The organism is Candidatus Brevundimonas phytovorans (assembly GCA_029203145.1).
In the GTDB taxonomy this organism is placed as follows: Bacteria; Pseudomonadota; Alphaproteobacteria; order Caulobacterales; family Caulobacteraceae; genus Brevundimonas; species Brevundimonas phytovorans.
In genome coordinates this window covers 59562-168574 of record CP119309.1, presented here as the reverse complement: position 1 = coordinate 168574, position 109013 = coordinate 59562, and the positions used below count along the sequence as shown (strand labels likewise).

Genomic DNA, 109013 nt, shown 5'->3' with positions numbered 1-109013 from the left:
TGATATCGCCCGTGCGCAGCTCGCCGTCATGATGGCCGCCGCCCACATCGAATTCGAAGCCGCTCACATTGGCGCTCAGCTCCTGGATCGACATGGAGATCCGCATGTTGGTGGTCGAGTTGTCCGAATTGTCGTTGTTGGAATCATTGGTCGAAGAGTCGCTGTTGTAGGAATCTTCGATCTTCGAGTTGTCGTTGTACGAATCTTCGGTCTTCGAGTTGTCGTTATTCGAGTCCTCGACCTTGGAGTTGTCGTTGTTCGAATCTTCGACCTTCGAGTTATCGTCGTGAGAATCGAACGACATGGCCTTGGAATTATCGTTGGTCGAGTTGTCGTTCATGGAATCGGTGATATCGACATCAAGATCGGTGTCATGCCGAGAATTGTCGTTGAACGAGTCGTTGATATCCGGACCGCCGGACCAGGGATTGGCCAATGCGGAAGCCGCCGGCAAAGCGCTGAACGCCAAAACGGCAGTGAGCGCAAAGGCCGAAGTCATAAGTTTGCTATTCACGATGAACCCTCCAGGCTGGTGAACGGAAGGCCCCTCGGCCTCCAGTCCACCAAATCAGAACAGCCCGTCATCTGTTCCGCCGCCCGTTCCGCCGCCCAAATCGAACCCCATGCCTCAGAAAAAGGCGCGATTGGTCCACAGATGATCAAATGATCTTTTCCAGAGCCGGTCACCGGACAGAAAAGATGAATTGATGATAAACACAAAGAATTAAAACGGCAATTTTTAGATACTGTCACGAGATCGTGAATACATGATCAAACCATATTCGCCTGAGAGACGAATCGATCAAGACTCGATCCACTGAACAAGATCCCTTCCCCACGTCTTGCCGCTCTACCCGCGCCCCTTCGCGGGCGCCCAGGCCGCGCCCTGCACGCCGATCGCCGTTTCCGTAGCCTTCCCGCCCGGCGGATGCTAAGCGCGCCGGACCATGACGACGTCCCCCATCGAACGTATCCGCAACTTTTCAGTGGTCGCCCACATCGACCACGGCAAGTCCACGCTGTCTGACCGGCTGATTCAGTTCACCGGCGGCCTGACCGCGCGTGAAATGTCGGCTCAAGTCCTTGATAACATGGACATCGAGAAGGAGCGCGGCATTACCATCAAGGCGCAGACCGTGCGCCTGAACTACAAGGCCAAGGACGGGCTCGACTATGTCCTGAACCTGATGGACACGCCGGGGCACGTCGACTTCGCCTATGAGGTGTCGCGCTCGCTGGCCGCGTGCGAAGGCTCGATCCTGGTGGTCGATGCGTCACAGGGCGTCGAGGCCCAGACCCTGGCCAACGTCTATCAGGCCATCGACAACAACCACGAGATCGTCCCGGTCCTCAACAAGATCGACCTGCCCGCCGCCGAACCCGAGCGCGTGCGCAGCCAGATCGAGGACGTCATCGGCATCGACGCCTCTGACGCCGTCATGTGCTCGGCCAAGTCGGGCATCGGCATCGAGGACGTGCTGGAAGCCATCGTCACCCGGCTTCCCGCGCCTAAAGGCGACGCCAACGCCCCGCTGAAGGCCATGCTGGTCGACGCCTGGTACGACCCCTACCTCGGCGTGGTGCTGCTGGTGCGCGTGTTCGACGGCGTGCTGAAGGCCGGCATGCGGGTCAAGATGATGCAGTCGGGCTCGACCCATCTGGTCGACCGCGTCGGCGTCTTCCTGCCCAAGAACACCCCCGTGGACCAGCTTGGCCCCGGCGAAGTCGGCTTCATCACCGCCCAGATCAAGGAAGTGGCCCACGCCGCCGTCGGCGACACCATCACCGACGAGAAGAAACCCGCCGCCGAACCGCTGAAGGGCTTCAAGGAGGTCCAGTCGGTCGTCTTCTGCGGCCTGTTCCCGGTCGACGCCGCCGACTTCGAGGACCTGCGCGCCGCCATCGGCAAGCTGCGCCTGAACGACGCGTCCTTCACCTTCGAGATGGAATCCAGCGCCGCCCTGGGCTTCGGCTTCCGCTGCGGCTTCCTCGGTCTGCTGCACCTGGAAATCATTCAGGAGCGTCTGAGCCGCGAGTTCAACCTGGACCTGATCGCGACAGCCCCCTCGGTTGTCTACAAGATCCAGTTGCGCGACGGGCGCGAGATCGACCTGCACAACCCGGCCGACCTGCCCGACGTCATGCAGATCGAGTCGATCGCCGAGCCCTGGATCAAGGCCACGATCCTGACCCCCGACGAATACCTCGGCGGCGTCATCAAGCTGTGCCAGGACCGGCGCGGCACCCAGGTCGAACTGTCCTATGTCGGCAGCCGCGCCCTGGTGGTCTATGAGCTGCCGCTGAACGAAGTCGTCTTCGACTTCTACGACCGCCTGAAGTCGATCTCGAAGGGCTATGCCTCGTTCGACTATGAACTGACCGACTACAAGGTCGGCGATCTGGTCAAGATGAGCATCCTGGTCAACGCCGAGCCGGTCGACGCGCTCAGCATGCTGGTCCACCGCGGCCGCGCCGAAACGCGCGGACGCGGCATGGTCGAGAAGATGAAGGAGCTGATCCCGCCCCACATGTTCGTCATCCCGATCCAGGCGGCCATCGGCGGCAAGATCATCGCCCGCGAAACCGTCCGCGCCCTGCGCAAGGACGTGACCTCGAAGTGCTACGGCGGCGACGCCACCCGCAAGAAGAAGCTGCTCGAGAAGCAGAAGGCCGGCAAGAAGCGCATGCGCCAGTTCGGCAAGGTCGAGATCCCGCAGGAAGCCTTCATCGCCGCCCTGAAGATGGACGAGGATTGATCCTCGCCAACGACGACTGAAACCAGGAAGGGCGGAAAGCAGGACTTTCCGCCCTTTTCTTGTGGCCCCGCGAGCCAGGCGGCGAAGGCCGCTACCGCTTCCTGAAGCGGGCGGCGTCGGCGGCCAGACTGGAGCCCCAGTCGGTCGTGGGGTGGTCGGGCTCGGCGTGGAAGGGCAGTTCGCCGGCGAGGCCGCGAACGGTCAGCGCCAGAGGCAGGGCATAGTGGGGCATGAGGCGCAGCGGCTTCCTGCGCTTGTCCGTCACGTCCCAGCCCAGGGCCTCGAAGGCCTCGGCCAGATCGGTCCCGGACAGACGGTGAATGTCGTCCCAGTCGGCGGGCAGTTCGACGGCCTCGGCCGCCTCGCCGGTCAGGCCGAACAGGGCGCTGGTCAGGGCGTCGATCTCAGGAAACTCGTCGCGAGCGTCGGGATCGGCGTAGCGCGGCTTCATCAGCGCCTTCAGTTCCAGATCATCGACGCCGGGCATGTCGATCAGGCGGCGCAAGGGTGTGTTGGTCATGGCGACCCCTTAGCATGCCCGGCGGCGGTTGACCCCGCCCGCCTGCCGGTCAAGGCTGGCGCGGCGTCAACAGAAGGCCCTGCTTATGCCGACCGACCTGCCCATCGCCGCCCGCGCCCCGCGCCTGGCCGTCCTGATCGACGGTGAGAACGCCTCGGCCCGGATCGCCGAGGCCCTGTTCACCGAGATCGCGACCCTGGGCGAAGCCAGCGCCAGACGCATCTACGGCGACGCGGCCAGTCCCTCGCTGAAGGGCTGGATCGAGGTCCTGCCGCGCTGGGCCATCCAGTGGCAGCAGAATTTCGCCAACACTAAGGGCAAGAACTCCGGCGACATCGCCCTGGTCATTGACGCCATGGACCTGCTGCACTCCGGCCGGTTCGACGGCTTCTGCCTGGTGTCGTCGGACAGCGACTTCACCCGGCTGGCGGCGCGCATCCGCGAACAGGGCGTGCCGGTCTATGGCTTTGGCGAGCGCAAGACGCCCGAGAGCTTCCGCCAGGCCTGCACACGCTTCATCTACACCGAGAACCTGACCGGACGGCCCGCCGACGCGGGCGAGGAGGTCGAGACCGCCAGCCCGCCGCCCCCTTCTCGCAAGCCTTCCGAGGCCACGCGCCTGATCGCCGCCGCCATCGCCGACATGGACGAGGACGGCGACGGCTGGGTCAATATCGGCGGCATCGGCAACCGGCTGCGGAACGCCTATTCCGACTTCGACCAGCGCACCTATGGCTATGCCAAGCTTTCGGACCTCATCCGCGCCACGGGACGTTTCGACGTCGAGGCCGGGGCGGGCGGAGCCATGCGGGTGCGGGTCAAGCCGCGCTGACAAGCGGGACCATTCAGATACCGAAGTTGTCACAGCATGCAATCGAAGGCAGGATGTCGCCTGAACCGTCAGCCGACAGGAGCTCGCCATGCTGTTGATCACCGCCGCTGCCCTGGCCCTACTGGGCGCGCCCGCCGTCCAGACCGAAGAAGACGGCGCCCGCCCGCGCGTCGTCTCCAGCAACCCGTCGCGCGTCATCTCAGCCCGCTCGCCGAGCCTGCCCAACGGACCGACGCGCGTCGTCTGCAACCACGAGCGCAGCATGGACAGCAACATCCAGCGCCGCGTCTGTCGTGAGGTGGCCGTCAACACCTCAGGTCGCGAACGTATGGGCGGCGACTATGTGCGACAGTTGCAAAGCATCGGCCTGAACGCCGAGAACGGCCCCAATGTGCGCCAGCCCGGCGGACGTCCGGTCAACTGACACCATGCTGCTCACCCTTTTCGCCGTCGTCGCCCTCTCCCAATCGCCCGAGGCGATGGAAGCGCCTCCGCCGAGACGCGCGCCCGGCATGAACATCTCGGCCCGCGCCCCGACCCTGCCGGACGGCCCGACGCGCGTGGTCTGTTCTCGCGAACGGGCCATGGACACCAACATCCCGCGTCGCGTCTGTCGGCGCGTGCCGGTGAACAGCAGCGAGCGCGAACGCATGGCCAGCGACATGATGAAAGACATGCAGCGCCTGGGCCGTATCGAAGGCGATTGATCGCCCCACCACAAAGGGAGCCTCACATACTGGCTTCGCTCTTTATGGTTCTAGTCCTGTCCGGCCCCGTCGCGCTCCGCTGCACGTCCAGTCGGCGTTCGCCATGCCCCTAGGCGGTGTCGTGCGGGATAGATCCTCCCCCGCGCCCGGCGAAGCAACCCGTGAAGTCTGCTATCGCGGCAAACGCACCGGCTCGAACGAGATGCACGATCTGTGTCGTCTGGTTTAGGCGAAGCGCACGGCCAAGACTTTCCGGCGCTAGGTTTTAAGCGGCGGATTTCACCGCCTGAGGCCCCCGCCCCCTTCCCCCGCGCGCGGGGTGGTCTATGTGTGGGCCATGGCCGCCGCAGAGACCCCCGTCGAGACCTTCAAACGCGCTCTGGCGAACGCCGCGCGCGCTCTGGCCGAGCAGGCCGAACTGGAGGTCCACTTCGGCTCGGACGGGCCGAGGCTGTCCAACGGCGTCCTGACCCTGCCCCATCCGCCGCGCGATCCGGGCGCGCCCGAGAGCGCCGCCCTGCGCGGTCAGGCCGACCGGTTGGCCCTGAGGCTGGCCAATCACGACGAAGCCCTGAACGCCCGGCTGCGCCCGATCGACCAGACGGCGGCCGAGGTGTTCGACGCGGTCGAGCAGGCGCGGGTCGAGGCGGTCGGCGCGCGTGAACTGAAGGGGGTGCGCAACAACCTGAATGCGGCCCTGCTGACCCGGCTGGAGAAGTCGGGCGCGCTTAGGGCCGAGGCCGAGCGGGTGCCGGTGGCCGAGGCGGCGGCGCTTCTGGTGCGCGAACGGCTGACGGGCGAAGCCTCGACCGACGGCCTGAAGTCCATGCTGGATCTGGTGCGGTCCAATCTGGAGCTGAAGGCGGGGGCCGAACTGGACGCCCTGACCGCCGTAGCCGACGACCAGACGGCCTTCGCCGCCAGGCTGAAGGACGTGCTGCGGGCGCTGGACCTCGACCCCGGCGACGGTCAGGCCGAGGACGCCAACGACGAGGAAGGCGAGGACGAGCCCGACCAGTCGCAGCAGGATCAGCCCGACGAGCAGGAACAGGAAGAAGAGGACGGCGGCGAAGGCGGTCAGTCGCTGGAAGGCGCCGCCGACGATCAGTCCGCCGAGGACGAGCGCCAGACCCGCCCCGACGGCGCCCCCGCCGATCCCGACGGCGAGGCCTCGGACGACGGCCCCGAACTGAACGAAGGCGCCCTGCCCAACCGTCAGGACAGCGTGGACGACGGGCGCGCCGTCGAAGCCTATCGCGTCTTCACCACCGCCTATGACGAGACCATCGGCGCCGAAGAACTGTGCGACCCGATGGAGCTGGACCGGCTGCGATCCTTGCTGGACGCCCAGCTGGCGACCCTGTCGAGCGTCGTGTCACGGCTGGCCAACAAGCTGCAACGGCGCCTGATGGCGCAGCAGAACCGCAGCTGGGCTTTTGATCTTGAGGAAGGCGTGCTGGACACCGCGCGCCTGACCCGCGTCATCACCGATCCGACCAGCCCCCTGTCCTTCAAGATGGAGAGCGAGAGCCCGTTCCGGGACACGGTCGTGACCCTGCTGATCGACAACTCCGGCTCGATGCGCGGGCGGCCGATCATGGTGGCGGCGGTCTGCGCCGACATTCTGGCGCGGACGCTGGAGCGGTGCGGGGTCAAGGTCGAGATCCTGGGCTTCACCACCCGCGCCTGGAAGGGCGGCCAGAGCCGTGAAGCCTGGATCAGCGCCGGCAAGCCCGCCAACCCGGGCCGCCTGAACGATCTGCGCCACATCATCTACAAGTCCGCCGATGCGCCGTGGCGCCGGGCCAAGAAGAATCTGGGCCTGATGATGCGCGAGGGCCTGTTGAAGGAAAACATCGACGGCGAGGCCCTGACCTGGGCGCACGAGCGGCTGCTGGGACGCACCGAGTCGCGCCAGATCCTGATGGTGATTTCCGACGGCTCGCCCGTCGATGATTCCACCCAGTCCGCCAACGCCGCCCTCTATCTGGACAAGCACCTGCGTCAGGTCATCGAGCAGATCGAGACCAAGTCTCCGGTCGAGCTGATCGCCATCGGCATCGGCCACGACGTGACCCGCTGGTATCGCCGCGCCGTGACCATCGTCGATGTCGAGCAACTGGCCGGGGTCATGACCGAGAAGCTGGCCGAGCTGTTCGAGGCCAAGCCCAAGACGGTGGCCCGGTCTGTGAAGAAACGCGCGGCGTGAACCGGCGCCTCTATGTCGCGGCTCTGGCGGCGCTGACCCTGGCGGCCTGCGCCAGCGCGGTCGTGACCTCGCAGCCGTGGACGCCGACACCGCAAGCCGACGGCTGGAGCACGGTCAGCGCCTCGACTCGTCCGGTCGGTCTGGGCCTGCCGGGCGCGGCCGTCCTGGGCAAGGGCGTACGCTACGCCGGTGGCGTGACCGTTCTGGCCGGGAACGACTCGCCCCTGCACAGCCTGTCGGACCTGAAGCTGACCGGCGACGGCGGCTTCATCAGCGTGTCGGATGTCGGCGATCTGGCGCGCGGCAGGCTGGCGCTGGACGCGCGCGGTCGGCTGATCGGGCTGGAGGGCTTGAGCGTGCGCCGCCTGACCCTGACTGACGGGACGCCGATCAGCGAGAAGACGGAGGGTGACGCCGAGGGCCTCGCCGTCACCCCTGGCGGCGACCTGCTGGTCAGCTTCGAGCGCGACCACCGCATCTGGAACTATGGACCGCTGACCGCGCTGCGGTCGCCCCAGGCCGTGCGGCGGCCCGACTTCCCCTTCCCCGAAAACGACGGGATGGAGGGGCTGGCGGCCTCAGGCGACGGCTGGCGCGTGGCGGGTGAATCCGGCGGGGTCTGGGACTGTTCGGCCGCGCGTTGCGCCGTCGCGACCGCGCCGCCGGAGACGCCGCTGACGGAAGGCGACTATCGCATCACCGGCATGGACCGCGATCCGGCGGGGGGCTGGTTCGTGGTGCAGCGGTCCTATCGCGCGCCCATCGACGTGCGGGCGCGGGTGCGGCGCATGGCGGCGGACGGGACGCTGGGGCCGGTGCTGGTCGAGTTGAAGCTGCCCGGCACGACCGATAATTTCGAGGGCATCGCGGTCGAGCGACGCGGCGAGCGGACGCGCCTCTACATCCTGTCCGACGACAACTTCAACGCCGTGCAGCGGACCATGATGCTGGCTTTTGACGTGAGGTAGCGCGTTCTCCCTCCCCGCTCGGGGAGGGTGGCTGAGCCTGAAAGGCGAAGACGGGTGGGGGCGGCAAGGCAAGACAGCCGCAGCGCTCCGTATCGCCGCGCCCTCCCCACCCGGTCGCTTCGCGACCACCCTCCCCCAAGTGGGAGGGAGAGGCAGGTCAGATCCGCTCGCTGATCTTGATGGCGGCCTTGCAGCCGACCTTGATGACGCTCGACAGCAGGCGATAGGCCGGGGCCTCGCGGCTGCCGTGTTCGATGGCGTGGTCGTGGTGGGCCAGTTCCTCTTCGCGGAACTTCGTCAGCTCTGCGGCCAGTTCGGGGTCGCGGTCGCGGACCTCCTCGATCTGATCGGCGTAGTGTTTTTCGATGACGCTCTCGACCGCCTCGGTGCAGGCGTGGGCGGCTTTCTCCGAGATCAGGGCGGTGCCGGCGCCGAGCGCCGTGGCGGCCAGTTTCCACAGCGGGATCATGGCCGTGGGGCGCACCCGGTTCTCGGTCAGCAGGGCCTCGAACCGGGCCAGATGGACGGCCTCATGCCCCTCCATCTCGGTCAGGTCGGCGGCGATGGCGGACTTGCCCTTGCGCCCTTCCAGCACGGCGCGCTGGGCGCGGTAGATGTGGACGGCGGCGAACTCTCCCGCGTGGTCGACGCGCAGCATCTCGGCCATGCGGGCGCGGGTCTGGCCCACGCCGGGGCGCGGCAGGGGGATGCGGCGGGCGGCGGCGACGGTGTCGGATGCCTCGGTCATGGTCTGTCTTCTACACCTTCGGGGCGCGCGCGTCCTTGGGACGTTTCGCCGCCAGCAGACTGAAGATAGCCAGCGCCAGCGAGATCAGGAAGTTCCAGCCGGCCATCGAAATCCCGAGCAGGCTCAAGGCCACGTCGCCGCAGCCGATGATGGGTTTGATCTCGGCGGTGCCGTCGGCCAGGGCGTTCAGGGCGCTGAGGTCGATGGCGGTCGAGGGCGCGGCCGAACAGGTGGCCGGCAAGGCCCACCAGTGCAGTTCGCCGCCCGCATGGAAGCCGGCCGTGATCGCCCCGGTGAAGAAGACGGCGGCCAGCAGGAAGGAGGCGATGCGCGGCGTGCCCCGGCTGGCGCGGCTGAACACGGCCCAGAAGGTGGCGGCCCCGGCGATGGCCACCGCAGCCCAATAGACCTCGCGCTGCTTGAGGCAGAGGTTGCACGGCGCCAGGCCCCCGAACCGCTCGAAGGCATGGGCCGCGCCCAGCATGGCCAGGGAGGCCGCCAGGGCATAGGCGGTCCACCAGCGGGTCAGTCGTTGATACAGGCGCGTCATGGCGCCTTTCTTAGACGCAGCCGGGGCCGGCGTCGATCAGTGTCCGACAAGCTTGACCGCAAAGACGGCGCCGACCAGCAGAACCAGGAAAAGCACGGTGAACAGGGCCAGGCGTTTCTCGATGATCGCCAGCATGGGCTCGCCCCAGCGCTTCAGCACAAAGGCCACCAGGAAGAAGCGGGCGCCGCGCGTGACGACGCACAGGGCCATGAACAGCGCCAGATTGAACTGGAAGATGCCCGAGGCGATGGTGATCAGCTTGAACGGGATCGGGGTCAGCCCCTTGATCAGGATGACCCAGGCCCCGTGCTGCTGAAACAGGGCCTTGGAGGCTTCAAACGTGTCGGCCTTGCCCAGCACGGCCAGCATCCACAAGCCGACCGGCTCCAGAAAATAGCCGATGGCGTAGCCCAGCAGGGCGCCCAGCACCGAGGCGACCGTGCAGACCAGGGCGTAGAAATAGGCGCGCTCGGGCTTGGCCAGCACCATGGGCGCCAGCATGACGTCGGGCGGAATGGGGAAGAAGGAGCTTTCCGCGAAGGAGACGATCGCCAGCGACCGGGTCGCGTGACGGTGGCGGGCCAGGGAGAAGACCCAGTCATAGAGCTTGCGAAGCATACAGGCGTCCCGATTGAGCCTGCGGCTCTAGCAGGCTGAACGGCCGCGCGCATCCGTTGATCGGCGGCTGCGACACTGCAACGTGTCCTGTTTCGGATCAGCCCCGCCTTGCGCCCGACGGGGGGCGCCCATTAGGTTCCGCCCCAATCGGCGGCAGCAGCCGCCACTAAAATATTGAGAGGAGACGCGTCATGCAGGACGCCGCCGCCAAACTCGACCAGGAAAACCCGCTGGGCGTGGACGGTTTCGAATTCGTCGAATTCACCGGCCCCGAGCCCGAGGCCATGATCGCCCGGCTGGAGCTGATGGGCTTCACCCCCACCCATGTGAACCCGACCACCGACGCGGTGCGCCTGAAACAGGGCGACATCACCATGCTGGTCAACCGCACGCCCAAGGGCCAGGCGGCGGACTTCGCCAGGGACCACGGCCCCTCGGCCAACGGCATGGCCTTCCGCGTCGCCGACGCCAAGGCCGCCTATGAGGGCGCGCTGGAACGCGGCGCGGTCAAGGCCGAGGGCGTCAACGGCGGCGCTCTGGGGAACGACTATCCCTACATCCTGCAAGGCATCGGCGGTTCGCTGCTCTATGTCATCGACCAGTACGGCGAGCAGGGTTCGCTCTATGACGCCTGGGACGAGATCGAGGGCTGGGAAGAGGCCGAGCGCAAGAACTCCATGGGCCTCGAGATCCTCGACCACCTGACCCACAACGTGCGTCGCGGCGAGATGCGCACCTGGTCGGGCTTCTATGGTTCGGTCTTCAACTTCGAAGAGCAGAAGTATTTCGACATCAAGGGCAAGGCGACCGGCCTGTTCTCGCAGGCCATGATCGCGCCCGACCGCGCCATCCGCATCCCGCTGAACGAGAGCCAGGACGACAACTCGCAGATCGAGGAGTTCCTGCGCCGCTATAACGGCGAGGGCATCCAGCACATCGCCCTGACCACCGACAACATCTTCGAGACGGTCGAGGCCATGAAGGCCCGCGGCGTGGCCTTCCAGGACACGATCGAGACCTATTTCGAGCTGATCGACAAGCGCCTGCCCAACCATGGCGAGGACGTGGAGCGGATGCGCAAGAACCGCATCCTGATCGACGGTTCCGACGAGGAAGGCCTGCTGCTGCAGATCTTCACCCAGGACACCTTTGGCCCGATCTTCTTCGAAATCATCCAGCGCAAGGGCAATGAAGGCTTCGGCAACGGCAACTTCCAGGCCCTGTTCGACTCCATCGAGCTGGACCAGATCCGTCGCGGCGTCATCAAGGTCGACGCCTGAATGAAGATGCGGCCGCCGCACTGGCTGCCCTGGCTCGGCCCGCTTCTGGCGGCCGGGGCCGGGGCGCTGGCCGGGGAATACTGGCTGGGGGGAGGCTTCTGGATGGTGCTGTTCGCGGCCCTGTTCTGCGGCTTCGCCCCCATCCTGGGCTATCGCGTCTGGAAGAGACTGCATCACCGGCGCTGATGATTTCCTCCCCATTTTATGGGGAGGGGGACCGCATAGCGGTGGAGGGGGCAGCGCGAACCTTCGCCGCCTGAGTCGCCCCCTCCGTCACGGCGCTTGCGCGCCGCGCCACCTCCCCATCAAATGGGGAGGAAAGAAAATGGGGGAACCGACCATGAAGACATCCATCCTGAGCGCCGTCGCAGCCCTGAGCCTTCTGGCCACGGCCGCCCACGCCGACGACGCCCCCAAGTGGTCGCTGGCCATCCACGGCGGCGCGGGCGTGATCGAGCGCGCCGAGCTGTCGCCGGAACGCGACGCCGCCTATCGCGCGGGCCTGCAGGCCGCGCTGGACGCCGGTTCGGCGGTGCTGGCCAGGGGCGGCTCGGCGCTCGATGCGGTTCAGGCCGCGGTCGAGACCCTGGAGGAAAACCCCCTGTTCAACGCCGGGCGCGGCGCGGTCTTCACCGCCGCCGGCAAGAACGAACTGGACTCCGCCGTGATGAACGGCGTCGACCGTACCGCCGGGGCCGTGGCCGGCCTGACCCGCACCCGCCATCCGATCGCGGCGGCCCGCGCGGTGATGGAACGCTCGCCCCACGTCATGATGATCGGCGAGGGCGCCGACAGCTTCGCCGCCTCGGTCGGTCTGGAACAGGTCGACCCCAGCTTCTTCTTCACCGAAAGCCGCTGGCAGGCCCTGCTGATCGCTCTGCGCGAGGCCGGCCAGCCCCTGCCCCCGCGCCCGGCGGGCGCCCCGCCTGAGCCCGGCACGCTGGGCAAGCCGGTTCCCCTGGCCTCGCTCCCCGACTTCCCCTTGAACGAAGCCCCGCTGAACGAGCGCAAGTTCGGCACCGTCGGCGCCGTGGCTCTGGACAGCCAGGGCCGTCTGGCGGCGGGCACCTCGACCGGCGGCATGACCGCCAAGCGCTGGGGCCGGGTCGGCGACGTGCCGATCATCGGCGCCGGCACCTATGCCTCCAACGCCGACGGCTGCGCCGTCTCGGCCACCGGCTCGGGCGAATACTTCATCCGCGCCACCGTGGCCCGCGACATCTGCCAGCGCACCTCCACGGGCATGGGGGTTCAGGCCGCCGCTGACGCCGAGATCGCCGACGTCGGCTCCATCGGCGGCGACGGCGGCGTCATCGTCATGGGCAAGGACGGCACGGTCGCCTTCTCGATGAACACCTCGGGCATGTATCGCGGTAGCGTCTCGTCCAGCGCCGCCCCCCGCGTCGCGATCTACGCCGACGAAGACGCCCCGCGATGACCGGCGAGGTCGTCGATCTGAAGCAGAAGTTCGGCGGCTTTTCCGACCACTGGCGGCCGCGCGTCGCGGCGCAACTGAACGGGCAGGACGTGCGGCTGGTCAAGGTTCAGGGGGTCTTCCCCTGGCACAGCCACGCCGACGCCGAGGAGATGTTCCTGGTCTGGAAGGGCCGGTTCCGGGTCGAGTTCCGCGACCGCATCGAGACCCTGGAGCCCGGCCAGTTCATCGTCGTGCCGCGCGGCGTCGAACACCGCACCGCCGCCGACGAGGAGGCCGAGGTGATGATCTTCGAGCCCTCGGAGGTCATCAACACCGGCGACGCCCCGCCCTCGGACTTCACCGCGCCGCCCGGCCAGACGATATGATCCAGACCCTATGACGAACCGCGACCATCCCGGCGTTCTCGCCCCGCCGCCGCTGATCTACCTCGGCTTCCTGCTGGCCGGGTATGGCGTCGGCCAGCTGGTCAGCGAGCCGTCGCTGGGTCTGAACGTCGATCTGCGGCGCGGCCTGGCCTTTGTTCTGGTGATCGGCGGTCTGCTGCTGGACGGGATTGCGGCGCGGACCTTCCGTCGTCTGGGCACCCCGCCCGAGCCGTGGAAGCCGACCACGGCGCTGGCGACCGGCGGCCTCTATCGCTACAGCCGCAACCCCATCTATGTCGGCTTCGCCATCACCTACGCCGGGTTCGCCCTGGCCATGGACAGTCCGGTCGCCCTGGCCCTGCTGGTCCCCTGTCTGATGGTCGTCGACCGCTTCGTCATTCAGCGTGAAGAGCGCTATCTGAGCGCCAAGTTCGGTCCTGAGTATCAAGCCTATCAAGGAAAGGTCCGCCGATGGCTGTGACCCCCAACCGTCCCGCCCCGCACGCCGACGAACTGTCGGAAATGGCCATCGAGGAGCTGGACGCGGCCTGCGGCCTGCACTGGGTCGAGATGAAGGCCATCACCCCTTGGGGCGACACCTATGAAGGCACGGCCCCGTCGGGCCGCGCGGTCGAGATCGAGCGCCGCTATCTGTGGTCTCACGAGCCCGCCGGGGCCATCACCGTCGAGGTCGAGGTGCGCGACCCGGCCCTGCGCACCGGGGCCGAGGCCCGCGCCGTGATTTCACCCCCGAATAGTTGATCGAACGGCGGCTTTACGACCGTCGAGACCGCTTCCCAACCGTCCCGCCTCGGACTAGCTTCGCCCTATGAAACTCGCCTCGCTCAAGCACGGCCGTGACGGCCGCCTCGTCGTCGTCTCCAGGGACCTGAACTGGTTCACGGACGCCTTCCTGATTGCGCCCACGCTGCAGGCGGCGCTGGATGACTGGGACCGCTGCGAGCCGCTGTTGCGGGCCCTGGCCGAGAGCCTGGAGCACGAAGCCGTGCCGCGCGGCCGCTTCCGCGAACACGAAGCCGCCGCCCCCCTGCCCCGCGCCTATCAGTGGGCCGACGGCTCGGCCTATGTGAACCACGTCGAACTGGTGCGCAAAGCCCGCAACGCCGAGATGCCGGCGACCTTCTGGACCGACCCGCTGATGTATCAGGGCGGCTCCGACCAGTTCATGGGCGCGCGCGACGCCATCCCTCTGGCGGACGAGGCCTGGGGCTGCGACCTGGAGGCCGAGATCGTGGTCGTGACCGGCGACGTGGCCCAGGGCGCGACCCGCGAAGAAGCCCTGGCCGCGATCCGTCTGGTCGGCCTGGTCAACGACGTGTCCCTGCGCAACCTGATCCCCGGCGAACTGGCCAAGGGCTTCGGCTTCGTCCAGTCCAAGCCGGCCAGCGCCCTGTCGCCGGTCTTCGTCACGCCGGATGCGCTGGGCGATCGCTGGAAGGACGGCAAGCTGTCGGGCGAACTGTCGGTGCAACTGAACGGCGCCGACTTCGGCCGCGCCGACGCGGGCGTCGACATGACCTTCGACTTCGGCGTCCTGATCGCCCATCTGGCCAAGACCCGCGCCCTGATCGCCGGCTCGATCATCGGCTCGGGCACAGTGTCCAACAAGGGCGCCGACGGCGGTCCCGGCAAGCCGGTGGCGGAGGGCGGTCTGGGCTATTCCTGCATCGCCGAGGTCCGCACCGTCGAGACCATCCTGACCGGCGAGGCCAAGACGCCCTTCCTCAAGCACGGCGACACCGTCCGCATCGAGATGCTGGACGACGGGCGCCACACCATCTTCGGCGCCATCGAACAGACGGTCGCCCCGGCCTGATCTCCGCTTTTCGAGCGCCGTCAGCCGCGATAGGCTGACGGCGTTCGGAGGGGGAGTTCCGCATGTCGCCGCAAACCATGGGTCCGCTGATCGGCATCGGCGTGGCCCTGATCATCATCCTGCTGCGCAACCGGCGCAAACGGACCCTGCGGCCGCATCTGCTGTGGGTCATGCCCCTGTTGGTCACTGTGGCGATCGGCTTTGGCCTGTGGGCCAACACCCAGCACCCGCAGTTCGGCCCCCTGGCCTGGCTTGCCTTCATCGCCGCCCTCGCCTTGGGCGGCGTCGCCGGCTGGTGGCGCGGCAAGACCATCACCATCGAAAAGGAACCCGACGGTTCGCTGAAGGCCCAGGCCTCGCCGCTCGGCCTGATCCTGGTCGTCGGCCTGTTCGCCGCCCGCGCGGGCCTGCGCGAAGTGATGCAGGTCAACGGCGCCGCCTGGCATCTGGACGCGGTCGTCGTCACCGACGCCTTCATGATCTTCGCTATCGGACTGATCATCACTCAGCGCGTCGAAATCTACATCCGCGCCCGCCGCGTTCTGGCCGGCGGAACCGACAGCCATGTCGAGGTCGCAGCATGAAATCCGCACTGATACTGGCCACAGCCCTGGCCTACGCCGTTCCGGCCATGTCCCCCGCCCAAGCCCAGGAAGCGGGCCAGAACACGGGCCAAGAGGCCGCCGCCGACTGGGATATGACGCGTGATCCCGACAAGAAGCTGAGCATCGCCCATACGGTGTTCGACAATGGCGTGGGCATCGGCGCGCGCTGCCTGAACGGCTCGTTTCAGGTCCTGATCAGCGGGCTGCCGCCTGCGACCGGCGCGACTCGCCAATTGAGGATCGCCTTTGGGGACGACGATTTCGACGAGCAGCGATGGAACGTGGCCGAGAACCCTGAAGTCGCCATCAGCGACAGGCCCAGCCCGCTGGCGCGCGACATGCGCGAAGGCGGCAAGATGCAGATCATTGTGGCGGGCGGCGCCGAAGGCGGTCGGAACCTGCGCTATGTTCTGGACCTGCCGGCGTCCAGCGCAGCGATCGACGAAACCCTGCAGGCCTGTAATCGCCCCCTGGTCGATCCCCGCGACGCGGAGCTCGACGCCCTGGGCGATGACGGTCTGCCGATGAACATCGAGTGGGCCCAGGAACCACAACCGGCCTACCCCCAGGGGCGGACCTATGTGCGCGGCTTCGCCACTGTGAGTTGCCTCACCCAGCCCGACGGTCGTGTGCGCGACTGCGTGGTTGAGACGGAACACCCGATCGACGGCGGCTTCGGCCGGGCGGCGATTGACGCGACCCGACGCGCCCGCCTGAAGAGCAAGGACGGCGGCGAGGTGCCGCTGGGCATGATCCAGTTCCGCACCAACTTCATGATGGATTCGTCCGCGTCAACGGGAAGCCGCCTGCGATCCAATTAAGGTCAGGGTTGCGATTGACCCGACGAATTCCGCCGCTAGATTGCGCGCCTCCCAGACCTGTGCCGGTGTGGTGGAATTGGTAGACGCGCTGGATTCAAAATCCTGTTCCGAGAGGAGTGCCGGTTCGAGCCCGGCCACCGGCACCATCTGTGATTTCGACGCCTGACCGGTTGCAGCCGACGATCAACGCGGCCTTGTATGCGTCGGCACAGCCCCGTGGATTTATGCGCCGTATTGTTTTGATCGCCGTCACAGCCGCCCTTCTGAGCGGCTGCACCTCACTCACGTACAACTGCAACGTCGAAAACAGCTGCCCAGCCGCGGCCCCCGGCGCTGGCGCTGGCGCCCGCTAGCCTTCAGCGGGCTGCACGAACCTTCTTCGCGCCCTCCCCTCCGGACATCGTCATCGACCTGGAACGCAGCCTTAGCCGTTCTGGCGCATTCCGCTGGTCGAGGAGGATTGTCGCGCGCCGCTATAGGCTGAAACAAAGAATGAATTCGATCTGACTTGATTAAGCGGACACAAGTGTCCACTTGGCGATCTTCATGACCCGTCCCCTGCGAAAAGACGCCGCCGAACGACGCGAGGCCCTGCTGGAAGCGGCGGCCGAGGCCTTTGCGCGCGACGGGCTGGAGACGCCGCTGCACCTGATCGCCGAGCAGGCGGGCGTGGGGCGGGCCACCCTCTATCGCAACTTCGCCGACCGGTCCGAGCTGGCCCTGGCGGTCTTTGTTGGACAGATCGACGACCTGCACGAACGCACCCAGGCGCGGCTGGACGATCCCGAGGTCTTCCTGTGGTTCCTGGGGCAGATGGTCGAGCTGATGATCCAGAGCGCAGGCTTGGCCAGCGCCATCCGCGACCTCAAGGACGAGGCCCTGGCGCCGATCCGCAGCGGGCTGAAGCGCGCGGGCGCCGAGGCCTTGGCGGTGTCGCAGGCGGCGGGACGGGTGCGACCTGACCTGAGCGTCGAGGACACCCGCGTTCTGGCCCTGATGCTGGGCGCGCCTTCGCGCACCGTCGGCGCGGCGGACCGGGATCAGCTGAGCCGCCGCGCGCTGGAACTGGTGCTGGACGCGGTCCGGCCGCGGGCGGAAGTCCGGGCATGAGCCGCCGCGACTGGAACCTGCCCTGGGAAGACTATCTGGCGACGCTGAAGCCGCATGAGCGGCCGGCCCTGCCCGGCTCGCCCGCCACCCCCGACCACTCGACGCCGATACGCTGGGCCTACGCCGCCGTCGGCGTTCTGGTCGCCCTGACCGGCAGCCTGGGCAATGCGGCGGTGACGGCCAATATCCCGCAACTGGCCGGATCTCTGGGCGTGACCATCGCCGAGGCCACCTGGCTGCCGGTCATCTTCGTCATGACCAACGCCTGCATGAACCTGCTGCTGGTCAAGTTCCGCATGCAGTACGGCCTGCGGCTGTTCACCGAGATCATCCTGATGATCTTCCTGGCGACGGCGGCGGCCCACCTCTTTCTCGAGGACTATGGTTCGACCCTGGTGGTGCGCGGCATCGCCGGGATGGCGGCGGCGGGCATGTCGACCCTGGGCATTCTCTACATCATCCAGGCCTTCCCGGCGCAGCACCGGCTGAAGGGCATCATCATCGGCGTCGGCCTCTCCAGCCTGGCCATTCCCCTGGCGCGGCTAGGGATCGGTCCGCTGCTGGACCATGACCTGTGGCGAGCGGTCTATATGTTCGACCTCGGCCTGGTGCTGATCGCCCTGCCCGCCGTCTTCGCCCTGAAGATGCCGCCGGCTCAACGGGTCAAGACCTTCGAGAAGCTGGACTTCGTCACCTTCGCCCTGTTCGCGCCGGGCATCGCCCTGCTGACCGCCGTCCTGGGACTGGGACGGATCGTCTGGTGGACCGAGGCCCCCTGGATCGGGCTGGCCCTGGTCGGCGCCCTGATCCTGCTGACCGCCGCCGTGGTGATCGAATACAACCGCGCCAATCCGCTGATCGACCTGAAATGGCTGGCGGGCGGCGACATCATCAGGCTGACCCTGGCCATCCTGCTGGTGCGGATCGTCCTGTCGGAACAGACGACGGGCGCGGTCGGCTTCCTGCAGCAGATGGGGCTGGGCAACGACCAGATGCACGGCCTGTTCTGGGTCATGCTGCTGGCCACGGCGGCCGGCACCTTGACCAGCGCCTTCACCCTGAACCCGATGAAGCTGTGGAAGCCCATCTCCATCGCGCTCGGCCTGATCGCGGTCGGCGCCTTCATGGACAGTCACGCGACCGTGCTGACGCGCCCCGTGAACCTCTATTTCAGCCAGGCCCTCCTGGCCTTCGCCGCCGCCTTCTTCATTGGGCCGACCATGATCATCGGCTTCGGCAAGGTGTTGCAGGGCGGGGGCAAGAACCTGATCAGCTTCATCGTGGTGTTTTCGATCGGCCAGAACATCGGCGGCCTGATGGGCTCGGCCCTGATCGGCACCATCCAGACGATCCGCGAGAAATACCATTCCAACCAGTTGAGCGAGAGCATCAACCTGGGCGATCCCGACGTGGTGCTGCGCCTGCAACAGCTGGGCGGAGCCTACGCCCACACTATCGGGGACGCGGCCCAGAGGCAGGCCCAGGCTCTGAAGCTGCTGCAACAGCAGGTCAGCCAGCAGGCCCAGGTCCTGGCCTACAACGACGTCTTCCTGCTGATCTCGGGCGCCGCCGCCATCGGCGCCGTCTGGGTCGCCGTCAACCATTTCCGCCCCCGTATCGAGGCGCGCCGCGCCGCCAACCGTCAGGCGGCCCAAGCCGCCGCAGCCGCCGCCTCCGCAGCTGTCGAATGACCCGGACCCGACCATGACCGACGCCACCCCCGCCCCCGCTCCCGCTCAAGCGCCCGCCGCCCCGCCGCCGCCCGCCGCACCCGCGCCCGCAGCGCCCGCGCCGTCCAGCAGCCGACGCGTCATGGTCAGCGTGGTCCTGGTCCTGATCGCCCTGGTGGGCGTGGGTCTGGTGCTGCACGCCTGGCGTCTGCCGCCGTTCGACGGCGGACCGCAGACCACGGACAACGCCTATGTTCGCGGGCCCGTGACCATCATCAGCCCCCAGGTCAGCGGCTATGTCACCTCGGTCGAGGTGCAGGACTTCCAGATGGTGAAACAGGGTCAGCTTCTGGCCACCATCGACGACCGCATCTATCGCCAGAAGCTGGATCAGGCCAAGGCGGCTCTGCACTCAGCCGAAGCGGCCCTGGCCAACTCGGCCCAGAGCCAGGCCTCGGCGCGCGGCTCGGTCGCCCAGACCCGCGCCTCCATCGCCGGGGCAGAGTCCGCCGTGACCAAGGCCCGCGCCGACGCCCAGCGCGTCCGCACCCTGTTCGCTGGCGGCTGGGTGGCCCAGGCTCAGGTGGACACGGCCCAGAACGCCCTGCGCGCCGCCGAGGCCCAGTTGGCCGCCGCCCGCGCCGCCGAGGGCGTGGCCCAGACCGGCGTCACGTCCGCCGTGGTCAGCCGCGGCTCGCTGGAAGCCGCCGTCGAGAACGCCCAGGCCCAGGTCCGTCTGGCTCAGATCGATCTGGACAATACCCGCATCACCGCCCCGCGCGCCGGTCGTCTGGGCGAGGTGACGGTGCGCGTCGGCCAGCAGGTCTCGGTCGGCACGCAGTTGACGGCCCTGGTGCCTGACGTGGTCTGGGTGACGGCCAATATGAAGGAGACCCAGATGCGCGACGTCCGCGTCGGCCAGCCGGTCGAGATCGCCGTCGACGCCCTGGGCGGTCAGACGCTGAAGGGCCGGGTCGAGCGCATCTCGCCCGCCACCGGGTCCGAGTTCAGCGTCATCCGCCCCGACAACGCCACCGGCAACTTCACCAAGGTGGCCCAGCGCGTGCCGGTCCGCATCTCCATCGATCCCGGCCAGGAAGCCGCCACGCGGTTGGCCCCCGGCATGTCGGTGACGGCGCGGATCGACGTCAACTAGAGGGAAGGGCCCAGTCCCTATCCGCTCATCCCGGCGTCCGCCGGGATGAGCGGGTTTCAAAGACGGTTCTTCAACCTGCGGCGCCAGCCGCCCTCATGCTGCAACGCAAGAATGATGCAGCTTCAGGGTTGCGTCAGCCTGTCGCAGGCCGCATCTGGTCCCGATGATCAGTTCCTCGACCGTTTACGCCGCCAAGCCCAAGGGGCCGGGGTTCGCCGAATTCGTCTGCCTCATCGCCATCATGATGGCGATGAACGCCCTGGCCATCGACGCCATGCTGCCGGCCCTGCCGCACATCGGCGAGGATCTGGGCGTCGCCAACGAGAACACCCGTCAGTGGGTCATCACCGCCTATCTGCTGGGCTTCGGCGGGGCTCAGCTGTTTTACGGCCCGTTGTCGGATCGTTATGGCCGTCGTCCGGTGCTGTTCGTCGGCATCGGCCTCTATGTCCTGTTCAGCGTGCTGGCCGCCTTCGCCCATTCGTTCGAGTGGCTGATCCTGTCGCGCATCGGCATGGGTCTGGGGTCGGCGGCGACGCGGGTGCTGGCCGTCTCCATCGTGCGCGACCGCTACGCCGGGCGCACCATGGCGCGGGTCATGTCGCTGAGCTTCCTGGTCTTCCTCGGCGTGCCGATCCTGGCCCCGACGGTCGGCCAGCTCATCATGCTGGTGGCGCCCTGGCGCTGGATCTTCGGCTTCTTCGCCCTGTTCGGCGGGTCCTTCCTGCTGTGGGCCGCCCTGCGCCTGCCCGAGACCCTGCATCCCGAAGACCGGATGCCGATCAACGTGAAGCGCATCGCCGGCGCCTTTGGTCAGGCCCTGACCAGCCGTCTGGGCATGGGCTACACCCTGGCCATGACCGCCATCAGCGGCGCCCTGTTCGCCTTCATCAACTCGTCGCAGCAGATCTTCTTCGACGTGTTCAAGTCGCCCGGCCTGTTCACCACCGTCTTCGCCCTGGTGGCCGGCGGCATCGCCCTGGCGTCCGTGCTGAACTCGCGGATCGTCGAAAAGCTGGGCTCGCGCCTGATCGCGCACACGGCCCTGTTCGGCTTCATCGGGTTCAGCGTCCTGCACGCGATCGTCGCCTATACGGGGCATGACAGCCTGTGGGTCTTCGCCGCCTTCCAGGCCTGCAAGATGTTCTGCTTCGGCTTCATCGCCGGCAATTTCGGCTCGATGGCCATGGAGCCCATGGGCCATATCGCCGGCACCGCGGCCTCGGCCCAGGGCTTCATCTCGACCATCGGCGGCGCCCTGCTGGGCTTCTGGATCGGCCAGCAGTTCGACGGCTCCACCGTGCCGATGACGGTCGGTTTCGCCGTTCTGGGCGTCGTCGCCCTGTTGCTGGTGCTGGCCGCCGAGAAGGGGCGGCTGTTCAAGGCGCATCACCTGCCTCCGGCGGGCGCCGCAGCCAAGGCTTGATCTTTCGGGGCGAAGGGAGCCTTTTCGGGCGCATCTGAATACGGAGCGTTCGATGACCCTGAAGCTGGCCGGCCTGGTATCCGCCATGGCCCTGACCGCAGCGCTTGGCGCCTGCGCCACCGCCCCCGCCCAAGCCCCCGCCCAAGCCCCCGAAGGCAGCGTGCCGATGACGCCTCTCGCCCCCGCGGCCCCCGCTTTCGCCTACGCCAACGACATCCACTCCAACGCCCGCCCGGCCGAGGCGCGCGTCGGCCATGTGGCGCTGGATCTGACCGCCGACTTCGCCGCCAAGACCCTGTCGGGCTCGGCCACGCTGGACGTCACCGGCCGCGTCGGCGCGACCGAGGTGGTGCTGGACACCAAGAACCTGGACATCCGCGGCGTGCGCGACGCACAGGGCCGTCCCCTGCGCTATGAGCTGGGCGCCGTGGACGCCATCAAGGGCCAGGCCCTGACCGTCCACCTGCCCGCCTTCGTCGGCAGCGAAGCTCAGAAGGTCGTCGTCGACTATTCCACCCGCCCCGACGCGGCGGCCCTGCAATGGCTCAGCCCGCAACAGACGGCGGGCGGCGCCAAGCCCTATCTGTTCAGCCAGGGCCAGGCCATCCTGACCCGCACCTGGGTCCCGACCCAGGACAGCCCCGGCATCCGCCAGACCTATTCCGCCCGCATCACGGCCCCCGCCGACCTGACCGTGGTCATGTCCGCCGAGCACCTGACGCCGCAAGGCGAAGCCGCCGGCGCGGGCCAGAAGGCCTGGCGCTTCGACATGGATCGCCCGATCCCGCCCTATCTGATGGCCGTGGCCATCGGCGACATCGCCTTCGCCCCGTTCGACGCCCGCACCGGCGTCTGGACCGAGCCGAGCCGTCTGCAGGCCGCCCACGACGAGTTGCAATCGACCCCGCGCATGGTGGACGCCGCCGAGACCCTCTACGGCCCCTATCGCTGGGGCCGCTACGACCTGCTGGTCCTGCCGCCCAGCTTCCCCTTCGGCGGGATGGAGAACCCGCGCCTGACCTTCGCCACCCCGACCATCATCGCCGGGGATCAGTCGCTGGTCTCTCTGGTGGCGCACGAGCTGGCGCACTCCTGGTCGGGCAATCTGGTGACCAACGCCACCTGGTCGGACATCTGGCTGAACGAAGGCACCACGGTCTATTTCGAGAACCGCATCATGGAGGCCCTCTACGGCCGCGACCGCGCCATGCAGGAGCAGGTCCTGGGCTGGGGCGAGCTGTCGGCCGAACTGGCCACGACCGCGCCCGACGACACCAAGCTGCATATCGACCTGACCGGGCGCGATCCCGACGACGGCCTGTCGGGCGTGCCCTATGAAAAGGGCGCGGCCATGCTGCGCACCATCGAGCGCATCGTCGGTCGCCCGACCTTCGACGCCTGGCTGCGCGGCTATTTCGACCGCCACGCCTTCCAGCCCATGACCGACGTGGGCTTCCTGGCCGACATCCGCGAGCACCTGATCAAGGGCGACGCGGCGCTGGAGGCCCAACTGCAGCTGGACAACTGGATCTACAAACCCGGCATGCCGTCGAACTGGGTCCCGCCGGTGTCGCACGCCTTCGAGGCCGTGGATCAACAGGCCAAGGCCTTCTTCGCCGACAGGGGGCCGGCCTCGGCCATCGACTGGAAAAACTGGAACACCCAGCAGCGCCAGCGCTTCCTGGCCTGGCGTCCCGAGGGGCTCCAGGCCGGCGCCGACTGGCTGACCCCGGCGCAGCTGGCCGATCTGGAGAAGACGCTGAACCTGGCTGACGAGGGCAACGCCGAGCTGACCTTCGCCTGGCTGCAGATCGCCCTGGCGCACCGCTATGAGCCCGCCGTCGCCACCGCCGACCGCTTCCTGACCAGCCAGGGCCGGCGCAAGTTCGTCCTGCCCCTGTTCCAGACCCTGTGGAACGAAGGCGACTGGGGCCGTCCCATCGCCACGCGCATCTACGCCAAGGCCCGCCCCCTCTATCACCCGGTCACGACGGGCTCGGTGGATCAACTGGTGGGCCGTCCGTAACGAAAAACGATCCTCCCCCGCAGGCGGGGGAGGGGGACCGCGCAGCGGTGGAGGGGGCGGCTGTAGCCGCCACCCTCAGCCCCTGGATCGCCGCTGTCGGAGGTCCAAAATTCCAAGCTGCGGGGCCATGATCTCGCCCCCTCCACCATGCTGCGCATGGTCCCCCTCCCCCGCTGCGCAGGGGAGGATCAGTTATAGATCCACCACCTCGACCCCGTCCTCGCGGGCCAGTCGGTCAGCGAGGACGGCGCGGTGGCAACCGCAGGCCTCGGCCTCGAAGCACAGCAGGGCGACGCGCTTCTCGCCCGCCACATGGCGCAGCTGCTGAAAGGCGGCCTCGGCGTCTGGCTCCTGCATATGGGCGTTGAAGACGGCGTGCATGGCGGCGACGTCGCCCTTCCTCGCCGCGTCGCGACCCGCCTTGGGCGTGCCCAGCGCCCGCAGTTGCAGATAGTCGACGCCTTCCGCCCTCAGGCTCTCCCCCAGCACCGTCTTGGAAAAGCCCGCGATCCGCGACGAGGCCACGGCCCGCACGTCGGCCACCAGTTCGACGCCCACCGCCTTCAGCCGCTCGATGACCTGGCCTTGCGTCGCGCCTTCATAGCCGATGGTGAACAGCTTCATCCGGCCAGCATCGAACGAAAGCCGCCGGGCGCCAAGCCTTATGGCACGACGCCTATGCCGCGCCCGAGAGCAGACTTGGATGACGTCATCCAAGGGTGGCTAGCGGACGTTAGCTCTGCACCGTCCGGAACGGTTTCATCTCATCTCGCAGCGGTGCCCAGCGGCCTGCCCGGAACGCTGTCAGCGCGAGTTGACCCGTATTGCCGTCGTGAACCCCTGTAATCGTAAGCCCCAAGCTCTCAAGGACGATGAAGCCAAGCAACTGCTGGGCTTGTCCGTCTTCTCTGATTAATCGTTCGAAGTCAGCCATTGAAGATAGGGGGCGTGCCCCATCTACAATGGGATTGGCTTCGGGCGCGACGCCAACCTCTGCCAGTCCCGCGTCATCAAACGTCAGTCGAATGTTTGGATAGCGGGCCACCGTTTCCCCCGAACGGCCCTTCACCATGGAGATAGGGTTCCCCCATTGTTTCCGCACCTCATCGAGAGAGGCACCAAAAGCGATTTCAGCGACGCCTATATTCGGATGAATTTCCAGCATGGTGGAGCTTCGCAGCGCATGTGAATTTCCGCAACGGGTCGCAAGCCGAAGTTCGCGTCCCATCGGAAAGCAGACACTCGTGCGGACAGCCTCGGATGACGTCATCGAGACTTCCATGTCCCCCCGCTGTCGCAACCTCGCACCCCAAACCCCATGATTTTCCGGGTTTGCGCACGGCTCGACGCCCTATCCCAGGCGCCGTCGCCGGATGTGTCATGATGGCTTCGGGTCTTTGACATCGCCATTCGCCGCCTGACCGCCCGATCACCGGGACAAGGTCGTCCGGCCAGCCTTGAGGCCCCGAGCGGGGAGCGGGAGCGCCCCTCCGCCGCCCCTCGCCATTGCACCAATTGCACTGTTTTTTTCGCGGCGCCGTGCAATGCGCCGCCGCGCCGGACTTGACGCCGGGCCTTCAGACCCGCTCCCTGCGCCCCAGTTGGAGGATGCCCCATGATCCGTTTCGCCCCAAACGCCGGGCCCCAGAGCGCGGCCCTGGCCGCCGTTCTGATGCTGGCGGCCGCGCCCTCGGCCCAGGCCCAGAACCTGCTGATCCGGGGCGGCGCCATCCATACCGGGAATGAGGCCCAACCGACCGCCGATGTGGTGGCCGTTCGCGACGGGCGCATCGCCTATGTCGGCGCCGCCGCTGGCGCGCCTTCGGCCGAGGGGCTGGAGGTGGTGGACCTGAAGGGGGCGACGCTGTTTCCGGGCTTCACCGACGGCCATGCCCACCTGGACGGCATCGGCTGGCGCGAGATGACGCTGAACCTGGAAGGCTCGGCTTCAGTCGTCGAGGCCATGGCCCGGTTGACCGACTGGGCCAAGAGACACCCCGAGGGCGTCATCGTCGGGCGCGGCTGGATCGAGACCCATTGGCCCGAGAAGCGCTTCCTGACCGCCGCCGATCTGGACGCCGCCGCGCCGGGCCGGGTGGTGCTGCTGAGCCGGGCCGACGGCCATGCGGTCGCCGCCTCCAGCCTCGCCCTGACCGCCGCCGGGATCGAGGCCGCCACCCCCGCCCCCTCCGGCGGCGAGATCCTGAAGGCCGCCGACGGCCGCCCCACCGGCCTGCTGGTCGACGCCGCCATGGCCCTGGTCGATCCCCTGATGCCGCAAGCCGACGCGACGGCCACCCGCGCCGCCTATCGCGCCGGGTTCGGGGTCTATGCCCGCTACGGCTGGACCGGCGTCCACTTCATGAGCGCCCCGTGGAAGGACGTGCCCCTGCTGGAGCAGATGGCGCGCGACGGCGAGGCGCCTCTGCGGGTCTATAACAGCGTCACCCCCGACGGCGCCCGCGCCCTCTACGCCTCAGGCCCGCGCCAGGCCGTCGACGGTCGGATCGTCACGCGGGCGGTCAAGTTCTACGCCGACGGCGCCCTGGGCTCGCGCGGCGCGGCCCTGTTCGCGCCCTATGCCGATCAGCCGCACACGACCGGCCTGATGCAGACCACCGGGGCCGAGATGGTCCCGCTGTATGAAGAGGCCCTGCGCTCCGGCATCCAGCTGGCCACCCACGCCATCGGCGACCGGGGCAACCACGAGGTCGCCGCCTGGTATGAACAGGCCATGCGCGAGGTCCCGCGCGCCGAGTGGAAGCTGGCCGATCCGCGCTGGCGCATCGAGCACGCCCAGATCATCCGGCCCGCCGACTATCACTACTTTGACGACCTGCCGATCATCGCCTCCATGCAGCCCAGCCACGCCATTGGCGACCTGCATTTCGCCGCCGCCCGCCTGGGCGACGCCCGGCTGGACGGGGCCTACGCCTGGCACACCCTGGTGAACCGGGGCGTGATCGTGGTCGGCGGCTCCGACGCCCCCGTCGAGCGCGGCGACCCGCTGATCGAGTTCTACGCCGCCGTGGCGCGCCGCGATCTCGATGGCTTCCAGGGCCCGGACTGGCGCCCCGATGAGGCCGTGGACCGGGCGACGGCGCTGAAGATGTTCACCCTCTGGCCCGCCTACGCCAGCTTCCGCGAGGGCGAGCTGGGCACCATCGAGGTCGGCAAGCGCGCCGACCTGACCGCCTTCGACATCGACCTGATGACCGTGCCCGCCGCCGACATCCCCCGGGGCCATGCCGTCCTGACCGTGGTCGATGGGCAGGTGGTCTATCGGGCCGACTAAAGCCCCTCCAACCAGCCCGCGGGCCCCTCTGTGCGTTGCGGCGGGGCGGCGCATCGGTTAAGCCCCGCCCATGAATTTCTTCTCCGGCCGCCCGCCAGCGGCCGGGTTTGGCGTTGGAGCGTACAGATGGCTGATTTCGCCCCCGGACTGGTCACCGTTTTCGGCGGCTCGGGCTTTGTCGGAACCCAGGTGGTGCGAGCCCTGGCCAAGCGCGGCTGGCGCGTGCGCGTCGCCGTGCGCAAGCCGGCCCTGGCCTATGAGCTGCGCATGGCCGGCGACGTCGGCCAGATCCAGACCGTCCGCTGCGACATCACCGACAAGGCCGCCGTGGCCGAGGCGATCAAGGGCGCCGACGCCGTGATCAACCTGGTCGGCATCCTGTTCGAGACCGGCGGCCGCAAGTTCGAGGCCCTGCATGTCGAGGGCGCCGTCAACGTGGCCGAGGCCGCCCGCGCCGCGGGCGTCAAGCGCCTGACCCACATGTCGGCCATCGGCGCCGACGTGAACGCCAAGGCCGCCTACGCCCGCACCAAGGGCGCCGCCGAGGCCGCCGTGCGCGCCGCCTTCCCCGGCGCCGTGGTCATCCGCCCGTCGATTATCTTCGGCTCGGACGACGCCTTCCTGAACAAGTTCGCCGCCATGGCGACCGTCTCGCCCGCCCTGCCCCTGATCGGCGGCGGCGTGACCAAGTTCCAGCCCGTCTATGTCGGCGACGTGGCCGAGGCCATCGCCCGCGCCACCGTCTCCCCGGAAGCCGAGGGCAAGACCTTCGAACTGGGCGGACCGTCGGTCTGGACCTTCGAGGACATCCTGAAATTCATCCTGCGCGAGACCAAGCGCAACCGCTTCCTGATCCCGGTCCCCTTCTTCGCCGCCCGCATCCTGGGGTCGATGGCGCAGATCCCGGCGGCCATCGGCCTGAAGCCCGCCCTGACCAAGGACCAGGTCCTGCTGCTGGAGAGCGACAACGTCGTCGCGCCGGGCGCCGAGGGTCTGGCGGCCCTGGGCGTCGAACCGACCGGCCTGGAGGCCATCGCGCCGAGCTATCTGTTCCGCTACCGCGTCGGCGGCCAGTACGCCGAAAGCCCGGCCGCCGCCTGATCGGGCTGGTCATAAAGAACCCCTCGGGACGCTGGTCCCGAGGGGTTTTTCTTTGAGCGTTGACCGGCGCTTTCCTCCCCATTTCATGGGGAGGAAAGAAGGTTAGAGCGCGCCCGTCACGGCCAGGCCCACGATCCCCGCCACGCCGACCGCGATCCGCCACCAGGCGAAGGGACCGAAGCCGCGCCGGGACACGAAGTCGAGCAGGAAGCGCACCACCACCAGGGCCGTGATGAAGGCGGCGACAAACCCCACCGCGATCAGGCCGATGTCGCTGAAGTCCAGCACCGCACGGTTCTTGAACAGATCATAGGCCACCGCCGCCCCCATGGTCGGCAGGGCCAGGAAGAAGCTGAACTCGGCCGCCGAACGCTTGTCGGTCTTCAGCAGCAGACCGCCGGCGATGGTGGCGCCCGAGCGCGACACGCCGGGAATCATGGCCAAACACTGGAACAGGCCGATCAGGAAATAGACCCGCATCGGATAGCGGTCGGCGTCCAGATAGACCGGGAACTTGTCCACCCGATCCAGCCACAACAGCACCAGACCGCCAAGGATCAGCGCGACGCAGATGACCAGCGGCGTCTCGAACAGCACCGTCTTGATGAAGCCGTAGGCGAAGAAGCCGATCACCGCCGCCGGCAGGAAGGCCACCAGCAAACCGATCAGAAACCGCCGCGCCTCGGGATCGAAGGGCCAGCGCGTCGCCAGGGTCCACAGGCGCTTGAAATAGACGCTGATGATGGCCAGCAGGGCGCCCAGCTGGATGACGATCTCGAACGTCTTGCCGGTGCTTTCGAAGCCGAGAAAATGCCCCAGCAGCAGCAGGTGGCCGGTGGACGACACCGGAATGAACTCGGTCAATCCCTCGACCAGACCCAGAAGGATCGCCGTCAGCCAGTCCGCCATGAAAACTCCGTCTCAACCCGCGGCGGTTCGTCCGCGCCGGGCAGGCCTTCTTAGCGCCCCGGACAAGACGCCGCCATTGGCGGATGCGCGGTTTTGCGCGACAAGGGCGGGGATGACCGCCTCCGCCCTCGACGACGCTCACGCCACGACCCGCCGGATCACCACCCTGTCGGTGGGGACGGCGACGATCCTGATCGTGATGAAGGCCTTTGCGCTGGGCGCCTCGGGCTCGGTGTCGATCCTGGCGACCCTGGCGGATTCCTCGCTGGACCTGATCGCCTCTCTGGCCACTTTTTTCGCCGTGCGCTGGGCGGCGGCGCCCGCTGATCCCGAGCACCGCTACGGCCACGGCAAGGCCGAGGCCCTGGCCGGTCTGGTGCAGGCGGGCCTGATCTTCGCCTCCGCCGTCTTCATCGGCTGGGAGGCGGTGCAGCGAATCTTCGACCCTCGTCCCGTCGCCGCAGGGGGCTGGGCCGTCGGCGTGGTCGTCGCCTCCATCGCCGTGACCCTGTGGCTGGTGTGGATGCAGACCCAGGCGCTGAAGAAGACCGCCTCCCTGGCCGTGGCGGGCGACCGCGCCCACTACGCCGCCGACCTGGCGGCCAATGTGGTGGTGCTGATCGGCGTGATCTCGGGCGCCTATCTGGGCGCGCCGGGGCTGGACGCGGCGGCGGGTCTGGTCGTGGCGGTCTGGCTGTTCTGGGGCGCCATCACCCTGCTGCGCGAGTCCGCCGATCACCTGCTGGACCACGCCGGGCCGGAAGAGGCGCGCGTGACCATCGCCGCCGCCGTCCTGGCCGACCCCCGTATCTCGGGCCTGCACCAACTGCGCACCCGCATGGCCGGCCAGGCGCTGATGGTGCAGATGCATGTCGATCTGGACCCGCAACTGACGCTGGAGGCCGCCCACGCCATCGTGGTCGAGGCCGAGCAGCGCATCCAGGCCGCCTTCCCCCACGCCGATGTCCTGATCCACGCCGACCCGCGCGGCCGGGCCGAAGTCCATCCCGCGCGCGCCGACGACGCCGTCGAGCCGCTGAGCCTCCAGCCCGGCCCCTGGTCCTGAACCGCGACAGGCCGTCGCGGTAAACGGAGCCTTAACGAGCGCGAGCGCATGGAGGGGAGAATGTCATCGCCCGCCGTCCTCTATCACTTCGCCTTCCACCCCGGCTCGCGCACCGCGCGGCTGGCGCTGGGCGAGGCGCGCCTGGATTTCGGCGAGGAGCCGGTCAAGCCGTGGGAAGACGACTGCCCGGTCTTCGACCTCAACCCCTCGGGGATGCCGCCCGTCCTGACCGTGACGGAGAAGGGCAAGACCCTGACCCTGTGCGAGACCGACGCCATCCTCGGCTGGATCGAAGATCGGTCCAAGGGCGACGTCCTGATGCCCGCCGACATCGCCGAACGGGCCGAGGTGCGCCGCCTGACCGCCTGGTTCAACCGCCGTTTCATCGACGAGGTCGACGCCGTCCTGTTGCACGAGCGGATGGAAAAGCCCCTGCTCCGCCTGGGGCCGCCCGAGGCGCGCATGCTGCGCGAGGGTCGCGACGCCCTGCGCGTCCATCTGGCCATGCTGGAAGGTCTGGCCGCCGGGCGGGAATGGCTGGCCGGGCGTCGCCTCAGCCAGGCCGACCTGATCGCGGCGGGCCACCTCTCGGTGCTCGACTATTTCGGCGAGATCACCTGGGCGTCCTATCCGGCGCTGAAGACCTGGTATTCCAAACTCAAGTCCCGCCCCTGTTTCCGGCCCCTGCTGACCGACCGTTTCCCCGGCGTGCATCCGGCGACCTGGTACGCCGACCTCGACTTCTGAGGCTAACAGGGGCAAAGCCCCCGTCATGGCGGCCGATCCCCGCATCTTCATTCGACAGCGCGCCGCCGAACTGGGCTTCGGCGTGTGTCGCTTCGCCTCGGCCAGCGAGCCGTGGAGCGCGGGCGAGAAGCTGGCCCACTTCGTCGAGGCCGGGCGACACGGCGACATGGGCTGGATGGAGACGACGCTGGAGCGCCGCGCCCATCCGACCGCCATGTGGGACGGGGCCAGGACCGCCATCGTCCTGGGCATGAACTACGGCCCCGAGACCGATCCCCTGCCGGAACTACAAGACAAGTCGGCGGGCTACATTTCCGTCTATGCGCGCGGCGACGACTATCACGAGGTCATCAAGGGGCGACTGAAGATCCTGGCCGGTCAGATGGCCGCGCGGTTGGGGCAGGACGTAAAGGTCTTTGTCGACACCGCCCCCCTGATGGAAAAACCCCTGGCCCAGCGCGCCGGTCTGGGCTGGCAGGGCAAGCACACCAATCTGTTGAGCCGGACCCATGGCAACTGGCTCTTCCTCGGCGTCATCCTGACCGCCGCCGAGATCGAACCGGACGAGGCCGAGACCGAGCATTGCGGCCGCTGCACCGCCTGTCTGGACGCCTGCCCGACGAACGCCTTTCCCGCGCCCTTCCAGATCGATGCGCGGCGCTGCCTCTCCTATCTGACCATCGAATTCGCCGACCCGTGGCCGATCGAATTCCGCATCGCGGCGGGGCCGCGCATCTATGGCTGCGACGACTGTCTGGGCGCCTGTCCGTGGAACAAGTTCGCGCAAGGGGCGTCGGAGGCGCGTCTGCACGCCCGCGACAGCCTGAAGGGACCGCGGCTGGCCGACCTGCTGGCGCTCGACGATCCGGCCTTCCGCGCCCTGTTCACCAAGAGCCCGGTCAAGCGGATCGGGCGGGATCGGTTCATCCGCAACGTCCTCTATGCGGCGGGGAACTCAGCCGACGCTGAACTGATCGCCCCGGTCGAGGCCCTGCTGGACGATCCGGCGCCCGTGGTGCGCGGGGCGGCGGTCTGGGCGCTGTCACGGCTAGACGCCGAGCGGTTCGCGACGTTGCGCGAGACGCGGCTGGCGAGCGAAGAAGAAGAGAGCGTCAAAGCGGAATGGTCCTTCTCCCCTTGAGGGAGAAGGTGTCGTGCGAAGCATGACGGATGAGGGGTGACGACGGCGCCGTTTAGCAGTCAGGCTCAGCGTCAGCGCCGCTCATTGCTAAGCCTAGCGCTGACACCCCTCATCCGAGCGCCTTTGGCGCCCACCTTCTCCCTCAAGGGGAGAAGGGTTTTAGACGTCGGCCGAACCCACGCCGCGACCGCCGCCGGGGACGGGGGCCACGTCCAAAAGCTTCAGCCGGAACACCAGCACCGCGTTTCCGGGGATCAGCGGCGGGCCGCCCGCTTCGCCGTAGCCCAGCTCGGGCGGGACGTAGAGCAGCCACTCGTCGCCGGGCTTCATCAGTTGCAAGGCCTCGGTCCAACCGGGCACGACCTGCTCAGGGCTGAAGACGGCGGGCGAGCCGCGCTTGAACGAGCTGTCGAAGACCGTGCCGTCGGTCAGGCTGCCTTCGTAGTCGACGCGCGCCAGATCGTTGCGGTCGGGATGGACCCCGCCCGCCGGGCCGCTGGCGACCACCTTGTACTGCAGGCCCGATGGCAGGGTCTGCACCCCTTCCGCCGAGGCGTTGGTCTTCATGAAGGCGGCGGCGGCCTCGGCGTTCTTGGCCAGGTCCGCGCCGGACATGGCGGGCTGGCGATTGCAGGCGGCGACAGCCAGCAGGGCGGCCACAGACACGCCGACGAATACGGGCCTAGCCCATGCGAAGTTCATAGCCACGTTCCTTAAGCGCTTCGCCGATTTCCTCGGCATGTCTGGCGTCGCGGGTCTCGACCATGATGTCGAACTCCGCCCCCTTGGCCGGCACGTCCAGCGCCAGCCGGTTGTGCACGACGTCGATGATATTGCCGCCCAGCCCGCCGATCACGGCAGCCATGGCCGACAGCATGCCTGGGCGGTCATCGCCCAGGATGCGATAGACGATCAGCCGCTTCTCGCGGACCATTTCGCGGTTCAGCACGACAGCCAGCATCCGGGCGTCGATATTGCCGCCAGTCAGTTCGATACCGACCTTCATGCCCTTGAAGCGTTCCGGGTTGGCCAGGATCGCCGCCAGGCCGCCGGCCCCGGCGCCCTCGGCCACGGTCTTCTCCAGCGTCGCCAGCAGGGCCACGCCCTTCTCGAAATCGGCCTCCTCGCAGACGAAGATCTCGTCGATCAGGCCGTCGGCCAGGGCGAAGGGAATTTCCCCCACGGCCTTGATGGCGATGCCCTCGGCGATGGTCTGCCCGCTGCACCTGGCCGGCTCGCCGCGACGACGGGCGGTGAAGGAGGGATAGCGGGCGGCCTCGACGCCGAAGATCTTGATGTCCGGCTTGATCGCCTTGGCGGCGATGGCGCTGCCGGCGATCAGGCCGCCGCCGCCGATGGGGATGATCAGGGCGTCCAGATCGGGCGCGTCCTCGATGAACTCCAACCCGGCCACGCCCTGGCCCGCGACGATGCCTTCGTCGTCAAAGGCCGAGACGAAGATATAACCGTGCTGGACCTGAAGCCGTTTGGCCTCCTCGGTCGAACCTGAAAAATCGAGGCCGTGAATGACGACATTGGCGCCGTGGGCGCGGGTGCCGTCGACCTTCACGAAGGGGGTGCCCTCGGGCATGACGATGGTCACGGGCACGCCGAGGCGCCCGCCGTGATAGGCCAGGGCCTGGGCGTGGTTGCCGGCCGAGGCGGCGACGACGCCGCGCTTTCTCTCGTCGGGGGTCAGTTGCAGCAGCCGGTTCAGCGCGCCGCGCTCCTTGAAGCTGCCGGTAAAGTGCAGGTTGTCGAACTTGATCCAGATCTCAGCGCCGGTCAGCAGCGACAGGCGGCGGGAATGTCGCACAGGCGTGCGATCGACCTGGCCGGCGATGCGAGACTGCGCCGCGCGGATGTCGTCGAGGGTGACGGTCATGAAGTCCCTGAAATCGTTTCTCGGCCGGTCTCTGCGTCCGGTCTCCGGCGCTCTTGTGGCCCACGCCGCGACGGCGGGCAACCTTGACTCGCTGCGTCATAGGGGGCCATGCCGGTGACGCTTGAAACGAGATTTCGGGAGCCCCCATGTCGAACCGTCGCCCCTCTATCGTCCTTGCCGCCGTCCTCGCGGGCGGACTGGCGCTCAGCGCCTGCGCCACGACGCCCATGGGCGGCGTGACCAGCGGCGCCTCGACCGAGTTCAGCGCCGACGCCTTCGCCTGGTCCACCCGCGCCGGCCAGGCCGCGATCGAGGGCCGCGTCGCCTTCGTCCAGGACGGCAAGACCTTCCAGTGCGTCGGCAATGTCGGCCTGATCCCCGACACCGGCTACACCCGCGCCCGGATGCAGCGCCTCTATGGCTCGACCGAACGCGCCGCCGTGCCGGCCGCCGTGGTGCGTGCGCGCTCGGCTGGCGAACAGGGCGCAGACTACCGCTCCTATGAACGCGCCCAGCCCTGCGCCGACGGCGCCTTCCGCTTCACCGGCCTGCCCGACGGCAGCTGGTTCCTGATCTCGCCGGTCAAGGCGGGCGACGACATTGTGGTGGTGATGAAGCGGGTTCAGACGCGCGGCGGGCGTATGATCAACGTCACCCTCGGAAGTTGAACGGCGCCGGGGATCGGCGTTCGCCATCCTTTGGCCTTACGGGACCGCTCTCTGAACTGATCCATTTCCGGACAGTCGGGGAGCGCGTTCTTGTCCCAACATAATATCATCGGCTCCGAAGCCTTCAGCCAGCGCCCGTTCGTGATCATCCGCGGCGTGAAAACAGGCGGCATTCGTCGCCGTCGCTCGGGTTCGGCCGCCGCCTATATCGTCGTCGCCCTGCTGGCCCTTTCGGCCGGCGCCGCCGTCGCGGCCTTCGCGCTAGGCCCCCTGATGGTCGAGGCCGCCCCTGCAGACGTCGTCATCCCGGCGACGGCGACGAACCCCGTCCCAGCTTCGCCCCTTGCCCCGGCCACGCCTTCGGCCTGAGCCCCGTCGGGTCTGCCTCCGCCGCCTCACCGCTGGACGGCAACGTCCGCAGGGTCGAGCGCGCCCTTCGGCACGCCTTATCGGCGGGCAAGAAACGGCGATGACTTGAATAGTGATGAAATGTAAATGACCAACGGTCTTCGACACAGCTATACAGTCTCAGACAAGTAGTCAGAAACACTCAGTTCACAGACAGCGGCTCAAAGATCAGGTCTCGCTGCATCGATTAAACGGACCCTGGCGCGCCGATCGCCACCACCGCAATCGCGGGATCGACACGCCATCGGGCGGGCCGGGTCGGGACGGAGACACGTCTCGCCCCAAACAAGGCGCTTCGGCGCGCGACGACCTCACCGCGGAATTGCACGCCCCCCAGCGTTCCGCCCGACTGGAGTCGACGCCGAAGCGCAGGCCTGCCTGCCCTATTGGGCTATCAAGAAAAATGGAGCGGCCGGCGGGAATCGAACCCGCGACATTCAGCTTGGGAAGCTGACGTTCTACCTCTGAACTACGGCCGCGCGGCTCAAGGGCGGGTCGGGCGAGGCCAACGCGAGAGCGGATTTTTCATAACCCGTCCGCCGCCGGGGCTCAAGGCGACGCCGGTCGCTTTCTCAGGGTTGTATCTTGCCTAGAATTCTACCTTTGCGTTTATCCCCGTTTAACGGTGATTGAATTACGTTGGTCGCCGAAAAAGAGCGAGGCGACGATGAAACGACGCGGACTTCTTTCACGGTTCATGGGCGACCGGCGCGGGGTGGCGGCGATCGAGTTCGCCATCGTGGCCCCGCTGCTGATCATGATGATGTTCGGCATGATCATGTACGGCAGCTGGTTCTGGATGGCCCATTCGGTCCAGTCGATGGCGTCAGAGGGCGCGCGGGCGGCCGTCGCAGGGCTCGATCCAACGGAGCGAGAACAACTGGCCCGCGCCTTTGTCGGACTTCAGGTCAGCGACCTGGGGCTGGACGCGGCCAGGGCGGCGGTCGCGGTGGAAAGCAGTCCGACGGCGATCCGGGTCGACATCGCCTATGACGCCAGCGATCATCCGCTGATGGCCTTGTCCGGTCTGATCCCCTCCCCGCCCAAGGTCATTCGGCGGACGGCGGTGGTCCGCCTGGGGGGCTATTGAGATGAAGGCTCCTCGCGGACTGAAGGACGAGCGCGGCGGCGTTGGCATCATGGCCGCCGTCTTCGGCGGCGTCCTGTGCGTGTTGGCGGCGCTGGCGGTCGACGTCGGCTCCATCTCGTTGAAGGCCCGCCAGATTCAGGGGACCGCCGACCTGTCGGCCATGGCCGCCGCCCACGACCTGGCCCGGGCCGACGCCGCCGCGCGCGCCACGGCCGCGGCCAATCTGAGCGATGTTCAGGCCGTCAGCGTCACCCGGGGCGGCTATGTCGCCGACGCCCGAATCAAGCCGGGCGAGCGATTCAGTCCCGGCGCGGCCGAGCCCAACGCCGCGCGGGTCGAGGTGACGGCCCCGGCCCCGCTGTTCTTCGGACGCTGGGTGCTGCAACGCGACAGCGTCACCGTGCGCCGCACCGCGACCGCCGCCATTCCCGGGGGCCAGCCCCAGGCCATGTTCTCGATCGGATCGCGGCTGGCCAGTCTGGACGGCGGCGTCGCCAACGCCCTGCTGTCCGGGTTGCTGGGCAGCCAGGTCTCACTGACGGTGATGGATTATCGCGCCCTGGCCGGGGCCAAGGTCAATCTGCTCCAGTTCTCCGACGCCCTGGCGACCGACCTCGGGCTGACCGCGGGGGATTACGACGCCCTGCTGCAACAGGAGGTCACGGCGGGCCGGGTCCTGAAGGTGCTGGAGGCCGTGGCCGGCGCCGACGCCCAGTCCCCCCTGAGCAAGCTGACGCGCGCCCCGGTGGACGCCAAGCTGAAGCTGAAGGACCTGATCGGGGTCGAGGCCGACGCCAGACAGGGTTTGCGTCAGGCGCTGAACGCCGATGTCGCCTTGATGGACCTCATCATGGCCTCTCTGGAGACCGCCAACGGCGACCGCCAGCTGGCGCTGGACCTCGGCGCGCGCGCCGGCCTGGCTGATCTGGACGTCCTGCTGGCCATCGGCGAGCGCCCGAACAAGTCGCCGTGGCTGACCATCACCCGTCAGGGCGAGCCGATCATCCGCACCGCCCAGGCGCGCATCTATCTGAAAGCGACGACGGCCCAGGCCCTGTCCGGCCTGGCTCAGGTCAAACTGCCCATCCTGATCGAGGCGGCGTCCTCCGAGGCGAAGCTGAGCCGGATCAACTGCGCCGGCTCGCCCGCGGTCACGGTGGCGGTGCGGCCCGGCGTGGCGCGGGCGCGCATCGGCGCCATCGACGAATCCCGGCTGAAGAATTTCAAGGCGCCCCTGAGCAGCGCCCCCGCCACCCTGGTGTCGGTGCTGAGACTGGTGACCGTGACGGCCCACGCCGATCTGGAGATCGCCGACCTGAACTGGCAGGAGACGACGTTCAACGCCTCCGACATCTCAGGCCAGACAGTCCGGTCCGTGCGCTCGCGCGGCTTCGTCAACGGCCTGATCGTCAGCCTGCTGCAAAGGCTGGAGGTGGACGTCGGCCTGGGGCCGCTCGGAGGCCTGGGTCTGGGCAATCTGGTCGGCGCCGTGGGCCTGCTGCTGACGCCGCTGGGCCCCGTGCTGGACGGCGTGGTTCAGCCCCTGCTCGACCTGCTGGGCCTGAAGCTGGGCGAGGCCGACGTGCGGGTCCACGGCGTCCAGTGTCCGACGCAGGGCCGAACGCCCGTGCTGGTTGGATAGAAAAGGCAGGGCCCCGACGCCCCGCCCGTCAGCCTTCGACGGAGCGAAGGCCCGAAGCGGCGGCCTGTTGCACCACCGGACGGCGCTGGCCGCCGGCGGCGATGATGCGGTCGATGCGGCTCTTTTCGGCGCGGAATGCGGCCAGGTCGGCGCCCGCCAGAACGGTGCCCTCCTGGGTCTTCACGCCGGCCGGATTGATCCGCTGCCCGCCGCGCCACAGCTCATAGTGCAGGTGGGGGCCGGTGGAGGCGCCGGTCGAGCCGACATAGGCGACGATCTGACCCTGGCTGACGCGCTGACCGGCGCGGATGCCCGAGCCATAGCGCGACAGGTGGCCATAGCCGCTTTCCAGTCCGTTCGAGTGACGGATGCGCAGCCAGTTGCCGTAGCCGCCCCAGCGACGGGCCTCGACCACCACGCCGTCGGCGGGCGCCACGACGGGCGTGCCGGTGGTGGCGGCGAAGTCCATGCCCTGGTGCATCTTGCGATAGCCGGAGATGGGGTGGGTGCGGACGCCGAAGTTGGAGCTGACGCGACGGAAGCTCTGCAACGGGGTGCGCATCATGGCCGAACGCGTGTTCTTGCCGGTGGCGTCGAAATACTCCGCCGTCTTCGAACCGGGACGCTGGAAGCGATAGAAGGCGTGGCCCTTGAGCTCGGCGTAAAGCAGGTCGCCGGTCTCGACGGTGCGGCCCGCCTCGGTCACGGAGCGATCGAAGACCAGGGTGAACTCGTCCGAGGCCTTCACGTCGCGCTGCATGTCGAACTTGTGCGCGAACAACTGGCTGGCGCGGCGGACCACCGCCGAGGTGGCGCCCAGTTCGCGGGCGCTGGCCGACAACGAACGCTGGACCTTGTCATTAGCGACGACGGTTTCGTGCGTCACCTTTTCGTCGAGGGCGCGCAGGCGCAGGGCGCCGTCGAAGCTGCGCGACACCGTCAGCTGGCTGGCGGGACCGGTGCGCATGGTCAGGCCGATCAGGCGGGCGTCGCCCCGGCCGCCGCGCGGCTTGGAGACGGCGGTCTCGAATTTCAGGCCGGCGCGCATATCCTTGAGGTCAAAGGCGCTGGCGATGGTGGCGGCGACGGCGCTGGCTTCCTCGGCGCCGATGCCGGTGCGGCGCACGGCCTGCTCGAAGGTTTCGCCGCGGCGGATCTGGACAGGGATGGCCTCGGGAGCCGTCAGACCGGCGGGCGCGCCAGCGGCGGCATAGGCCTGGGTCTCAAGATAGGCGATCTGTTCCGACGTCAGCGCGGGAACTTCCTCGGCGCGCACCGGTTCATAGGCTTGACCCGCCACAAGGGCGATAGCCACTGCGGCGGCGGTCGTCAGGAGATGCGGCGCAAGCCGCATGGGCTGGCGGCGCGGATCGAACTGAGCCATCGGTCCCCGGCAATCGACGACGCCCTACTGGCGCCAAACCATTCGAATCATGGATCGCGCCCCGGTAGCCCCGAAAACGCGAAGCGAGCGATATAGCCCGTCTGTTCCATCTTGGGAAGCGCGGAGGTTACAATTGGTTAACTTGGCCGGGTGATGGTCAAGTATTCCACTGTTTTTCATGAAACATCGGCGGACAACCGCCCTTTTCTGGCCTTGCTTGACTGAACAGTGACTGCCGCGCCACGCTTCAGTGTTCAAGCAGCAACGCCTGTCTTTGCGACACGTTCTGTGGCGTTGTTATCCTTCCTTTCGCCGACGGATCGCCGAGCGCCTTGACCGACGAGACCCCTGCCCCCGCCCCCCGCCGCGCCCAGCGGTCTGTCGTCCGGACAGTGCTGATCGCGCTGCTGATCGGCCTGTTGCTGCTGGTCGTTCTGGCGGCCACCCTTTACCTGAACCGGCGCGCCGCCGCGCGTGAGATGCTGACTGACTGGCTGGACCGAAAGGGCATCGACGCCGACGTCGAGGTCGAGAGGCTGGAAATGGACGGCTTCGTCGGCAAGATCAGCATCGGCGACCCGCGCAATCCCGACTTCAAGGTCGAACGGGTCGAGGTCGACTACGCCCTGGGCATGCCGTGGTCCAAGGCCGGGCTGGGCGTCACCCCCAGCCGTATCCGCCTGGTCCGTCCGCTGGCCCGCGCCAGCTGGAAAGACGGCAAGTTCTCGCTCGGCTCGCTCGATCCCCTGGTCGAGGAGTTCATGGCCAGGCCGCCGCGCCCCGACCAGCGCGCGCCCCTGGTCATCGTCGAGGGCGGCCGCGCCCGCATCGACACGGACTATGGACCGGTTCAGGTCCTAGCCGACGCCCGCATCGACGACAGCAAGCTGATGCGGCTGACCGCCCGCCTGCCCGCCGCCTCCCTGAAGAGCGGCGCGACTGAGGCGCGCGGCCTGAGCGCCGCCGTCGATCTGACCACTACCGGCGACCGCGTGGCGTTGAAGGTCGAGGCCGCCGCCGATGCGTTCGCCATCAAGGACGCGGGCGGATCGGCGGCCCGACTGAGCCTGACCGGCGACCTGCCCTATCCCGACCTGAAAAAACGTCGCGGCGACGGTCGCGCCCTTATCGCCGCCCGTCTGAGCGCCGACGCCCTGTCGGCGGGCGGCGTCGAGAGCCGAAAGACCGTGGCCTCCCTCGACTTCAACGGCCTGACCGAAGGCTGGATCGAGACCTTCCAGATCAGCGGCAAGGGCCAGACGCGGCTGCGGGCGCAGCACCTGACCGGCCAAGGCCTGGACGCGCGCGGCGCCGACCTCGCCCTCAGCCGCGCCGACCTTATGGTGAAACGCGGTCGAGACGGACTGGAATGGCGCGTCGCCTCTCCAGCCGCGATCCGGCTGGACAGCGGGTCGACGGCGGGAACACGTCTGACCCAGGCGGTTCTGACCTCGAACGAGCTAACGGCGGGCGGACGGGCCGCCGCCTTTGAAGTGCAGGGGCCGCTGGCCATGAGCGCCGGACGCCTGGCTTCGGGCGATCTCAGCCTGGATCAGGCGCGGGGACGGCTGGATCTTGATCTGGTGCGCGACGGCGTGACCCGAATGAGCGCTACCGGCGCCCTGTCCGCCGCCCGCGCCTCCTGGACCGGCCTCGGCGCGCCGACGGCGGCCGACCTGCCCGAGGTGGCGGCGTTGAAGCGGGCCCTGAACGGTTTCGCCGTCGATGCGCCCGGCCTGAGGCTGTCCGCCGGTAGCGCCGGCACGGAACTGACCCTGACCCGCCCCGTCACGGCGCGCCCCGCCAATGGCGGCCTGCTGACGCTGACCCCGGCCAGAACGCCACTATTCGCCGCCGAGCCCGGTCAGTCGGGCGGCGGCGCCCTGAGCCTGACGGCGCAGCGCGGCGGCGGCCTGCCCGAGGCGCAGATCGTCGTGCCGTCCTGGACCCTGACGCCCGGCGGCTTCCGCGCCACGCTGGACGGCCAGGCGGCCCTGGACTTCGGTCCCGCGCGCAACATCGCCCTGTCGACCAGGGGCGAGTTGGCCTCCAGCGGCGGGCAACTGACCTATGCGGCCAGCGACTGCATCCCCGTCAGCGTCGAGCGGCTGGAACTGGGCGAGAACGACGTGACCGACATCGCCGGTCGCTTCTGCCCCAGCGACGCCCCCCTGATCACAGTGGCGAACGGCGCGTGGCGCGCGCAGGGGAGGCTCACCAATGGCGCCGCCACCGCCCCCTTCCTGGCCATGCGCTTCTCGGACGTTCAGGGGCGGCTGGTCGTGGACGGCCGGCCTGCGGGCCTGTCGATGGTCGCCGCCGTCACGCGCGCCCAGGTATCCGACACCACCGATCCGCTGCGCTTCTTGCCGCTGACGGCGGTCGGCGAGGCCAGGCTGGCCAATGATGTCTGGAGCGGCGGCTTCGACCTGACCCGTCTGGAGCACGCCATCGGCCGCCTCGATCTGCGTCACGACGGCAAGGCCGAGGCGGGCGGCGTGACCATCAGCGCCCCCAACCTGGCCTTCAGCCAATACGGCCTGCAACCCGACGACCTCAGCCCCCTGGCAGCCGATTACGTGAAGTCCCCGGTCGAAGGCTCCGCAGGGTTCGAGGGGCGCTTCGACTGGAGCCAGGACGCCGCCTCCAGTTCCGGCGTCCTGTCGATCCCCGAGCTCGACTTCACCAGCCCGGCCGGCAAGGTCCAGGGCCTGAAGGGCCGGGTCGAGTTCACCAGCCTGACGCCGCTGATCACCGCACCGGACCAGCACCTGACGATCGACCGGCTAGAGACCTTCACCCCCCTGACCGATCTCGACCTGCGCTTCGCTCTGGACGAGAAGTTCCTCAATCTGGCCGGCGGTCAGATTCAGGCGGCGGGCGGACGTATCAGCATCGAGCCCTTCAACATTCCCCTGACGCCGGGCGAGGCCTGGGGCGGAGTGATCCTGGTCGACCAGATTCAGCTGAACGAGCTGATGAAGAGCGCCAACCTGCAGGACAAGGCCCAACTGGACGCCATCGTGTCGGGCCGCCTGCCCTTCACCTACGCCCCGGACGTGGGCTGGCGTATCTCGGGCGGCGTCCTGAACGCCGTGCGCCCCGGCCGCCTGTCGATCCAGCCCGAGGTCTTCGACGAACTGGCCGCCGGGGGCGCCGCCGTCCAAGGCGAAACGCCGCTGCCGCCCAACACCATGCAGGACCTGGCCTATCAGGCCATGCAGGACCTGGCGATCCGCGACCTGAGCGCCGAGGTCGATAGCCTCGACAACGGCCGCCTGGGCGTGCGCTTCCACATCCACGGCCGTCACGACCCGCCGGAGCGCCAGCAACTGCGCCTGAGCTGGATCGACGTGATCCGCCGCGACTTCCTCAACAAGAAGCTGCCCCTGCCGTCCGACACGCCGATCGACCTGACGCTGGACACCACCTGGAACGCCAACCAGATCGTCTCGGACCTGCTGGAGTATGCGCGCCGAGGTGAAACGCCCAAAGCCGCGCCCGAAGTCATCACCCCTTGAGATACGGCCCCGCTTTGTTCAGAACCCATTCACCCGCGACGGCGTTAGATCGTCGCGACCCTAACCGCCGCCTTCGGAGATCGGCCCCATGATCAGCAAGCGTCAGATCGGCCTGCTCGGCCTCGCCGCCGTCAGCGTCGCCGCGTGCACGCCGACGGTGAACATCAAATTCAGCGAGCCGCTGCAGATTTACGCCAAGCTGGACGCCGACATCCGCATCAAGCTCGACCAGGAATTGCAGAACCTCCTGCGCGAAAATCCCAACCTGTTCTGACCGTTCAAGAAAGGGGCTGAACATGAACCATCGTAAACTCTTCGTCGCCGTCGCCGCCGTCGCCGCCCTTGGCGTGGCCGCCGGCGCAGCCGTGGCCCAGACCGCCTCGCAAAAGGCCCTGGTCGATCAGGCCAAGGCCGCCGGCGCCGTCGGCGAGCAGGCCGACGGCTACCTCGGTGTGCGCACCTCGGTCCAACCGGACACTCAGGCCGCCGTCGCCGCCACCAACGCCGGTCGTCGCCAGGCCTATGCCCGCAGCGCCGCGGACGCCGGCACCACGGCCGAAGTGGCCGGCGCCCGGATGTTCGAAACCCAGCTGTTGCCGCGCATCAGCACGGGCCAGTGGTACAAGAACGCCGCCGGCCAGTGGGTCCAGCGCTGATCTGATGACGCGATGAAAACGCCTCAGGTCGAAGGTCGGGCAGGACGCTTCCTGCTGGCCCTCGGCCTGGCGGTCGTGATCGCCGCTGTCGCGACCCTCGGTCTGGCCGGATACTGGCGACTGATCGGCGGCGGCCCCATGTCCATCCACGGCTGGATCGCCATGGGCCTGGGCGTGCTCTGTACGGTCGGCCTAGCCTGGGGGCTGATGAGCCTGGCCTTTCGTTCGGATCGTGACGGCTGGGACGATCAGGTGGACAACCACCTGGACCCCGGTCGCGATGCGACCGACGACGACGATCTTCAATACTAGGCGGCGACTGCGCCGCCCGCCTCGACGCCCAGCGCCGGCTCGAACAACTGCCGCGTCAGAGCCTCGACCACCGGCACGGCGACCGCATCCCCCATCAGCTTCAACGCCGCGCTCTCGCTGGCCGGCAGATGATAGTCGTCCGACACCCCCATCAGCCGCGCCGCCTCGCGCCCGGTGAGGCGACGCATGGTCACTCGGCCCTTGTCGCAGATCAGCACATATTGCCGGGAAGACCCCCCGGACGGCGTGCGCAGACAACCCGCCAGACCGTCGAAGCGCAGTTCCAGCCGCTGATGCTTGACCCCGTCCAGGGTGCGCACCCGACGGAAGGCCGCGCCCACGCGGCGCTCGCCCGAGGTCAGGATGGCGTCCAGCCGCGCCCGGTGCAGCGGCGACAGCATGGCCAGCAGCGCCTTGGTCTGGGCCTTGGTGAAGACCGGAACCCTGGCTTCCAGCACCGCGGACAGATCCAGATTACGGCGCGGCGGCGGGGTCAGCGCCCACCAGGCCCACTGGGCCTGAACAGCCTCCGACAGGCGGGCATGGGCGGCGATCAGACGCGGCGTGTGGAAGGGACCAGACGGCGCGGTCGCCGTCGGGCCCTCGACCCCGCGCATGGCCACCACGAACAGGCGCGGCCGCGACTGCGGCAGCCACAGGGCCGCGTCCATCTCCAGCGCGCCGACGCGGTAGCCGGCCTCGACCATGGCGGCGCAGACGGCCTCGAAGTCCGCCCCTTCGCCCGAGGTCAGCAGGCCCGCGACGTTTTCGATGACGATGATGCGCGGGGCGCGGCCCTCGGCGTCCAGTCCCTGCATCAGCTTCCAGAAGCCCCAGAAGGCGCCCGAGCGCACGGCCTTCAGCCCGCCGCGCGCCCCCGCCAGACTGACGTCCTGACAGGGCGACGAGGCCCAGCACAGGTCCGGCGTTCCAGGAATGTCGGCCGGGGTCAGATCCCAGACGTCGCCCTCGGCCAGCCGGATCCCGGCGTGGTTGGCGCGAAAGGCGCGGGCCTTCATCGGGTCGATGTCGTTGGCGAAGATGGTCTCGAACCCGGCCAACCCGCTGGCCAGACCGCTGGCCAACCCTCTGGACAGACCCAGACCCGCCAAACCGCCCCCCGCGAAGAACTCGCAGGCGGTCAGGGGAACAGAGGCGGCGGCGACGCGATTCGTCATGTCCGGCACCATAGCGCAGCGCGATGCGTTTGGCGCCTCCCCTTGACCGGGGATCGCGCCTGCGGTTCCTGATCCTCGACCAGAAACGGAGCCCGCAATGCGCCTCGCCATCCTATTCGCAGCCGCCGCCAGCCTCACGGCCTGCTCGCAGCCGGCGGCGGAAAAGGCGCCCGCCGCCCCCGTCGAGGCCCGCACCCTGGCCCAGGTCGATCTGGATCAACCGCTGCGGGTTCTGGGAACCGAACCCTTCTGGGCTGTCGAGATCACCCCGACGGGCCTGGTCTATTCCGGCCTCGACCGCCCCGCGCAGAAGGCCCCCAACCCCGGCCCGGCCCTGCAAGGCACCGTCGCCGTCTGGACCACCCAAACCGAGGCCGGGACCCCGCTGGTCGTCACCCTGATGGCCACTGACTGCTCGGACGGCATGAGCGACCGCACCTACCCCCTGACCGCCAAGGTCGAGATCGGCGGCGAAAGCCTGACCGGCTGCGCCGCCTCCCTTGCCGCCATCGAGAAGGCGGGCGAGAGCGGTCGCGTCGAATAGGCGCCCAGCCCCCGCCCATCCCGACCCTCGGCGGGATAAGCGAAATGGTGTGATTGTGGCGCCCGTCTTGCTCCAGCGCCCCCAGGCCGCTTAACGCTTCCCAAAGCGGCGCCATGCCAGGGTGCCCGCATGACCCAGACGCCTGTCGATCTTCGCCCTCTGACCGCCCTGCGGTTCATGGCGGCGCTGTGGGTGGTCTTCTACACCTTCTGGCCCAACCTGGACGTCAGCTTCCTGCCGAACCTGGCGGCCAAGGGCTATCTGGGGGTCGAGCTCTTCTTCGTCCTGTCGGGCTTCATCCTCAGCCACGTCTATCTGCACGCCTTCGCCGAGAAGCGCTTCTCCTATCGCGGCTTCCTGTGGGCGCGGATCGCGCGGGTCTATCCGCTGCATGTCTTCACCCTGCTAGGCGTCATGGCGCTCGGTCTGGCGGCGGTGGCCCTGGGCATGAGCATCGACGGCAGCGTGCTCAGCTGGAAGACCCTGCCCGCCCACCTGCTGATGCTGCACGCCTGGGGCTTCGCCAATGAGGCGGGCTGGAACCACCCGTCCTGGTCGATCTCGGCCGAATGGTTCGCCTATCTGGCCTTCCCTCTGTTCGCCCTGGCCGCCTGGCCGTTGCGCAGGCGCCCCTGGGTCGCCACCGCCGGTGCAGCCGTCTTCCTGATGGGGCTCTACGCCGCCTTTGAGCGTCTGGCGGGCTTCCCCCTGACCGAGGCCACCTTCCGCTGGGGGGCGCTGCGCATCGTCCCCTGCTTCGCCTACGGCTGCGCCCTCTACCTGGTCTATCGCCGCGCCGCCCTGCCCCGCGCCGGGCTGCTGGCGATCAGCGCCGCCGTCGTCATGGTGGCCTCGGCCTCGGTTCTGGCCTGGGACGCGATCACGGTTCTGGCCGCCGGCCTGCTGATCCTGGCCCTGGCCTCGATCCCGCACGGCCGCGCCGGTTGGCTGGGTTCCAAGCCCGCCGTCTACCTCGGCGAGATCAGCTACTCGGTCTATATGGTCTGCGCGCCCTGGCAGATTCTGGCGGTCAATCTGGCGGCCCGGGCTACGGGGGCGGAGGACAAACGTCTTCACGTTCTCGTGTGGCTGGGGATCATTCTCGGCCTGATCGTGGCCGCTGCCGCCACCTATCACCTGATCGAACGCCCGGCCCGCAAGGCCCTGCGCGGGATGGCCGACCGGCGACGCGCGCCTGTGGATCACAAGGCGAAACAGTCGGAAACGGTTCTTCAACCTTCGGACACTATCGTCTAAGGCTTGGTCCGCGTTTTAGTCGGGAGCACGCCAGATGATGAAACGGCTCACAGCCGCCGCGGTTGCGGCGACCCTTGGTTTCTTTGCGATCGGCCCCGCGCCGGCCAAGGCTGACGACGCCTACTGGCAGTGCGTGACCTTCGCCCGCATGTTTTCGGGCATCAATATCTTCGGCGACGCCTGGACCTGGTGGAATCAGGCCCTGACCAAGTTCCGCACCGGCCGAGCCCCGGAAACCGGCTCAGTGCTGGTCTTCCAGCCCTCGGGCCGCATGGACAAGGGCCATGTCGCCGTCGTTTCCGACATCCTGACCGACCGCGTCATCCGCGTGACCCACGCCAACTGGGGCGGCAGCCGCGGCAAGGTCGAGGAAAACGTCACCGTCGTCGACGTCTCGCCCGCCGGCGACTGGAGCCGGGTCAAGGTCTGGTACAACCCGATCAACGCCCTGGGCACCACCGTCTATCCGACCTACGGCTTCGTCTACAAAGGCGCCCGCGACGCCTTCGACAACGGCCGCCAGATGGCCGCCAACGCCGCAGAAGCCCGCGCTTCCAACTGATTTTCCGCCGCCTCCGGGCTGGCCCTGAGGGTCTGATCCGGCGATAGGTGGCGCATGACCGACGCAAAAAATGACATTCGCGCTCACGCCATCGAAACGGCGAAGCACGAGCCAACCGGCATCACCTATGCCGGCTATCTGTCGCTCGACGACCTGCTGAGCGCCCAACATCCGCGTTCCGATCAGCACGACGAGATGCTGTTCGTCATCATCCACCAGACCAAGGAACTGTGGCTCAAGCAGATCCTGCACGAGATGGCCCTGGCCCAGAGCCTGATCCGCGCCGGCGATCTGGTCCCCGCCTACAAGAGCCTGGCCCGCGTCAGCCGCATCCAGGCCGTGATGACCCAGAGCTGGGACATCCTGGCCACCATGACGCCCTCCGACTATTTGAAGTTCCGCGGCGACCTGGGCGCCAGCTCGGGCTTCCAGAGCGACCAGTTCCGCCGCCTGGAGACCATGTTGGGGCTGAAGGACCCGCGCTTCCTGCGCTTCCACGTCGAACGGCCCGAGGCCCATGCCGCCCTGGTCGCGGCCATGGAAGCCCCCAGCCTCTATGACGACGCCCTGCGGCAACTGGCGCTGGCCGGCCTGACCGTCCCCGCCGAGGTGCTGAACCGCGACGTCAGCCAGACCTACGAGCCCTCCGAGGGCGTCGAGGCCGCCTGGCTTGAAGTCTATCGCGACACCGAGCGCTGGTGGCCGCTGTATCAACTGGCCGAGAAGCTGGTCGATCTGGACGACGCCCTGCTGACCTGGCGCCACAAGCATGTGGTGACGGTCGAGCGCATCATCGGCCGCCGCCAGGGCACGGGCGGCACGGACGGCGTCGGCTATCTGGTCGAGACGCTGAAGCGCCGCTGCTTCCCCGAACTGTGGTCGCTGCGGACGAAGCTCTAGAGCGAAATCGGTTTGGGCGCGCTCGCGCCCAAACTCAGATCATGCGCCAGTCTATGCCCCGGCAACCTTCGCCGGGCGCGCGGGTTTTATTCGCCTCAGCCACGGAGGTTTCTGGTGAGCAGCCCCAACAGCCACGACATCAAGGTTCTGAACGCCCTGGCCGAAGGCCTGATCGACAGCGCGGACGGCTATGCCGAGGCGGCGGCCGAGACCGAGGACGTCCGCTATCGTGACCTCTTCGTCCGCCGCAGCGACGAACGACGCCGGATCGCGTCCGAACTTCAGGCGGCGGTGCGCGGCCTGGGCGGTCAGCCCGAAGAGGAGGGCTCGATCCTGGCCAAGGCCCAGCGCGCCTTCATGGACATCAAGCACGCCCTGATGCGGGACGAGGCCTCGGTCGTCGGCTCGGTCGAACGCGGCGAGGCTCACCTGCAAGCCCGCTTCGACCGCGCGCTTGGCGATGAGGCCCTGTCGGCCACGACCCGCGAGACCATTCGCCGCGCCCAGACCGCGGTCAGGACCGGTCAGGAAGAGATGCACGTCCTGCGCCGCAGCCTGGAAGGCCAGCACGACGCGGACAACCCGCTGTATCCACAGTAGCTGTGCTCAGGCAGCGCGCCGCGCGTTAGCGCACCAAGAAAGAAAAAGGCCCCGGCATATCTGCCGGGGCCTCGATCATTTCAGCACAGGCGGGGCTTAAGACTACGCCTCGTCGCCCTTGTCGGCCGAACCGGTGACCGGAACGGTCGCGCCCTTGACCGGACGAACCGTCTGACGCTCGGCGATGCGCGCCGACTTACCGCGACGGTCGCGCAGGTAGTAGAGCTTGGCGCGACGGACAACGCCGCGGCGCTTCACTTCGATGGATTCGATGTTCGGCGACAGGATGGGGAAGCGACGCTCCACGCCTTCACCGAAGGAAATCTTGCGGACCGTGAAGGTCTCGTTGATGCCGCCGCTGTCGCGGGCGATGCAGACGCCTTCAAACGCCTGGACGCGCTCGCGCTCGCCTTCCTTGATCTTCACGTGGACGCGCAGGGTGTCGCCCGGCTGGAAGTTCGGGATGGTCTTGCCTTCGAGCAGGCGGGCTTTTTCTTCTGCAGCGATCTGCTGAACGATATTCATGTCTATTCTCCTCGGGCTTTAGCGCCCTTTGCCTTTGATTTGGCGGAGCCAGGCTCCGCAGTCGTCTTCGCCAGATGCGCCGCCCAGAGGTCCGGGCGCCGTTCCTGCGTCGTCAATTCCCGCTGCGCTTCCCGCCATTGCGCGATCTTCTTGTGATCGCCCGACAGCAGCACCTCGGGAATGTCGTGCCCCTCGAACGTCCGCGGTCGCGTGTACTGCGGGTGTTCCAGAAGACCATCCTCGAAGCTTTCGGACGACAGGCTTTCAGCCGCGCCTAGAACACCGGGGACCAGTCGTACGCACGCCTCGATCGCCACCATGGCCGCCGCCTCGCCACCGGCCAGGACTGCGTTTCCGACGGAAATCTCCTCGAACCCGCGTGCGTCTAGCACCCGCTGGTCCACCCCCTCGAAACGACCGCAAAGCACGACGATTCCGTCGGCCTTGGCCCATTCCTTCACTCGCGCCTGCGTCAGGGGTCGACCGCGTGCGCTCATGTACAAAAGCGGCCGAGGCGGCCCTTCCAGACTATCCAAAGCCCGGGCCACCACGTCCGCTTTCAGCACCTGACCGGGACCGCCACCCGCAGGGGTGTCGTCCAGGAAGCCGCGCTTATCTTCGGAAAACGCCCGAATGTCCAGCGTCTGCAAATCCCACAGCCCCTTCTCGCGCCAGGCGGTGCCGATCAGCGACACGCCGAGTGGCCCGGGAAAGGCCTCGGGGAACATGGTCAGGACGGTGGCGGTAAAGGGCATGGCGGCGGCTCATACACCAGAAAGTCGGAAAAATCCGACTCTGACTGCAATCCTCCCTTGTCGCGCAGCGACGGGGGAGGGGGACCGCGCAGCGGTGGAGGGGGCAAGCTTCAAGCGCACCGCCCGCCCTCGCCCCCTCCACCATGCTGCGCATGGTCCCCCTCCCCCGCTTCGCAGGGGAGGATTGGCTAGCTCGGCTTGCCGCCGCCCGCCGCGATCCAGGCGTCGACCTGGTCCGCCAGCACGTCCAGCGGCACCGAGCCGGAGCCGAGAACCACCGCATGGAAGTCCTTGATGTCGAAGCGCGGTCCCAGCGTCGTCTCGGCCTTGTGACGCAGTTCCTCGATCTTCAGCTCGCCGATCTTGTAGCTGGTCGCCTGGCCGGGGTTGGTGATGTAGCGCTCGACTTCCTTCTGAATGTCGCGTTCCGACAGCAGGGAGTTCTGGCGGAAGTAGTCCATCGCCTGTTCGCGCGACCAGCGCTTGGCGTGCAGGCCGGTGTCGGTCACCAGACGCACCGCGCGCCACAGCTCGGTCGAGAGGCGGCCGAAGTCGGAATAGGGGTCCTGATAGAAGCCCATCTCCTTGCCCAGCTGCTCGGCGTACAGGCCCCAGCCCTCGGCATAGGCGCCATAGCCGCCGAAGCGGCGGAAGCGCGGCAGGCCTTCGATCTCCTGAGCATAGGCGATCTGGAAGTGATGCCCCGGCGCGCCCTCATGATAGCTGATGCCCTCGATCTGGGGCTTCAGCACCTGGGTCATGTCCGACAGGTTGACGTAGTAGATGCCCGGTCGCGAGCCGTCCGGCGCCGGCGAGTTGTAGAAGGCGATGGAGGCGGTCGCCTCACGGAAGGGCTCGACCGCCCTCACCTCCAGCGCCGCCTTGGGCAGGGTCGAGAACCACTGCGGCGCCACCTGCATGACCTGAGCGATGAAGGCGCGGGCGTCGGTCAGATACTGCTCCTTGCCCTCCGGCGTGTTCGGATACTGGAAGCGCGGATCGGTCTTCAGGAAGACGAAGAAGTCCTGCAGCGAACCCTCGAAGCCGACCTGGGTCTTGATGGCTTCCATGTCGCGCTGGATGCGGGCGACCTCGTCCAGACCGATCTGGTGGATCTGGTCGGCGGTCAGGTCGGTCGTGGTCGAGAGCTGCAGGCGGGCGTTGTAATAGGCCTCGCCGTTCGGCAGCCGCCAGACGCCTGCGTCGCTGTCGGCCAGCGGCTGGACCTCGGCCAGGGCCGTCAGCACCGTGTCGAAACCGCGCTTGTAGGGGCCGGTCAGGGCGGCACGGGCCGAGGCCAGCAGTCGGTCCTTGGTCGCCTGATCGGCGTCCAGCGCCCCGACCTTCTTCTGGAAGTCGGCCCAGACCGGGTTGTCGGCTCCGCCGTCGAAGGGCGCGCCGGCGATGACCGCGCGGGTGTTCTCGATGGAGGGTTCAAACACAAAGCGCGGCGAGACCACGCCCTCGGCGGCGCGCGTCTTCAGCGTCGTCGCCACCTGCCCCATGTAGCGCTCGGCCTCGCCGATGCGCGAAATATAGGCCTCGGCGTCCGAGACGCTGCTGATGCGGTGGTTGTTGATCAGGAAGACGGGCAGGCTGGTCGTCGGATTGCCATTGGCCGCGAACTGGAAGTTCCAGTCGCGCCATTGGTTCGACAGGCGCGCCTGCTGCACGCCGTATTCGAACAGCCGCCAGGACAGTTTGCTCTGCGTGCTGAGCTTGGCCGGATCGAACTCCGCCTTCATCCGCGCCAGTTGCGCCTCTTGCAAAGCCAGCGCGCGGGCCGAGGCGGCGTCGGACACGTCGTCCAGCTTGTCGTAGTCGGTCTTGAGGCCCAGCGAGGTCATCTGCTGCGGGCTCAGCGCGATCCGTTCCTGGAAGGCCTGTTCGAAGAAGGCGTTGAGGCGCGCGTCCTCGGATTGAGCCTGGGCCGCAGCCGGGGCAGGCGCAGCAGCCTGAGCCATGGCGGCGGGCGCGGCGGCGCAGAGCGCCAGGACGGCGGCGGACGAGATCAGAAGACGACGCATGAAGAACCCCCTCGGTACATTCGAGGGGGCACTGTTTCGTGAAGCGTCGCCGCGCGCAAGCGACGACGCCCTGTTTAAGGACTCAGCCGCCGCGCAGGTCGGTAATCGTCCGCCCCGGCGCGATCTGTTCGGCGTCGGTGATCAGGTGGATCAGGGCCGGACGCCCGCCCGCAGCCGCCTCGCGCGCCGCCGCCAGCGCCGCCGGGAAGTCCTCGGTCTTCTCGCAGCGCACCGCGAAGGCGTCGAAGGCCTCGGCGTATTTGACGAAGTCGGGATTCTTCAGCTCGGTGGCGATGACGCGGGCGGGGTATTCGCGCTCCTGGTGCATGCGGATGGTGCCGAAGGCGCCGTTGTCGACGACCACCACGATGACGCCGAGGCCGTACTGGGCGGCGGTGGCCATTTCGTTGGCGCTCATCATGAAGTCGCCGTCGCCGGCGATGCAGATCACCTCGCGCGCCGGATCGACCGCCTTGGCCCCCAAGGCCGCCGGATAGCCATAGCCCATGGCGCCCGAGGTCGGGGCGAGTTGAGTGCGCCTGGCCTGATGGCGATGGAAGCGGTGCAGCCAGGCGGCGAAATTCCCGGCGCCATTGGTCAGGATGGCGTCCTCGGGCAGGGCTTCGGCCAGGTGGGCGACGACCTCGCTCATGTTGACCGCGCTCTTGACCTCGATGGGCGAGGAGAAGGCGATGAAGTCGGCGTGGGCGGTCACGCCCAGCTCGCTCCAGGTCCGGCCCGGATCGATGGCCGACAGGGCCAGGGCGGCGAGAGAATTGTCCGAAGCCGCCGACAGGCTCGGCGCCCAGACGCGGCCCAGTTCCTCAGCGCCCGGATGGATGTGGATCAGGGTCTCAGCCGTCCTGGCGCGATCCAGCAGGGTATAGCCCTGGGTCGGATTCTCGCCCATGCGGGCGCCGATCACCAGCAGCAGATCCGCCGCCTTGACCCGCGCGACCAGCTTGGGATTGGGACCGAGGCCCAGGTCGCCCGCATAGCCGGGATGGTCGTTGCGGATCAGGTCCTTGCGGCGGAAGGACAGGGCGACGGGCAGGCCCAGTCGCTCGGCCCAGCCGGAAATCGCGTCGGTGGCGGCGTCGGTCCATCCGGACCCGCCGAGGATCAGCATGGGGCGCTCGGCCTTGGCCAGACGCGCCGTCACCTGCTCGACGAAGGCCGGGTCCAGCGCGGCCTTGGCGGCGACCACCGGGCGCACCGGGGCCGGCCCGCCGTGGTCGTGAAGGATGTTTTCGGGCAGGGCCACGACCACCGGCCCCATGCGGCCTTGCAGGGCCGTAGCGAAGGCGCGCTCGACCACCTCGACGGTGCGTTCGGGGCTTTCGATCTCGGTCGCCCACTTGGCCAGGCCGCCGAAGACCTCGCGGTAGTCGACCTCCTGGAAGGCGCCCCGGCCCCGGTCGGTCAGGGCGATCTGGCCGACGAACAGGATCATCGGCGTGGAGTCCTGATGCGCCGTATGCACGCCGATGGAGGCGTGGGTCGCGCCCGGTCCGCGCGTGACCATGCAGACGCCCGGCTTGCCCGTCAGCTTGCCATAGGCCTCGGCCATGTTGGCGGCGCCCGCCTCGTGGCGGCAGACGATGACCTCGATCTTGTCGCGCACGTCGGCCAAAGCGTCGAGCACGGCCAGATAGCTTTCGCCCGGCACACAGAAGACCTTGTCGACCCCGTTCATCACGAGGGTGTCGACCAGACGGCGGGCGGCGGTGTCGAGAGCTTGCGTCATAAGTTCGCCGTTAGCAGATTGAAGGATGAATTGGCCATGCAACCTTATGGTCAAGCTTCACGTTGAAGCGTCAATCGCCAATTTCGGGGAATTCCCATGCGCAAGCTCATCGTCCTCGGCGTCATCGCCGCCGCCCTGACCACCGCCGCCTGCAACACCGTCGCCGGCGTCGGCCGCGACCTGTCGGCCGCCGGCCAGGCCGTGACCTCCAGTTCCAACTCGGCCCGCAACTAGGGCCGTCATCGCGGCGGGGTTTGCGATCGTTTGCGATCCCGCCACAAAAGCGTAGCCTCCCTTCCTCAGACTGCCGACCTCAATCGGAGAATGACTATGGGACTGCTGGATAACGTGCTCGGCGGCCTTGGCGGCGACGCCGCCGGCGGCCTGTCGGACCTGCTCAAGGGTCAGGGCGGCGTCACCGGTCTGGCCGAGAAATTCGGTCAGAACGGTCTGGGCGACATGGTCGGGTCGTGGATCGGCAAGGGCGGCAACGCCGGGGTCTCGCCCGAGCAGATCACGGCGGTGCTCGGCTCCGGCCCCATCGCCGACTTCGCACAGAAGCTCGGCATTTCGCCGGAACAGGCCAGAGAGACCTTGGCCGGCCTGCTGCCGGAAGCCGTCGACCGCCTGACGCCGAACGGCTCGGCGGACAGCGCCGACGACCTGCTCGGCAGCCTGATGAACAACCTGCCGGGCGGCATCGGCGACGCCCTGGGCGGCCTGTTCAAGCGCTAAGCAGACCTTGACGCGGGTGCGCAGAGGGTCCTGAAGCGGGCTTCAGGCTGGCCTGAGCGTCGCAGATTCAGAGATTTCCAGACATTCCCCGTCTGAGACCGGAGCCTTATCCAAAGGCGGTGCGTTTGGTGGCGCGCATCTGGCGCATGCAGCGCCGCGGGGACATCATGACGAGACGTGTGCGGGTCGCCTTGCTGGCGGCGGCCATCATCCTCACGCCGGCGGCGGCGAGCGCCGAAGCCGCCAGCACGCCCACCACCCTGTCGTCAACGTCGGCGGACCTCGGCGGGCCGCGCGACCAGATTTCAACCCCCGAGGCGGTTCCGAGCCCGATCCATTGGGCCATGATCGCGGTGGGCGTCGCCTTTGTCGGCGTCGCCTTCTACATCCAGCGTCGCCGAGGCTTCGACTTCGACTAGCCGAACAGGTTAGAGGGGATCGGTCAGTTGGGCTGCTGCGCGGTCCCCGGCTGAGGTTGCTGCGGGGGCGATGAGAAACGGAAGGCCGTCTCAAACGCCCCAGTAGAGACGATCATCGGCAGTCCAGGCCACGACCAGATCGCGCTGAGCGCCTCTTCGCATCAAGCGATAGCGCGTCATTTCACCCTCGATCGGATCAGCGCCGACCCGCCAGTTTTCGAGGGGCACGATCGTCTCCAGCCCGCCGAAACGCGGCAAACGATCCTGCGGACGCCAGGCCAGTTCCGTTGCGAGCAGTCCCGCGGGCGCCGGCGTGCCGGCAGGTCGCTCCAACAGACCTCGCAGGGCGCGGGTTCGGGCGTCGGTTCCGTCCCCTGCCGCCGCCATGCCTGTCCACGTCAGGCCCGGCTGGATCGACTCCGCCAGGGTAGTGATCATGTCATCCAGCCTCACGCCGCCGGGCCCCTCCGAATTGACCATGGCCAGGATCGACAGATCAGCTTGCGGCCAGGTCATCCAGTTGCTGACAAACCCCGGCACCCCGCCGGTATGACGCCACAGGGCCGCGCCGCGCGAGCTCTCCAGAAAGACGCCGCAACCGTAAGGCGCCAGGCGACCACTGTTGAGGCGGCCCGGGGCGACAATCCGCGACATGCTGTCCGCCGAAATCAGCCTGTTGGCGTCGAGCGCGGCGCGCCAGGGGGCGACATCCCTTGCCGAAAACAACACCCCGCCGTCCGCCGCGCGGGAGACCTCGTCGTCCATGCGAACCGCATGGTGTATGCCCTCGTCGCCGACACTGTAGGGCTCGGCGCGATTGGGAATGATCTGCTGCGATGCATCGGGCCGCGCGCTCGGCGCGCCCGCCGGCTGGAAAAGACGCGTCTGGATATAGTCGGCATAGCTCCGTCCCGACACGTCCGAGATCAGCCAGCCGAGCAGAAGATAGTTGGTGTTCGAATATTGCCAGCTCTCGCCCGGCTGGAACTGGACGGCCACGTCCTTCAGGGCGGCGATGACGGTCTCGCGCGTCTGCGCCCGGTCCCAGTCGGGGAGAAGGTCCGGGTAGTCGATCAGGCCGGAGGTATGGTGCAGCAGATTCCGGATCGGAACACCGGCAAGGACAGGCGGCAGGTCTTTGACGTGGGCGCCGATCGGGTCATCGATATCGACAAGCCCGGCCTCAACAAGCTGAAAAACGGCCACGCTGGTCATCAGCTTGCCGTTCGAGCCGAGATGGAACAGGGTCTGCTCACCGACCGGCACATCATAGGACAGCGACGCCCTGCCCCAGGGATAGAGCGCCACAACCTGACCGCTGCGGACCGCGACCAGAACGCCGCCCGTCGTGGTCTTGCCTGCCCGCAGCGCATCAAGGGCTACAACGGCGGCGGGGGATGGCGCTGGCGCATGGGCCCAGGCAGAGCGTGTCACCCCCAGCCCGGCGACGCAGGCGGACGCCGCAAAGAAACCTCGACGATCCAGCATGACCAGCCCCCCGTTTACGACGGGACTATGCACGCCGCCAAAGCTTGGTCCAACGGCGAATTTCCAACCGGGAGGTCCCTATCGGCGACCTCGTCCTAAACCGGATCGGTCGGCTTGGGCTCGACGGGTTCGGGCGCCCGGGTGGCCTGGGCGGGTTCGTCCGGGAGGGGGATGAACTCGAGGGCGTCCTCAGTCGGCAGGCTCATGCGGCCCGCCTTCCAGTCGGCCTTGGCCTGATCCAGGCGGTCCTGGGTCGAGGCGACGAAATTCCACCAGATCAGGCGTTCGCCGACCGGCTCGCCGCCCAGGGCCATGACGCTGGACGGTTGCAGGGCGGTGACGGTGGGTTCGGCGTTGGCCGACAGGATGACCATCTGGCCTTCGTGGAAGCTGCGGCCGTCGACCTCGATCAGACCCTTGGCCACGAACAGCGAGCGTTCGCTGTAGCCGCCCTTGGCCTTGGGCGGGGGCGGCGCGGCGCGCACGCCCTCGGCCATTTCCCAGTGGACATAGAAGAGCGGAGATTCGACCGGGGTGCCGGCCTTGGCGCCGAAGGCCTCGCCCGCCACCAGACGCGCGAACAGGCCGTTGTTCTCATAGGTGGGCTGGGCGTCCTCGCCCAGATGAGTGAAGGAAGGGGCGATCTCTTCCTTCTCCAGCGGCAGGGCGACCCAGGCCTGCATGCCGTGCATCTTGCCGCCCTGCGCCTTCTTCAGCGGGTCGGTGCGCTCGGAGTGGACGATGCCGGAGCCGGCCGTCATCCAGTTCACCTCGCCGGGACGAATGGCCTGGGTGTAGCCCAGGTTGTCCCGGTGCATGATCTCGCCCTCGAACAGATAGGTCAGGGTCGACAGGCCGATGTGCGGGTGGGGCCGCACATTGATGGCGTCGGCGCCCGGCGCGAACTCGGCCGGGCCCATCTGGTCCAGGAAGATGAAGGGGCCGACCATCCGGTGCGAATGGAAGGGCAGGACGCGCCCGACCTCGAACCCGCCGAGGTCTTTTCTGCGCGCGTCGATCACCAGTTCGATCATGTGAAATCCCTCAATCCTGTTCGGACGAGAGATAGGCCGCGACGGATCGATCGCCAAGCTTTCCTCCCCATGGAATGGGGAGGTGGCGCGGACGCGCTGGCGTCCGTGACGGAGGGAGCGACTCGACGGCTGACGTTTGCGGCGCCCCCTCCACCGCTTTGCGGTCCCCCTCCCCATAAAATGGGGAGGAAAGAGGTTCTTAGCTGACGTGGGGGGTGATGATGCCCAGCGGCAGGGTGGTCACGTTCTTCACGCCGCGCGTGACAATGTGCGAGGCGCAGTCGGACACGATGCCCAGGGTCAGCAGCTTGTCGCGCAGGAACTGGTCGAAGGCGTGCATGTCCGAGGTGATGATGCGCAGGACATAGTCCTCGCGGCCCGTGATGGTGGCGCACTGCACCACTTCCGGCCAGTTGGCGACGGCGGCTTCGAAGATGTCGAGGTTCTCACGCGACGGCAGGCTCAGCTTGACGATGGCGTAGACTTCGAAGTCCAGACCCAGCAGACCCGCGTCCAGAAGCGTGACCCGCTTGCGTATCAGGCCGCTATCCTCCAGTCTCTTGATCCGACGCCAGCAGGGCGAGGCCGAAAGGCCGACGCGATCGGCGACCTCGGCGACCGACAGTCCCGCGTCCTGTTGCAGGATGTCGAGGATGCGGGCGTCGATAGGATCAAGTTCGTCAGCCAAAGGCGTTTCTCCAAAAGGGGATTTCACGCAATAAAATACCCCAAATCACCATTTGGCAAGGGTATTTTTAGGAAGGCCAACAGAGACACGCCATGCTATGCCCTCTTCATAGAGGAAACGCGGTCGGATTAACCGGACGGGACGCATGATGAAGAATACGCCCACGCTGTCGCTGCGCGTGCCAGAGCCCTCGGGCCGGCCCGGCGATGCCCCTGATTTCAGTCACTTGCAGTTCGATCCCGCCGGCGCCGTGACCCGGCCCGCGGTGTCGACCGCCCCCTATGAGATGCGCGATCACGCCTTCCGGCTGGTCCGCGTGCTGGACGACGAGGGTCAGGCCGTCGGGCCCTGGGACCCCAAACTCGATCCCGAGACGATGCGCCGCGGCCTGAAGGCCATGATCCTGACGCGCGCATTCGACGAGCGGATGCACCGCGCCCACCGCCAGGGCAAGACCAGCTTCTACATGAAGTGCACCGGCGAAGAGGCCATTGCGGTGGCGCAGGGCATGATCCTGAGCCGCGAGGACATGGGCTTCCCCACCTATCGCCAGCAGGGGCTTCTGATCGCGCGCGGCTATCCGCTGGCGACCATGATGAACCAGATCTATTCCAACGCCGAAGACCCGATCAAAGGCCGCCAGCTGCCGATCATGTACTCGGCCAAGGACTATGGCTTCTTCACCATCTCGGGCAACCTCGGCACCCAGGTGCCGCAGGCTGTGGGCTGGGCCATGGCCAGCGCCTACAAGGGCGACGACAAGATCGCCATCAGCTGGATCGGCGACGGCGCCACGGCGGAAGGCGACTTCCACAACGCCCTGACGTTCGCCTCGGTCTACCGCGCCCCGGTCATCCTGAACGTGGTCAACAACCAGTGGGCCATCTCCTCCTTCATGGGCATCGCCGGGGGTCTGGACACGACCTTCGCCGCCAAGGCCATCGGCTACGGCCTGCCAGCCCTACGCGTCGACGGCAACGACTTCCTGGCCGTCTGGGCCGCGACCCAGTGGGCCGAGGAACGCGCGCGCACCAACCAGGGCGCCACCGTGATCGAGCTGTTCACCTATCGCGGCGCGCCGCACTCGACCTCTGACGACCCCAGCCGCTATCGCCCCGGCGACGAGGCTGAGAAGTGGCCGCTGGGCGACCCCATCGAGCGCCTGAAGCAGCACCTGATCGTGCTGGGCGAATGGTCGGACGAGCAGCAGGTCGAAGCTGAGAAGGACGCCGTCGAGCAGGTCCGCGCCGCCGGCAAGGAATCCGAAGCCATCGGCACCCTGGGCCAGTCGCGCCCCAGCGTGAAGACCATGTTCGAGGAGGTCTATGCGACCGAGGACTGGCGCCTGATCGAACAGCGCCGCGAGGTCGGAGTCTGACCATGACCCAGCAAACCTTCACCGACGCCGACCGCAACGACGGCCTCGAGCCCGACATGGTCGATCAGAACAATGCGCCGAAGTCGGAGGCGCCCGCCAAGGGCGTCGTGCCGATGAACATGATTCAGGCCCTGAACTCGGCCATCGACGTCAAGATGACCGAGGACCCGAACGTCCTGTCGTTCGGCGAGGACGCGGGCTATTTCGGCGGCGTCTTCCGCGTCACCGACCAGTTGCAGCAGAAGCACGGCCTGACCCGCAGCTTCGACGCCCCGATTTCGGAGTGCGGCATCGTCGCCGCCGCCATCGGCATGGGCGCCTATGGCCTGCGTCCGGTCGTGGAGATCCAGTTCGCCGACTACATCTATCCGGCCTATGATCAGATCGTCTCGGAAGCGGCCAAGATGCGCTACCGCTCGGGCGGTCAGTTCACCTCGCCGATCACGATCCGCAGCCCCTACGGCGGCGGCATCTTCGGCGGCCAGACGCACAGCCAATCGCCGGAAGCCCTGTTCACCCACATCGCGGGTCTGAAGGTCGTCATTCCGTCCAACCCCTATGACGCCAAGGGCCTGCTGATCGCCGCCATCGAGGACGATGATCCGGTCGTCTTCTTCGAGCCCAAGCGCCTCTACAACGGCCCCTTCGACGGCTGGCACGAGAAGCCGGTTTCGCCGTGGAAGACCCAGGAGCTGGCCCAGGTTCCGACCGAGAAATACGCCCTGCCGATCGGCAAGGCCCGCGTCATGCGCGAAGGTTCGGATGTAACCATCCTGGCCTATGGCACCATGGTCTGGGTCGCCCTGGCCGGCGCCGAACACGCGGGCGTGGACGCCGAGGTCATCGACCTGCGGACACTGGTGCCGCTGGACATCGAGACCATCGAGGCCAGCGTCAAGAAGACCGGGCGCTGCGTCATCGTGCACGAGGCGCCGAAAACCTCGGGCTTCGGCGGCGAGCTGTCGGCCCTGGTTCAGGAGCGCTGCTTCTATCATCTGGAAGCCCCCATCGCGCGCGTCACCGGCTGGGACACCCCCTACCCGCACGCCTTCGAGTGGGAATACTTCCCCGGCCCGCAACGCGTGGCCGACGCCCTGAAAGCCGTCATGTCGGGAGGCCGTTGATATGGGTCGTTTCGTCTTCAAGCTGCCCGACGTGGGCGAAGGCACCGCCGAGGCCGAACTGGTCGCCTGGCACATCGCGGTCGGCGACATGGTCGAGGAAGACCAGATCGTCGCCGATGTCATGACCGACAAGGCCACCGTCGAGATCACCGCCCCGGTCAGCGGCAAGGTTCTGGCCATTCACGGCCAAGCCGGCGAGATGGTGCCGGTGCGCGGCCCCCTGGTCGAGTTCGAGGTCGAGGGCGCGGGCAACGCGTCGGACGCCGAGCCGACACCCGCCCCTGTTGTCGCCAAATCCGAGCCTGCCCCCGTCGCCGTCGAGGCGCCGAAGGTGGAAGCAGCCCCGGTCAGCGCCCCGGCTGCTGCTGAGGGTGCGAATTACGTCTTCAAGCTGCCTGACGTGGGCGAAGGCACCGCCGAGGCTGAACTGGTCGGCTGGCACGTCAAGGTCGGCGACGCGGTCGAGGAAGACCAGATCCTCGCCGACATCATGACCGACAAGGCCACGGTCGAGATCACCAGCCCGATCAACGGCGTGGTCGTCGCCCTGCACGGCGAAACGGGCCAACAGGTCCCCGTCGGCGGGCCTCTGGTCAGCTTCAAGGTCGAGGGCAAGGGCAATGTCGCCGCCGCTCCGGCTGCCGCTGCCCCCGTCGCCAAGGCCGAGAAGGCCGCAGCCCCCGTCGCCAAGGCTGCGGCTCCTGTCGCGCCCAAGGCTTCGGCCAAGCCCCTCCCCGCCATGACCGGTCGTCAACCGGGCGAACGCGCTCTGGCCTCGCCCGCCGTGCGCAACCGCGCTCGCGATCTGGGCATCAACCTGGCCTTCGTGCCGGGCTCGGGTCCCGCTGGCCGCATCCAGCATGAAGACCTGGACGCCTTCGTCGCGCGCGGGGGCAGCCTGCCCGCCGCGACCAGCGGTGCCCCCTCCTCGACCTACGCCCGCGCCGAGGGCGCCACCGAGACCAAGATCATCGGCCTGCGCCGCAAGATCGCGGAGAAGATGGCCGAGAGCGTGCGTCGCATTCCGCACATCACCTATGTCGAGGAAATCGACATGACGGCAGTGGAGGACCTGCGCGCCCACCTCAATGCGACCAAGTCGAAGGACCAGCCCAAGCTGAACGTCCTGCCCTTCATCGCCCGCGCCATCGTCGTCGCCCTGCGCGACCAGCCGACGATCAACAGCCACTATGACGACGAGGCCGGGGTGCTGACGACGCACGCCCCGGTCCATCTGGGCATCGCCGCCCAGACGCCGAACGGCCTGATGGTGCCGGTCGTCCGCCACGCCGAGGCGCTGGACCCCTACGCCACCGCCCTGGAAATCGCCCGCGTCTCCGGCGCGGCCAAGGACGGCTCGGCCAAGCGCGAGGAACTGTCCGGCTCGACCATCACCATCACCTCGCTAGGGACGCTGGGCGGCGTGGTTCACACGCCGATCATCAACCACCCCGAGGTCGCCATCGTCGGCCCGAACAAGATCGCCGAACGCGTGGTGGTCAAGGACGGCCAGATGGTCGTGCGCAAGATGATGAACCTCAGCTCCAGCTTCGATCACCGCATCGTCGACGGGCATGATGCGGCGGTCTTCGTGCAGCGCATCAAGGGGTTGCTGGAGCACCCGGCCACGCTCTGGATGAACTGAGATGAAGTGCAGCGCGGCTATAGCAGTAGCAGTGGCCGCGCTTTTCGCGGCAGGTGAGGCTGCGGCTTGCTCCCCATTGAGGAAATCTCCCGAAGAGTGGGAGGCCTTTTATGCGGAAAGTCGCGCCAAGCTTATCGCAGCGAGCCGTCTGGTTTACTGGGCACAGCTCGATGCAGTTGAAAACGGCCGAAATTACCGACGCTACACAGTGGGTAAGGTAGAAACGCTGTATGGCTACTACCCACCAGAGTCTCTGCAGTCACCGGACCGGCTCATGGGGGCATGTGGCCCTACTCCGCGTTATCTAGTCGAGAGTGTAAATCCCAATAGCTCCGTTGGCACAAAGGTCTTGGTTTTCTTAGGAGCCACGCCGGGTGGCGGCTTAGAAATTATTGAAATTGCACCTGAAGGGCTGCCACTGACCAACACATTGTTGGAAATGCTTCAGCCTAAGATCTACTCACAAAATCACTAGCAGAAGCCAATGATCCAGACCCTGAAAACCAAAGTCCTGATCATCGGCGCCGGGACCGGCGGCTATGTCGCGGGCATCCGATGCGGCCAGCTCGGGCTGGACACCGTTCTGGTGGACGGCGGCGACGGCCTGGGCGGGACCTGCCTGAACGTCGGCTGCATTCCGTCCAAGGCCATCATCCACGCCGCGGGCAAGTACGAGACGGTGGCCAAGGCCGCCGGGGACGGGACCCTGGGCATCACGGCGTCGGCCCCGGCCATCGACCTGTCCAAGACGGTCGAATGGAAGGACGGCATCGTCAGGAAGCTGAACGCCGGCGTCGCCGCCCTGCTGAAGAAGGCCAAGGTCAAGGTCATCAAGGGCTGGGCCGAGTTCTCGGACGCCAAGACCTGCCGCGTCGAGACCGCCGACGGCCCCATCCTGATCACCGCCGAACACGTCATCCTGGCCACGGGGTCGGAACCGGTTGAACTGCCCTTCCTGCCCTTCGGCGGCGACGTCATCTCCTCGACCGAGGCGCTTAGCCTGCCCGAGGTGCCGAAGAAGCTGGTCGTCGTCGGCGGCGGCTATATCGGCCTGGAACTGGGCATCGCCTTCCGCAAGCTGGGCGCCGAGGTGGCCATCGTCGAGATGGCCGACCGCCTGCTGCCGCTCTACGACAAGGCCCTGACTGACCCGGTGCAGAAGTGGCTGGAGAAGCACGGCGTCGAGCTGTTCCTCGGCGCCCGCGCGGGCGGCTTTGGCGACGGCAAGCTGAACGTCACCGACAAGGACGGCAATCCGATGCAGCTGGACGCCGACAAGGTGCTGGTCACCGTCGGCCGTCGTCCGCGCACCAAGGGCTGGGGTCTGGAGACCATGGGCGTGGCCATGGACGGCCCCTTCGTGCAGATCGACAAGCGCTGCGCCACCAGCATGAAGAACGTCTGGGCCGTCGGCGACCTGACCGGCGAACCCATGCTGGCGCACAAGGGCTCGGCCCAGGGCGAGGTCGTGGCGGAAATCATCGCCGGCCATGACCGCGTCTTCGACCCCGTCACCATCGCCGCCGTCTGCTTCACCGAGCCGGAGATCGTCTCGGCAGGCTTGGGTCCGCAGGACGTCGAGGGCCGCGACGACGTGATCCAGTCCGTCTTCCCCTTCGCCGCCATCGGCCGCGCCCTGGCCATCGAGGCCGGCGAGGACGGCGGCTTCGTCCGCGTCATCGCCTCCAAGTCCGACCACCGCATCCTGGGCATCCAGGCCGTCGGCCAGCACGTCTCCGAGATGTCCAACAGCTTCGCCCAGATGCTGGAAATGGGTGCCGTGCTGGAAGACGTGGCGGGTGTCATCCACGTCCACCCGACGCTGGGCGAGGCCTTCCACGAGGCGACGCTGCGGGCCCTGGGGCACGCCATTCATATCTAAGGGCGCTATCGCTCGCGACGCGGTCGCTCACTACTTGAGCGCGTTCTTCCTTCTCCCCTTGAGGGAGAAGGAACCGCCCCGCTTGCCCGGCGCAAACGAAAGTCCGACCCTCCCGCAAACTGGGAGGCTTCGATGAGCGCCGAGACCCATTACCTGGCTGTCTTCACCAGCGACAAGACCGGCCCGCGCTGGCGGGCCTGGCGCGCCATGAGCGAGGCCGATCAGGCCGAGACGGCGCGCCTCGGCGTGGCCGCCGTCGCCGCCTGGGAAGAGGCCCACCGCGATTCCATCGTCTGGCAGGGCGGCCCGCTGGGCCCGACCAAGCGCATCGACGACGACGGCGCCGTGACGGACATGGTCAACCTGCTGACCGTCTTCATGGTAGTGCGCGCCGACAGCCACGAGGCGGCCGCCCGCCTGTTCGAGAACCACCCGCACATGAGCATCTTCGTCTGCGACGGGGTGGAGGTGATGCCGGTCTTGGGGTGAGTCAGTCCGCGCCCGGCGGCGGGGTCCAGTTGGGGTCAGGGAACCAGTCGGCCGCGAGGTCGCGCCAGTCCGGGTTGTCCCGCTCGATCAGGGCCAGCTTCCAGTCGCGCAGCCATTTCTTGATGCGCCGTTCGCGCCGGATGGCCTCAAGCATCAGGGCGTGTGGCTCGAACCAGACCAGACGGGTGCAGTCGTGCTCGTCGGTGAAGCCAGGAAAGACCCGCGTCCTGTGCTTCCACACGCGGCTTTCGAGGTTTGAGGTCGAGCCAGTGTAGAGCGTCCCGTTCCGCCCGCTCGCCATGATGTAGGTCGCGATGAAGGTGCGGTGGGTCGCCATACCGTAACGCTAACCCGCCCCTCCGCTTTCGTCACCACGCTCCGCTCCCCCTCTTCCGTCATCCTCCGGCGTAGCGAAGCGGAGACCGGGGGACCCAGCGGCGCCGAAGGCGAAACCCCTCAACCCGCACGCCCTCGACAGTGTCGCGCTCCCGCGCGCCGCTGGGTCCCCCGGTCTGCGCCGCTCACGCGGCTTGCCGGAGGATGACGAAAGGAGAGGGGCTGGCCCGCCAGGAACGATAAAATCGACCAACGTTGTCTGACTCGACTCTACAGCACGAATCGCAGATGTTCACCTTTCGTTCAAAGGAGATTTGCCATGGGCAAAAACACAGGCGACGGCTACCGCCAAGGTGCAGTGCGCGGGCGCACCCAGTTCCAGCATGAGAATGGGGACTGGCAAAAGCGCGACGAAGGCAACGGTCAGTTCATGGAGCGGAAGTCTTCTCCCGGACCGTTCAAGGGCGTTGCGAAAGAACCCGACGGACGGGACACAAAGAACTCGTAGCAAAAAGGGCCGCGATTTCGCGGCCCCTTTCTCACTGCAGCAAGGCGCTAGGGATCAATGCACCCGCGCCTTCCCGATCTCCAGCCCGTCCGTCCCCGCTGACACGGCCACCACGCTGCCGTCCTCGATCTCGCCGGCCAGCAGCTTCTTGGCCATGGGGTCGACCAGTTCCTTCTGGATGACGCGCTTCAGCGGCCTTGCGCCGTAGACCGGGTCGTAGCCCTTGTCGGCGAGCCAGGTCAGGGCGCTGTCGTCCAGGGCCAGCGTCAGGCGACGGTCGGCCATCAGCTTCTCCAAACGCGCCAGCTGGATGCGGACGATGCCGCCCATCTGTTCGCGGCCGAGGCGGTGGAACAGGATGATCTCGTCGATGCGGTTCAGGAACTCGGGCCGGAAGTGGGCGCGGACCTGTTCCATGACCAGGGGACGAACGGCCTCGACATCCTCGCCCTCGGGCTGGTCGGCCAGATACTGGCTGCCCAGGTTTGAGGTCATGATGATCAGGGTGTTCTTGAAGTCGATGGTGCGGCCCTGGCCGTCGGTCAGGCGGCCGTCGTCCAACACTTGCAGAAGCACGTTGAAGACGTCGGGGTGGGCCTTTTCGACCTCGTCGAACAGGATGACCTGATAGGGGCGACGACGCACGGCCTCGGTCAGGGCGCCGCCCTCGTCATAGCCGACATAGCCGGGAGGGGCGCCGATCAGACGGCTGACCGAGTGCTTCTCCATGTATTCGGACATGTCGATCCGGGTGATGGCGTTGTCGTCGTCGAACAGATAGCCGGCCAGGGCCTTGGTCAGCTCGGTCTTGCCCACGCCCGTCGGGCCGAGGAAGAGGAAGCTGCCCAGCGGCTTGTTGGGGTCGTTGAGCCCTGCGCGAGCGCGGCGGACGGCGTCGGACACGGCTTCCAGCGCCTCGTCCTGACCCACCACGCGGCGGCCCAGTTCGTCCTCCATCTTGAGCAGCTTTTCGCGCTCGCCTTCCAGCATCTTGTCGACGGGCACGCCGGTCCAGCGGCTGACGACGGCGGCGATCTGCTCGGCGTCGACGACCTCGGGGGTCAGGGGGCCCCCATTCTTGTTTTCTTGGCCGGGTTTCTCGGCGGCTTCGGCCTCGGCCAGCTGGCGTTCCAGTTGCGGGATCTGGCCGTAGGCGATCTCTGAGGCGCGGCCGAGATCGCCAGCGCGCTGGGCGGCGGCCAGTTCGGCGCGCAGACGGTCCAGGGTTTCACGCAACTGGGCGCCCTGGCCGACCTTGGCCTTCTCCGACTTCCAGCGGGCGGTCATGTCGTCCGACTGGCCTTCGAGGTCGAGGATCTCGTCCTCGATCTTCTCCAGACGCTGCTGCGAGGCGCTGTCGCTCTCCTTCTTCAGGGCCTCGCGCTCGATCTTGAGCTGGACCAGACGGCGGTCGATCTCGTCCAGAGCCTCGGGCTTGGAATCGACGGCCATGCGCACGCGGCTGGCGGCCTCGTCGATCAGGTCGATGGCCTTGTCGGGCAGGAAGCGGTCGGTGATGTAGCGGTTCGACAGGGTGGCGGCGGCGACGATGGCGCTGTCGGAAATGCGCACCCCGTGGTGGACCTCGTACTTCTCCTTGAGGCCGCGCAGGATGGACACCGTGTCCTCGACGGTGGGTTCGGCGACGAAGACCGGCTGGAAGCGACGGGCCAGGGCCGCGTCCTTCTCGACGTGCTTGCGGTATTCATCGAGCGTGGTGGCGCCGACGCAGTGCAGTTCGCCGCGCGCAAGCGCAGGCTTCAGGAGGTTGGAGGCGTCCATGGCCCCGTCGCCCTTGCCGGCGCCGACCAGGGTGTGCATCTCGTCGATGAAGAGGACGATGCCGCCTTCGGCTGCGGCCACCTCGTTCAGCACGGCTTTCAGGCGTTCCTCGAACTCGCCGCGGTATTTGGCGCCCGCGATCAGGCTGCCCATGTCCAGCGACAGGACCTTCTTGTCCTTCAGGCTTTCGGGCACGTCGCCGTTGACGATGCGCAGGGCCAGTCCCTCGACGATGGCGGTCTTGCCGACGCCGGGTTCGCCGATCAGGACGGGGTTGTTCTTGGTGCGGCGGGCCAGGACCTGGATGGTGCGGCGGATTTCCTCGTCGCGGCCGATGACCGGGTCGACCTTGCCGTCGCGCGCGGCCTCGGTCAGGTCGCGGGCATAGCGTTTCAGGGCGTCGTAGCTGTCCTCGGCCGAGGCGTTGTCGGCGGTCTTGCCCTTGCGCTTCTCGGTGATGGCGGCGTCCAGCTTGGAGGCCGAGACCCCGGCGGACTTCAGCGCCTCGGCGGCGGCCCCGCCCTCCTTGGCGAGCGCGGCCAGCAGGCGCTCGGTGGTGACGAAGGCGTCGCCGGCCTTCTTGGACGCTTCCTCAGCGGCGTTGAAGACGCGGGCCGTGTCGCCGTCCAGATAGAGCTGACCCGAGCCGCCCTCGACCTGGGGCCGCTTCTTCAGCAGGCCCTCGGTGACGAGTTCGACGGCGGACGGATCGCCGCCGGCCTTGTCGATCAGATCACGCGCCAGACCGTCGCGTTCCTCGAGCAGCACCTTCAGCAGGTGCTCGGGCGCGAACTGCTGGTGCCGCCGGGCGAGCGCCAGCGACTGGGCGGATTGGACGGCCTGTTTGGCGCGGTCGGAATAGAGGTCGAGATTCATTTCGGTGCAGTCCCCTCGGAAGGCGGAAAACCATCAAGACGCCCTTCGACGAAGCAGCGCCTTGCGTTGTGTCAAACGAGGTGGGTGTGGCGGATCGGCAACGCAAGGGCCGACGTCGGCGATTGATGAAGGCCCGCCTCCCGGCCTAGCCTGACATCAGGAGGCGCCATGGATGTGCTGATGTCATCGCCGGTCGATCCCGCCGTCGTCCTGCCCTTCCTGGCGGCGGTGGCGCTGATGGAGCTGACGCCGGGGCCGAACATGGGTTGGCTGGCCCTGGTGTCGCTGTCGCAGGGGCGGACGGCGGGGCTGGCGGCGGTGGCGGGGATCACGCTCGGCCTGACGCTGTGGATGGTCGCCGCCGCCTTCGGCCTGACCGAGGTGGTTCTGCTATGGCCCGCCCTCTATCAGACCATCCGCTGGGCCGGGGTGGGCTTTCTGCTGTGGCTGGCCTGGGACGCCTGGCGCAGCACCGGCGACGGGACGGAGACGGCTCCGGTCGAGACGCGGCGACGCGCCCTGTTCCGGCGCGGCCTGATCGGCAATCTGCTGAACCCCAAGGCGGCTTTGCTCTATGTCGTCCTGCTGCCCGGCTTCATCCGTCCCGCCTACGGCTCCACCCTGACCCAGGCCCTGACGCTGGGGAGCCTGCACGTCCTGGTCAGCGTCGCCGTTCATTCGATCATCGTGCTGACGGCGGCACGGGCGGGCGGCGCCCTGCTGACCCGCGCCCAGGGGCCGATGATGCGCGCCGCCATGGCCCTGGGCCTGATCGCCGTCGCCGTCTGGACCGCCTGGGAGACGCGGGTTTAGGTCGAGAGGGAACCCCAAGCGTCGCCGTGCGCTAGGGACCCATGCTGACGACCAAGATGAACCCCCGCGTCTTCTGGGGGGCCAGCGCCATCGCGGGCGCCCTGCTGCTGCTCGCCCTGATCGCGCCCTCGACCTCCGACCTGATTTTCGGCGCGGCCCAGGCCTGGGTGATCGACACCTTCGGCTGGTTCTATGTGGCGGCGGTGGCGGGCTTTCTGCTGTTCGTCACCGTTCTGGCCGTGGGGCCGACCGGGCGGCTGAAGCTGGGGCCGGACGACGCCGAGCCGGACTTCCCCTATGTCTCATGGCTGGCCATGCTGTTCGCGGCGGGCATGGGCATCGGCCTGATGTATTTCGCCGTGGCCGAGCCGGTGCAGCACTATGTGGCCCCGCCCGAGGCGGCGCCCGGCACGATCGACGCCGCGCGCGAGGCCATGGTCATCACCTATACCCACTGGGGCGTCCACGCCTGGGCCATCTATGCCGTCGTCGGATTGAGCCTGGCCTATTTCGCCCACCGTAAAGGCCTGCCCCTGACCATGCGGTCGGGGCTCTATCCGCTGCTGGGCAAGCGGATCAACGGGCCGATCGGCGACGCGGTCGACATCTTCGCCATCTGCGGCACCCTGTTCGGCATCGCCACCTCCCTGGGGCTGGGCGTGGCCCAGATCACCTCGGGCCTGAACTATGTGACGGGCCTGCCCAATACGGTGACGGTGCAGGTCGGGCTGATCGTGGTGGTCATGGGGGCGGCGACGATCTCGGTGCTGACCGGGGTGGACAAGGGGGTGCGGCGGCTGTCCGAGCTGAACCTGATCCTGGCCGTCTGCCTGATGCTGTTCGTGCTGGCGGTTGGGCCGACCCTGTTCCTGCTGCGGGCCTATGTGCAGAATTTCGGCCTCTATCTGGACCACTTCTTCGTCCGCACCTTCACCCTCTACGCCTATGAGCCGCGGGCGTGGATGGCGGACTGGACCCTGTTCTACTGGGCCTGGTGGATCGCCTGGTCGCCGTTCGTGGGGATGTTCATCGCCCGCATCTCGCGCGGGCGGACGGTGCGCGAATTCATCATCGGCGTGCTGCTGGTCCCGACCGCCTTCACCTTCCTGTGGATGACGGTGTTCGGCAACTCGGCCATGGGGCTGGACCTCGGCATAGCCGGCGGGGCCATCTCGGACGCGGTGCAGGCCGACCTGTCGACGGCCCTGTTCCACTTCCTGGAGTACCTGCCGGGCACGGCCGTCACCTCGACCCTGGCGGTGGCGTTGGTGGCGGTCTTCTTCGTCACCTCGGCCGATTCCGGCTCGCTGGTCATCGACACCATTGCGTCGGGCGGGGCCGAGGAGACGCCGCGCTGGCAGAGGGTCTACTGGTGCGGGCTTCTGGGGCTGACGGCGGCCCTGCTGCTGCTGGCGGGAGGTCTGGGCGCGCTTCAGGCCGCGACCCTGGTGGCGGCCCTGCCCTTTGCGGTCATCATGATCCTGCTGGCCTTTGGTCTGGCGCGACAGATGAACGCCGACCTCAAGGGCGAGGCGGTCGAGACCGAGGCGCCGCCCATCCGCGAGCGGTTGAAGCGTATCTTCTCGCCGGCCAGCCGCAAGGACATCGCCCGCCAGATCGAGCGTCAGGGCGCGCCGGCCCTGGTCGAGGTGCGCGACGCCCTGGTCGAGGGCGGGCTGGAAAACAGCCGCGTCGAGATGGACGAGACCGGGGTCTGGCTGGTGGTCGAGCACGCCAACGGCCGCGACTTCCTCTATCGCATCGGGGCGCGCTCACGGCCCCTGCCCGCCCTGACCGCGCTGGAGGCGCCCGAGGGTCGCCGGGCGCTGGAGTGGCGGATGACGGCCCAGACCGGCGACGGCACGCGCCCCCGCGATCTGACCGGCTTTACGCGGGCGCAGATCGTCGCCGACGTGCTGGACCATCTGCAACGGTGGCGTCAGGCGGCCTAGGCCCCTCGGACTTCCCGCTCACCCCGGCGGACGCCGGGGCCCAGTGAGAACAGCAGCCGCCGCCCTTCAGCCCATCCTCGTGCCTGAGCCAAAGCACTGGATCCCGGCGTCCGCCGGGATGAGCGGTTGTGGCGGGATCGCCCCTTGGCCCGAGGGACGCAGAACGCTAGCGTCGCCGCTCATGTCGGGAGCTTCGCCTATGTCCATCCGTCTGTCGCGCCGTGCGGCCCTGTTCTCCTCCGCCGTCGCCGCGTCGAGCGCCGCCCTGCCCGGTCTGGCCCTGGCCCAGGTTCGCGCCGACACGCGCACCGACGAGGAGATCGCCGCCGCCGCCGACGCCTGGGTGCAGCGCTGCATGGCCGCCTGGCCGGAGCAGCCGGCCGTGTCCCTGGCCCTGGTTCGCGACGGCAAGACGGTGCTGGCCAAGGGTTACGGCGTGCGCCGTCAGGGCAAGGCCGAACCGGCGGATGAACACACCCTGTTCGCCATCGCGTCGAACTCCAAGAACGTCACCGCCGCCTGCCTGGCCATCCTGGTCGACGAGGGCAAGGTGAAGTGGGACGAGCCGATCAGGACCTATCTGCCGGGCTTCACCCTGTCGGACCCGGTGATCGGCGAGCGCATCACCGTGCGCGACACCCTGAGCCACCGCGCCGGTTTCGGCCTGGGCGCGGGGGATCTGCTGTTCTGGCCCAACAGCGACCGGACCCGCGCCGAGGTCCTGGCCCAGGCCGCCTTCGTGCCGATCGAGGACGGCTTCCGCGAGGACTACCACTACTGCAACCTGATGTTCGTGGTGGCGGGCGCGGTGATCGAGAAGGTGTCGGGTCTGTCGTGGGAAGACTTCGTCCAGACCCGCATCTTCGACAAGGTGGGCATGAGCGAGAGTGTGCCTCTGGCCCGTCTGGCCGATCCCAAGAAGTCCGCCCTGCCTCACGCCCGCGTCGGACCGCCGCTGCGCCTTCAAGGGCCGATGACCCAGATCGCCCAATCAATCGCCGAGGTGTGGAATTGGGATTCGGCGGCGGCGGCGGGCGGCATCTGCGCCAGCGCCACCGACTGGGCCAAGTGGATCGCCGTGCGCCTGAACGACGGCAAGCTGGCCGACGGAACGCGCCTGTTCTCGGAAGCCGCCGCGCGCGAGATGTACAAGCCCAACATCATCGTCTCTTCGTCGAACGGACCGACGGCGGAGCTGCCCAACCGGGCCGTGGCCTCGACCTACGCCATGGGCCTGCAGGTGCAGGACTATCGCGGCGAGCGGCTGGCCACCCACGGCGGCGGCTCGCCGGGCGGCATCTCCTCCACCGTCCTGATCCCCGGCCGCAAGATCGGCTTCTCGGTCTTCACCAACGCCGAGGAGAGCTTCCTGCTGCGCGCCCTGCGCTCGGGCCTGTCCGACATCGCCATGAACCAGGTCGACGTCGACTGGATCGCCGACTCGAAAAAGCGCGAAGCCGAAGGGACCGAGAAGTCGCTGAAGGCCGCCGTCGAGATCGACGCCAAGCAGGCGGCGGGCGCCCCGCCCTCCATGCCGCTGGACGCCTATGTCGGGACCTGGCGCGACCCCTGGTATGGCGACATCACCATCGAGCAGAAGACCGAGGGGCGTGGGCGCAACCGCAAGACCGGCCTGTGGCTGGCCTTCACCCACACCCCGGCGCTGAAGGGCTGGCTGGAGCCCTATGACGGCGAGACCTTCCGCACCCGCTTTGCCGACAAGCGCGAGGAGGACGCCTTCATCACCTTCAACATCGCGACCGCCAAGCCGGCGACGGCGACGCTCAAGGGCGTCTCGCCCGACATCGACTTCTCCTACGACTATCAGGACCTGCGGCTGACGCGGGTCTGAAGTCCGAATGGAATGAACAAATGAGAGCGGGGGGCCCTTTAAGGAGCAGCAGCCACCGAGGAGCCCCCGCTTGCCACGCTATTTCTTTCACACCGAGAACGGCCATCTGGTCCCCGACGATCAGGGTCAGGAACTGGCCAGTCTGGACGCCGCCCACGCCGTCGCCCTGGACACCATGGGCGAGATCCTGCGCTATCAGGGGCGGGCCTTCTGGAAGACCCGACAGTTCCGGGTCATCGTCACCGACGACAAACAGGCCGAGGTGGTGCGGCTGACCACCTGCGCCAGCTCCTCGTCGCTCTAGCCCGCCGGGGTTTCGGCGACGAAGACCATGCGGTCGCCGTCCATGACTTCAACCCGATGCACGCGGGTCCATTCCGCCAGAACCGGCGCCAGCGAAATCGAAATCGCGTCGTCGTGCGGGCTGTCCACATGACGCAGTCGCGGCACCTCGCCCTCGCGGACGGTGATCAGGCAAAGGTAGGTCTTCATGCGAGGGTCCCGACGCGAACGTCGCGCCGCCGGAACCTAAGCCGTTCAAAACCGGCCGCATTCACATATGTAAGTTCGCGATCCGGCGAAGTCCGTCACGGAATACGGCAACGCTTGTTCGGCTTGGGCGTTTGTCTTCCTGCTAGCTATGGGCCCCCACACCATGACCAACGCCCTCATTGAAAAACTGTCGCGCCGGGACACGGTTTCGCCCGTCGAGATCGCCGCCCTGGCCGAGGTTCTCGACCCGCCGCGCAAGGTCGACGCCAATGTCGATATCGTGCTGGAGCATTCCATCACCGACCACAGCATCCTGTTGCTGGAAGGATTCACGGCGCGCTATTCCACCCTGACCGACGGACGGCGGCAGATCACCGAGATCAACGTGGCCGGCGACTTCGTCGACCTTCACAGCCTGCTGATGAAGCAGATGGATCACGGCGTGGTCACGCTCAGCCCCTGCGTCATCGCCCATGCCCCGCACGCCCGGCTGCGCCGGCTGACCGACCAGCACGGCCACCTGACGCGACTGCTCTGGCTCGACACCATCATCGACGCCGCCATCCATCGCCAGTGGCTGGTGGCCATGGGACGGCGCAGCGGCCTGGGGCATCTGTCGCACCTGGTCTGCGAACTGTTCACCCGGTTGAGCGCGGTCGGGCTGAACGACGGCCAGAGCTTCGACATGCCGCTGACCCAGACGGTTCTGGGCGACGCGCTTGGCCTGTCGACGGTGCACGTCAACCGCCTGATCGCCGAGCTCCGCCGCGAGGGCCTGGTCCGCTGGACCAACCCGCGCGTGGATATTCTGGACTGGCCCCGTCTGGCCCAGATCGCCGAGTTCGACCCCACCTATCTGCGGCTGCACGCCGCCCCCGTCTAAAGGCTCAGCGAGCCGCCGGGCGCTGGCCCGCCTCAAGAATAGGCATGCCGGCTTCGGTAGGGATGTAGATGGTCTGACGGCCTTCCTTGCCGGCGGTTTCCTGCAGCATGTTGATATAGGACCAGCGCAGATAGGCCTCGGGGCCGCCGAGGGCCTCGGCCATGATGCGGTTGGCCTCGTTGGCGCCCTTGGCGCGCTCGATCTCGGCGGCGGCGGTCAGCTTGGCCGAGTCGAGGGCGGCCTGGGCCTCCAGCACGCGGATCCGGCGGTTCTGCACCGCCTCCTCATAGGCCGCCTTGCCCGCCATCTGCTTGGAATAGACGTTGTAGGTCGGGAAGCCGACCAGGACGACGGCGATCAGCACGCCGATGGCGATGACCGAGCCGATGGTGAAACCGATGCCGCGCATGAGCGCCTCCCCTGAAAAATCAGCGCTCAGGGTGGACGTCGCCCGCCGCGCCGGTCAAGGGCCGACAGTCAAGCTCAGCGCGCCGCGGGGACCAGTTCGATCAGGTCCAGGTTGGACTCATTGGCCGGCCAGGGAATAGCCAGACGCCAGCGGCGCTCGCCGATGCGCTCGACCACCGCCACCATGTCCCGCTCCGGGCGCTGGCCATAGGAGCGGGCGGCGGGTTCGGAGGCCAGGGCCATCGAGCCGAGGAAGATCATGTGGCGATCATTCTCGGGAAAGAGCAGACCGCTGGGTCGCTGCGATCCGGTCAGCTTGGAGAATTTCAGGCCGGCGGGCGTCTGTTCGATGCGGCAGGCGAACCAGCCGTAAACGACATAGCCCAGCCCTTCGTCGCCGCCCTGGGAGCCCAGCTTGACAGTACGGCAGCGATAGGTCCCGACCGGCGGCGTCACCGAGGGGCGCGCCGCGTCCGGGACGATGAGGTCGCCGAGCGCGCTCAGATCGCCTGAGCCGGGCTGACGTCGGGCCTGTTGCAGGGCCAGGGTCCAGGCGGCGTCGCGGCGTTGATAGCGGTCGCGGTCGGCGGCGGTGACGACGCCGCGCCAGTCGCTGAGCACCGCGCCGCTGGGGGCGTCGGGGGCCGAAGGCGGGGGCGGCGGGGGCGGGGGCGGCGGCGTGGTCGCACAGCCGGCCACAAGCGCCGTCGCCAGAAGACCCGGAATCAGGGCGTGAGGAAGCCTCGCCTTGAAACGTGAAATACCGGCCGACAACCGTGACATCGCCTCTCCCTGGGACAGGGTCGAAAAGCCCCGCCGCCTAGGAAGCCCTCCCGGCGCGCCGCGTCAACCCCGGCACGGCCGCACAGCGGTCGCCCAGCGGGCCGGATCTCGTCCTGTCGCCCCCTCCTTCAGGCGGCGTCCGCATCCGCCGCCGAGGGGGCGGCCTTGGGGCTCAGGGCCCGCGAAAGGGCCTCGACCAGGGCGGGGATCTGCAACGGCTTGGTCAGGTATTCGGCGAACCCGGCCTCGCGTCCGCGCCGGATGTCGGCAAAGGCCGCGCGAGCCGACAGCGCCAGGACCGGCACGTCGCGCGTCAGCGCATCTTCGGCCAGCCGCGCCTTGACCGCAAAGCCGTCCATGCCGGGCAGGTTGATGTGGAGGATGATGACGTCGGGACGCAGGTCGCGGGCCAGGGTCAGGCCGTCCGGCCCCGTCTCGGCGACGTGCAGCTGGATGCGACCCAGGGCGGCGACGACGTGGCGCATCAGGACGATGTTGGAGGGATTGTCCTCGACATAGAGCAGGGTCGCATCGGGCAGGGCCGCCGCCGGCACGGGCGAGGCGGAAACAAGACGCGGCGTCTCGACGGCCACCGGCAGATGGACGGTGAAGACCGATCCTTCGCCTTCGCGGCTTTCGGCCTCCAGCCGCCCGTCCATGGCCTGGATCAGACGCCGCGCCACCGCCAGGCCCAGGCCCGCGCCCGGCACCTCGGAGGTCTCGCGGCCGAGGCGGTTGAAGGGCTGGAACAGGCCGTCCAGCCGCGCGCCTGGCAGGCCCGGTCCGGTATCATGGACGCTGAGACTGACCCCGTCTGACGACTGGCGCGCCTCGATCAGGACGGCGCCGCCGGGGCGGTTGTACTTGACGGCGTTGGCGATCAGGGCGGTCAGCACCTGACGCAGGCGCTCGCGGTCGGCGCGGGCGGCCAGGCCGGCGACGGCCGGCGGCTCGCGCAGGTCGATGCCCGCCGCCTCGGCCATGGGTTTCAGGGCGTCGCAGACCTGACGCGCGACCAGCAGGGGATCGACCCGCTCGACGCTGAGCGCCAGGCGGCCGCCCTCGATGTCTGCGAGGTTCAGCACCTCGTCCACCAGGGTCAGCAGCCGAGCGCCGGCGGCGCGGATCTGCTCCAGCGCCTGATGCTGACGGTGACTGAGCGGGTCCTGGGCTTCGTTCAGCCGCATCAGGTCGGCGAACCCGATGACCGCGTTCAGCGGCGTGCGCAGCTCATGGCTCATGCTGGCCAGGAATTCGGTCTTGGCGCGGTGCGCCGCCTCGACCTGGGCCGCCTGTCCCTCGGCCAGGGTCAGGGCGGTCTGCAGGTCCCGCGCACGCTGCTCGGCGCGGGCCTCCAGCGTGGCGTTGAGACGCCGCAGCGTCCTGGCCTCGCCCTTGGCCCGGATCGCGAGCCTCAATCCCGCCCAGCAGCCCGACAAGGCCAGGGCGACCACCACCAGAACGAGTTGCATCGCACGTCCTCCCGATAAAGGGAGAATGACGCCCATAGATTGCAGTTATGTAAATATACGCGCTAAAGTTGCGCGTCGGCGATCACCCCTCGTCGGCGGGCTCGACCTTGCGGCGGGGCGCGCGACGCTTCGGCGCCGGAGCCTCGTCCGAAGCCGTCTCGTCCGAGGACGGGGTCGTCGGCCGGGTCAGGAAGCCGGGCAAGCCCATGCCGTCGCTGACCTCGCCTTCGGCGGGGGACTCGGCCGGGGCGCGGTCGGCGCGCGGGCGACGCGGGGCGCGGGCGGGACGAGCCTCGGCCTCGGTCTCGACGACGGGCGCGGCGGCCGCTTCTTCCGAACCGGCTTCCGGCACGTACTCCGCTTCGGCCAGGGCGCGGGCTTCGTCCTCGGGCGTGGCCTCGCCGTTCTCGAAGCGGCGGTTGCGTTCCTCGCGGCGACGCTCCCAGCGCTCGCGGCGGGTCTCGCGGCGACCGCCTTCGCGGGTCTCGCCCTCGGCGCGGGGTTCGCGGTCGTCCGTGCGGGGCTCGCGGGGTTCGCGCGGCTCGCGTTCTGGGCGCGGTTCACGATCCCGGTCGCGGTTGTTGTCGCGATCCCGGTTGTAGTCGCGGTCGCGGTCGCGGTTGGCGTCGCGCTCGGCGCGTTCGGCCTGACGGCGGGCCTCGTCGTCGATCTTCTGCTGCTCGGCCTGAGCAGCGGCGATGATGGCGGCGGCCTGGGCGCCCGACTCGTCTTCGAAGTCGATGTCGAAGCCCTGACCGGCCAGTTCGCGCTGGGCGATCTCGCTGACCGGACGCTGCGGCTGCAGGGCGCGCAGGACGCGGAAATAGTGTTCGGCGTGCTGGGTGTAGTTCTCGGCCAGGACGCGATCGCCGGCGGCCGAGGCGTCGCGCGCCAGCTGCATATAGCGCTCATAGACGGTCTGGGCGTTGCCGCGGACCTTGATGTTCTCGGGGCCCTGCGAGTCCCACGACCGGTTCGGATTGGTGGCGTTGGCGTTGTTGCCGCCGCCGCTGCCGGGCTTCCGGTTGCGTCCGCGCTGACGCTTCATGCCCTTGAAATCTCTCATCGGAGCTTACCGTGCTGGTGCGGGCCGCCGTCGGTTAAGGACGGGCAGGACCCAGTTCGTCGTTCCGTTCGGTCGGGGCCAATCCCCGTATCGATGTGCTCGGAAAACTGTTCGTCGCCCTGTGGTCCGCCGGGCCAACCCGGCCCGACCGTCACTGGCCCAGACGCGCTTGAGCGAGCAAACCGGCTCGAAAAGGATGCGTATGAGTGGGAGACAAGAAACGACTTAGCGCGCGATGGCGTCGTTTCCAAGGCTTTTATTGCAGGGCTGCGTCGCCCCCGGTCACGCTTCCGGGAGGGGATCGACGCGCGGGTCCGGGCCGTTGGTGACGACGCGGTCGCGGTCGCCCAGGTCCTTGACCACCTTGACCCCGGTGAAGCCGGCGGCCTCGAACAGGGCCTTGACCGCCGCGCCCTGATCCCAGCCGATCTCGACGGCGAAGACGCCTTCGGGGCGCAGGATGCGGGCGATTTCCGGGGCCAGGTCGCGATAGGGCTGAAGGCCGTCCGGGCCGCCGTCCAGCGCCAGATGCGGGTCGTGCTCGCGCACTTCCGGGTCCAGGCCGGCGATATCGCCGGTCGGGATATAGGGCGGGTTGGACACCACCAGGTCGAAGCTGTCGTCGGCGAAGCCTGAGGCCCATTCGGTGCGAATGAAGGTGCAGCGGCCGTCCAGATCCAGGTTGGCGGCGTTTTCACGCGCCACGGCGATGGCCTCGGTCGAGATGTCGGTACCGACGCCGCGCGCCCCGGCTCGCTCGGCCAGGGTGGCCAGCAGGATGGCGCCCGAGCCGGTGCCCAGGTCGATCATGTCAAAGGCGCGATGCGGCGCAAAGGCGCGGACGATGACGTCCAGCAGGGTCTCGGTGTCCGGGCGCGGGCTGAGCACGTCGGGGGTGACGTTCAGCATGATCTTCCAGAAGCCCTTCTTGCCCAGGATGCGCGACACCGGCTCGCGCTTCACCCGGCGCGCGACCATGGCCTCGAAGGCGGCGAACCTGTCGGCGTCGAGCACGCGATAGGGATCGTTCAGGATGTCGACGCGGCCCACGCCGGTCGACGCCTCCAGCAACAGGCGGGCGTCGATCGACGGGCTGTCGACTCCGGCGGCTTTCAACTGGGCTTGCGCGCCCTTCCAGGCGGAGAGCAGGGTCGGGGCGGCGGGGGCGTTTTCGGACATGACCGCTGATTGGCGCTTGCAGCGGGCGATTTCAAGACGGAACGCAGATGCAGCGTAGCCGTTGAGGGGCGGATGGGGATGCAGAACCTTCTGAAACGGACGCCGCGACGCCCAAAAGGCGGCGCGGTCTGGCGCTATCTGGGCGCGGCGGCGGGCGGACTGGCGGCGGGGGCCACGGCGGCGCACCTGCTCTATACCCAGGGGCACAAGTACGGCGTCGAACTGAGGCCCAAGCGGCCGGAGCCTCTGGCGCCGCGCGACCCCACGCCCGAGGATTTCGACGCCCGTGAACCGGGGCGCGGCCGCCTGGCCCAGCATCCGGTCCACATCCCGCGCAAGGGCTGGACCGACATCGCCTGGCGCACCGGCATGGGCTATTTCGGCGACCGGGTCGGCTTCGTCGCCGGGGGCGTGACCTTCTTCATGCTGCTGGCCCTGTTCCCGACGCTGGGCGCCTTTGTCACCATCTATGGCCTGTTCGCCGATCCGGCCGACGCCTGGAACCAGCTCAGCTTCCTCTACGAGGTTCTGCCGTCGAACGTGGCCCAGTTCCTGGGGGCCGAGATGACCCGGCTGGCGGGCGGATCCACCGGCCAGCTGACCTTCACCCTGGTCTGGACCCTGGCCCTGTCGCTGATGGCGGCCAACGGCGGGGTGAAGACCCTCTTTTACGGCCTGAACCTCGCCTATCATGAGGTCGAGCGGCGCAACATCATCACCTACAACCTGATGTGCATGGGCGTCACCGTCACGGCCCTGCTGGCGGTGCTGCTCAGTTCGGCCCTGGTGGTCGGCGTGCCCCTGGTTCTGTCGCTGTTCGGCCTGGAGGAGGAATGGGCGCATCTGGCGCCTCTGCGCTGGCCCCTGCTCTATCTCGGCTATGTCGCCGCCCTGGCCCTGATCTATCGCATCGGCCCCTGCCGGGCGCGAGCGCGCTGGCGCTGGCTGACGCCGGGAGCCCTGTTCGCAGCAGCGCTGAGCCTGCTGGTCTCCTTCCTGTTCAGCTGGTTCCTGAGCCATTTTGTCCGCACCGATTCCTATGGGCCGCTGGCGGCGGCCATGGGCTTCCTGCTGTGGACCTGGTTCTCGGTGCAGGTGATCCTGATGGGCGCCCGGCTGAACGCCGAGATCGAGCATCAGACGGCGCTGGACACCACCACGGGCCCGCCCCTGCCGCTCGGCGAGCGCGGGGCCGTCATGGCCGATTCCGTCGGCCCGCGCCGAGGCCATCCGGCGGCCCTCGCCTTCACCCTGAAATACGCCGAGGCCCTGGGCGACCGCATGCTGAAGCGGCGGGTGCGGCGTAAGCCGGGCTAATACCGACTGGAAAATATAACAAGGATACATAAGCTTCCCGGATCAGGGGGAGATTCGTATGTTCAAGATGTTAGCCACAGTCACGGCCGCGCTTTGCCTGGCGCTCGCCGCGCCCGCGACAGCCAGCGTCACGCCGACGCCGGAACAGGCCGCCTATATGGCCGCGATGCGTCGGCTGGAGACCGAGATTCAGGGGCAAGGCGGCGATGTCCACCTGAGCGGTCCCAAGGTGACGCTGCGGCTCGGCGAAACCTATCAGTTCTACGACGCGGCCGAGGCGCGCCGCATTCTGGTCGACGCCTGGGGCAATCCGCCGGCCTCGACCGAGGGGGTGCTGGGCATGATCTTCCCCGCCGGCAAGTCCTTCACGGGCGAGACCTGGGGCGCAGTGGTGCGCTATTCGGCGGACGGCTACGTCTCCGACGACGACGCGCGGACCATCGACTACACCGAACTGCTGACGACCATCCAGAACGGCGAGGACGCCGAAAACCGCGAGCGTGAGGCCGCCGGCTATCCGGGCCTCCATCTGGTCGGCTGGGCGCAGGCCCCGTCCTATGACGCGCAGCGACACGCCATGATCTGGGCCAAGGAGATCGCGTTCAACGGCGATCCCGTCCCTGTGCTCAACTATGATGTGCGTGTTCTGGGGCGGCGCGGGGTCGTCAGCCTGAACATCATTTCGATCATGCCGGAACTGCCCGAGGTCAAACAGGCCGCCGAAGGGCTGATGGCCACAGCCGCCTTCGACGAGGGCGCGCGCTACGCCGACTATCAGGCCGGCACGGATCAGAAAGCGGCCTATGGTCTGGCCGGCCTGGTAGCGGGCGGCGCCGCCGTCGCCGTGGCCAAGAAGGCCGGGCTGATCGGCATCCTGCTGCTGATCCTCAAGAAGGGCGGCGTCTTCCTGGTCGCCGGGGCGGCGGGCGCTGTCGGCTGGGTCCGCTCGCGGCTCGGCCTCAAGAAGAAGCCCGCGTCCCGCCCTCTCTACGAGGCGGAGCTCGCCCCGGCCGACGCCGAACCGGCGATCGACGCCCCGTCCGAGGATGCGCCGCCGCACGCCGCGGACGAACGCCCCGCCTGATTAGCCGAACTCGGCTTCCAGATCGGCCAGGCGGGCGGCCTGGTCCTCGGCGATCAGGGCGTTCAGCAGGGGGTCGATGTCGCCTTCCATGATCTGGGGCAGGCTGTGCAGGGTCAGGTTGATGCGGTGATCGCTGACCCGGCCCTGCGGGTAGTTGTAGGTGCGAATGCGCTCGGAGCGGTCGCCCGAGCCGACCTGGGACTTGCGCGTATCGGAACGCGCCAGGTCCTTGGCCTGACGCTGCATGTCATAGAGGCGCACGCGCAGGTTCTTCATCGCCTTGTCGCGGTTGACGTGCTGGGACTTCTCCGAGGACGTCACCATGATGCCGGTGGGCAGGTGGGTGATGCGCACGGCGGAATCGGTCGTGTTGACGTGCTGGCCGCCGCTGCCCGACGAGCGATAGGTGTCGATGCGGATGTCCTTGTCGTGGATCTCGATCTCGACGTCCTCGACCTCGGGCAGGACGGCGACCGTCGCCGCCGAGGTGTGGATGCGGCCTTGCGACTCGGTCGCCGGGACGCGCTGCACCCGGTGGACGCCGCTCTCGAACTTCAGCCGGCCGAACACGCCCTCGCCGGTGACGGTGGCGATGATTTCCTTGTAGCCGCCCGCATCGCCCTCGGTCAGGCTGTCGATCTCGACCCGCCAGCCGCGCGTGGAGGCGTAGCGCGAATACATGCGGAACAGGTCGCCGGCGAAGATGGCCGCCTCGTCGCCGCCGGTGCCGGCGCGCACTTCCAGCACGGCCGAGGCGTTTTCGTCGGCGTCGCGGGGCGCCAGCAGCAAGGCGACCTCGCGTTCCAGCTCCGGCAGGCGCGCGTTCAGGGCGTCCAGTTCGTCGGCGGCCATGGCGGCCATTTCCGGGTCCGAGGCCATGGCCTGCAGGTCCTCGACCTCGGCGCGGGCGCGGGCCAGGGTCTGTACGGCGTCGGCCACCGGCTTCAGCTCGGCGTACTCTTTGGACAGGCGCACGATCTCGGCGCCGTCCGAGGCCGCGCTCATGCGCGCCTCCACCTGGTGGAAGCGGTCGAGCACCTGATCGAGCCGGGCCTGGGGCAGTCGCAAGGGAGCGTCCTTTGAAGGGAAATTCGAGCGCGGAGCCTTACCCGCCGGACCGCCCCCTGTCGATGAAAAGGCCGGAACACGCGCAGATGGAGCGATTGTGAACAGCCGTCACAAGCCCGTCAGGCCGGTTCCTTCGCCGCTGCAAACCCCCTAGCTGCACCGGGGCTGAAACAGGAATGGAGACAGGCATGTTCGACGGAAACGCGGATGCGACCGTAGGCGCGGACGACAATGTGGCGCGGCTGTGCGCCCTTTACGACGGCTTGCTGGAGCAATCGGATGCGACGATTTCCGCCGAGGCCGAAACTGAACTGAAGGCCCTGGCCAAGATTTTCGATCTGGACGCCGAACGGCCCGCGGCCGAGCTGTGGCCCGCCGTGCGCGCCGTCCTGGTGCGTCAGGCGCCGGCGGAGACGCCGGCCGCCGCGCCCGAGGCGGTCGGCCCCCTGACCATCCTGCTGGTGGAGGATGACGCGGAGGCGGCCGCCGCCCTGACCGAGGCCCTGGACGCCGCCGGCCATCGCATCGTCGGCCCCTTCCACAGCGCCGAGGCGGCCGAAGCGGCCACCGCGCTGCACGCCATCGACCTGGCTCTTCTGGACATCAACCTGTCGGGCGAGGCGACCGGGGCCGATCTGGCCCGCAGCCTGAAGGCGCGCTGGGGCGTGCCGGTCATCTTTCTGTCGGGCGACGTCAGCGCCGCCGCCGCCAACGCCGAACTGGCCGCCGCCATGGTCATCAAGCCCTACACCGGGCGCGACGTGCTGGACGCCATCGCGCGGCTGGACCTCGTCGCCTGATCTGTCACAGACGCGGCAACCAAAAGCGGTTGGGGACCATTGCCAAGTCGGACGCGCGATGCGCCTGATGCGGCCAGGGGGCTGAATGGACACCTTTTTCCTGTTTCTGCTGGTGGGCGTTCTGGCCCAGGCGGTCGATGGCGCCCTGGGCATGGCCTATGGGGTCATTTCATCCTCGGTCCTGCTGGCCCTGGGCGTGCCGCCGGCCATGGCCTCGGCCAGCGTCCACGCGGCGGAGGTCTTCACCACCGCCGCCTCGGCGGGCAGCCACGCCTGGCACAGGAATGTGGAGTGGCGGCTGTTCCTGCCCCTGGCCGTCGCGGGCGTGATCGGCGGTATGCTGGGCGCCTATGTCCTGACCGGCATCGACAGCCATCTGATCAAGCCCTTTGTTGTCGGCTACCTGGCCCTGATCGGCATATGGATTCTGTGGCGCGCCGGCCATGACGTGAAGCCGCGCCGCCTGCCGGCCTGGATCACCGCCCCCATCGGCGTGGTCGGCGGCTTCCTCGACGCCATCGGCGGCGGCGGCTGGGGGCCGACGGTCTCCTCCGCCATGGTCGGCGCCGGGCACGACCCCCGCAAGGCCATCGGCACGGTCAACACCGCCGAGTTCTTTCTGACCGTGGCCATCTCGGCCACCTTCGTCTGGGCCCTGGTGACCGGCCATTGGCAAGAGGCGGGCGCCCTTGAGAACCACGCCGCCGCCGTGGGCGGACTGGTGGTCGGCGGCCTGATCGCCGCCCCCTTTGCGGGACTGATCGTCAAGAAGGTGCCGCGCAAGGCGCTGACCTATGCGGTCGGCGGCCTGCTGATCACCCTCGCCGCCTTCCAGGGCGCGCAGTTGGCCGGACTGGTCGGCCGATAGAAAAAGGGCGGGACCGGCGCTGGGCCCGTCCCGCCCCATAAGGCGTCAGCGTCGGATCAGCGCGCAGTGTGGGCGCGGAAGCGTTCGATGAAGGCCTTGATGTTCTCGCGAATGGCGTACTCGTTCGCCAGACGCAGGCGCTCCGTGCCGACGAGAGCCTCGCCCATCTTGGCGGTGCCCGTGGCGGCGATGGTGTCGTCGAAGACGACCCGACCCGAGGCGTCCGTCACCGAATAACGAACGCGGCTGGTCACCGACATGTCGAGGCCGGCGAAGGGCTGCTTCAGCTCCAGCATGGCGGCCGTCAACGACAGCGGGGCGGCCTCGGTCGCGCCCAGGTAGCCGGTGGCCTTGAGCGAGTTTTCCAGGGCCAGACGGAAGTCGCCGCTGGCGACCTCGGACATCAGCAGGGGATTGGTGTCCGTGCCGCCCGACACGTTGACGATCTTGACCGCCTGATAGCCGACGTCGCCGGGCTTGGCGGCGGCGACGGTCGAGGGCAGGACCGTCATGGCGTCAGGGCGGGCGGCCGAGGCGCAGGCGCCCAGCGACAGCAGGCCAAGAGAGACGGCGACGATGGCTGCGCGACGCATCATGACGGCGCGGCTCACGGTTGAGCCTGCGACGCGGCGGCGACGGGCTTGGCTGCGCCCACAGGCTCAAGCGTCACCACCAGCGGGTTGGGGGTCAGATCGTTCATGGCGCCCGAGGTGGCGTCCACCACGCCGCCGACCACGCCGCCGAAGATCAGGTTGCCGGCCATGCCGGTCGCGCCGCCGCCCGAGACGCCGCTGGCGATCTGATGTTCCTGGGTCACATAGCCGTCGCGCGAGATCGTCACCTTGAAGGCGTCCTTGCGCGGCATGCGGAAGGTGCAGGGCGTGGCGTCGCACTGGAAACCGTTGGAGGTCGCCGCGCGGGCGCCGGGCGGGCTGCTTTCAACAGTAAATTGCTGGGTCGTGCCGCGCGTGATCGTGGCGCAGGCCGGCAGGCTGAGGCTCAGACCGGCGAGCGTCAGGGCTTGCACGGCGAAGCGTGCATGGCGTTTGGAAATCATGATGATCCCTGGAAGGATACGGTCACGCCCCCCCGGCGGACCTGATTTCAGGTTCGCATCACGATGTTCGCTCGTCAATCACAAAGGCGTGACTCAAACAACAAGGTTCGACGTCAGTCAGGCCGGAACGGTGGCCTTGAAGCTGGGACGCTGCTCCAGCGCGGCCTGGAGCGCGACCAGGTTGGGCCGACCGGTCTCCCAGTCGTAGTCGGGGTGGCGGAAGCTGATCCAGCTGACGGCGATTCCGGCGCTGAGCACGCCCATGTCGACATCCCCGGCGTCTGGCGCGGCGGCTTCCAGGGCGTCCAGCGCCCGGCCCATGTTGAAGGTCCAGCGCGACATCCACGACGGCGACCGTTCCTGCTCGGGACGGCGTTTCTCGAGCACCAGCTTGACGCCCATCTCCAGCGTGGCGTTGGCCAGGGTCTCCAGACGCTTGACGCGCAGCCACTCGGCGCCCCCAGCGGGCAACAGGCGCGGGCCGGAGCCGAGGGCGTCGAGGTATTGGCAGATGACCGGGCTGTCGGTCAGCGGCAGGCCGTCCTCGGCGATCAGGGTCGGCACCTGCACCACCGGATTGGTCGCCAGCAGTTCCGGCGCATTGGCGTAGGGATCGACCGCGATCTCCTCGATGCGCTCGGACAGCCCCTTCTCATGAGCGACGATGCGGACCTTGCGGGCGAAGGGCGACGGGGTGGTGATGTAGAGCTTCATGATCTCAGCGCCGTTCAATGGTCACGCCCTCGGGCGCAGTCAGGGTGTCCAGTCGAGCTTGCGCCGCCACATCATTCAGGGCGTGCGCGCGCATGAAATCGACCGTCGTGGCGGCCATCAGCTCGAAGTCGGCGGCGTCGGCGTTGCCGACGAAGCTGTGGTCGGCGCCCGCAAAGGTCATCAGCATCTTGTCGCCGGCAGGACTGGTGTCGAAAGCCGCTCGGTGATCGCGGGGCTCGGTGACAAAGCCCGGCACCAGATCGGCGTCGCCCGTGACGATCAGCACCGGCGTAGAGACTGTGGCGTAGGTCGAGGGATTGACCAGACCTGGCACGACGCCCGGCGTGGAGATAGCGATCACCGCCTTCACCGCCGGGTCGCCCAACGGTCCCGCGACGCTGACGGCGCCCGCCGCCATGAGCGAATTGAACGAGCCGAAGGAGTGGCCGCCCGCGATCATGGGCTTGCCGGGATGGCTGGCCTGGGCATAGCCGCGCACCACCGCCAGATCGACGATCCGGGTCATGACAAAGCTGCGCTGGTCGCCCTCGGCGTGACGGGGGTGCTGCAAGGAGTCCGTGTGCAGCGGCGCGATGACGGTGAAGCCGTGGTCGGTCCAGTATTTGATGATGCGGTGATAGCGCGCCGGATCGCTGTTCCAGCCGTGACTGAAGACGATCACCGCCTGCTCGTCCGCCGCCGGCCAGACGCTGATATCGATGGTGCGGCCGTCGGGCGCGGGCAGTTCGACATGGGTTGCGGGCGTGGCGGTCGTGGCGGTCGCAACTGCCTGCGTCTGCGCTAGGACCGGGCTCGTTGCGACGCTCCCGAGCGAAAGAGCGAAAACGGACGCAAGCGCGACGCGACGGATCATGACGTTACCCCAACCACTGATCCGGCCTGACTAGCGCAGCCTTTGGGAGCGGAACAGGGCCTATTCCGCCGCCTTGCGCGCGGCGTCCAGTTCGGCGGCCTTGGCTTCGACCAGTTCGACGATGTGGTCGATCATGCCGTCATTGGCCTGTTTGCCGGCGATCTTGCCGTTCAGATAGACCATGCCCGCGCCCTTGCCGCCGCCGGTGAAGCCGACGTCGGTATAGAGGGCCTCGCCCGGTCCGTTGACGACGCAGCCGATGATCGACAGCGACATGGCCGTCGAGACATGGGCCAGCTTCTCTTCCAGGATGGCCACCGTCTCGATGACGTTGAAACCCTGACGCGCGCACGACGGGCAGGCGATGATGTTCACCCCCCGGTGGCGCAGCCCCAGGGATTTCAGGATGTCGAAGCCGACCTTGATCTCTTCCACCGGGTCGGCGGCCAGGGAGACGCGAATGGTGTCCCCGATGCCGGCCCACAGCATGTTCCCCATGCCGATGGCCGACTTGATGGTGCCGGTGCGCAAGGGTCCGGCCTCGGTCACGCCCAGGTGCAACGGGCAGTCGATGGCCTCGGCCAGCTGCTGATAGGCGGCCACCGTCAGGAAGGGGTCGGACGCCTTCACCGAGATCTTGAACTCATGGAAGTCCAGGTCCTGCAGGATGCGGGCGTGGTTCAGCGCGCTCTCGACCATGGCGTCCGGGCAGGGCTCGCCGTATTTTTCCAGCAGCTCCTTTTCCAGCGAGCCGGCGTTGACGCCGATGCGCATGGAGCAACCGTGGTCGCGGGCGGCCTGAACCACCTCCTTGACCCGGTCGATGGAGCCGATGTTGCCCGGGTTGATGCGCAGGCAGGCGGCGCCCGCCTGAGCGGCCTCGATGCCGCGTTTGTAGTGGAAGTGGATGTCGGCCACGAGCGGCACGCGAGCCTCGCGCGCGATGGTCCTGAAGGCCGCCGTGGACTCCTCGTCGGGGCAGGAGACGCGGACGATGTCGGCCCCGGCCTCTTCCAGCTGGCGGATCTGCTCCAGCGTCGCCGCCGCGTCGGTCGTCGGCGTATTGGTCATCGACTGGACGCTGATCGGGGCGTCGCCGCCGACGGGGACGGAACCGACCATGATCTGGCGGCTCTTGCGGCGCTCGATGTGGCGCCAGGGACGGATGTGGCCGAGTTCGGAACTGCTCATGTCGCGCGGAACATAGGCGAGGAACGACGGCAAAACCACGACATCAGCCGCGGTCCGCGACGATTCATCTCGCGGGCGGCGGCGTAACCGGCGCCGGGGCCGTGGGCGCGGGCGCAGCCGCGAGAGCGGCGGCGGCTTGCGCGGCGCGGGCGCGGGTCTGGGCTTCAGCAGCGGCGGCGGCGCGGGCCTCGGACTGACGCGCATCGGCCTGGGCGCGGCTGTTCAACTGCCCCAGAGGCGACTGGGCCGCCGGCAGGGCGCCGCCGTGTTCGCCGTTCAGATAGACGTCGAAGGCCGTCGGGTCCGACACGTCCACCGTGGCCGAGACGTTCGGCGGGGCGCGCCAGGCCTCGCCCGCCGCCAGCTGACGCGCGAACAGGATGCGGCCGTCGCTCTGGCGGACGACCAGGCTGGCGGGCTTCCTGGCCTGAAGAATGACCTGCGAGGTCGTGGCCGAAGCGCCGAAAACGGCGCCGCGCGGGTTGAAGGCCGCCTGAACCGGCGGCGCGGGCGCGACCACGGCGTTGGGATCGTCAGGGTCGATCCCCGTGAGCTGCGCCTCAAGCCCAGGGGTGATGTATAGCGCCGGGGTGGTCTGGTCCGGCGGGGCGGCGCGCGGCGCGCCCAGATAGAGGGCGCGGTCCGCCTCGGCGTCGGCCTCCCTGGCCCAGTCCTTGGGCACGGCGACCAGATCGGAGGGGTGCGGCGGCTCGATGCGGACCACGCGCTGGAAGACGTTCCAGCCGACCACGGCCACGATCAGCACGCCCAGGGCGGCCAGAACCTTGGGCGAGGTGCGGCGCATCTGTTGCAGCGCGGCGCCGGTCGGGGCCTGAAGCGGCACCGCGGCCTCGGGGAACTCGCGCTTGAAACGCTCGACCGCCGTCAGTTCGTCCAGACCAAGCGCGCCCGCATAGGCGCGGACATAGCCCATGGAGAAGATGCGCGACGGCAGGACCGAAAACTCGTTCTGCTCCAGCGCCGTCAGATAGCGCGGATGCACCCGCGTCATGGTCGACAGCTGGGCCATGGAGCGGCCCGAGGCGAGACGGGCCGCGCGCAGGGCCTCGCCCAGCGTCTCGGCGTCCTCGAGGGACGGCGCGTCTTGCCGATCCTGATCCATGCGGGGTTCCGTTGGCGGACGCGGAGGCGCCCTCCCCTCCGCTTAGACGAGCCGCTTGATGCGGGCAACGCGGGAAAGCGGCCCCGCTTCAGTCTGTGGCTCAGACGATGACGTTGAGCTTGCGCGCCAGGGACTCGATCTCGCCGCGTACCGATCCGGCCGAGGAGCCGAGCAAAACGTTCATGCCGCGACGGGCGGCGGGCAGGTCGGCTGACAGGATCATGCGCTTGACCGGCCCCACCCCGCCCGCCGGGGCGGACAGACGGGTGTAGCCCAGGGTGATCAGGGCGAAGGCTTCCAGCGGACGACCGGCCAGCTCGCCGCAGACCGAGACCGGCGTGGCGCTGTCGGCGCACTTCTGCTGGATTTCGGCCAGGGCGCGCAGGGCCGGGGGCGACAGGGGATCATAGCGGTCCGAGACCAGAGGATTAGTCCGGTCGGCGGCGAACATGTACTGCAACAGGTCGTTGGTGCCGATCGAGACGAAGTCGGTCAGCGGCAGCAGGGCGTCCAGGTGCCACAACAGGCTGGGGCATTCGACCATGGCCCCGACGCGCAGCAGGGACGGCAGGGGCCGCCCGCGACGCCGCGCCCAGTCGCACTCGACATCGACCAGCTCGCGCGCAGCGCGAAACTCGTCCACCGTGGCGATCATGGGGAACATGACGCGCAGTTCGCGCCCGGCGGCGGCGGCCAGAAGGGCGCGCACCTGCATCCGCAGCAGGGCCGGACGGTCCAGCCCCAGACGAATGGCGCGACGGCCCAGGGCCGGGTTCTCTTCCCGCTCATTGTCGAGATAGGGCAGGACCTTGTCGCCGCCGATGTCGAGGGTGCGGAAGGTGACAGGGCGGTCGCCCGCCGCGTCCAGCACCAGCTTGTAGAGCGCCGTCTGGGCGTCCAGACGCGGCAGCTCATCCGAGACCATGAACTGGAACTCGGTGCGGAACAGGCCGATGCCCTCGGCCCCCGTCGCGTCCAGGTTCTCCAGATCCACGGCCAGACCGGCGTTGGTCAGGACGGTGATGCGCGTGCCGTCCCTGGTGACGGCGGGGGTGTCGCGCAGCAGGTCGAACTCGGCCCGGCGCTGGGCGCGCACGGCCATGCGGGTCTGGACCGCCGCCAGCATGTCGGGGCGGGGGCGCAGGTAGGCCTCGCCCGTCTCGCCGTCGACGATGACCTGATCGCCCTCGGACAGGCGGTCGCGCAGGCCTTGCAGGCGACCGACGCAGGGGATTTGCAGGGCGCGGGCCACGATGGCGGCGTGGCTGGCGGCCGAGCCTTCTTCCAGCAAGAGGCCGCGCAGCTTGTGGCGCGGATATTCCAGCAGGTCGGCGGGGCCAAGGTTTCTGGCCACCAGAATGGCGTCGTCCGGCAGGTCGCGGTGGCCGGGGTTGTCGCCCGCCAGCACCCGCAGCAGACGGTTGGCCAGGTCCTCGAAGTCGTGCAGGCGTTCGCGGATATAGGGGTCGCGGGCCTTGGCGAAGCGGGCGCGGTGTTCGTTGCGGACGCGGTCGACGGCGGCCTCGGCGGTCAGGCCGGAGCGCACGGCCTCTTCCAGCGAGCGGTTCCAGCCCCGGTCGTCGGCGAACATGCGATAGGTTTCCAGCACCTCGAACGAGGTGCCGCCCAGCTTGGTCTGGCCACCTTCCAGCATGACGTCGATGCCGGCCTTGAGCGCCGACAGGGCTTCGGCCAGGCGCTTTTCCTCGGCGGTCGGATCGTCGGACAGCAGCTGTTCCGGCGCCAGGGGGGCCTCGTGCTGGACCACGACGCCGTAGGCCAGGCCTTCGGCGAACTTCTGGCCCTTCAGCCGTTCGGGGCGATGGGGGGCCACCTCGACGTCGCGCAGTTCGTCCTGGGCCAGCAGCTCGCCCGAGGCGACCGTCTCGGCCAGGACCATGGCGATGGTCTGGATGTCCTCGACCTCTTCCTCGTCATAGCGACGGGCGGCGCGGTTCTGGACGACCAGGACGCCGATGGCCCGACCGCCGCGCAGCAGGGGCGCGCCGAGGAAGGCGTGGAAGGGATCTTCGCCGGTTTCCGGGCGATAGGAGAAGCTGGGGTGGGACGGGGCGTCCGACAGGCTGATCGGCTGGGCCAGACGGGCCACCTCGCCGACCAGGCCTTCGCCAGGGCGAAGGCGGGTGTTGTGGACAGCCTCAGGGTTCAGGCCCTGGGTGGCGAACAACTCCAGCTCGCCCGAGGCGCGGCGCAGATAGATGGAGCAGACCTCGGCGACCATGGACTGGGCGATGGTGCGCACCACCATGTCCAGCCGGTCCTGCGCCGGGCCGCCGCCGGCCATGGCTTCGCGGATCTGGCGCAGGAGGTTGCGAGGCCCCCTCGTCGTCAATCCGCCCTTCACCATGTCGCCTCCCGCCTGGCCGCCCGTCGATCAGCCCACTGACCAGATAGGGCGGCCCTCGTGTTCATTCTATAACGCGTCGAGCCCGTAGGCCGAATGCAGCGCCCGCACGGCCAGTTCGGAATAGGCGTCCTCGATCAGCACGCTGATCTTGATCTCGGAGGTCGAGATGGCCTGGAACTTGACCCCCTTGTCGGCCAGGGCGCGGAACATGGTCTGTGCCACGCCGGCGTGGCTTCGCATCCCCACGCCGATGACAGAGATCTTGGCCACGTCGGCGTCGATGCGCAGTTCCTCGAAACCGAGTTCCGCCTTGGCGGCGGTCATCATCTCGGCGGCGCGCTGGGCGTCGCGGCGCCCCGTGGTGAAGGTCAGGTTCACCGCGCCCTCGGTGCGGGCCTGGCTCTGCACGATCATGTCGACATTGACGTTGGCCTCGGCCAGACGCGTGAAGACGTCGGCGGGGGCGTCGGTGCGGTCCGCCAGACCCAGCAGCGTGATCCGGGCTTCGTCCCGGCTCATGGTCACGCCGGAAACGATGCGCTTTTCCACGATCTCATCCTCATCACAAATCAGGGTGCCGGCGTTTTCCGGCAGATTTCCATGCTCATCCGGCTCGATGAAGCTGGACAGGACCCGAACCGGGACCTGCTTGGCCATGGCCAGTTCGACCGAGCGGGTCTGCAGCACCTTGGCCCCAAGCGAGGCCATTTCCAGCATCTCCTCGTAGGAGACCTTTTCCAGGCGCCGCGCGCGGCTCTCGATGCGGGGGTCGGTCGTATAGACGCCGTCCACGTCGGTGTAGATGTCGCAAGGGGCGCCGAGCGCCGCCGCCACGGCCACCGCAGACGTGTCGGAGCCGCCGCGTCCCAGGGTGGTGATGCGGCCGTCGCGGGTCACGCCCTGGAAGCCGGGGACAATGGCGATCTGGCCGCTGTCGACGGCGGCGCCGAGGACATCGCCCGGCACGTCCTCGATGCGGGCGCGGCCATGGGCGTCGTCGGTGATGATCGGGATCTGCCAGCCCATCCAGCTGCGTGCGTTCAGGCCCATGTTGCGCAACGTCAGCGCCAGAAGGCCCGATGTCACCTGCTCGCCCGAGGCGACCACCACGTCATATTCGTCGTCAGACAGGGGCAGGCCGGCGGCGGCGGGACCCGCGCCGTCGGTCCAGGCCACCAGCTCATTGGTCTTGCCGGCCATGGCGGACACCACCACGGCGATCGATTTGCCCTTGGCGGCCTCGGCGGCGATAATTCGCGCCGCACGACGAATACGCTCGAGGTCTCCCATGGAGGTCCCCCCGAACTTCATCACCAGTCGTGTCGTTTCGGGCCGCGTCATCGTGCCGTTTCGTCCCCTGCTTGCATGGGCGGCCAAGGCGGTTCATGCCTGCGACCATGTCCGCTTCTAACGACAGCCTTGAGCCGCGCAAACCCCAAAGCGAAGAGGGTTTTTCACCCTTTGCAACCGATCGTGCCGAGGGGCCCAGCATCGATCCTGCCGATGTGGCCCGTTTCTCGGCCCAGGCGGCGGAGTGGTGGGACCCGAAAGGGCCGTTCGCGCCCCTGCACCGCTTCAATCCGGCGCGGCTGAAATTCGTCCGCGACCGCGCCGCCGAACACTTTGGCCGCGACGTTCGGACGCGCGCGCCCTTCGCCGGTCTCAGCCTGATCGACATCGGCTGCGGCGGCGGGCTGATCGCCGAGCCGATGCGGCGCATGGGCTTTGAAGTCACGGCCTTGGACGCCTCGTCTGAGAACATCGGCACGGCCCGCGCCCACGCCGAACAGGTCGGCCTCGACATCACCTATCGCGCCGCCACCGTCGAACAGATGGTGGAAGCGAATGCGGGTCCCTTCGACGTGGTCCTGACCATGGAGGTGATCGAGCATGTCGCCGATCCCGAAGCCTTCGTCCGCGCCTGCTCGAAACTGATCAAGCCGGGCGGGATGATGATCGTCGCCACCCTGAACCGCACGCTGAAGGGCCTGCTGCTGGGCAAGGTCGCCGCCGAATATGTGCTGCGCTGGGTCCCCGCCGGCACCCACGACTGGCGCCAGTTCCTCAAGCCCGAGGAGCTGCGCGCCATGCTGGACGGCGAGCCCCTGACCGTCACCGGCCCCTATGGGCTGGCCTATGACCCGCTCAACGACCGCTGGAGCGAGGGCGATGATGTGGGCATCAACTATATGATGATGGCGACGCGGGAGGCCTGAGCCCCTCACCTAGTGCTGGGTCTCGCGCAGCAGAGACAGGTCGTAGCCCAGGGCTTGCACCCGGTTGCGCAGGGCCTGACGGGTTTCGGCTGCGGGACGCGCTTCGCGGCTGAGGACCCACAGGTAGCGGCCCGAGGGTTCGCCGACGATGGACCAGCTATAGTCGTCGGCGTGGTCCAGCACCCAGTAGTCGCCGACGTAGAAGGGGCCGAAGAAGGACACCTTCAGCTTGGCCCCCTGGCTGTCGGCGACGATCTTGGCCTTGCCGTCCGATTGTTTTTCAGGGCCGTCGACGGCGCCTTCGCGGCAGGTGTTGAGCACCCGGATCAGGCCGTCGTCGCGCAGGCTGTAGTCGGCGGTCACCGCCTCGCAGCCCTTCTGGAACCAGGCTTCGTAGCGGGCCTGCTCATACCAGCGGCCCAGGTAGCGATCGAGATCCACCGGCTTGGCCGGTTGCGGCACGGCGGCGTTGCCGACCGGCCCGCGTTGCAGGGTGGCGCAGGCGCCGAGGGCGACCGCGACGCCGGCCAGCAGGACGAGGGGAAGCGTGCGTTTGAAGGTCATGGGGTGCGAAAGACCTGAACCCCGGCATAGGTTCCCATCAGAGACTGCGGATCATGTAGCGGGCGTCGTCGCCATAGCTGGCCAATTTTTCGGCCATGCCGGGCGGGGTCTGGACGACGAAGCCGTGGCGCTCCCAGAAGGCGGTCGCCGCGTTGACGGCCACCAGGGCGATCTCGGGCCAGCCCGCCGCCTTCGCCTGTTCGGCCAGACGCTCGACGATGGGCCGGGTATGGCCGCCGCCGCGCGTGTCGGGGTGGACGGCCAGATCATGCAGATAGATGACCTCGGCGTCGGCCGGGACGGCGCCGATCAGGCTGTCTAGCGGCGGGGCGCTGTTGCGTCGCCAGGGATAGGCCATCAGATAACCCATGACGGTTCCGGCCGGATCGGACAGGACGAAGCAGCCCTCGGGGGCCAGTGCCTGTCGCTCGGCGAAGCACTCGCGCGCCTCGAAATGGTCGGGGAAGGACAGGCGGGCGACCGCGACGACGCCGTCGATGTCCTCGGGCGTCATGGGCCGCCAGGTCAGCTGGGACAGCGGGCGTTCAGTTCCGCCTTGTTGAAGGTCCATTCCGCACTCCGGGTCTCATCGTCATCCGCCCCTTCGATGCGGGCGGTCAGCACATCCCCCTCGCGCTGATAGAGGATGCGGTGCGGAAAGTCGTTGGCGGGGTTGGCGAAAACAACCCGCTGCGGCCCGCTTTCGATCAGGCGGAAGGGGACGGCGGCCGCGCCTTCGGGCCGGGCGAAGTAGGCCAGGCCGCCCTCAGCGGCGGGACCGATATGGGCGCTCTCGAAGCCGCTGCGGCCATTGCGCACGGTGACGGCGTGGCCGACGACGAGGCCCAGGCGCGGGTCGGTCCAGGTCTCCGACGCCTCACGCCCGCCGGAGCAGTCCAGCCAGTAGCCGGCCAGCCAGGACAGGTCGGGCGCGGGCGTCTGCATCAGGGCGGCGGCCATCAGGGTGGTCAGCAGCATCAAGGTCTCCCTCCTTGGTTCGGCAGGGAGCCTAGATCAGTCCGCCCCGTCCCGCTTGTAGGATTGCGACGCCAGCTGACGCGCCAGCTCGGCCTGATCGCGCGCCCATTCGGTGGCGGTGCAGCCGAGGAAGCGGCGGAAGTCGCGGGCCATCTGCGGCTGATCGAAATAGCCCGCCGCCAGGCCCGCCTCCAGCCAGGAGACGGCGTCGGCGTCCTGGCCCGCGGCATGATCGAAGACGCGGCGGAAGCGGAAGATGGAGCGCAGGGTGCGCGGAGCAACGCCGACCCGGTCGCGGAAGCGGCGTTGCAGGGCGCGGCGGTCGGCGGGCGACAATGAGGGCGCCTCGGCCTCGCGCTCGGCGGCGGCGACCTCGGCGCGGACGGCCGGGTCGATGCGCCAGGCGCCGGCGCGGCGCTGCCCCTCCAGCCAGTCGGTCAGGGCCCCCACCTGTCGCGCCGGATCGCCGGTCGGGGCCGTAAACCCCGCCAGCCGCGCCACCAGATCAAGGCGCCGGTCCGCAGCCTCGATCAGCGGCAGCCCGAGAAAGTCGCGCGCCCCGTCGGGCTCGAACCGCACGGCCACGATCTCGACCGGACCGACGGGGCGGATGGCCATGGGCCGGGTCATCTGGCCGGCGAAGATGACCGGCGGCTGAGGCCGGAAGACGCCGTCCTCGCCCTCCTCCTCGTAGGGGGCGGCCAGGTCGATCACCAGTTCGGGGCAGCCGTCGGGGGCGATGCGCTGCACCGCGCCGGAGGGGTCGGGCGCGGCATAGGTCCAGAAGGTGCGGACGAAGGGGCGCAAGGCCGGCGGCGGCGCGAACTCTTCGTATCTCTCCCCCTCGCCCCCCACTTCACTTGGCATGTGCTCAGTTGGCCTTCTTGGGGTCGGGCGGCAGGCTGGGCAGGGGGGCGCAGGGCACGCCGTCGTCCTTCAGCTTCTTGACGTCGGCGGGGGTGGCCTCGCCGTAGATTTCGCGTTTCTCGGAGCGGCCTTCGTGGATGTCGCGGGCCTCGCGGGCGAAGGCGTCGCCGACGTAGTCGAAATTCTGCTCGACGTGATCGCGCACCTCGCGCGCCGCCTGCATCATCATGTCTCGCATCTGCTTCGCAGCGTCAGACGAAGGGGCGGCCTTCTTCGTGCCGGAGACGGCGGGGGCCATCACCTGTTTGCGGATGGCGGTCGAGGCGCAGAAGGGGCATTCGACCAGACCGCGCGCGGCCTGATCGTCATAGTCGTTCGAAGAGGCGAACCAGGCCTCGAAGCCGTGGTCGTGGTCGCAGGACAGGGCGTAGCGGATCATTGCGGCCCGATCACTGAGGCCAGTCGAAATCGCGGTCGTGCTTCAGCGAAGGCACGGCCTGTCGGGCGCGCTGAACGGCGCTCAGATCCAGCGCAGCGTGCAGAACGCAAGGTTCGTCGTGGTCGGCCTTGGCGATCACCTCGCCCCACGGACCGACGACCAGGGAGCGGCCCCAGGTCTGGCGACCGTCTTCGTGCGCGCCGCCCTGGGCCGGGGCCAGGACGAAGGCGCCGGTCTCGATGGCGCGGGCGCGCAGCAGGGTCTCCCAGTGGGCCTCGCCGGTCGGGCGAGTGAAGGCGGCGGGGACGGCGATCATCGAGGCCCCGGCCTTGGCCAGGGCGCGATAGAGCTGGGGGAAGCGCACGTCGTAGCAGATGCTGAGGCCCAGCCGGCCCCAGGGGGTTTCAGCCACCGTCGCGCCGACGCCGGGACGGACCGAGGCGCTCTCGCGATAGGTCTCGCCGTTGGGCAGATCCACGTCGAAGACGTGCAGCTTGTCATAGCGGGCGACCACCGCCCCGGTCGGATCGACCAGCAGAGAACGGTTGGCGGCGCGGTCGTCGCCGGGGACGTTCGCGCGCACGAGGACCGAGCCGATCAGCAGCCAGACGCCCAGTTCATTGGCCAGGGCGCGGAGGCCGAGAACGGCCACGTCGGCCTCCTCGCTCGACAGGGCGGCGTCGCGCAGACCCCGGCGCTGTTCGAGGAAGTTCGTCCCCTCCGGCGTCAGGATCAGTGTCGCCCCGCCCGCCGCGGCTTCACGGATCAGCGGCTCGACATGGGCCAACCCCGCAGCCGCCGTCGCCGGGGTCCGCGTCTGGATCAGCGCCACATCGAGCCGCTCGCTCATCAGGCCGCCAGCAGAGGGTCGAGACCGCCGCGGGCGTCGAGCGCGTGGATGTCATCCGAGCCGCCGACATGTTTGTCGCCGACGAAGATCTGCGGGAAGGTGGACTTGCCGCCCGACCGCGCGACCATCTCGGCCTTCTTTTCCGGGTCGTTCGAGGCGACGATCTCGGTGAATTCCACGCCCTTGCGCTTCAACAGCCCCATGGCCGCGACGCAGTAGGGGCAACCGGGTTTGGTGTAGATGACGACTTCGGCCAACTCAGAGTCTCCATTACTCAGATCAACCCCCTACTTAGGCGGTTCGCGCGCAGTTCGCACCCTCGCGATGACCGCCAGATCCACCGCGCGCGCTCCGGCGGACAAAAGGACGCGGGCGCAGGCCTCGGCGGTGGCCCCCGTGGTCAGCACATCGTCGACCAGAAGGATGCGCCGCCCCTTGATCCGGCGACGCCCGGCCGCAGTGACGGCGAAGGCCTTTTCCACGTTCAGACGCCGTCCGCGCGCCGACTTGCCGCCCTGGCTGTCGGTCGGGGTTGAGCGGATCAGGGCGTCGGGCAGGTAGTCGAGCCCGGCGGTGCGGGCCAGGGGCCGGGCGATCTCGGCGGCCTGATTGAAGCGTCGGGCCAGCAGGCGAGAGCGGTGCAGGGGCACGGGGACCACGGCGTCGGCCTCGGCCACCACATCGGCGCCCGACCGGGCGATCCAGCGGGCGAACAGGGGAGCGAACTGCTGCTGGTCGCCGTGCTTGAACTTGAGGATCAGACCGCGCGAGGCCTCGTCATAGACACAGGCGGCGCGGGCGCGGGCGAAGGCGTAGGGCTGGACCTGACAGGCCAGGCAGCGGTCAGAGGCGAAGTCGCCGCCGTCATATTCAAAGGCCGCGCCGCAGCCGTCGCAGACGGGGGCCTCCAAGAAGACCACCCGGCTCCAGGCGTCGGGCGACAGGCCGGCCGAGGCCGTGGCCTCACGGCTGTCGTGGGCCATGGGCGGCAGCAGCAGGTCGAGCAACCCCCTAGCCCAGTCTTTGGCCATTCCCCGCGCGCCATGAGATATACGGGCGGTTCCGTCTTTCAATCCGGTCCGCCAACCCCCATCCTGAACGGACATGAGCGCCCCCTCCTCCGGTCCCCCGATCATCTTCGACGCCGCCCGCCGCGCCGCGCGCCTGAGCCGCGCCGCCCGACGCTTCCCCGACGCCGACTTCCTGCATGTCCGCGCCGCCGACAATGCGGTCCACAGCCTGGAAGTGATCCTGCGCGAGTTTCACGCGCCCGTCGACCTGTCGCCCCATCCCGGCGTCTTCGCGCGCGCGGTGGCCGACAGCGTGGCGCGGGAGCGGGTGGGCGAGGTCCGCGCCGTGGGCACGACGCCTGAGCGCGCCGCGCCGGGGGCCGGGCCTCTGGGGCTGGAGGACCAGTCAGCCGACCTGATCGTCAACCTGCTGGGCCTGCACTGGGCCAACGACCTGCCCGGCGCCCTGAGCCAGATCCGGCGGGCGCTGAAGCCCGACGGCCTGTTCGTGGCCAGCCTGTTCGGCGCGGCGACGCTGAAGGAGTTGCGCGGGGTGCTGACCGAGGCCGAGCTGGAGGTCAACGGCGGGGCGCAGGCGCGGATTTCCCCCTTCGCCGACGGGTTCGACGGGGCCGGTCTGCTGCAACGCGCCGGATTCGCCCTGCCCGTCTCGGACGTGGATCGGGTGACGGTGCGCTACGCCGATCCCTTCGCTCTGATGCGCGACCTGCGCGCCATGGGCGAGACCAATGTGCTGGCGGGACCGATCAGGCCGTTGAGTCGGGCGGTTCTGGCCCGCGCCGCACAACTCTATGCCGAGCGTCACGCCGAGTCCGACGGGCGCATTCCGGCGACGTTTGAAATGGTGCATCTGGCCGGCTGGGCCCCGCACGAGAGCCAGCAGCAGCCCGCCCGACGCGGCTCGGCCAAGAGCCGGCTGGCGGATGCGCTCGGGGTCAGAGAGCAGACCGGCGAATAGTCAGAGCAGGTCGCGCAGCCAGGCGACCAGGGGTTCGTCGGCGGGCGGCATGGGATAGTCGCCCAGCTTGTTCGGCTTCACCCAGGCCAGCCCGGCGTGTTCGTTCGCCATGACCACGCCCGACCAGCGGCGGCACAGATAGAGCGGCATCAGCAGATGGAAGCTCTCATAGGCGTGGCTGGCGAAGACGAAGGGGGCCAGGCAGGCCTCGTTCACGTCGATGCCCAGCTCTTCCTTCAGCTCGCGGATCAGGGCCTGTTCCGGCCGCTCGCCCGGCTCGACCTTGCCGCCCGGAAACTCCCACAGGCCCGCCAGCTGCTTGCCCTCTGGCCGCTTGGCGATCAGGACGCGGCCGTCGGGGTCGATCAGGGCGACGGCGACGACGAGGACGGTCGGGACAGCCTCGGTCATGCCGCTTCCGGCCGGACGTAGAGCAGGTTTTCGCCCTGGATCAGCACCTGGAAGTCGCGCTGGCCCATGACCTTCTGGAAGGTGCGGCTGGTGTGCTGGTCCGGCAGCATCCAGTCGTGCGGCTCGACGATGACGCAGTAAGCCTGATCCACCCAGTCGGTGGCGCTGGCGAACAGGTCTTCCTCGAAACCCTCGATGTCGATCTTGGCCAGAAACAGCACGCCGTTCTCGATGTCCGCCACCAGTTCAGGGATGGTGACGATGGGCAGGCCGGCGTCGGCGCGTTCGGTGCGGATGCCCCAGGCGGCGTCGGCGGGGATCAGGGAGACGAAGCCCGCCTCGGCGCCGATGGCGGCCTCGGCCACCGAGATGGCGGCGAAGGCCTCGGTGTTCAGGCGCAGCATGGCGGCGTTGGCGGCGTCCGGCTCGACCGCGATGACCCGCGCCTCGGGGAAGGCCTGATGGAACCAGCGGGCGGCGGCGCCGACATTGGCCCCGGCGTCGATGATGACCGGCGCCTGGCCGGCGGCCAGCATCTGGCGGTAGCGGCGCTCCAGCCGCGCCTCGATGGCGGGGACCTTGAGGCGGTATTCCTGCTCGCCGAAGACCTGACGCAGGGTGGCGATGTCGCTGTCGCGGCCCCGGACGTGGAACCGGCCGAAGCGCGGCAGGTCGATGACGGCGGGCGCGGCCGCATAGCGGGCGGTCACGGCCTGGAAGGCCGCGCGCAGGCCGAACCGTCCGGCGTCTTTGAAGAAGGTGCTGATGCGCGACATGTTAGGAGCGATAGTCCCCGTTGATCTCGATGTAGCGTTTGGTCAGGTCGCAGGTCCAGACGGTGGCCGAGGCGCGGCCCGAGCCGACGTGGACGGTGATGTCGATCTCGGCGTTCTTCATATAGGCGCTCATCTGGGCCTCGTCGTAGGTCGGGGACGGGGCGCCGTCGATGGCGGCGACATGGGGTCCGAAGTGGATCGCCAGGCGGTCGCGGTCCACGGCTTCTTCCGTCTTGCCCACGGCCATGACGATGCGGCCCCAGTTGGCGTCCTCGCCAGCGATGGCGGTCTTGACCAGGGGGCTGTCGGCGATCGACTTGGCCAGCTTGCGCGCCGAGGCGGGGCTGGCGGCGCCGTCCACGGTGATGCGGACGAACTTGGTCGCGCCCTCGCCGTCCTTGACCAGTTGGTGGGCCAGATCGAGCATGACCTTGTCCAGCGCGGCCGAGAAGTCCTTGAGCCGGCGGTCGCCGACGCGGCCGATACGCGGCGCGCCCGAGGCGCCGGTGGCGAAGATCAGGGCCGTGTCGTTGGTCGAGGTGTCGCCGTCCACCGTCACCGAGTTGAAGGTGGTGCGGACGTGCAGGTTCAGCAGGGCCTTCAGCACCGGCGGGGCGATGTCGGCGTCGGTGACGATGAAGCCGAGCATGGTGGCCATGTCGGGCGCGATCATGCCCGAACCCTTGGCGATGCCGGCGATCCTGACCGTGACGCCCTCGATCTCACATTCTGCGTAGGAGCCCTTGGGGAAGGTGTCCGTGGTCATGATGCCGAGACCGGCCTGGGTCCAGTTGTCGACCTTCAGACCGGCCTTGATGTCGGGCAGGCGGGCGGTGATCTTGGTCTCGTCCAGCACCACGCCGATGACGCCGGTCGAGGCCAGCATGACGTCGCGCTGGCGGCAGTCGAAGCGCTTGGCGACCTCTGCGGCGGTGCGGCGGGCGGCGTCGGCCCCGGCCTTGCCGGTGAAGGCGTTGGCGCAGCCGGCGTTGACGACCAGGGCCTTGACCCCCTCGCCGCCGCCCTTGTCGGCGTCCAGCTGGCGCTTGCACCAGTCGACCGGGGCCGATCCCACCTTGTGGCGGGTGAAGACGCCGGCGCAGGACGCGCCCTCGGGGAAGTGGAAGACCACGAGGTCGTCGCGCTCGTGCTTGTAGAAGCCCGCGCGCGCGGTGGCGATCTCGACCCCGCCGATCGGCGGAATGGTCGGGAAGGGCACGGCCAGGGGCGAGATCATCAGGCCAGGCTTGCCGGGCGAGGCCTTGGCGGGCTGGGTGGCGCGCTTCAGGGCCGAGGCCAGGGGATCCAGGGCCTTTTCGATGGCGGATTCGATCATCTGGCCGGTCGAACCGGACTTGGAGGCGGGCGGACGGTTCATGAGGCGACGGTTCCGGCGGGAGGGGCGGCGGGCGCAGGCCTGGCGGGCGGTTGCGCCGCCGGTTTGGCGGGATTGAGGAAGACTTCGACCTGGGCCTTGCCGCGAAGTTGCTCCAGCAGCTGGCGCACGCCCTCATAGGTCAGATAGCGGACGATAAGAGGGCGGGCCTGATCGAGGGTCGGCGGACTTTCCAGACGGCGGTCCTCGACGCGCAGCACGGCCCAGCCGCCCTCGCCCTGAACCGGGCCGACCACGGCGCCGGGGGCCTGGCCGCGCACGGCGGCGGCGTAGGCGGCGGGCAGGACGTCGAGCGTGGAATAGCCCAGGTCGCCGCCGGAATAGCGGGTGGCGTCATCGACCGAGCGCTGGGCGGCCACGGCCTCGAAGGCGGCCCCCTGCCCCAGGACGCCGACCACGGCGTCGGCCTGTTCCTTCGTATGCGACAGGATCAGGCGGACCCGGACCTCCTCCGTCGTCTGGGCCCGGCGCTGCTGTTCCTGATAAAGGCGCTCGACCGCCTGGTCCGACACCGCGCCGCTGACGACGGATTCCACCAGCATGTCGCCGAGGATGCGTTCGTGCACCGCCTCGAGCCGGCGCTGGGCGGCGGCGCTCTTGTCCAGGCCGCGACGGCGGGCCTCGGCGGCCAGAAGTTTCTGATCGACCACCTCGTCCAGCACGCGGCGGAACAGCTCGGACTTGACGTCCAGCGGCTCGCCTTCGCCCAGCAGCCCCTGCGCCACGGCTTCGCGACGCACGTCCGAGGCCCAGACCGAGCGGTCCAGCACCCGGGCCACGACCAGATCATTCCTTTCCGGCGGGGTTTCGGCGTCGCCGCGCCCGCAGGCGGCCGTCAGGGTCAGGGCCAGCAGGGCCGAGGCCAGCACCGGCCGCAGGGTTCGGAAAACAGGGCGCGAAAGACGCATCGGGCGCTCCGGCCAAAAGGCGATAAGGGGCGAAAAACAGAGACCCGAAGGCCCGTCGCAGCAAGCCGTCGAAAGCCCCTCGCGTTGACAGGGGTTAGGGCGGTGCTTAAGTCCCGACTGCGCCCAAGTCGAGGGGTTTTCGATCGTCTGCGCGGCCCCTGCGCACGCCCCGGATTTCGGGGGTCGCCGGGACCGTTGTCGATCCGGGCCTTCAGACGGCGGCGCTTCCTGTTCCAGAGCCTTCAGCCGCTCGACCGCCTTACCGGATCGCCCATGCTCGGCTTCGCCAAGAAAATCCTCGGCTCCTCCAACGACCGCAAGGTCAAGGCCTTCCAGGCCCAGGCGCAAAAGATCAACGCCCTGGAAGCCCGGTTCGAGGCCTTCTCGGACGACGAACTGCGCATGATGACGCAGACCTTCCGCGACCGCATCGAGGCCGGCGAGAGCCTGGACAAGCTGCAGAACGAAGCCTTCGCCGTGGCGCGCGAGGCGTCCAAGCGGGTGCTGGGTCAGCGTCAATACGACGTTCAGCTGGCTGGCGGCATGATCCTGCATGAAGGCGGCATCGCCGAAATGCGCACCGGCGAAGGCAAGACCCTGGTGGCCGTGGCCCCGGTCTATCTGAACGCCCTGTCGGGCAAGGGCGTGCACGTCGTCACCGTCAACGACTATCTGGCGCGCCGCGACGCCGAGACGATGGGCAAGGTCTATCGCTTCCTCGGCCTGGAGGTCGGCGTCATCGTCAACGGCCTGTCGCAGGGCCAGCGTCAGGCGGCCTACAACGCCGACATCACCTACGGCACCAACAACGAATTCGGTTTCGACTACCTGCGCGACAACCTGGTCTATGACCGTCGCGAGATGGTGCAGCGCGGCCACCACTTCGCCATCGTCGACGAAGTCGACTCCATCCTGATCGACGAGGCGCGCACGCCGCTGATCATCTCGGGCCCGACCGAGGACCGTTCGGACCTCTACAAGATCGTGGACACGATCGTGAAGGAACTGATCGTCGACAAGGCCACCTATGATCTGGACGAGAAGCAGCGCCAGGCCCTGCTGACCGAGCTGGGGTCGGAACGCATCGAGGAGATGCTGGAGGCCGGCGGTCACTTCGCCGAGGACACCACCGACCTCTATGACCCGGCCAACGTCAGCCTGGTCCACCACGTCAACCAGGCCCTGCGCGCCAACACCCTCTACACGCGCGACAAGGACTACATCATCAAGGCCGGCGAAATCGTCCTGATCGACGAATACACCGGCCGCATGATGACGGGCCGCCGCCTGTCCGAAGGTCTTCACCAGGCCATCGAGGCCAAGGAAGACGTCAAGATCATGCCCGAGAACCAGACCCTGGCCTCGGTGACGATCCAGAACTACTTCCGCCTCTACGACAAGCTGTCCGGCATGACCGGCACGGCCGCGACCGAAGCCCAGGAATTCCTCGACATCTACAAGATGGACGTCCTGGAAGTGCCGACCAACCGTCCGGTCCTGCGCAAGGACTACGACGACGAGGTCTATCGCACCTTCAGGGAAAAGAACGCGGCCATCGCCGCCCAGATCGCCGAATGCCACGTCAAGGGTCAGCCGATCCTGGTCGGCACCGTCTCGATCGAGAAGTCCGAGGAACTGTCCGACGTCCTCAAGTCCTACGAGTACAAGGTCGAGACCGGCCGCACCCTCAAGGCCGAATACGCCGGCCGCGAGAAGGAAGCGCAGAAGGTCGGCGACGACGCCTATGACATCACCTACGCCACCGGCCGCGGCATTCCGCACAACGTCCTGAACGCGCGCCAGCACGAGCAGGAAGCCTATATCGTCGCCGACGCCGGTCTGCCCGGCGCCGTGACCATCGCCACCAACATGGCCGGCCGCGGCACCGACATCCAGCTGGGCGGCAACCTGGAGATGCGCATCCAGCGCTGGACCCAGGAACAGCGCAACATGGCGATCGAGGTCACGCCCGAGGCCCTGGCCGCCGTTGAAGCCCAGTACAGGGCCGAGATCGCCGTTCACCGCGAGACGGCCCTGGCCGCCGGCGGTCTGTTCGTGCTGGGCACCGAGCGCCACGAAAGCCGCCGCATCGACAACCAGCTGCGCGGCCGCACCGGCCGTCAGGGCGACCCCGGCACCTCGAAATTCTACCTGTCGTGCGAGGACGACCTGCTGCGCATCTTCGCCGGCGACCGTCTGGACTCGATCATGAAGTCCTTCGGCGTGGCCGAGGGCGAGGCCATCAGCCACCCCTGGCTGAACCGCGCCGTCGAAACCGCCCAGAAGCGCGTCGAAGCCCGCAACTACGACATGCGCAAGAACGTGCTGAAGTACGACGACGTGGTGAACGACCAGCGCAAGGCCGTGTTCGAGCAACGTCAGGAGTTCATGGACTCCACCGATCTGTCGGAACTGGTCACGGACTTCCGCCTCGACGTCGTGTCCGACCTGGTCGAACGTTACATGCCGCCCAAGGCCTATGCCGAGCAGTGGGACATGGACGGCCTGGACGAGAAGGTCCGCTCGACCCTGGGCCTGGAATTGCCGCTCAAGGAATGGGCCGCCGAGGAAGGCGTCTCGAACGAAGAGATCGAGGAGCGCATCAACGCCGCCGCCGACGCCCGCGCCGCCGAGCGTCTGGAGCAGATCGGCGCCGACCAGACCCGCGGTCTGGAAAAGCAGTTCATGCTGCAGATGATCGACATGCAGTGGCGCGAGCACCTGGTCCATCTGGACCACCTGCGCGGCGTCATCGGCCTGCGCGGCTATGGCCAGCGCGACCCGCTGAACGAATACAAGACCGAAGCCTTCAACCTGTTCGAGACCCTGCTGCACGACCTGCGCCACAACGTCACCCGCTGGCTGATGACGGTCGAGTTCCGCTTCGAGGCCCCGCCGGCCATGGAGATGCCCGAGTTCCAGGAAATCCACCTGAACCCCGGCACCGGCGAGAACGAGATGACCAATCCGTCGGCCCAGAACCCGGAAGGCATGCTGACCGGCGACGACCGCTCCAAGCTGCCGGTCGAGGCCCTGCCCGTCGGCTGGGAACGCACCAGCCGCAACGCCGACTGCCCCTGCCACTCGGGTCGCAAGTTCAAGCACTGCCACGGTAGTTTGATCTAGTAGGGCGCTGCCGCGCGGCGCTACGCTCGCGACGCGGTCGCTCGCGGCTTGAGCGCCGAACACATGATGTGAGAGAGGCGGGTTCGCATGGCGGAGCCGCCTCTTTTCTATTGGGCCATACGCTGATCCGGGTAAGGTCGGGGGATGAGCTACAAGCCCCTCTTCTCGCGCGCCCTGGGTCTCGATCCCGAGCGGCTGCATTTCGCCGCCCACAGCCATCACCTGTGGCCCGACGCCAGCTTCGACGCCCAGGTCCAGGCCTGGGCCGAGGCCAACCGCTTCGCCGACCGCAAGTGGGACCTGATCTTCGGCGAGGTCATTCCCGAGGCGCAGAAGCATGTGGCCAAGGAACTGAACCTGCCCTCGCCCGACAGTCTGATCTTTGCGCCCAACACCCACGACATCCTGCTGCGGATCGTTTCGGGCGTAGAGACAAAGCCGGTGCGCATCCTGTCCACCGACGGCGAGTTCCACTCCTTCCGCCGCCAGTCGGAACGCTGGGAAGAGGCCGGAGAGGCCGTGGTCACGCGCGTGCCGCTGCATCCCTTCGCCACCTTCGCCGAGCGCTTCGTGGCGGCGGCCAAGGCGGGCGGTCATGACCTGATCCTGGTCAGCCAGATCTTCTTCCGCACCGGCCAGGTGTTCGACGCCGTGGCCGAGCTGGCGGCTCTGGCCGATCCTGCAGGCCCCTGGGTGGTGGTCGACGGCTACCACGGCTTCATGGCCATGCCGACCGACCTGTCGGCGGTGGCGAACAAGGTCTTCTATCTGGCGGGCGGCTACAAATACGCCATGGCGGGCGAAGGCGCCTGTTTCCTGCATGCCCCGCCCGGCTTCTGCCCGCGCCCGGTCATCACCGGCTGGTTCGCCGAGTTCGGCCATCTGGAAGGCCCGCCCGGCGGGGTCCAGTACCGCACCGACGGCGGCCGCTTCTGGGGCGCCACCTTCGACGTCAGCGCCCTCTATCGCCTCAACGCCGTGCGCCGGATGCTGGACGACCAGGGCCTGACCACCGCCGACGTCGCCGCCCATGCGCGCCGGCATCAGGCCCGGTTCCAGGCGGCGGTGCAGGCGGGCGAGGCCGGCCCCCTGTCGCAGGCCGAAATCCTCAATCCGGTCGAGGGCGACGCGCCGCGCGCCCGCTTCCTGGCCCTGCGCTCGGACGAGGCCGCGCGCTGGAAGGCCGACCTGCAGCACATGAACGTCGTCACCGACGTGCGCGACGACGTGATCCGCTTCGGCTTCGGCCTGTATCAGTCCGAGGAAGACGTGGAGCGGTTGATCCACGCCTGCGCCCGCCTGAGCTGAGGCATCAGAAGAAGAGGCTGTCGTCCTGACGCTGGGCCTCGGGCGCCGCTCTGGGCGCCGTTCTGGACGTAGAGGGCGCGGCTGGGCGGGGCTCGGGACGGACGGCGGCGGGCGGGGCAGCGGGCGCCGGCGGCGCGCTGGGCGGGGCCTCGGCCTCATCATCAAAGATGGAGCGCCAGATCGAGGTCGCCGCCCGAGGCGGCGGCTCGACGGCGGCCGGCGTCGGCGGCCGCGCCGATCCGGGGGCCACGGCCGGATAGGGCACGGGCGAGGCCGCGACAGCCGTCGTCGGTTCTCGCACGACCGGAGGCGTCGATGCCGGGGCGGGAGCGTCGGAGGCGGGCGCCGCCAGCCTCTGGTCCGCCGCGTTCCACAGGATGGCCACACCGAGCGCCAGCAGGATCAGGCCGATCACGGCGCCGATCAGCGATCCGATGAGCAGGCGCGACAGACTGGAGGAGGCGGCGGGCGACATGGCGTCCCAGGCCTAGCACCGAACCGCGCAAGGACAAGCCCCGAAGCGCGAACGGCTTAGACCGCCACGTCCAGCAGGGCGTCGCGCACGATGTCGGGATGGGTCATGGGAAAGAGGTGGCCGCCGCCCGCCACGGTCTCGACCCGCCGCGATGCGGACACGCCTGTCGGAACCGCGCACAGGGACCCGCTCTCGGCCTTCAGGATGCGCACCCCGCCCGGAAACCGTCGCAGCGCCCGCCAAGGATTATGAGACTGGGCGGCGTAGTTGGACGCCTCCCAGGCTGGAGCGCACGTCAGCTCAAAGCCCCGGTCGGTCTCGACCAGGCCGTCGACGAGATAGTCGGCCAGCATGAGGTCGGACCAGCCCTTGAACGCCCCGCGCCCGCGATAGGCGGCCAGGGCCTGTTCGCGGCTGTCGAACAGGGCGCGACGCTTGCGAGTGCCCAGCACGATAGGGTTGCGCCCCGCCAGCTGTCCCAGGAGAGGCAGGCTCATGGCCAGAACCACCTCACGCCGCCAGATCACCGGATCGAGCAGCAGTAGGCGGGACACCCGCTCAGGCCGTTCCGCCGCCGCCAGCAGGCCGCTGGTCCCGCCGATGGAATGGCCGGCCAGGGCCACCGGCGGACCGTCCACGGCGTCCAGCAGGGCGATCAGGTCGTCGCGGTGATCCTTCCAGCTTCGCCGCCCCTCGGGCCGCGCCGGCAGCCGGGTGCGGCCGTGACCGCGCAGGTCCGGCGCCCAGATGCGCAGGGCGCCGGACAGGGGCTGCAGCAGGGAGCGACAGGCGTAGGCGTTGAAGCCGTTGGCGTGAGTGAAGATCAGGTCCACCGGGCGCGCCGGATCGCCGAAATCCAGCACCGCCATCTCGCCTGCGCCCCAGCGGTTGTCGATGGGAATGGTCAGGCGCCGCGGCGCCGACAGGGCCAGGGCGTCCATCTCGTTCAGGCCGCCACGCGGCAGGCGGGACAGCGGCCATGCCCCTCGATCGTGGTGCGCTCGATGGCGTAGCCGGCGACGGCGGCGGCCTCGGCGAAGGCGTCGCCGCCGGCCACGGCGACCTCCTCGGTCGCGCCGCAGCAGTCGCAGATCAGGAAGGCGGCGGCGTGAGCCGGGGCGTCCCCGGCGACGGCGGTGCAGGCGACATAGGCGCTGATGGAGGCGATGCGGTGGACCACGCCCCGACGTTCCAGAAACTCCAGGGCGCGATAGACGGTCGGCGGCTTGGCCGCCTGGCCGTCCACGCCGTAGCGCGCGATCAGGTCATAGGCCTTGACCGGCTCGCCCGCCGCCAGCAGCAGCTCCAGCACGCGGCGGCGCGGCGCGGTCATGCGCTCGCCCTCGGCGGCGCAACGGGCCTCGACCGAGACGATCGCCTGCTCGACCTCGGCGGCGCCG

Annotated in this window: 113 protein-coding genes and 2 tRNA genes (2 of these 115 cut by a window edge); 63 read left to right on the top strand and 52 right to left on the bottom strand. The window is 68.3% G+C overall.

Annotated features, from left to right (window positions below):
• On the bottom strand, nt 1-514 hold the 5' portion of the coding sequence (locus tag P0Y52_00840) for a hypothetical protein (protein WEK58116.1). Its footprint begins 143 nt before the window's first position; only the first 514 of its 657 coding nucleotides appear in the window; its start codon is at nt 512-514; its stop codon lies beyond the left edge, outside the window.
• A 433-nt stretch (nt 515-947) separates the two neighbouring features.
• Between P0Y52_00840 and lepA the strand changes: the two genes are divergently transcribed.
• Nucleotides 948-2756, top strand: a complete 1809-nt coding sequence (lepA, locus tag P0Y52_00835; GenBank protein WEK58115.1) for a translation elongation factor 4 — start codon at nt 948-950, stop codon at nt 2754-2756.
• Between the two features lie 91 nt (nt 2757-2847).
• Here lepA and P0Y52_00830 read toward each other — a convergent pair whose 3' ends face one another.
• Entirely contained in the window at nt 2848-3276 is a 429-nt protein-coding gene (locus P0Y52_00830) for a hypothetical protein (protein WEK58114.1), read from the bottom strand.
• Between the two features lie 85 nt (nt 3277-3361).
• Here P0Y52_00830 and P0Y52_00825 point away from each other — a divergent pair, with 85 nt between their 5' ends.
• From P0Y52_00825 to P0Y52_00805, 5 genes are all read left to right on the top strand, one after another.
• Entirely contained in the window at nt 3362-4108 is a 747-nt protein-coding gene (locus tag P0Y52_00825; protein WEK58113.1) for an NYN domain-containing protein, read from the top strand.
• Between the two features lie 88 nt (nt 4109-4196).
• Complete coding sequence (locus P0Y52_00820; protein ID WEK58112.1) at nt 4197-4532, top strand: hypothetical protein; 336 nt, start codon at nt 4197-4199, stop codon at nt 4530-4532.
• Between the two features lie 4 nt (nt 4533-4536).
• The gene (locus tag P0Y52_00815) at nt 4537-4815 is read left to right on the top strand and encodes a hypothetical protein (protein WEK58111.1); all 279 of its coding nucleotides are present in this window, start codon (nt 4537-4539) and stop codon (nt 4813-4815) included.
• A gap of 337 nt (nt 4816-5152) precedes the next feature.
• On the top strand, nt 5153-7024 hold the full coding sequence (gene cobT / locus P0Y52_00810; protein ID WEK58110.1) for a cobaltochelatase subunit CobT: 1872 nt from the start codon (nt 5153-5155) through the stop codon (nt 7022-7024).
• Nucleotides 7021-7992 carry an esterase-like activity of phytase family protein gene (locus P0Y52_00805; GenBank protein ID WEK58109.1) on the top strand — a complete coding sequence of 324 codons (972 nt, stop codon included), beginning with the start codon at nt 7021-7023 and terminating at the stop codon, nt 7990-7992. The genes cobT and P0Y52_00805 overlap by 4 nt, the downstream gene beginning before the upstream one ends.
• Nucleotides 7993-8149: 157 nt before the next feature.
• On the opposite strand, the gene P0Y52_00800 is transcribed toward P0Y52_00805, so the two are convergent.
• From P0Y52_00800 to P0Y52_00790, 3 genes are read right to left on the bottom strand one after another with little or no spacing between them, the layout of a single operon-like run.
• Nucleotides 8150-8740 carry a demethoxyubiquinone hydroxylase family protein gene (locus P0Y52_00800; GenBank protein ID WEK58108.1) on the bottom strand — a complete coding sequence of 197 codons (591 nt, stop codon included), beginning with the start codon at nt 8738-8740 and terminating at the stop codon, nt 8150-8152.
• A gap of 10 nt (nt 8741-8750) precedes the next feature.
• Nucleotides 8751-9290 (bottom strand): disulfide bond formation protein B, encoded by a 540-nt coding sequence (locus tag P0Y52_00795; GenBank protein WEK58107.1) that lies wholly within the window; start codon nt 9288-9290, stop codon nt 8751-8753.
• Between the two features lie 36 nt (nt 9291-9326).
• Complete coding sequence (locus P0Y52_00790) at nt 9327-9908, bottom strand: DedA family protein (GenBank protein ID WEK58106.1); 582 nt, start codon at nt 9906-9908, stop codon at nt 9327-9329.
• 191 nt (nt 9909-10099) lie between these two features.
• On the opposite strand from P0Y52_00790, the gene hppD reads away from it, so the two are divergent.
• The 15 genes from hppD (at nt 10100) to P0Y52_00715 (ending at nt 23642) form a co-directional block, all read left to right on the top strand.
• The gene (gene hppD / locus P0Y52_00785; protein ID WEK58105.1) at nt 10100-11188 is read left to right on the top strand and encodes a 4-hydroxyphenylpyruvate dioxygenase; all 1089 of its coding nucleotides are present in this window, start codon (nt 10100-10102) and stop codon (nt 11186-11188) included.
• The gene (locus tag P0Y52_00780; GenBank protein WEK58104.1) at nt 11189-11374 is read left to right on the top strand and encodes a hypothetical protein; all 186 of its coding nucleotides are present in this window, start codon (nt 11189-11191) and stop codon (nt 11372-11374) included.
• Nucleotides 11375-11528: 154 nt separating this feature from the next.
• Nucleotides 11529-12626: an isoaspartyl peptidase/L-asparaginase gene (locus P0Y52_00775; protein ID WEK58103.1), complete on the top strand. Its 1098-nt coding sequence runs from the start codon at nt 11529-11531 to the stop codon at nt 12624-12626.
• Nucleotides 12623-12991 (top strand): cupin domain-containing protein, encoded by a 369-nt coding sequence (locus P0Y52_00770; GenBank protein WEK58102.1) that lies wholly within the window; start codon nt 12623-12625, stop codon nt 12989-12991. The genes P0Y52_00775 and P0Y52_00770 overlap by 4 nt, the downstream gene beginning before the upstream one ends.
• Nucleotides 12992-13001: 10 nt before the next feature.
• Complete coding sequence (locus tag P0Y52_00765; protein WEK58101.1) at nt 13002-13472, top strand: isoprenylcysteine carboxylmethyltransferase family protein; 471 nt, start codon at nt 13002-13004, stop codon at nt 13470-13472.
• Nucleotides 13463-13753 carry a hypothetical protein gene (locus P0Y52_00760; protein ID WEK58100.1) on the top strand — a complete coding sequence of 97 codons (291 nt, stop codon included), beginning with the start codon at nt 13463-13465 and terminating at the stop codon, nt 13751-13753. The genes P0Y52_00765 and P0Y52_00760 overlap by 10 nt, the downstream gene beginning before the upstream one ends.
• Before the next feature lie 67 nt (nt 13754-13820).
• On the top strand, nt 13821-14828 hold the full coding sequence (locus P0Y52_00755; GenBank protein ID WEK58099.1) for a fumarylacetoacetate hydrolase family protein: 1008 nt from the start codon (nt 13821-13823) through the stop codon (nt 14826-14828).
• Between the two features lie 62 nt (nt 14829-14890).
• Nucleotides 14891-15412, top strand: coding sequence for a DUF1453 family protein (locus tag P0Y52_00750; GenBank protein WEK58098.1), 522 nt, complete (start codon nt 14891-14893; stop codon nt 15410-15412).
• Entirely contained in the window at nt 15409-16254 is an 846-nt protein-coding gene (locus P0Y52_00745) for a hypothetical protein (GenBank protein WEK58097.1), read from the top strand. Before P0Y52_00750 ends, P0Y52_00745 begins: the two co-directional genes overlap by 4 nt.
• 61 nt (nt 16255-16315) lie before the next feature.
• A tRNA-Leu gene (locus P0Y52_00740) sits at nt 16316-16400 on the top strand.
• A 400-nt stretch (nt 16401-16800) separates the two neighbouring features.
• A complete protein-coding gene (locus P0Y52_00735; GenBank protein ID WEK58096.1) occupies nt 16801-17364 on the top strand; it encodes a TetR family transcriptional regulator in 564 nt (187 codons plus the stop codon).
• Entirely contained in the window at nt 17361-19055 is a 1695-nt protein-coding gene (locus P0Y52_00730) for an MFS transporter (GenBank protein WEK58095.1), read from the top strand. The genes P0Y52_00735 and P0Y52_00730 overlap by 4 nt, the downstream gene beginning before the upstream one ends.
• 13 nt (nt 19056-19068) lie before the next feature.
• Nucleotides 19069-20190, top strand: a complete 1122-nt coding sequence (locus tag P0Y52_00725; protein ID WEK58094.1) for an HlyD family secretion protein — start codon at nt 19069-19071, stop codon at nt 20188-20190.
• A 163-nt stretch (nt 20191-20353) separates the two neighbouring features.
• Nucleotides 20354-21616: a multidrug effflux MFS transporter gene (locus tag P0Y52_00720; protein WEK58093.1), complete on the top strand. Its 1263-nt coding sequence runs from the start codon at nt 20354-20356 to the stop codon at nt 21614-21616.
• 52 nt (nt 21617-21668) lie between these two features.
• Nucleotides 21669-23642 carry a M1 family metallopeptidase gene (locus tag P0Y52_00715; GenBank protein ID WEK58092.1) on the top strand — a complete coding sequence of 658 codons (1974 nt, stop codon included), beginning with the start codon at nt 21669-21671 and terminating at the stop codon, nt 23640-23642.
• A gap of 192 nt (nt 23643-23834) precedes the next feature.
• On the opposite strand, the gene P0Y52_00710 is transcribed toward P0Y52_00715, so the two are convergent.
• Nucleotides 23835-24266, bottom strand: coding sequence for a DUF488 domain-containing protein (locus tag P0Y52_00710; protein WEK58091.1), 432 nt, complete (start codon nt 24264-24266; stop codon nt 23835-23837).
• Between the two features lie 109 nt (nt 24267-24375).
• The gene (locus P0Y52_00705) at nt 24376-24807 is read right to left on the bottom strand and encodes a hypothetical protein (protein ID WEK58090.1); all 432 of its coding nucleotides are present in this window, start codon (nt 24805-24807) and stop codon (nt 24376-24378) included.
• A 450-nt stretch (nt 24808-25257) separates the two neighbouring features.
• Here P0Y52_00705 and P0Y52_00700 point away from each other — a divergent pair, with 450 nt between their 5' ends.
• Nucleotides 25258-26937: an amidohydrolase gene (locus P0Y52_00700; protein ID WEK58089.1), complete on the top strand. Its 1680-nt coding sequence runs from the start codon at nt 25258-25260 to the stop codon at nt 26935-26937.
• A 126-nt stretch (nt 26938-27063) separates the two neighbouring features.
• Entirely contained in the window at nt 27064-28038 is a 975-nt protein-coding gene (locus P0Y52_00695) for a complex I NDUFA9 subunit family protein (GenBank protein ID WEK58088.1), read from the top strand.
• A gap of 102 nt (nt 28039-28140) precedes the next feature.
• Here the strand turns inward: P0Y52_00695 and P0Y52_00690 are convergent, their stop codons facing one another.
• On the bottom strand, nt 28141-28947 hold the full coding sequence (locus P0Y52_00690; GenBank protein WEK58087.1) for an undecaprenyl-diphosphate phosphatase: 807 nt from the start codon (nt 28945-28947) through the stop codon (nt 28141-28143).
• A gap of 112 nt (nt 28948-29059) precedes the next feature.
• On the opposite strand from P0Y52_00690, the gene P0Y52_00685 reads away from it, so the two are divergent.
• The 3 genes from P0Y52_00685 to queG are packed head-to-tail and all read left to right on the top strand — an operon-like array spanning nt 29060 to nt 31901.
• Nucleotides 29060-30013, top strand: coding sequence for a cation diffusion facilitator family transporter (locus P0Y52_00685; protein WEK58086.1), 954 nt, complete (start codon nt 29060-29062; stop codon nt 30011-30013).
• A 60-nt stretch (nt 30014-30073) separates the two neighbouring features.
• Nucleotides 30074-30760 (top strand): glutathione S-transferase family protein, encoded by a 687-nt coding sequence (locus tag P0Y52_00680; GenBank protein ID WEK58085.1) that lies wholly within the window; start codon nt 30074-30076, stop codon nt 30758-30760.
• 25 nt (nt 30761-30785) lie between these two features.
• Nucleotides 30786-31901, top strand: coding sequence for a tRNA epoxyqueuosine(34) reductase QueG (gene queG / locus P0Y52_00675; protein ID WEK58084.1), 1116 nt, complete (start codon nt 30786-30788; stop codon nt 31899-31901).
• A 159-nt stretch (nt 31902-32060) separates the two neighbouring features.
• Here the strand turns inward: queG and P0Y52_00670 are convergent, their stop codons facing one another.
• The gene (locus P0Y52_00670) at nt 32061-32603 is read right to left on the bottom strand and encodes an FKBP-type peptidyl-prolyl cis-trans isomerase (protein ID WEK58083.1); all 543 of its coding nucleotides are present in this window, start codon (nt 32601-32603) and stop codon (nt 32061-32063) included.
• Entirely contained in the window at nt 32584-33786 is a 1203-nt protein-coding gene (locus P0Y52_00665; protein WEK58082.1) for a threonine ammonia-lyase, read from the bottom strand. The genes P0Y52_00670 and P0Y52_00665 overlap by 20 nt, the downstream gene beginning before the upstream one ends.
• A 146-nt stretch (nt 33787-33932) precedes the next feature.
• Here P0Y52_00665 and P0Y52_00660 point away from each other — a divergent pair, with 146 nt between their 5' ends.
• Together P0Y52_00660 and P0Y52_00655 are read left to right on the top strand one after the other, a co-directional pair.
• Entirely contained in the window at nt 33933-34454 is a 522-nt protein-coding gene (locus P0Y52_00660) for a hypothetical protein (protein ID WEK58081.1), read from the top strand.
• A 90-nt stretch (nt 34455-34544) separates the two neighbouring features.
• A complete protein-coding gene (locus tag P0Y52_00655; GenBank protein ID WEK58080.1) occupies nt 34545-34823 on the top strand; it encodes a hypothetical protein in 279 nt (92 codons plus the stop codon).
• A gap of 443 nt (nt 34824-35266) precedes the next feature.
• Here P0Y52_00655 and P0Y52_00650 read toward each other — a convergent pair.
• Nucleotides 35267-35341, bottom strand: a tRNA-Gly gene (locus P0Y52_00650).
• Nucleotides 35342-35529: 188 nt separating this feature from the next.
• On the opposite strand from P0Y52_00650, the gene P0Y52_00645 reads away from it, so the two are divergent.
• Both P0Y52_00645 and P0Y52_00640 read left to right on the top strand, forming a co-directional pair.
• Nucleotides 35530-35952, top strand: a complete 423-nt coding sequence (locus P0Y52_00645; GenBank protein WEK58079.1) for a pilus assembly protein — start codon at nt 35530-35532, stop codon at nt 35950-35952.
• A gap of 1 nt (nt 35953) precedes the next feature.
• Nucleotides 35954-37594, top strand: coding sequence for a TadG family pilus assembly protein (locus P0Y52_00640; GenBank protein WEK58078.1), 1641 nt, complete (start codon nt 35954-35956; stop codon nt 37592-37594).
• Between the two features lie 28 nt (nt 37595-37622).
• Here the strand turns inward: P0Y52_00640 and P0Y52_00635 are convergent, their stop codons facing one another.
• The gene (locus P0Y52_00635; GenBank protein WEK58077.1) at nt 37623-38978 is read right to left on the bottom strand and encodes a peptidoglycan DD-metalloendopeptidase family protein; all 1356 of its coding nucleotides are present in this window, start codon (nt 38976-38978) and stop codon (nt 37623-37625) included.
• Nucleotides 38979-39310: 332 nt separating this feature from the next.
• On the opposite strand from P0Y52_00635, the gene P0Y52_00630 reads away from it, so the two are divergent.
• The 4 genes from P0Y52_00630 to P0Y52_00615 all read left to right on the top strand — a co-directional run bounded on the left by P0Y52_00630 (nt 39311) and on the right by P0Y52_00615 (nt 43467).
• Nucleotides 39311-42499, top strand: a complete 3189-nt coding sequence (locus P0Y52_00630) for a YdbH domain-containing protein (GenBank protein ID WEK58076.1) — start codon at nt 39311-39313, stop codon at nt 42497-42499.
• Between the two features lie 88 nt (nt 42500-42587).
• A complete protein-coding gene (locus P0Y52_00625) occupies nt 42588-42773 on the top strand; it encodes a YnbE family lipoprotein (protein ID WEK58075.1) in 186 nt (61 codons plus the stop codon).
• A 22-nt stretch (nt 42774-42795) separates the two neighbouring features.
• Nucleotides 42796-43155, top strand: a complete 360-nt coding sequence (locus P0Y52_00620) for a YdbL family protein (GenBank protein ID WEK58074.1) — start codon at nt 42796-42798, stop codon at nt 43153-43155.
• A 12-nt stretch (nt 43156-43167) separates the two neighbouring features.
• Entirely contained in the window at nt 43168-43467 is a 300-nt protein-coding gene (locus P0Y52_00615) for a hypothetical protein (protein WEK58073.1), read from the top strand.
• Here the strand turns inward: P0Y52_00615 and P0Y52_00610 are convergent.
• Nucleotides 43464-44645 (bottom strand): DNA cytosine methyltransferase, encoded by a 1182-nt coding sequence (locus P0Y52_00610; protein ID WEK58072.1) that lies wholly within the window; start codon nt 44643-44645, stop codon nt 43464-43466. The genes P0Y52_00615 and P0Y52_00610 overlap by 4 nt on opposite strands.
• A gap of 97 nt (nt 44646-44742) precedes the next feature.
• Here P0Y52_00610 and P0Y52_00605 point away from each other — a divergent pair, with 97 nt between their 5' ends.
• From P0Y52_00605 to P0Y52_00585, 5 genes are all read left to right on the top strand, one after another.
• A complete protein-coding gene (locus P0Y52_00605; GenBank protein ID WEK58071.1) occupies nt 44743-45189 on the top strand; it encodes a hypothetical protein in 447 nt (148 codons plus the stop codon).
• Between the two features lie 129 nt (nt 45190-45318).
• Nucleotides 45319-46446, top strand: a complete 1128-nt coding sequence (locus tag P0Y52_00600) for an acyltransferase (GenBank protein ID WEK58070.1) — start codon at nt 45319-45321, stop codon at nt 46444-46446.
• Between the two features lie 34 nt (nt 46447-46480).
• Nucleotides 46481-47008: a CHAP domain-containing protein gene (locus P0Y52_00595; protein ID WEK58069.1), complete on the top strand. Its 528-nt coding sequence runs from the start codon at nt 46481-46483 to the stop codon at nt 47006-47008.
• Nucleotides 47009-47062: 54 nt separating this feature from the next.
• Nucleotides 47063-47908 (top strand): tryptophan 2,3-dioxygenase, encoded by an 846-nt coding sequence (locus tag P0Y52_00590; protein ID WEK58068.1) that lies wholly within the window; start codon nt 47063-47065, stop codon nt 47906-47908.
• A 114-nt stretch (nt 47909-48022) separates the two neighbouring features.
• Complete coding sequence (locus P0Y52_00585; protein WEK58067.1) at nt 48023-48508, top strand: PA2169 family four-helix-bundle protein; 486 nt, start codon at nt 48023-48025, stop codon at nt 48506-48508.
• Between the two features lie 102 nt (nt 48509-48610).
• Here P0Y52_00585 and rplS read toward each other — a convergent pair whose 3' ends face one another.
• From rplS to P0Y52_00565, 4 genes are all read right to left on the bottom strand, one after another.
• Nucleotides 48611-49033, bottom strand: a complete 423-nt coding sequence (gene rplS, locus P0Y52_00580; protein WEK58066.1) for a 50S ribosomal protein L19 — start codon at nt 49031-49033, stop codon at nt 48611-48613.
• Nucleotides 49034-49035: 2 nt separating this feature from the next.
• Nucleotides 49036-49788: a tRNA (guanosine(37)-N1)-methyltransferase TrmD gene (trmD, locus tag P0Y52_00575; GenBank protein WEK58065.1), complete on the bottom strand. Its 753-nt coding sequence runs from the start codon at nt 49786-49788 to the stop codon at nt 49036-49038.
• Between the two features lie 188 nt (nt 49789-49976).
• Complete coding sequence (locus tag P0Y52_00570; GenBank protein ID WEK58064.1) at nt 49977-51815, bottom strand: DUF885 domain-containing protein; 1839 nt, start codon at nt 51813-51815, stop codon at nt 49977-49979.
• A gap of 82 nt (nt 51816-51897) precedes the next feature.
• The gene (locus tag P0Y52_00565) at nt 51898-53562 is read right to left on the bottom strand and encodes a thiamine pyrophosphate-binding protein (GenBank protein ID WEK58063.1); all 1665 of its coding nucleotides are present in this window, start codon (nt 53560-53562) and stop codon (nt 51898-51900) included.
• 96 nt (nt 53563-53658) lie between these two features.
• Between P0Y52_00565 and P0Y52_00560 the strand changes: the two genes are divergently transcribed.
• The 3 genes from P0Y52_00560 (at nt 53659) to P0Y52_00550 (ending at nt 54716) form a co-directional block, all read left to right on the top strand.
• Entirely contained in the window at nt 53659-53796 is a 138-nt protein-coding gene (locus tag P0Y52_00560; protein WEK58062.1) for an entericidin A/B family lipoprotein, read from the top strand.
• A gap of 96 nt (nt 53797-53892) precedes the next feature.
• Complete coding sequence (locus P0Y52_00555) at nt 53893-54297, top strand: YidB family protein (protein WEK58061.1); 405 nt, start codon at nt 53893-53895, stop codon at nt 54295-54297.
• 167 nt (nt 54298-54464) lie between these two features.
• Nucleotides 54465-54716 (top strand): hypothetical protein, encoded by a 252-nt coding sequence (locus P0Y52_00550; GenBank protein ID WEK58060.1) that lies wholly within the window; start codon nt 54465-54467, stop codon nt 54714-54716.
• Nucleotides 54717-54806: 90 nt separating this feature from the next.
• On the opposite strand, the gene P0Y52_00545 is transcribed toward P0Y52_00550, so the two are convergent.
• The 3 genes from P0Y52_00545 to P0Y52_00535 form a co-directional block, all read right to left on the bottom strand.
• Nucleotides 54807-56204 (bottom strand): serine hydrolase, encoded by a 1398-nt coding sequence (locus tag P0Y52_00545; protein ID WEK58059.1) that lies wholly within the window; start codon nt 56202-56204, stop codon nt 54807-54809.
• Between the two features lie 95 nt (nt 56205-56299).
• Nucleotides 56300-57238 carry a pirin family protein gene (locus tag P0Y52_00540; GenBank protein ID WEK58058.1) on the bottom strand — a complete coding sequence of 313 codons (939 nt, stop codon included), beginning with the start codon at nt 57236-57238 and terminating at the stop codon, nt 56300-56302.
• Nucleotides 57239-57437: 199 nt separating this feature from the next.
• The gene (locus P0Y52_00535) at nt 57438-57926 is read right to left on the bottom strand and encodes an Lrp/AsnC family transcriptional regulator (GenBank protein ID WEK58057.1); all 489 of its coding nucleotides are present in this window, start codon (nt 57924-57926) and stop codon (nt 57438-57440) included.
• 145 nt (nt 57927-58071) lie between these two features.
• On the opposite strand from P0Y52_00535, the gene P0Y52_00530 reads away from it, so the two are divergent.
• The 6 genes from P0Y52_00530 (at nt 58072) to P0Y52_00505 (ending at nt 64444) form a co-directional block, all read left to right on the top strand.
• Nucleotides 58072-59304 (top strand): 3-methyl-2-oxobutanoate dehydrogenase (2-methylpropanoyl-transferring) subunit alpha, encoded by a 1233-nt coding sequence (locus P0Y52_00530; protein WEK58056.1) that lies wholly within the window; start codon nt 58072-58074, stop codon nt 59302-59304.
• A 2-nt stretch (nt 59305-59306) separates the two neighbouring features.
• Nucleotides 59307-60428 (top strand): alpha-ketoacid dehydrogenase subunit beta, encoded by a 1122-nt coding sequence (locus P0Y52_00525; GenBank protein WEK58055.1) that lies wholly within the window; start codon nt 59307-59309, stop codon nt 60426-60428.
• A gap of 1 nt (nt 60429) precedes the next feature.
• Nucleotides 60430-62073, top strand: coding sequence for a 2-oxo acid dehydrogenase subunit E2 (locus P0Y52_00520; protein ID WEK58054.1), 1644 nt, complete (start codon nt 60430-60432; stop codon nt 62071-62073).
• Nucleotide 62074: 1 nt separating this feature from the next.
• Nucleotides 62075-62548: a hypothetical protein gene (locus P0Y52_00515; protein ID WEK58053.1), complete on the top strand. Its 474-nt coding sequence runs from the start codon at nt 62075-62077 to the stop codon at nt 62546-62548.
• Between the two features lie 9 nt (nt 62549-62557).
• Complete coding sequence (gene lpdA / locus P0Y52_00510; protein WEK58052.1) at nt 62558-63955, top strand: dihydrolipoyl dehydrogenase; 1398 nt, start codon at nt 62558-62560, stop codon at nt 63953-63955.
• A gap of 132 nt (nt 63956-64087) precedes the next feature.
• Nucleotides 64088-64444: a hypothetical protein gene (locus P0Y52_00505; GenBank protein WEK58051.1), complete on the top strand. Its 357-nt coding sequence runs from the start codon at nt 64088-64090 to the stop codon at nt 64442-64444.
• A 1-nt stretch (nt 64445) separates the two neighbouring features.
• Here the strand turns inward: P0Y52_00505 and P0Y52_00500 are convergent, their stop codons facing one another.
• Entirely contained in the window at nt 64446-64781 is a 336-nt protein-coding gene (locus tag P0Y52_00500; protein ID WEK58050.1) for a GIY-YIG nuclease family protein, read from the bottom strand.
• A 318-nt stretch (nt 64782-65099) separates the two neighbouring features.
• On the opposite strand from P0Y52_00500, the gene P0Y52_00495 reads away from it, so the two are divergent.
• Nucleotides 65100-65288: a hypothetical protein gene (locus tag P0Y52_00495; GenBank protein ID WEK58049.1), complete on the top strand. Its 189-nt coding sequence runs from the start codon at nt 65100-65102 to the stop codon at nt 65286-65288.
• A gap of 54 nt (nt 65289-65342) precedes the next feature.
• On the opposite strand, the gene clpB is transcribed toward P0Y52_00495, so the two are convergent.
• Complete coding sequence (gene clpB / locus P0Y52_00490; GenBank protein WEK58048.1) at nt 65343-67946, bottom strand: ATP-dependent chaperone ClpB; 2604 nt, start codon at nt 67944-67946, stop codon at nt 65343-65345.
• 168 nt (nt 67947-68114) lie between these two features.
• On the opposite strand from clpB, the gene P0Y52_00485 reads away from it, so the two are divergent.
• The 4 genes from P0Y52_00485 (at nt 68115) to P0Y52_00470 (ending at nt 72867) form a co-directional block, all read left to right on the top strand.
• Complete coding sequence (locus P0Y52_00485) at nt 68115-68759, top strand: LysE family translocator (protein WEK58047.1); 645 nt, start codon at nt 68115-68117, stop codon at nt 68757-68759.
• Between the two features lie 41 nt (nt 68760-68800).
• A complete protein-coding gene (locus P0Y52_00480; GenBank protein ID WEK58046.1) occupies nt 68801-70711 on the top strand; it encodes a BCCT family transporter in 1911 nt (636 codons plus the stop codon).
• Nucleotides 70712-70910: 199 nt separating this feature from the next.
• Nucleotides 70911-72563 carry a serine hydrolase gene (locus P0Y52_00475; protein ID WEK58045.1) on the top strand — a complete coding sequence of 551 codons (1653 nt, stop codon included), beginning with the start codon at nt 70911-70913 and terminating at the stop codon, nt 72561-72563.
• 70 nt (nt 72564-72633) lie between these two features.
• The gene (locus tag P0Y52_00470) at nt 72634-72867 is read left to right on the top strand and encodes a hypothetical protein (protein ID WEK58044.1); all 234 of its coding nucleotides are present in this window, start codon (nt 72634-72636) and stop codon (nt 72865-72867) included.
• On the opposite strand, the gene P0Y52_00465 is transcribed toward P0Y52_00470, so the two are convergent.
• A complete protein-coding gene (locus tag P0Y52_00465) occupies nt 72864-73055 on the bottom strand; it encodes a hypothetical protein (protein WEK58043.1) in 192 nt (63 codons plus the stop codon). The two genes, P0Y52_00470 and P0Y52_00465, sit on opposite strands and share 4 nt — an antisense overlap.
• A 163-nt stretch (nt 73056-73218) precedes the next feature.
• On the opposite strand from P0Y52_00465, the gene P0Y52_00460 reads away from it, so the two are divergent.
• Nucleotides 73219-73938: a Crp/Fnr family transcriptional regulator gene (locus P0Y52_00460; protein ID WEK58042.1), complete on the top strand. Its 720-nt coding sequence runs from the start codon at nt 73219-73221 to the stop codon at nt 73936-73938.
• 4 nt (nt 73939-73942) lie between these two features.
• Here the strand turns inward: P0Y52_00460 and P0Y52_00455 are convergent, their stop codons facing one another.
• From P0Y52_00455 to prmC, 5 genes are all read right to left on the bottom strand, one after another.
• A complete protein-coding gene (locus P0Y52_00455) occupies nt 73943-74347 on the bottom strand; it encodes a hypothetical protein (GenBank protein ID WEK58041.1) in 405 nt (134 codons plus the stop codon).
• A gap of 74 nt (nt 74348-74421) precedes the next feature.
• Entirely contained in the window at nt 74422-75129 is a 708-nt protein-coding gene (locus tag P0Y52_00450) for a DUF4893 domain-containing protein (protein ID WEK58040.1), read from the bottom strand.
• 128 nt (nt 75130-75257) lie between these two features.
• On the bottom strand, nt 75258-76601 hold the full coding sequence (locus P0Y52_00445; GenBank protein WEK58039.1) for an ATP-binding protein: 1344 nt from the start codon (nt 76599-76601) through the stop codon (nt 75258-75260).
• 82 nt (nt 76602-76683) lie between these two features.
• The gene (locus P0Y52_00440; GenBank protein WEK58038.1) at nt 76684-77667 is read right to left on the bottom strand and encodes a DUF4167 domain-containing protein; all 984 of its coding nucleotides are present in this window, start codon (nt 77665-77667) and stop codon (nt 76684-76686) included.
• Between the two features lie 282 nt (nt 77668-77949).
• Nucleotides 77950-78846: a peptide chain release factor N(5)-glutamine methyltransferase gene (prmC, locus tag P0Y52_00435; protein WEK58037.1), complete on the bottom strand. Its 897-nt coding sequence runs from the start codon at nt 78844-78846 to the stop codon at nt 77950-77952.
• A 78-nt stretch (nt 78847-78924) separates the two neighbouring features.
• Between prmC and P0Y52_00430 the strand changes: the two genes are divergently transcribed.
• Nucleotides 78925-80163, top strand: a complete 1239-nt coding sequence (locus P0Y52_00430) for a YihY/virulence factor BrkB family protein (protein ID WEK58036.1) — start codon at nt 78925-78927, stop codon at nt 80161-80163.
• 58 nt (nt 80164-80221) lie between these two features.
• On the top strand, nt 80222-81247 hold the full coding sequence (locus P0Y52_00425) for a DUF2167 domain-containing protein (protein ID WEK58035.1): 1026 nt from the start codon (nt 80222-80224) through the stop codon (nt 81245-81247).
• On the opposite strand, the gene prfA is transcribed toward P0Y52_00425, so the two are convergent.
• The gene (prfA, locus tag P0Y52_00420) at nt 81248-82315 is read right to left on the bottom strand and encodes a peptide chain release factor 1 (protein ID WEK58034.1); all 1068 of its coding nucleotides are present in this window, start codon (nt 82313-82315) and stop codon (nt 81248-81250) included.
• 188 nt (nt 82316-82503) lie between these two features.
• Here prfA and P0Y52_00415 point away from each other — a divergent pair, with 188 nt between their 5' ends.
• Both P0Y52_00415 and P0Y52_00410 read left to right on the top strand, forming a co-directional pair.
• On the top strand, nt 82504-83115 hold the full coding sequence (locus P0Y52_00415) for a response regulator (protein ID WEK58033.1): 612 nt from the start codon (nt 82504-82506) through the stop codon (nt 83113-83115).
• A gap of 85 nt (nt 83116-83200) precedes the next feature.
• Nucleotides 83201-83983 (top strand): sulfite exporter TauE/SafE family protein, encoded by a 783-nt coding sequence (locus P0Y52_00410; protein ID WEK58032.1) that lies wholly within the window; start codon nt 83201-83203, stop codon nt 83981-83983.
• Between the two features lie 56 nt (nt 83984-84039).
• On the opposite strand, the gene P0Y52_00405 is transcribed toward P0Y52_00410, so the two are convergent.
• The 8 genes from P0Y52_00405 to P0Y52_00370 all read right to left on the bottom strand — a co-directional run bounded on the left by P0Y52_00405 (nt 84040) and on the right by P0Y52_00370 (nt 92651).
• Nucleotides 84040-84594 carry a hypothetical protein gene (locus P0Y52_00405; protein ID WEK58031.1) on the bottom strand — a complete coding sequence of 185 codons (555 nt, stop codon included), beginning with the start codon at nt 84592-84594 and terminating at the stop codon, nt 84040-84042.
• Complete coding sequence (locus tag P0Y52_00400; protein ID WEK58030.1) at nt 84591-85040, bottom strand: translation initiation factor 2; 450 nt, start codon at nt 85038-85040, stop codon at nt 84591-84593. The genes P0Y52_00405 and P0Y52_00400 overlap by 4 nt, the downstream gene beginning before the upstream one ends.
• 117 nt (nt 85041-85157) lie before the next feature.
• Complete coding sequence (locus tag P0Y52_00395) at nt 85158-85754, bottom strand: glutathione S-transferase N-terminal domain-containing protein (GenBank protein WEK58029.1); 597 nt, start codon at nt 85752-85754, stop codon at nt 85158-85160.
• A gap of 4 nt (nt 85755-85758) precedes the next feature.
• Entirely contained in the window at nt 85759-86628 is an 870-nt protein-coding gene (locus P0Y52_00390; protein WEK58028.1) for an alpha/beta hydrolase, read from the bottom strand.
• Between the two features lie 60 nt (nt 86629-86688).
• A complete protein-coding gene (gene ispG / locus P0Y52_00385; protein ID WEK58027.1) occupies nt 86689-87819 on the bottom strand; it encodes a flavodoxin-dependent (E)-4-hydroxy-3-methylbut-2-enyl-diphosphate synthase in 1131 nt (376 codons plus the stop codon).
• Between the two features lie 64 nt (nt 87820-87883).
• A complete protein-coding gene (locus tag P0Y52_00380) occupies nt 87884-88942 on the bottom strand; it encodes a helix-turn-helix domain-containing protein (protein WEK58026.1) in 1059 nt (352 codons plus the stop codon).
• Between the two features lie 100 nt (nt 88943-89042).
• Nucleotides 89043-91247: a phosphoenolpyruvate--protein phosphotransferase gene (ptsP, locus tag P0Y52_00375; protein ID WEK59420.1), complete on the bottom strand. Its 2205-nt coding sequence runs from the start codon at nt 91245-91247 to the stop codon at nt 89043-89045.
• Nucleotides 91248-91376: 129 nt separating this feature from the next.
• Nucleotides 91377-92651, bottom strand: a complete 1275-nt coding sequence (locus P0Y52_00370) for an aspartate kinase (GenBank protein WEK58025.1) — start codon at nt 92649-92651, stop codon at nt 91377-91379.
• On the opposite strand from P0Y52_00370, the gene P0Y52_00365 reads away from it, so the two are divergent.
• Both P0Y52_00365 and ubiG read left to right on the top strand, forming a co-directional pair.
• Nucleotides 92599-92721 carry a hypothetical protein gene (locus tag P0Y52_00365; GenBank protein WEK59519.1) on the top strand — a complete coding sequence of 41 codons (123 nt, stop codon included), beginning with the start codon at nt 92599-92601 and terminating at the stop codon, nt 92719-92721. The two genes, P0Y52_00370 and P0Y52_00365, sit on opposite strands and share 53 nt — an antisense overlap.
• Nucleotides 92708-93526 carry a bifunctional 2-polyprenyl-6-hydroxyphenol methylase/3-demethylubiquinol 3-O-methyltransferase UbiG gene (gene ubiG / locus P0Y52_00360; protein ID WEK58024.1) on the top strand — a complete coding sequence of 273 codons (819 nt, stop codon included), beginning with the start codon at nt 92708-92710 and terminating at the stop codon, nt 93524-93526. Before P0Y52_00365 ends, ubiG begins: the two co-directional genes overlap by 14 nt.
• Before the next feature lie 9 nt (nt 93527-93535).
• On the opposite strand, the gene P0Y52_00355 is transcribed toward ubiG, so the two are convergent.
• From P0Y52_00355 to P0Y52_00320, 8 genes are read right to left on the bottom strand one after another with little or no spacing between them, the layout of a single operon-like run.
• A complete protein-coding gene (locus P0Y52_00355) occupies nt 93536-94090 on the bottom strand; it encodes a lipocalin family protein (protein ID WEK58023.1) in 555 nt (184 codons plus the stop codon).
• Nucleotides 94091-94127: 37 nt separating this feature from the next.
• Complete coding sequence (locus tag P0Y52_00350; protein ID WEK58022.1) at nt 94128-94661, bottom strand: GNAT family N-acetyltransferase; 534 nt, start codon at nt 94659-94661, stop codon at nt 94128-94130.
• Nucleotides 94616-95068 carry a DUF6265 family protein gene (locus P0Y52_00345; GenBank protein WEK58021.1) on the bottom strand — a complete coding sequence of 151 codons (453 nt, stop codon included), beginning with the start codon at nt 95066-95068 and terminating at the stop codon, nt 94616-94618. Before P0Y52_00345 ends, P0Y52_00350 begins: the two co-directional genes overlap by 46 nt.
• A 36-nt stretch (nt 95069-95104) precedes the next feature.
• The gene (locus P0Y52_00340) at nt 95105-95935 is read right to left on the bottom strand and encodes a helix-turn-helix domain-containing protein (protein ID WEK58020.1); all 831 of its coding nucleotides are present in this window, start codon (nt 95933-95935) and stop codon (nt 95105-95107) included.
• A gap of 4 nt (nt 95936-95939) precedes the next feature.
• The gene (locus P0Y52_00335; protein WEK58019.1) at nt 95940-96374 is read right to left on the bottom strand and encodes a DUF1178 family protein; all 435 of its coding nucleotides are present in this window, start codon (nt 96372-96374) and stop codon (nt 95940-95942) included.
• Nucleotides 96375-96384: 10 nt separating this feature from the next.
• The gene (locus P0Y52_00330; GenBank protein ID WEK58018.1) at nt 96385-97224 is read right to left on the bottom strand and encodes a carbon-nitrogen hydrolase family protein; all 840 of its coding nucleotides are present in this window, start codon (nt 97222-97224) and stop codon (nt 96385-96387) included.
• The gene (gene grxC, locus P0Y52_00325; protein WEK58017.1) at nt 97224-97481 is read right to left on the bottom strand and encodes a glutaredoxin 3; all 258 of its coding nucleotides are present in this window, start codon (nt 97479-97481) and stop codon (nt 97224-97226) included. Before grxC ends, P0Y52_00330 begins: the two co-directional genes overlap by 1 nt.
• 30 nt (nt 97482-97511) lie before the next feature.
• Nucleotides 97512-98330, bottom strand: a complete 819-nt coding sequence (locus tag P0Y52_00320; GenBank protein WEK58016.1) for a ComF family protein — start codon at nt 98328-98330, stop codon at nt 97512-97514.
• Here P0Y52_00320 and P0Y52_00315 point away from each other — a divergent pair.
• Entirely contained in the window at nt 98329-99213 is an 885-nt protein-coding gene (locus P0Y52_00315) for a methyltransferase domain-containing protein (GenBank protein WEK58015.1), read from the top strand. The two genes, P0Y52_00320 and P0Y52_00315, sit on opposite strands and share 2 nt — an antisense overlap.
• On the opposite strand, the gene P0Y52_00310 is transcribed toward P0Y52_00315, so the two are convergent.
• The 4 genes from P0Y52_00310 to P0Y52_00295 are packed head-to-tail and all read right to left on the bottom strand — an operon-like array spanning nt 99214 to nt 102704.
• Nucleotides 99214-99624 carry a (deoxy)nucleoside triphosphate pyrophosphohydrolase gene (locus P0Y52_00310; GenBank protein WEK58014.1) on the bottom strand — a complete coding sequence of 137 codons (411 nt, stop codon included), beginning with the start codon at nt 99622-99624 and terminating at the stop codon, nt 99214-99216.
• Nucleotides 99621-100400 (bottom strand): FkbM family methyltransferase, encoded by a 780-nt coding sequence (locus P0Y52_00305; protein ID WEK58013.1) that lies wholly within the window; start codon nt 100398-100400, stop codon nt 99621-99623. Before P0Y52_00305 ends, P0Y52_00310 begins: the two co-directional genes overlap by 4 nt.
• A 1-nt stretch (nt 100401) precedes the next feature.
• Nucleotides 100402-101778, bottom strand: a complete 1377-nt coding sequence (gene argJ / locus P0Y52_00300; protein ID WEK58012.1) for a bifunctional glutamate N-acetyltransferase/amino-acid acetyltransferase ArgJ — start codon at nt 101776-101778, stop codon at nt 100402-100404.
• Nucleotides 101775-102704 (bottom strand): peptidylprolyl isomerase, encoded by a 930-nt coding sequence (locus P0Y52_00295; protein WEK58011.1) that lies wholly within the window; start codon nt 102702-102704, stop codon nt 101775-101777. Before P0Y52_00295 ends, argJ begins: the two co-directional genes overlap by 4 nt.
• Before the next feature lie 273 nt (nt 102705-102977).
• On the opposite strand from P0Y52_00295, the gene secA reads away from it, so the two are divergent.
• Nucleotides 102978-105830, top strand: a complete 2853-nt coding sequence (secA, locus tag P0Y52_00290; protein ID WEK58010.1) for a preprotein translocase subunit SecA — start codon at nt 102978-102980, stop codon at nt 105828-105830.
• A gap of 144 nt (nt 105831-105974) precedes the next feature.
• Nucleotides 105975-107138, top strand: a complete 1164-nt coding sequence (locus P0Y52_00285) for an aminotransferase class V-fold PLP-dependent enzyme (GenBank protein WEK58009.1) — start codon at nt 105975-105977, stop codon at nt 107136-107138.
• Nucleotides 107139-107142: 4 nt separating this feature from the next.
• Here P0Y52_00285 and P0Y52_00280 read toward each other — a convergent pair whose 3' ends face one another.
• The 3 genes in view from P0Y52_00280 to P0Y52_00270 are tightly spaced (at most 56 nt apart) and all read right to left on the bottom strand, a layout consistent with a single transcriptional unit that may run on beyond the window.
• Nucleotides 107143-107613 (bottom strand): hypothetical protein, encoded by a 471-nt coding sequence (locus P0Y52_00280; GenBank protein ID WEK58008.1) that lies wholly within the window; start codon nt 107611-107613, stop codon nt 107143-107145.
• A 56-nt stretch (nt 107614-107669) separates the two neighbouring features.
• Nucleotides 107670-108554: an alpha/beta hydrolase gene (locus P0Y52_00275; protein WEK58007.1), complete on the bottom strand. Its 885-nt coding sequence runs from the start codon at nt 108552-108554 to the stop codon at nt 107670-107672.
• Nucleotides 108555-108559: 5 nt separating this feature from the next.
• Nucleotides 108560-109013, bottom strand: partial view of a Fur family transcriptional regulator gene (locus P0Y52_00270; GenBank protein ID WEK58006.1) — the 3' portion only. The gene runs 41 nt beyond the window's last position; the window shows 454 of its 495 coding nt (coding positions 42-495); the start codon falls outside the window, past its right edge; it ends in the stop codon at nt 108560-108562.

Excerpts from the sequence above, each read along its gene's own strand:
- lepA (WEK58115.1), top strand. The coding sequence starts at position 948 with ATGACGACGTCCCCCATCGAACGTATCCGCAACTTTTCAGTGGTCGCC.
- P0Y52_00830 (WEK58114.1), bottom strand. The coding sequence starts at position 3,276 with ATGACCAACACACCCTTGCGCCGCCTGATCGACATGCCCGGCGTCGAT.
- P0Y52_00825 (WEK58113.1), top strand. The coding sequence starts at position 3,362 with ATGCCGACCGACCTGCCCATCGCCGCCCGCGCCCCGCGCCTGGCCGTC.
- P0Y52_00820 (WEK58112.1), top strand. The coding sequence starts at position 4,197 with ATGCTGTTGATCACCGCCGCTGCCCTGGCCCTACTGGGCGCGCCCGCC.
- P0Y52_00815 (WEK58111.1), top strand. The coding sequence starts at position 4,537 with ATGCTGCTCACCCTTTTCGCCGTCGTCGCCCTCTCCCAATCGCCCGAG.
- cobT (WEK58110.1), top strand. The coding sequence starts at position 5,153 with ATGGCCGCCGCAGAGACCCCCGTCGAGACCTTCAAACGCGCTCTGGCG.
- P0Y52_00800 (WEK58108.1), bottom strand. The coding sequence starts at position 8,740 with ATGACCGAGGCATCCGACACCGTCGCCGCCGCCCGCCGCATCCCCCTG.
- P0Y52_00795 (WEK58107.1), bottom strand. The coding sequence starts at position 9,290 with ATGACGCGCCTGTATCAACGACTGACCCGCTGGTGGACCGCCTATGCC.
- P0Y52_00790 (WEK58106.1), bottom strand. The coding sequence starts at position 9,908 with ATGCTTCGCAAGCTCTATGACTGGGTCTTCTCCCTGGCCCGCCACCGT.
- hppD (WEK58105.1), top strand. The coding sequence starts at position 10,100 with ATGCAGGACGCCGCCGCCAAACTCGACCAGGAAAACCCGCTGGGCGTG.
- P0Y52_00780 (WEK58104.1), top strand. The coding sequence starts at position 11,189 with ATGAAGATGCGGCCGCCGCACTGGCTGCCCTGGCTCGGCCCGCTTCTG.
- P0Y52_00775 (WEK58103.1), top strand. The coding sequence starts at position 11,529 with ATGAAGACATCCATCCTGAGCGCCGTCGCAGCCCTGAGCCTTCTGGCC.
- P0Y52_00770 (WEK58102.1), top strand. The coding sequence starts at position 12,623 with ATGACCGGCGAGGTCGTCGATCTGAAGCAGAAGTTCGGCGGCTTTTCC.
- P0Y52_00765 (WEK58101.1), top strand. The coding sequence starts at position 13,002 with ATGACGAACCGCGACCATCCCGGCGTTCTCGCCCCGCCGCCGCTGATC.
- P0Y52_00760 (WEK58100.1), top strand. The coding sequence starts at position 13,463 with ATGGCTGTGACCCCCAACCGTCCCGCCCCGCACGCCGACGAACTGTCG.
- P0Y52_00755 (WEK58099.1), top strand. The coding sequence starts at position 13,821 with ATGAAACTCGCCTCGCTCAAGCACGGCCGTGACGGCCGCCTCGTCGTC.
- P0Y52_00750 (WEK58098.1), top strand. The coding sequence starts at position 14,891 with ATGTCGCCGCAAACCATGGGTCCGCTGATCGGCATCGGCGTGGCCCTG.
- P0Y52_00745 (WEK58097.1), top strand. The coding sequence starts at position 15,409 with ATGAAATCCGCACTGATACTGGCCACAGCCCTGGCCTACGCCGTTCCG.
- P0Y52_00735 (WEK58096.1), top strand. The coding sequence starts at position 16,801 with ATGACCCGTCCCCTGCGAAAAGACGCCGCCGAACGACGCGAGGCCCTG.
- P0Y52_00730 (WEK58095.1), top strand. The coding sequence starts at position 17,361 with ATGAGCCGCCGCGACTGGAACCTGCCCTGGGAAGACTATCTGGCGACG.
- P0Y52_00725 (WEK58094.1), top strand. The coding sequence starts at position 19,069 with ATGACCGACGCCACCCCCGCCCCCGCTCCCGCTCAAGCGCCCGCCGCC.
- P0Y52_00720 (WEK58093.1), top strand. The coding sequence starts at position 20,354 with ATGATCAGTTCCTCGACCGTTTACGCCGCCAAGCCCAAGGGGCCGGGG.
- P0Y52_00715 (WEK58092.1), top strand. The coding sequence starts at position 21,669 with ATGACCCTGAAGCTGGCCGGCCTGGTATCCGCCATGGCCCTGACCGCA.
- P0Y52_00710 (WEK58091.1), bottom strand. The coding sequence starts at position 24,266 with ATGAAGCTGTTCACCATCGGCTATGAAGGCGCGACGCAAGGCCAGGTC.
- P0Y52_00705 (WEK58090.1), bottom strand. The coding sequence starts at position 24,807 with ATGCTGGAAATTCATCCGAATATAGGCGTCGCTGAAATCGCTTTTGGT.
- P0Y52_00700 (WEK58089.1), top strand. The coding sequence starts at position 25,258 with ATGATCCGTTTCGCCCCAAACGCCGGGCCCCAGAGCGCGGCCCTGGCC.
- P0Y52_00695 (WEK58088.1), top strand. The coding sequence starts at position 27,064 with ATGGCTGATTTCGCCCCCGGACTGGTCACCGTTTTCGGCGGCTCGGGC.
- P0Y52_00690 (WEK58087.1), bottom strand. The coding sequence starts at position 28,947 with ATGGCGGACTGGCTGACGGCGATCCTTCTGGGTCTGGTCGAGGGATTG.
- P0Y52_00685 (WEK58086.1), top strand. The coding sequence starts at position 29,060 with ATGACCGCCTCCGCCCTCGACGACGCTCACGCCACGACCCGCCGGATC.
- P0Y52_00680 (WEK58085.1), top strand. The coding sequence starts at position 30,074 with ATGTCATCGCCCGCCGTCCTCTATCACTTCGCCTTCCACCCCGGCTCG.
- queG (WEK58084.1), top strand. The coding sequence starts at position 30,786 with ATGGCGGCCGATCCCCGCATCTTCATTCGACAGCGCGCCGCCGAACTG.
- P0Y52_00670 (WEK58083.1), bottom strand. The coding sequence starts at position 32,603 with ATGAACTTCGCATGGGCTAGGCCCGTATTCGTCGGCGTGTCTGTGGCC.
- P0Y52_00665 (WEK58082.1), bottom strand. The coding sequence starts at position 33,786 with ATGACCGTCACCCTCGACGACATCCGCGCGGCGCAGTCTCGCATCGCC.
- P0Y52_00660 (WEK58081.1), top strand. The coding sequence starts at position 33,933 with ATGTCGAACCGTCGCCCCTCTATCGTCCTTGCCGCCGTCCTCGCGGGC.
- P0Y52_00645 (WEK58079.1), top strand. The coding sequence starts at position 35,530 with ATGAAACGACGCGGACTTCTTTCACGGTTCATGGGCGACCGGCGCGGG.
- P0Y52_00640 (WEK58078.1), top strand. The coding sequence starts at position 35,954 with ATGAAGGCTCCTCGCGGACTGAAGGACGAGCGCGGCGGCGTTGGCATC.
- P0Y52_00635 (WEK58077.1), bottom strand. The coding sequence starts at position 38,978 with ATGGCTCAGTTCGATCCGCGCCGCCAGCCCATGCGGCTTGCGCCGCAT.
- P0Y52_00625 (WEK58075.1), top strand. The coding sequence starts at position 42,588 with ATGATCAGCAAGCGTCAGATCGGCCTGCTCGGCCTCGCCGCCGTCAGC.
- P0Y52_00620 (WEK58074.1), top strand. The coding sequence starts at position 42,796 with ATGAACCATCGTAAACTCTTCGTCGCCGTCGCCGCCGTCGCCGCCCTT.
- P0Y52_00615 (WEK58073.1), top strand. The coding sequence starts at position 43,168 with ATGAAAACGCCTCAGGTCGAAGGTCGGGCAGGACGCTTCCTGCTGGCC.
- P0Y52_00610 (WEK58072.1), bottom strand. The coding sequence starts at position 44,645 with ATGACGAATCGCGTCGCCGCCGCCTCTGTTCCCCTGACCGCCTGCGAG.
- P0Y52_00605 (WEK58071.1), top strand. The coding sequence starts at position 44,743 with ATGCGCCTCGCCATCCTATTCGCAGCCGCCGCCAGCCTCACGGCCTGC.
- P0Y52_00600 (WEK58070.1), top strand. The coding sequence starts at position 45,319 with ATGACCCAGACGCCTGTCGATCTTCGCCCTCTGACCGCCCTGCGGTTC.
- P0Y52_00595 (WEK58069.1), top strand. The coding sequence starts at position 46,481 with ATGATGAAACGGCTCACAGCCGCCGCGGTTGCGGCGACCCTTGGTTTC.
- P0Y52_00590 (WEK58068.1), top strand. The coding sequence starts at position 47,063 with ATGACCGACGCAAAAAATGACATTCGCGCTCACGCCATCGAAACGGCG.
- rplS (WEK58066.1), bottom strand. The coding sequence starts at position 49,033 with ATGAATATCGTTCAGCAGATCGCTGCAGAAGAAAAAGCCCGCCTGCTC.
- trmD (WEK58065.1), bottom strand. The coding sequence starts at position 49,788 with ATGCCCTTTACCGCCACCGTCCTGACCATGTTCCCCGAGGCCTTTCCC.
- P0Y52_00570 (WEK58064.1), bottom strand. The coding sequence starts at position 51,815 with ATGCGTCGTCTTCTGATCTCGTCCGCCGCCGTCCTGGCGCTCTGCGCC.
- P0Y52_00565 (WEK58063.1), bottom strand. The coding sequence starts at position 53,562 with ATGACGCAAGCTCTCGACACCGCCGCCCGCCGTCTGGTCGACACCCTC.
- P0Y52_00560 (WEK58062.1), top strand. The coding sequence starts at position 53,659 with ATGCGCAAGCTCATCGTCCTCGGCGTCATCGCCGCCGCCCTGACCACC.
- P0Y52_00555 (WEK58061.1), top strand. The coding sequence starts at position 53,893 with ATGGGACTGCTGGATAACGTGCTCGGCGGCCTTGGCGGCGACGCCGCC.
- P0Y52_00550 (WEK58060.1), top strand. The coding sequence starts at position 54,465 with ATGACGAGACGTGTGCGGGTCGCCTTGCTGGCGGCGGCCATCATCCTC.
- P0Y52_00545 (WEK58059.1), bottom strand. The coding sequence starts at position 56,204 with ATGCTGGATCGTCGAGGTTTCTTTGCGGCGTCCGCCTGCGTCGCCGGG.
- P0Y52_00540 (WEK58058.1), bottom strand. The coding sequence starts at position 57,238 with ATGATCGAACTGGTGATCGACGCGCGCAGAAAAGACCTCGGCGGGTTC.
- P0Y52_00530 (WEK58056.1), top strand. The coding sequence starts at position 58,072 with ATGATGAAGAATACGCCCACGCTGTCGCTGCGCGTGCCAGAGCCCTCG.
- P0Y52_00525 (WEK58055.1), top strand. The coding sequence starts at position 59,307 with ATGACCCAGCAAACCTTCACCGACGCCGACCGCAACGACGGCCTCGAG.
- P0Y52_00520 (WEK58054.1), top strand. The coding sequence starts at position 60,430 with ATGGGTCGTTTCGTCTTCAAGCTGCCCGACGTGGGCGAAGGCACCGCC.
- P0Y52_00515 (WEK58053.1), top strand. The coding sequence starts at position 62,075 with ATGAAGTGCAGCGCGGCTATAGCAGTAGCAGTGGCCGCGCTTTTCGCG.
- lpdA (WEK58052.1), top strand. The coding sequence starts at position 62,558 with ATGATCCAGACCCTGAAAACCAAAGTCCTGATCATCGGCGCCGGGACC.
- P0Y52_00505 (WEK58051.1), top strand. The coding sequence starts at position 64,088 with ATGAGCGCCGAGACCCATTACCTGGCTGTCTTCACCAGCGACAAGACC.
- P0Y52_00500 (WEK58050.1), bottom strand. The coding sequence starts at position 64,781 with ATGGCGACCCACCGCACCTTCATCGCGACCTACATCATGGCGAGCGGG.
- P0Y52_00495 (WEK58049.1), top strand. The coding sequence starts at position 65,100 with ATGGGCAAAAACACAGGCGACGGCTACCGCCAAGGTGCAGTGCGCGGG.
- clpB (WEK58048.1), bottom strand. The coding sequence starts at position 67,946 with ATGAATCTCGACCTCTATTCCGACCGCGCCAAACAGGCCGTCCAATCC.
- P0Y52_00485 (WEK58047.1), top strand. The coding sequence starts at position 68,115 with ATGGATGTGCTGATGTCATCGCCGGTCGATCCCGCCGTCGTCCTGCCC.
- P0Y52_00480 (WEK58046.1), top strand. The coding sequence starts at position 68,801 with ATGCTGACGACCAAGATGAACCCCCGCGTCTTCTGGGGGGCCAGCGCC.
- P0Y52_00475 (WEK58045.1), top strand. The coding sequence starts at position 70,911 with ATGTCCATCCGTCTGTCGCGCCGTGCGGCCCTGTTCTCCTCCGCCGTC.
- P0Y52_00465 (WEK58043.1), bottom strand. The coding sequence starts at position 73,055 with ATGAAGACCTACCTTTGCCTGATCACCGTCCGCGAGGGCGAGGTGCCG.
- P0Y52_00460 (WEK58042.1), top strand. The coding sequence starts at position 73,219 with ATGACCAACGCCCTCATTGAAAAACTGTCGCGCCGGGACACGGTTTCG.
- P0Y52_00455 (WEK58041.1), bottom strand. The coding sequence starts at position 74,347 with ATGCGCGGCATCGGTTTCACCATCGGCTCGGTCATCGCCATCGGCGTG.
- P0Y52_00450 (WEK58040.1), bottom strand. The coding sequence starts at position 75,129 with ATGTCACGGTTGTCGGCCGGTATTTCACGTTTCAAGGCGAGGCTTCCT.
- P0Y52_00445 (WEK58039.1), bottom strand. The coding sequence starts at position 76,601 with ATGCAACTCGTTCTGGTGGTGGTCGCCCTGGCCTTGTCGGGCTGCTGG.
- P0Y52_00440 (WEK58038.1), bottom strand. The coding sequence starts at position 77,667 with ATGAGAGATTTCAAGGGCATGAAGCGTCAGCGCGGACGCAACCGGAAG.
- prmC (WEK58037.1), bottom strand. The coding sequence starts at position 78,846 with ATGTCCGAAAACGCCCCCGCCGCCCCGACCCTGCTCTCCGCCTGGAAG.
- P0Y52_00430 (WEK58036.1), top strand. The coding sequence starts at position 78,925 with ATGCAGAACCTTCTGAAACGGACGCCGCGACGCCCAAAAGGCGGCGCG.
- P0Y52_00425 (WEK58035.1), top strand. The coding sequence starts at position 80,222 with ATGTTCAAGATGTTAGCCACAGTCACGGCCGCGCTTTGCCTGGCGCTC.
- P0Y52_00415 (WEK58033.1), top strand. The coding sequence starts at position 82,504 with ATGTTCGACGGAAACGCGGATGCGACCGTAGGCGCGGACGACAATGTG.
- P0Y52_00410 (WEK58032.1), top strand. The coding sequence starts at position 83,201 with ATGGACACCTTTTTCCTGTTTCTGCTGGTGGGCGTTCTGGCCCAGGCG.
- P0Y52_00400 (WEK58030.1), bottom strand. The coding sequence starts at position 85,040 with ATGATTTCCAAACGCCATGCACGCTTCGCCGTGCAAGCCCTGACGCTC.
- P0Y52_00395 (WEK58029.1), bottom strand. The coding sequence starts at position 85,754 with ATGAAGCTCTACATCACCACCCCGTCGCCCTTCGCCCGCAAGGTCCGC.
- P0Y52_00390 (WEK58028.1), bottom strand. The coding sequence starts at position 86,628 with ATGATCCGTCGCGTCGCGCTTGCGTCCGTTTTCGCTCTTTCGCTCGGG.
- ispG (WEK58027.1), bottom strand. The coding sequence starts at position 87,819 with ATGAGCAGTTCCGAACTCGGCCACATCCGTCCCTGGCGCCACATCGAG.
- P0Y52_00380 (WEK58026.1), bottom strand. The coding sequence starts at position 88,942 with ATGGATCAGGATCGGCAAGACGCGCCGTCCCTCGAGGACGCCGAGACG.
- ptsP (WEK59420.1), bottom strand. The coding sequence starts at position 91,247 with ATGGCCGGCGGCGGCCCGGCGCAGGACCGGCTGGACATGGTGGTGCGC.
- P0Y52_00365 (WEK59519.1), top strand. The coding sequence starts at position 92,599 with ATGGAGGTCCCCCCGAACTTCATCACCAGTCGTGTCGTTTCGGGCCGC.
- P0Y52_00370 (WEK58025.1), bottom strand. The coding sequence starts at position 92,651 with ATGACGCGGCCCGAAACGACACGACTGGTGATGAAGTTCGGGGGGACC.
- ubiG (WEK58024.1), top strand. The coding sequence starts at position 92,708 with ATGTCCGCTTCTAACGACAGCCTTGAGCCGCGCAAACCCCAAAGCGAA.
- P0Y52_00355 (WEK58023.1), bottom strand. The coding sequence starts at position 94,090 with ATGACCTTCAAACGCACGCTTCCCCTCGTCCTGCTGGCCGGCGTCGCG.
- P0Y52_00350 (WEK58022.1), bottom strand. The coding sequence starts at position 94,661 with ATGGACCTTCAACAAGGCGGAACTGAACGCCCGCTGTCCCAGCTGACC.
- P0Y52_00345 (WEK58021.1), bottom strand. The coding sequence starts at position 95,068 with ATGCTGCTGACCACCCTGATGGCCGCCGCCCTGATGCAGACGCCCGCG.
- P0Y52_00340 (WEK58020.1), bottom strand. The coding sequence starts at position 95,935 with ATGCCAAGTGAAGTGGGGGGCGAGGGGGAGAGATACGAAGAGTTCGCG.
- P0Y52_00335 (WEK58019.1), bottom strand. The coding sequence starts at position 96,374 with ATGATCCGCTACGCCCTGTCCTGCGACCACGACCACGGCTTCGAGGCC.
- P0Y52_00330 (WEK58018.1), bottom strand. The coding sequence starts at position 97,224 with ATGAGCGAGCGGCTCGATGTGGCGCTGATCCAGACGCGGACCCCGGCG.
- P0Y52_00315 (WEK58015.1), top strand. The coding sequence starts at position 98,329 with ATGAGCGCCCCCTCCTCCGGTCCCCCGATCATCTTCGACGCCGCCCGC.
- P0Y52_00320 (WEK58016.1), bottom strand. The coding sequence starts at position 98,330 with ATGTCCGTTCAGGATGGGGGTTGGCGGACCGGATTGAAAGACGGAACC.
- P0Y52_00310 (WEK58014.1), bottom strand. The coding sequence starts at position 99,624 with ATGACCGAGGCTGTCCCGACCGTCCTCGTCGTCGCCGTCGCCCTGATC.
- P0Y52_00305 (WEK58013.1), bottom strand. The coding sequence starts at position 100,400 with ATGTCGCGCATCAGCACCTTCTTCAAAGACGCCGGACGGTTCGGCCTG.
- argJ (WEK58012.1), bottom strand. The coding sequence starts at position 101,778 with ATGAACCGTCCGCCCGCCTCCAAGTCCGGTTCGACCGGCCAGATGATC.
- P0Y52_00295 (WEK58011.1), bottom strand. The coding sequence starts at position 102,704 with ATGCGTCTTTCGCGCCCTGTTTTCCGAACCCTGCGGCCGGTGCTGGCC.
- secA (WEK58010.1), top strand. The coding sequence starts at position 102,978 with ATGCTCGGCTTCGCCAAGAAAATCCTCGGCTCCTCCAACGACCGCAAG.
- P0Y52_00285 (WEK58009.1), top strand. The coding sequence starts at position 105,975 with ATGAGCTACAAGCCCCTCTTCTCGCGCGCCCTGGGTCTCGATCCCGAG.
- P0Y52_00280 (WEK58008.1), bottom strand. The coding sequence starts at position 107,613 with ATGTCGCCCGCCGCCTCCTCCAGTCTGTCGCGCCTGCTCATCGGATCG.
- P0Y52_00275 (WEK58007.1), bottom strand. The coding sequence starts at position 108,554 with ATGGACGCCCTGGCCCTGTCGGCGCCGCGGCGCCTGACCATTCCCATC.